Source organism: Paraburkholderia sp. J67, from assembly GCF_905220265.1.
Lineage (GTDB): Bacteria > Pseudomonadota > Gammaproteobacteria > Burkholderiales > Burkholderiaceae > Paraburkholderia.
The window spans coordinates 1-113,339 of the sequence record NZ_CAJMZK010000012.1 but is presented as its reverse complement, the minus strand read 5'-3'; the positions used below and the strand labels follow the sequence as shown (position 1 = coordinate 113,339).

Below are 113,339 nucleotides of genomic sequence, written 5' to 3'. Positions count from 1 at the left end.
GCGCTATTGACCTTTCAATCTGACCGACGCTACGATCGCTGACATGCCTGCTCATCTCCAACTTCCCTCCTCGCTGCTTCGCGCATGTTGTCAAAACATGCCGGGGGGAAGTCGCGTCTAGCGATCAAGCTACACGTCGAATCAATTGCCTTCTGGCCGCCCGTTGCAAAACCGGCGGCCTTTTTGTTTTCGTCCAACGCTTTTGTGATGGAAAAATCAATGCCACTTGCGCTATACGACACCTGGTCACGCACCGTGCGTCCATTTACGCCAATCCATGCCAATCGGGTCGGCATGTATTGCTGCGGCCCCACCGTGTACGACCATGCGCATATCGGCAATCTGAGGACCTACGTCTTCGAGGACATCCTGCGCCGCGTGTTGATGCACAACGGATATGAAGTGCGGCACGTCGTCAATATCACCGACGTCGGACATCTCACCTCGGATGCAGATGAAGGCGAGGACAAGATGGAAAAAGGCAGCCGACGCACTGGCGAATCAGCCTGGTCCATAGCCCGGCGCTATACCGAGGCATTCGTCGCGGACTGGCGTGCCCTTCACCTGCTCGAGCCAGCGTTATGGTGCCGTGCGACCGACCACCTCGCCGAACAGATCGCGTTCATCGGCGACCTGGAGCGCAACGGCTATGCTTATCGCACCTCTGATGGCCTCTATTTCGACACGAGCAAGCAGGACGACTACGGCTTCCTTGCGCGTCTCAATCGTGCCGGCCTCCAAGCGGGCAAGCGCGTCGCAGTGGGCGAGAAGAGAAGCAGCACGGATTTTGCGCTATGGAAATTCAGCCCGACTGACGTTGCGCGCCAGATGGAATGGGATAGCCCGTGGGGGCGTGGATTTCCGGGCTGGCATATCGAGTGCTCGGCCATGTCGGCCAAATACCTCGGCACCTGGTTCGACATCCACTGCGGCGGCGAAGACCATGTCGCGGTGCATCACAGCAACGAGATCGCACAAACCCAGGCGGCTCACGGCACCCGGCTTGCCAACTTCTGGATGCACGGGCACTTCCTGACGTTCGACGCCGACACGAAGATGTCCAAGTCGAGCGGCGACTTCATTCGTCTACAGACCTTGCAAAGCCGGAGCATCGATCCGGTCGCGTATCGTTATCTGTGCCTGACTGCTCACTACAGGAGCAAATTGCGCTTCAGCTGGACATCGCTCGAGGCAGCGCAGACGGCGTTGAACCGGCTTCGACATCTCTATGCTGGCTGGCCCGAAGGAGGACGAATCGATCATGCTTTCGCCGCGCGATTCGACGCCGAAGTCAACGACGACCTGAATCTGCCCCGAGCGCTCGCCGTACTTTGGGAACTCTCCCGGAGCGATCTATCGCCCGCAAACTTGAGGGCAACGGTGGACCGCTTTGACGACGTACTTGGTCTCAGGCTAAGCGAATGGAGGCCCGCTACGTCCAACATTCCGGAAAACATCCAGATCTTGCTCAGCGAGCGTGAGCAGGCCCGATCGGAAAAAAACTGGGCAATGGCCGATCACATCCGGGAAACTTTGAGCAAGTACGGCTGGAGAGTCGAGGACAACAAAGAAGGGCAACACTTGATCAAAGTCCATGAGCCTTCCGACGATTCAAGATAGCTGCGTAGAGTCGGTGGAATAAGATGTTGGCCTCATGCCGATACCATCAAGGAAGACTCATGGACACCGCGGAACTCATCGTCACCGACAAGGTTGACGAAACTATTGAGAAGATCATCGGCGGCGGTCTGAACCGATTCAACGACGATCACGTCGGATATGGCGACCGCCGACCTTTAGCGGTTCTGGTTCGCGATCCGGACACCGAAGAGATCGTCGGCGGCGCCAGTGGCAAAACATCGCTTGGCCTGCTCTTTCTTGACTTGTTTTTCCTTCCCCCGGCGTTGCGCGGACAGGGTATTGGCACCGAGGTATTAGGCAAATTCGAAGAGGAAGGACGCCGCCGCGGTTGCCAGTCCGCGGTGGTCTACACGATCAGCTTCCAGGCGCCAGACTTCTACGTTCGCCACGGCTGGACGATATTCGGGAAGATTCCGTGCGATCCGCCCGGGACACATCGGGTTTTTCTCAGCAAAGCGCTGTAAGGTGGTCGCTCAGACTTCCGAAGCGACTGCCTCGCACGCCGCAAATACCTCCCGCGCAGCAAACAACGCATTGAGCGCCGCCGGAAAGCCCGCATAAAGCGCCATCTGCATGAACACCTCGACGATCTCGTCGCGCGTGCAGCCCACGTTGAGCGCGGCCTCGATGTGAATCTTCAGTTGCGGCTGCGCATTGCCGAGCGCCGCCAACGCGGCGATCGTCGCGATTTCGCGGGCGCGCAGATCCAGTTGCGGGCGGCTATAGATGTCGCCGAAACCAAACTCGATCAGCAAGCGGCCAAAATCCGGCGCAATGGGCGCGAGCGCCGCCACGACTTTCTCGCCGGCCTCGCCGTCGATTTCCTTCAGCTTTTGCCAGCCCTGCGCGTAGCGGTCGTGTTGTTGCGCGCGCGCTTCGTTGTGTTCGATAGCCATGACGAGTCCTCTTCCTGTCGATGTGATTGGGTCGGTTCGTCATGTCGTGCAACTCCCTGCGCCGCCGTCTCGTACCAGGCGATCTTGTCCGTGATGGCGGCAAGATTGGCCTGCAACGCCTCGATGCGCGCCAGCACCTCGGCCCGATGGGCGGCCAGCATCTCGCGCCGGGCGTCATACGTCGCCTCGCCCTGCGCACGAAGCTCCGCAAACGCCTGAATGCCAGCGATCGGCATCCCGGTCGCCTTCAGGCGCATGACGAATTGCAGCCAGTCCAGATCGGCCGGCGAGTACAGCCGGTGTCCGGCTGGCGTACGCCCGATGGCACGCAGCAGGCCAGCCTGCTCGTAGTAACGTAGCGTGTGAGCGGTGACGCGGGTGGCCTTGGCCACCTGACCGATTGTCAGGGCTTTTGACATGACGGATCTCAGGTTAGGACTTCGAGTGCACTCTAAGTCAAGCGCCACGCTCCGTCAGCCCCTTTTGAACATGTCGGCCGCGCCGATCCAGGAACGCATGCCAGCTCCCACCGACCAGAAGCCCCGACGGCCTGCTCCGTCCCGCGCGCCGGAGCAAGCCAGCGCGCCACAGGACCCCGCCCTCCTGCGTCGCCTGCTGCGCGCGCGGGACCGCATGGACGCCGCCTCGCACGAGGCCTGGCCCGTCAGCCGTCTGGCCGCGGTCAGTGGCGTCTCCGAAGCCCACTTCGCGCGCGCCTTCAAACGGGCCTTCGGCATCCCGCCGCATCGCTATCTGCTGACGCGTCGTATCGAGCAGGCCACGACCCTGCTGCGCGACACGTCATTGAGCATCACGGACATCGCCTTCGCAACGGGCTGGGAAAGCCTCGGCACCTTTGGACGCACCTTTCGCGACATCACCGGCTTGAGCCCCGGCGAAGCACGCCGCCAGGCCCAGACCGAAGCCGATACGACCCGCCTCGACCGCGTGCCCGCCTGTGTCCTCAAGGCCGCGCAACGCCCCGATCTCACGAGCGCAGTTTTGGAGAAGCGCCGCCGCGCGGCGGCCGCTACAGTCCAGCCATCGACCCGACCAACCAAGGAGGAAACATGAACGAAGGGATCAATGTCGCAGGCATCTACGTGGACGACCAGGACGAAGCGCTCGCGTTCTATGTGGACAAGCTGGGCTTTCGCGTCCATACCGATGTGCGCAATGGCACGTATCGCTGGCTGACGATCCAGCACCCGGATCAGCCGTCGTTCCAGCTTGGCCTGTTTACGCCGGGGCCGCCGGTCCATGACGAAGCCACCGCCCAGACCCTGCGTGCGATGGTCGCCAAAGGCGCGATGCCGCCGCTCGTCCTCACCGTAGCGGACTGCCGCGCGCGTTATGCCGAATGGAAAGCCAAAGGCGTCGAGTTCACTCAGGAGCCGGTGGAACGTTACGGCAGCGTCGATGCGGGGTTTCGCGATCCGGCCGGCAATGGCTGGAAGATGATCCAGGCGGCCAAAAACGCGTCCTGAACCAGCGAGATGGACGCGGACGGCCCGCTCAGCCGACGTCCGCGAACACCTGCGCGAGCCAGTCGGCGAACGCACGCACGCGCAGCGAAAGCTGGCGTGCCTGCGGAAACAGCACGGATACCGGCATAGGCGGCGGCGGCTGATCCGCCAGCACGACGCAAAGCTCGCCGTTCGCGAGTTGCTCGCGCACGCGGTAGCGCGGCACCTGTACGAGCCCGAGCCCGGCAATCGCACCCGCCGTGTACAACTCCGCACCGTTCACCGCCACCGGGCCCGGCAGAGTGACGTTGCGCACGCCGTCAGGCGTGCCGAATTCAAGCGGATGCGCGCGGCCCGAAGCCGGCGAAAGATAGTTGACCGCGCGATGCCCCTCCTCCAGCAGCGCCTCGATCGACCCAGGATCGCCGTACGTTTCGAGGTAGGCCGGGCTCGCCACGGTGACCTGTTCGAGCAGCGCGACGCGCCGCGCGATCATCGACGAATCGGACAGCTCGCCCGCGCGCAGCACGCAGTCGATGCCCTCGCGCACGAGGTCGACGAAATGGTCGCCTGAACCGATGAACAGTTCGATACGCGGATAGCGCGCCAGAAACTGCGGCAGGCGCGGCATCACGAAGTACTGCGCTAGCGTGCCCTGCATGTTCACGCGCAGGCGGCCTTGCGGGTCGGTGTCGCGAAAGGCTTCCTCGGTTTCTTCGAGATCGGCGAGCAGGCGCGTGCAGCGCTGGTAATAGGCGTCGCCGTCGGGGGTGGGCTTCACCTGGCGCGTGGTGCGCTCAAGCAGCCGCACGCCCAGACGCGTCTCCAGCCGTTTGATCGAATTCGTGACAGTGGCGCGCGGCAGGTTCAGGTCTTCGGCCGCCTGCGTGAAGCTGCGGCGATCGACGATGCGCGTGAAAATCTGCATCTCCTGGAAACGGTCCAATGGCGGTCTCGTAGAGGTCTTGTGCGGGTTCGCGGGTCGCTGTCATCTTCTCATGACCGCATGGCCCGACCAAAAATACCCGCGCCGCCTTTCACCCCTTCAGCGCCACCCGCTGCACCGCCGCCACGAAGGCCGCGCCCGCGTCCTCGATGCGACCGGAGTTGTCGATCTGCACGAACGACGCGCCCTCGGGCACCTCGAACGGCGCGCGCCGCGCGAGCCGCGCCGCGACCTGCTCCGGCGTCTCGCGTGCACGCGAGGCAAGCCGCGCGGCCAGCACGTGCTGCGCGGCGTTCACGTGCACCAGCGTCATCTGCGGATAGCGCGCCAGCGCTTCGCTCACGTAGGCGCGCGAGCCGTTCACCACGACGGTGCAGCCCAGCTTGAGCCACTGGTCGATCTCCACGCCGATGCCATAGCGCAGCGCGTGGCTGCGCCATTGCAGCGCAAAGAGGCCAAGGCGCGCGCGCGCCTCGAATTCGGTGTCGGTCAGCGCGATATGGTTTTCGCCGCCACCGTCCTCGCGCGTGATGTAGCGATGCGCGAACACCACGCCCTCGGCCGCCAGACGCTTGCGCGCGTAGCCGAGCAGCGTGTCTTTGCCCGCGCCCGAAGGCCCCATCACGTAGATCAACCGGGCAGTCATGCCGGCACCTGCTCGGCGAACGCCACCCGCTGCCACAGCACGAAGGGCGCGCCCGGCTGCGGTTCGACGTAGATCGCCGCGCCGTTCACCGGCAGCGGTCCCGCGTCGCGCATCTGCGTGTTCCAGGCGTGCGTGAGGGCGGCGCGCGTCGGCGCGTCGTCGAGCGAATCGGAGAGCGTCATGTGGAAGCGGAATTCATCGAACACGTACGGATAGCCCCAGGTCTCGACGTAGTCGCGCTGGCGCGGCGTGAGCGGCGCGTCCAGACGCTTCGCCAGTTCGGCGCGCGTCTGGGCGGCGCGCAGCGATCCCAGCGTGCGCAAGGCGTCGGCGGCGAGATCCTGGATCGACTGCGCGCCCGACTCTGTAGCGGCGCGTACCGCGACGAAGCGGCCCAGCGTCGCCGCTTCCGCGGCGATTTCGAAGCGCGAGCGGCGCGCGGCCCAAGCCTGCGTGGCCGCGACGAACGCCTGCGGCGTCACGCCATCGGCAAGCCGGAACGGCGGCACCAGCGTGCCGTGCCAGCCATAGCGCGAAGGCGCGACGGTCAGCGACGCAAGCGGCCGCGCGAGTTCGGCGGGCTGCGGCGGCGCGAGCGTTTCGCCGCTCTCCGGATCGCGGCCAAGCCAGGCACAGCCCGCACGCCACCACACGGAGTCGCGCGGCGGCGCGTAATAGAGCGCGAAGCGCGTCGTCGCGCTCCAATCTGCGTGCGGCGGCATCATAGGTCGTGCTCCACCATCAACTGCACGCGATCGGCCGCGAAATGCGTCACGCCGTACTTGATCGGCACGCCGTCCAGATCGACGTCGACGTTCTCGACCCACAGCACCGGCTGCTGCCGGTTGATGTTCAGCCGCCGCGCCACTTCGGGTTCGGGCAGCACGCTGCCGATACGGCTCCATTTACGCAGATAGTCGTTCACGCCGAATTCGGCGAGCGCCTTCGAGGTGCTGTCCACGCGCTCCATGACGGCGGGCAGATCGGCAAAGCGCGCGGCCGGATACCAGCTGCGCGCGTAGGTGAGCGGCACGCCGTCCGATTCGTGCAGCGTCTCCAGCCGATAGACCAGTGCGCCCGCGCGCAAGCCCAGCGCCTTGGCGACCGTAGGGTCCGCTTTCACGCGCGACGACGCCAGCAACATCCCCACCGCCGAATGCTGATGGCGTTGCAGGTTCTCCGTGAAACGCGTGCGCTTGCCGATGCTGTAGTCGATCGCGCCGGGCTGCACGAAGGTGCCGCGCCCCTGCTCCACGCTCACGAGGCCCTGCGCCGCGAGGCCCAGCATCGCGCGCCGCACGGTATGGCGGTTCACGTCGAAGCGCCTGGCCAGTTCGCCTTCGCTCGGCAGGCGGCCGTCGTCGCCAAAGCCCTTTGCGGCGATCTCTGCCGCAAGGATTTGTTCGATTTGCCGCCACACCGCCAGCCCGGCGCCGCGTTCGAGCGTGCTGTGCTGCGCGTCGTCGTTCGATGTCATGGTGCTGTCATTCCCCTCGGTTTCAATAGCGTTTTGCGCATTGTAGTGGGCAAGGCGTGATGGAAATATGAAAACGTCAGCCCGCGCCACCAAGGTTTCATTGTATCCGCAAACGTCTAGACGTTTAGATGAATAGATGCTTCAATGACGACTCGTGGCGGCACCCCGCGACGTGCGCAACCCGGCCGCGGCGTGCTTGCTTCAAGCAGCGCCTGCCGGTGCCAGAACCCGTTTTCCCGCAGTTCAATCCGTTCACGACACAGGAACTCCGATGAACGCATCCTCCGCCCCGTCCACCGCCGCTGCGTCCGACGCACGCCGCGCCTGGATGGCGGTTCTCGCGCGCACGCCGCGCGCCGAGCTCGAAGCGGCCTTCGCCGCGGCGCTCGGCGGCGAGCCGGCGCCTTCCTTCGACTGGCTGCGCGCCCCGCAGACTGGCCTCGCGATGGTGCGCGGGCGTGTCGGCGGCACCGGCAATGCCTTCAACCTCGGCGAAGCCACCGTCACGCGCGCCACGCTGCGACTGCGTGCGCAAGACGGCGCTGCGGCACATCATCCGACATCCACCGTCGGCGTCGCCTGCCATCTGGGCCGCGACAAGCGCCGCGCCGAACTGGCCGCACTCGCCGACGCGCTCCTGCAACAGCCCGAGCGCCACGCCCATCTGCACGCACAACTGATCGAGCCGCTGGCAGCGCGCCTCGCGGCGCAACGCGCGGCCCGCAGCCACGACACTGCCAGCACCAAGGTCGAGTTCTTCACGATGGTTCGAGGTGACGCATGAACGAACACGCCATGACTGCCGATATCGCCAGGGCGCCCTGCGAGCAAACGCCGATGCATCTGACGCTCGACGCGCTCGCGCCCGGTTTCGCCGATCCGGTGCATGACACGCAAGCCGTGTTCCGCATCCTGCTGAACGCGCTCTCGCGCCCCGGCACGATCGACACCATCGAGACCCCGCTGCCCGCCGCCGAAGTTGCCACCCGACCCGCTACCGACGGCACGCCGCGCGCCGGTCTGGCGGCCTTCGCCGCGCTGCTCGCGCTGGCCGACTACGCCACGCCCATCTGGCTCGCGCAGCCCGACGCCGCGCTGGCCGCCGCGCTGCGCTTTCACGCCGATGCGCCGCTCGCCGCCGCCCCGCGCGACGCCGCCTTCGCCTACGTGCACGCTACCGCCACGCTGCCGCCGCTCGACGCCTTCGCCAACGGCTCGGCCGAATCGCCGGAGCAGTCGGCCACGGTGTTCGTGCGCGTCGACTCGCTCACCGACGGCGCGCCGCTCACGTTGAGCGGCCCCGGCATCGAGACGACACAAACCTTCGCGCCCACCGGCCTGCCCGCGCGTTTCTGGCAGGAACGCGCAGCGCTCGCGCCGCTCTTTCCGTGCGGCATCGACTTCTATTTCGTGTGTGGCGCCCAGATCGTGGGCCTGCCGCGCACGACTCGCGTGGAGATGAACTGATGTACGTCGCCGTCAAAGGAGGAGAGCGCGCGATCGAAGCGTCGTGGCGTCTGCTCGACAAGGCCCGCCGTGGCGACACGAGCGTGCCCGAGCTGTCCGTCGCGCAGATCCGCGAACAGATGCGCCTCGCCGTGGCGCGCGTGATGGCCGAAGGCTCGGTCTACGACGAAGAACTCGCCGCGCTCGCCATCAAGCAGGCCGCCGGCGATCTCGTCGAAGCGATCTTTCTGCTGCGCGCCTATCGCACCACGCTGCCGCGTTTCGGTTACACGGTGCCGGTGGAAACCGAGCACATGCACGTCGAACGCCGCATTTCCGCGACCTTCAAGGACGTGCCCGGTGGCCAGGTGCTGGGCGCGACTTACGATTACACGCAGCGCCTGCTGGATTTCGCCTTGCTAGCCGAAGGCGACGATGCAACGGACACCGAAGCAATTGCGCAACACCCCGCATCGCACGAAGTCGAGCCGATGCCGCGCGTCGTCACGCTGCTGAACCAGGAAGGCCTGATCGAACAGGAAACGGCTTCGGGTGAAGGCGCGGAACCCGGCGACCTCTCGCGCGAACCGCTGTCGTTCCCCGCCGATCGCAGCGTGCGTCTGCAAAATCTCGCGCGCGGCGACGAAGGTTTCCTGCTGGCGATGGGCTACGCCACGCAGCGCGGCTACGCGCACTCGCATCCGTTCGCGGGTGAGATCCGCTTCGGCACGGTCGCCGTGGAAATGGTGCTGGACGAACTCGGCGAGGCCGTCGAGATCGGCGAGATCGACCTGACCGAATGCCAGATGATCAACCAGTTCGCGGGCAGCAAGGACATGCCGCCCGCCTTCACGCAGGGCTACGGCCTCGCCTTCGGCCACGCCGAGCGCAAAGCGATGGCGATGGCGCTGGTCGATCGCGCACTGCGCGCCGAGGAACTGGGCGAGCCGCTCGCCTCGCCTACTCAGGACATCGAATTCATGCTTTCGCATAGCGACAACGTGGAAGCGTCGGGCTTCGTGCAGCATCTGAAACTGCCGCATTACGTCGATTTCCAGGCCGAACTCGAACTCGTGCGCCGCCTGCGCGCGCAGCACGACGCGCCTGCCAGCGACGCATTGCAAACCGGAGAGGCCGCATGAACGCGCCCGATACTTTCGACACGTCGCTCGCCTCGCACGAAACGCAGGCCGCCGACGGCTACAACTTCGCCTATCTCGACGAGCAGACCAAGCGCATGATCCGCCGCGCGCTGCTCAAGGCGGTGGCGGTGCCCGGCTACCAGGTGCCGTTCGCCTCGCGCGAAATGCCGCTGCCGTATGGCTGGGGCACGGGCGGCATTCAGGTGACGGCGGCCATCATCGGCGCGCAGGACACGCTCAAGGTGATCGACCAGGGTTCGGACGACACGACCAATGCCGTCAATATCCGCCGCTTCTTCGCGCGTACGACCGGCGTGGCCACCACGCGCCGCACGAGCGAAGCGACCATCGTGCAGACGCGTCACCGTATTCCGGAAACGCCGCTCACGGACAAACAGATCCTCGTCTATCAGGTGCCGATGCCCGAGCCGCTGTACCGGCTGGAGCCGCGCGTGACCGAATGCAAGAAGCTGCATGCGCTTGCCGACTACGGCCTCATCAGCGTGAAGCTCTATGAGGACATCGTGCAGCACGGCAGCATCGCCACGACCTATGACTATCCGGTGACGGTGAACGGGCGCTATCTCACCTCGCCCTCGCCCATTCCCAAATTCGACAATCCGAAGCTGCACATGAACGCCGCGCTGCAACTGTTCGGCGCGGGCCGCGAGCGTCGCATCTACGCGATTCCGCCCTATACGCCAGTGAAATCGCTCGATTTCGACGATCACCCGTTCGAAGTCCAGCGCTGGGAACACGCGTGCGCGCTGTGCGGTTCGCGCGAAAGTTTCCTCGACGAAATGATCGTCGACGATGCGGGCAAGCGCATGTTCGTCTGCTCGGATAGCGATTATTGCCACGAACGGCGTATCGATCAGGATAGCGAAGCAACAGGAGTCGAAGCATGAATTCAGGCATTCAGCCGCTCTTGAGCGCACGCGGGCTCGCGAAGCAATACGGCGGGCGCAACGGCTGCCACGGCGTGAGCTTCGACCTGTATCCGGGCGAGGTGCTGTGCATCGTCGGCGAATCGGGCTCGGGCAAGAGCACGCTGCTCAACACGCTCGCGCTGCGCACCGAGGCCGATGCCGGCACGCTCGCCTACACCGGCGCGAACGGCGAAGCGCTCGATCTGCGTACGCTGTCCGAGCCGCGCCGCCGTCTGCTCGCCCGCACCGAATGGGGCTTCGTGCAGCAGAATCCGCGCGACGGGCTGCGCATGGGCGTCTCCGCGGGCGCCAATATCGGCGAGCCGCTGATGGCCGTGGGTGCGCGCCATTACGGGCGCATTCGCGAGAACGCACAACAGTGGATGCGCCGCGTGGAACTGGACGACGCGCGCATCGACGAGCTGCCTTCGGCGTTTTCGGGCGGCATGCAGCAACGCTTGCAGATCGCGCGCAATCTCGTCACGGGTCCGCGCCTCGTTTTTATGGACGAACCCACGGCAGGGCTCGACGTGTCCGTGCAGGCGCGCCTGCTCGACCTGTTGCGCACGCTCACGACCACGCTGCATCTTTCGGTGCTGATCGTCACGCACGACATCGGCGTCGCACGCCTGCTCGCGCACCGGCTGATGGTGATGCAAGGCGGCACGGTGGTCGAATCGGGCCTGACCGACCAGGTGTTAGACGATCCTCAACACCCCTACACGCAGACGCTGGTGGCCTCCGTGCTGCCGGTCTAGGATGAACGCCATGACTCTGAATCCCCTGGTTTCCGTGGTTTCCCCAGCCGCGCGCGCGTTCGCCGAGCGCCCCGCGCTCATGCTGCGCGCCGAAGACGTGCGCAAGACCTTCACGCTGCATGGTCAGGGCGGCATCGGCATCGAGGCACTTGCGGGCGTCTCGCTCGACGTGGCGCGCGGCGAGTGTGTCGTGCTGGTCGGTCCCTCGGGCGCGGGCAAGAGCACGTTTTTGCGCTGTCTCTACGGCAACTATCTGGCGAGCGGCGGCTCGATCGCCATTCGCGACGATGCAGCGCCCGAACAGCACCTCGAAATCACCGGCGCCGAGCCGCACGACGTGCTGCGCCTGCGCCGCAACGTTGTGGGCTATGTGAGCCAGTTCCTGCGCGTAATTCCGCGTGTATCGGCGCTCGATATCGTGGCCGCGCCGCTAGTGTCGCGCGGCGTGGAGGAAGACGAAGCGCGCCAGCGCGCGGCCGCCTTGCTCGAACGCCTGAACGTGCCGCGGCGTCTGTGGCCGCTCGCGCCCGCCACGTTTTCTGGCGGCGAGCAGCAGCGCGTGAACATCGCGCGCGGCCTGATCGCGCAGCATCGCGTGCTGTTGCTCGACGAACCCACGGCCTCGCTCGATGCGGAAAACCGCGAAGTGGTCGCGGGGCTGATCGTCGAAGCGCGCGAGCGCGGCGCGGCGATCGTCGGCGTGTTCCATGACGAGGACACGCGCGAGCGCGTCGCCACCCGCGTGCTGGCGCTACGCGCGCCCGTTGCCGCGCCGGAGCACGCAAGCGCCGCCGAAGCCGCCTGAACGTTTGACATACGCTTCACGTACCCTTTACAGCCTGACTCAAGACCTGATTTCTGGAGCCTGACGATGTTGATCAAAAACGCTCGCATCGTGACGCGAGACGACGTTTTCACCGGCACGCTGCATGTCGAAGGCGAGACGATCCGCGACATTTCGCGCGGCTCGACCGCTGCGCCCGAGGCCGAGGACTGGGAAGGCGACTTCCTGTTGCCGGGCCTCGTCGAGCTGCACACCGACAACCTGGAAAAACACCTCGCGCCACGCCCAGGCGTGCACTGGAACACGGACGCCGCCTTCGTGATCCACGACGCGCAGATCGCCGCCGCCGGCATCACCACGGTATTCGACGCGCTCGCCATCGGCACGCGTCTGGCCGTGGGCGTGCGCGGCCGCGACGTGCAGCTCGCGAGCGCCGCCGCGCTCTCGCGCTTCTCCGAGCGCAAGCTGCTGCGCGCCGACCACTTCCTGCACCTGCGCTGCGAGATCGCCACCCAGGACGTGATCGAACTGTTCGATACGTTGAGCACGCATCCGCTGCTGCGCCTCGCCTCGGTGATGGACCACACGCCGGGCCAGCGCCAGTGGCACGATCGCGCGCAGTGGCGCCGCTATCAGGAGCGCCACGGCAAGTGGACCGACGAGCACGCCGAAAACCTGCTCACCGAGATGGAAACCGAGCAGGAGCGCTTTGCTGACGCACACCGCCGCCAGATCGTCGAGCGTTGCCACACGCGCAATATCCCGCTCGCGAGCCACGACGACACGCTCGTCGAACACGTCGAGCAAGCTGCCGACGAAGGCATCGTGCTCGCGGAATTCCCGACCACGCGCGCCGCCGCCGAAGCAGCCAGACAGCGCGGCATCGCCACGATCATGGGCGCGCCCAACGTCGTGCGCGGCGGCTCGCACTCGGGCAATGTGTCGGCGCTCGAACTGGCGCAGGCGGACCTGCTCGACATCCTCTCGTCCGACTACGTGCCGTCGAGCCTGCTGACCGCGGCGTTCGATCTCGTGACCAAAGCCGACTGGACGTTGCCGCGTGCGCTCGCCACGGTGTCGTGGGAACCGGCGCACAAGGCCGGTCTCACGGATCGCGGCGCAATCGAGCCGGGCCTGCGCGCGGACTTCGTGCGCGTGACCATGCTCGACACGCTGCCGGTGCCGCGCGCGACGTATCGTGCGGGGCAACGCGTGGTCTGACACGCGCTGATCGCAGCGCTTGCTTGACTGCTGCATTGCGTCAAAGGCGTGCCGTAGCCAACAGCGAAACCAACGGCACGCCATCGTTTCGATTTCAACTTCCCTTCATGCGCTGCGTGCGGTCCTACGACCGCGTCGGCGCATGCCTTCAACTGTTGCGGCAGAGCATCGCAATCCCATTTCCGCGGCTTCCTCCGCGCCCCTTTTGGCCACCCCGAAAGCCTTGCTGAACAAGGCTTTGCGCCCTGCGCCCCAAAGGCGCGAACGTTCGTTAGAGCGCTTCTTCACTCGCCATCCGGTATTACACTAGCGACGCAGCATTTTTGACCGGGTAAGCTTTGCGCCGCCGCTCGCAGCAACGCTTGCGAGGTCATCCGAATCTCCGGCGCGAGCCGCGTCGGAACAATGCGCCGTGGCGGCACGACCGCACATGGCGCGCCATGAACCATAAGAGGAGTACAAAGAGTGAAGAAACTGCTTGCCACCCTGTCGGTTGCCCTGCTGGCCGTTTCGGCTAGTGCCGCTTACGCAAAGGATTGGTCCACGGTGCGCTTTGGCGTCGACGCGAGCTACGCTCCGTTCGAATCGAAAGCTCCCGATGGCAAGCTGGTCGGCTTCGACATCGACCTCGGCAACGAGATCTGCAAGCGCATGAACGCAAAGTGCGTGTGGGTCGAGCAGGACTTCGACGGCATGATCCCGGGCCTGAAGGCGAAGAAGTTCGACGGCGTGCTCTCCTCGATGACCATCACCCCGCAGCGCGAAGAGCAGATCGCGTTCTCGGCCAAGCTGTTCAACACGCCGACGCGTCTGGTCGCCAAGAAGGGCACCAGCTTCCAGCCGACGGCTGACTCGCTCAAGGGCAAGTCGGTGGGCGTCGAGCAAGGCACGATCCAGGAAACCTACGCGAAGGACAACTGGGCGCCCAAGGGTGTCAACGTCGTTCCTTACCAGAACCAGGACCAGGTCTATGCCGACCTGATCTCGGGCCGTCTGGACGCAGCGCTGCAAGACGAAGTGCAAGCCGACCTCGGCTTCCTGAAGACCCCGCGCGGCGCAGGCTTCCAGTTCGCCGGCAAGGAAATCCCGACGGGTGCAGCCGCTATCGGCCTGCGCAAGGACGACGCCGACCTGAAGACCAAGATCGACAAGGCTATCGCCGACATGATCAAGGACGGCACGTACAAGAAGATCGAAGCCAAGTACTTCGACTTCGACGTGTACGGCGGCTAAGCCTCCAGGCGCTGTCGCGCCGCGGCCGCGTTTCACACGCGGCCTGCTGCGCCAGGCCGAAAGCCCGGACCCTCGTGGTCCGGGCTTTTTCGTTTTGGGCGAGCCGAACGCCGTTCCTTCCGACCGGCGCGATTCTGTCCGCTGCGCGGATCGGCTAAGATCATGGACACCGGCCCGCCAGCGGGCCATTCCTCCGGCCACGCCCGAACAACGCACCTCGCACACCCTGCGCCACAAGCGCAGTGCGCGCATCCATCATGCAAACCCACCACCATCCGTTGATTGCGCCCGCTCTGGGCACCGCGCGAGAGATCACGAGTTTCCACTACGGCAAGCCCGGCGGCCAGAAGGTCTACGTGCAGTCGTCGCTGCACGCGGACGAATTGCCCGGCATGCTCGTTTCCTGGGCGCTGCGCCGCAAGCTCGCCGCCATCGAGGCCGAAGGACGCATGCGCGGCGAAGTCGTGGTCGTGCCGGTGGCGAACCCCATCGGCCTCAACCAGCAATTTCTCGGCCATCTCGTGGGCCGCTTCGAGTCGAACACCGCGCAGAACTTCAACCGCAACTTCTACGAACTGACGGCGCTCGTGCCGCAGCAGATCGAAGCGCGCCTGGGCGCCGACGCCAACGCGAACCTGAAAACGATCCGCGCCGCGCTGGGCGAAGCGCTCGCCGCCCAGCAACCGAAGACGGAAATCGACTCGCAGCGCCTTGCGCTACAGCGCCTGTCCTACGACGCCGATATCGTGCTGGATCTGCATTGCGACTGGGAAGCCGCCATGCATATCTACACGAATCCCGAACTCTGGCCCGAAGTCGAACCGCTCGCGCGTTATCTGGACGCCAAGGCTTCGCTGCTCGCGCTCAATTCGATCGGCAACCCGTTCGACGAGATTCATAGCTTCTGCTGGTCGGATTTGCGCGAGCGCTTTGGCGATCGCTTCCCGATTCCGCACGGCTCGATTTCGGTGACGGTCGAATTGCGCAGCCAGCGCGACGTCTCGCATGAGTTCGCCGAGCACGACGCGCAGGCTATCGTCGACTATCTGATCGGACGCGGCGTGATCGACGGCGCGGCCGCCCCGCTGCCGCCACTCGCGCATCCGGCCACGCCGCTCGCGGGCACGGAGCCGATCGTCGCGCCAGCGAGCGGCGTGATCGTGTTCCGCGCCGACTGCGGCTCATGGATCGACGCGGGCACGCCCGTAGCCGACATCGTCAACCCGCTCACCGACGAAGTGACCACCCTGAGCGCGAGCGTGAGCGGCGTGATGTACGCGCGCCATAGCGCGCGCTTCGCGACCGCCGGGATGGAGATCGCACGCATTGCCGGCGCGACGCCGATCCGCTCGGGATCGCTGCTCTCCCTTTAACGCCTCGCTTGCCCCCTTGCACGCCCCGGCTCATTCGTGAGCCGGGGCGTCGTCCATTCTGGCCGCCCGGCCACACGGTTGCGCCCTGCGACTATTGCAAAAAACGTCGCAATCAGCACGATTCGGGGCGATATCGCCCCGTTTATTGACGGTCTCGAAGTATCAGAAAAATAACAGACTGTTCATGCAAATCGCGTAGCCGAGCTTACAAAGCAGAAAATCTTATAAAGGTTATTTGACAGGCTGCCGGCGCCTCGCAAACCCTCAAAATTCCCAGCAAATCCAATCCCAACAAGGCTTTCGGCCGATCGACCCGGCTCGCAAGCCCCCTGTCGCATCCACGCCACATAACCGCGACATTTCAGCGACATATCCTTACTGTCACATTTCTTTCGCTAGCGACCCTTAAATTGCAGCGCGACACACGAACTGGCCCACACGAGGCCGGAGACATACTTTCTTTCATCCGGAGAAACAGTTGAAAAAGAAGATTCTGACCACCGCTATCCTCGGCCTGATCGCCGGCTCCGCTCACGCACAAAGCAGCGTCACGCTGTACGGCCTGATCGACGCTGGTGTGAGCTACATCAACCACGTCCAGAACGCCACGAAGGGCAGCTCGAAGGCATTCCAGTACGGTGACGGCGTTGCACAAGGCAGCCGTTGGGGCCTGCGCGGCACGGAAGACCTGGGCGGCGGCCTCAAGGCGATCTTCGTCCTTGAAAACGGCTTCAACAGCGGCACGGGCGCTGCTGGTCAAGGCAGCTCGATGTTCGGCCGTCAAGCCTTCGTCGGCCTGTCGCAAAGCAACATCGGTTCGCTGACGTTCGGCCGTCAATACTCGTTCAGCACCGACATCCTGGGCGGTTCGTACTCGACCGGCGGCAACACGGTTTCGGGCAACTGGGCCTACCACGTCAACGACGTCGACCAGCTCACGTCGAGCCGTATCAACAACGCCGTCAAGTTCCAGAGCGTGAACTTCTCGGGCTTCACGTTCGGCGGCCTGTATGGCTTCTCGAACACGACGTCGTTCGCTGGCGCACCGTCGACGAGCGCAACGGCTTCGTCGCGCGCATTCAGCTTCGGCGCGAACTACGCGTACGGCCCGCTGAGCATCGGCGGCGCATACACGGACATCACGTACCCGGCTTCGGCTTCGACGACGACCTTCTCGACGTCGCTCGCCAACGTCAACACGGCTGGCTCGAGCGTGATCCGCGACCTGCGCTCGTTCGGCTTCGGCGGCCGCTACGTCTACGGCCCGGCTACGGCATGGCTGCTGTGGACGAACACGCGCTTCGAACCGATCACGGGTTCGTCGACGCTGTACAACGCGTACGAAGCAGGCGTCAAGTACGCCTTCACGCCGGCTCTGACGACGGCTGTTGGCTACACGTACTCGCGCGCTTCGGGTCTGTTCACGGCGCACTGGAACGACGTCAACGGTTCGGTCGACTACGCTCTGAGCAAGCGCACGGACGTCTACGGCCTCGTCGCCTGGGAAGAAGCGTCGGGCTCGTACAAGGGCACGCCGGTTCAAGCGCAGATCGGCGATTCGTCGTCGAGCATCTTCGCACCGTCGGGTTCGGGTTCGCAGGAACAAGTCGCGGTTCGCGTCGGTATCCGCCACAAGTTCTAAGCATGACGAACGCAGCGCCTGCCTTGCGGGCGCTGTGGGCTATGCGCAAAGGGCATCCTTCGGGATGCCCTTTTTAACTGGTACATCAAGCTTTCTGTCTCGCGCGTGCGCCCCTGCGGCGTCGTGCAACCTGCCGCCTCGCGCGCGCTTCTGGTACGCTGCGCCCTTTCCCCTCGCAGCATTCGACCCGATGGAAATCCCTTTCAACGAAGCCGGCGTTTCGGTCACGCGCACCGCACTCTCCGCCGCGGGACAAATCTTCGCCCTGCGCGACATCGACGATCTACGCGTCGTGACGATCCACCGCAACCGTGTGGTGCCCATCGTCCTTTCGCTGATCGGCGTGGCGCTCGCAGCCTTTGGCGGAGCCTACGGCTCGGGCGCCGGGCTCGGCTGCGGCGTGATGATGGTGGTGGTGGGCTGGCTCGCGTGGATCTGGCAGGAGGTCACACACCGCCTGCTGGTGGTGACGAAGGGCGAAACCCGCGAGGCGGTATCGAGCAGCGACCGCACCTTCGTCGAGCGTGTCGAGCAAGCCGTGCGCGCCGCGAAGGCCGCCAGCGCCGATAACCCGGCGCCGCGCCCCGCCGCGCAGTAGCAACTCCCGCAGCACCGGCTGCCGCAGCACCGGCAGCCGCAGTAAGGCCTGCTACAGGACCGCCGCCCGCGCGCGGCGCGTCACCCTTCCAGGGCGATCGGCTTCGTGTGCCAGATGTCGCGCGCGTACTCGGCAATCGCGCGATCCGACGAGAACGTGCCCATTCCCGCCACATTCAGGATCGCGCTCGCGGTCCACTTCGGCGTATCGACGAAGCGCTCGTCCGCGGCTTCCTGCGCCTCGATGAACGCCGCGTAGTCGGCCAGCACCAGGTAGTGATCGCCCCAGTCCACCAGCGTGTGGAAGATGTCCGAATAGCGCGCCGGGTCGCCGGGCGAGAAGAAGCCCGTGCGGATCTGGTCGAGCACGGTGCGCAACTCGGCATTCTGTTCGTACACCTGACGCGGCCGGTAACCGGCGCAACGCAGCGCATCGACCTGATCGGACGTGTGCCCGAAGATGAAGATGTGCTCGTTGCCCACCGCATCGCAGATCTCGATGTTCGCGCCGTCTAGCGTGCCCATCGTCAGCGCGCCGTTGAGCGCGAGCTTCATGTTGCCGGTGCCCGACGCCTCCGTACCCGCCGTCGAAATCTGCTCGGACAGATCGGCGGCCGGAATCACCACCTCGGCCACGCTCACGCCGTAGTTCGGCACAAACACCACCTTCAGGCGGTCGCCCACCACGGGATCGTGATTGATCTTTTCGGCCACGTCGTTGATGAGGCGGATGATGGTCTTCGCCATGCGATACGCCGACGCCGCCTTGCCCGCGAACAGCACCACGCGCGGCACCCAGTCCCGTTCGGGCTCCTGCACGATACGGTTATAGCGCGTGATGACGTGCAGCACATTGAGCAGTTGCCGCTTGTATTCGTGGATGCGCTTGACCTGCATATCGAACAGCGCATCGGGATTGAAGGTGAGGCCCGTGCGCGCGGTGAGACGGCGAATCAGCCGGATCTTGTTCTCGCGCTTGGCCTCGCGAAAAGCCGCGGCAAAGGCGGCGTCGCCGCTGAATTTGCGCAAGCCGTCCAGTTGAAACAGATCGGTGCGCCAGTGCGTGCCGATGGTGTCGTCGACGAGACGCGAAAGCGACGGACTCGCCTGGCCCAGCCAGCGGCGCGGCGTGATGCCGTTGGTGACATTGGTGAAGCGCTCGGGAAAGAGCCGGGCGAAATCGGCGAAGATGTCGCGCGTCATCAACTGCGAATGGAGTTTGGAGACGCCGTTGACCTTGTGGCTCGCAACGATCGCCAGATAGGCCATGCGCACGCGCCGCTGCCCGTATTCATCGACGAGCGAAATACGGCGAATAAAGTCGAGATCGTGCGCGCCCTTGTCGCTCGCCTCGCGCAGGAAGGCCGCGTTGATGTCGAAGATGATTTCGAGGTGGCGCGGCAGCAGGCGCGCCAATAGTTCGACGTCCCAGGTTTCGAGCGCTTCGGGCATCAGCGTGTGGTTCGTGTACGAGAACACGCGCTTGATATGGCCCATCGCCTCGTCCCACGGCATATGGTGGACATCGACGAGCAGGCGAATCAACTCGGGAATCGCCAGCACCGGATGGGTGTCGTTCAGATGCACGGCGACCTTGTCGGAGAAACGCCCGAAGGTGCTGTGCGTGCGCAGATAGCGGCGGATCAGATCCTGCATCGTCGCCGAAACGAAGAAGTATTCCTGGCGCAAGCGCAGCTCGCGCCCCGCCATCGTCGAATCGTCGGGATAGAGCAGGCGCGATACGTTCTCCGAAATATTTCTCGCTTCCACGGCGCGCTGATAATCGCCCTGGTTGAACGCGGAGAGGTCGAGTTCCTCGTCGGCGCGCGCGGACCACAGGCGCAGCGTGTTGGTCGCGCTGGTGTCGTAGCCGGGAATCACGGTGTCGTAGGCCATCGCGTTGACGTGGGTGGTCTCGATCCACTCCACCTGGCCGTCGCGCTGCACCGTGCGCCCGCCGAAGTGCACCGGATACTGCACCTCGGGCCGCGGGAACTCCCACGGATTGCCCGAGCGCAGCCAGTAGTCGGGCGCCTCGACCTGCTCGCCATTGATGATCTGCTGGCGAAACATGCCGTAGTCGTAGCGGATGCCGTAGCCGAAACCCGGAATACCGAGCGTCGCCATCGAATCGAGAAAACAGGCCGCCAGCCGCCCAAGGCCGCCGTTGCCGAGCGCGGCATCGGGCTCGAGATCGATCAGCGATTCCATATCGACGCCCACGCCCGCCAGCGCTTCCTTCATCGGTTCGTAGATGCCGAGCGCCAGCAGCGCATTCGAGAAAGTACGGCCGATGAGGAATTCCATCGACAGGTAATAGACGCGTTTGACGTCCTGGTCGTACTGGCGGCGCGTGGTGGTCATCCAGCGCTCCACCAGCCGATCGCGCACGGCCAGCGCGGCCGCGTGCAACCAGTCCTGCGGGCGCGCGGTCACAGCGTCCTTGCCGACGCCGTACATCAAGCGGTTGGAGATGGAACGGCGCAGCGCATCGGCGCTGCTTTTCAACTGATCGAATTCAAGACCGACGGCTGTCATCGAATGCCTCCCGAAAAAAGCAGCGCGCTGCGGGATGCCAGGATGGCGGACGCGGCGCGCGGGCGTTCGGAGCTGCGCTTGCACGTCGCGTGCCGCGAGGCGGGACACTCACGCGCGGCGACGCGCGGGCACCGTCGCGGTGCATTCTCCTCGGCAGAAATCGCGTGCCAGCAGGCGCAGATCAGTTTGCAGAGTAGGACATTTTCAAGACGTGCGGCGGCGCGGCATCCGTGCGATCCGCTGCGGCGGTATTGGCCTGATGGATGACGCGATACGCGCCGCGTGGCACGGGCCTTAGCGTTCGCGGATGGGGTGCGGGTTGGCTGTTAGTTGCGATATGGACGATGAGCGCGCGACCATTTCCGCTTCGCCTTACAGCCAGCCCACGCTCTGAAGCACGCGCTGCATAATCGCGCCACCTCTGTAACAATCGCTGGATCGTTCGCGCGAAGCCCACGCTGTTCGCCTGGCGCCCTCGCCGAACCCGCCCCGACCACGCCCGAGATCAACCTTGTCCGAAACCGTATCCGCGCCCAAAGACACCGGGCGCGCCGACGCCCCCATGACGGCGAAAAACCGCCGCGCGATGGCCGCCGTGATGCTTGCCGTCGCGCTGGCGACGCTCGACACCGCCATCGCCAACACGGCCCTGCCCGCCATCGCCGCCGACCTGCACGCCGCGCCCGCCGCCTCGGTGTGGATCATCAACGCCTATCAGCTTGCGATGGTCGCCACGCTGCTGCCGCTCGCCGCGCTCGGCGACATCCTCGGCCATCGGCGCATCTATATCAGCGGGCTCGCCATCTTCACCGTGGCGTCGCTCGCTTGCGCGCTCGCGCCCACGCTCACGGCGCTGGCTGGCGCCCGCGTGCTACAGGGCCTCGGCGCGAGCGCGATCATGAGTGTGAACACGGCGCTGATCCGCTTCCTGTACCCGCCGCACCGGCTCGGACGCGGCCTCGGCATGAATGCGCTGGTCGTGGGCGTGTCGTTCGCCGTGGGCCCGACTATCGCGTCGCTGATTCTCTCGGCGGGCACCTGGCCGTGGCTCTTTGCGATCAACGTGCCGCTCGGCGTGATCGCGCTCGTGTTCGCCATGCCCGCGCTGCCGCAAACGGCGCGCGGCAAGCATTCGTTCGACCCGCTCGCGGCGCTGCTCAATCTCGTGACCTTCGCTGCGCTGATCTTCGCGCTCGGCGAGGCGGCGCAGCGCGCGCCGCTCAAGGAAGTCGCGACGGCGGCCGCCATTGCGCTCGTGTTCGGCGCGCTGCTGATCCGCCGCGAGATCGGGCATCCCGCGCCGATGCTGCCACTCGATCTGTTCAAGCGCCCCGTGTTCGCGCTGTCGTCGCTCACGGCAGTCTGCTCGTTCGCGGCGCAGGGTCTCGCGTTCGTATCGCTGCCGTTCTATTTCGAAACCGTGCTGCTGCGCAGCCAGGTGGAGACCGGCTTCCTGATGACGCCCTGGCCCGTGGTCGTGGCCGCCGCCGCGCCCATCGCGGGGCGGCTCTCGGACCGCTATCCGCCCGGCCTGCTCGGCGCGATCGGCCTCGCGATTCTTGCGGTGGGGATGGCGTCGCTCGCGATGCTGCCGGTCCACCCGAGCGTGATCGACATCGTGATCCGCATGGCGATTTGCGGCGCGGGCTTCGGCTTTTTCCAGTCGCCCAACCTGCGCGCGATCATGGCGGCCGCGCCGCCCGAACGCAGCGGGGGCGCAAGCGGCACCATCGCCGTCTCGCGGCTGCTCGGGCAGACCACGGGCGCGGCGCTGGTGGCATTGTGTTTTGGCATCGTGGGCAAACATGGCCCGACGCTGGCGCTCGGCCTGGGTGCGGCGTTTTCAGCCGTGGCGAGCGTGGCGAGCGGCTTGCGGTTGTTCGCGCCGTCGCACCGGAAGGTGAATCATTGAAACGCGGCGGCGCGTTACGCGTTGAACGCGCCGCCTCTTTGCATCAGCGCTTGAAGTAGGCCTTCACGGCTGCGACGAAGGTGTCGATATCGGCGGCGCTCACGTCGAGATGGGTCACGAAGCGCGACGCGTAGAGCATCTGCGTGAGAATCCCGCGCTCCTTGAGCCACGCCTCCAGCGCCGCGCAGTCGGTCTGCGGGAACTGCGCGAACACCATATTGGTGGCGTGCGACATCAGCTTGACCTCGTCGATCTGCGCGAGCCCGGCGGCGAGGCGCGCGGCGTTCGCGTGATCGTCGGCGAGACGCGCGACGTTGTGATCGAGCGCGTAGAGACAGGCCGCCGCCAGCACGCCCGACTGGCGCATGCCGCCGCCGAGCACCTTGCGCCAGCGGTGCGCCACGTCGATCAGCGCGCGGCTGCCCACCAGCACCGAGCCGACCGGCGCGCCCAGCCCCTTCGAAAAGCAGATCGACATCGAATCGAAACCCTCGGCCATCGCCTTAAGCGACTGATTCGAGGCCACGGCCGCATTGAACACGCGCGCGCCGTCGAGGTGCGTCGCGAGCCCACGGCCATGCGCGAACTGCGTGGCCTCGGCGACGTAGGCCGCCGGCAGCACCTTGCCGCCGATGGTGTTCTCGAGCGCGAACAGGCGCGTGCGCGCGAAGTGATCGTCGATGGGTTTGATCGCGGCGGCGACGCGTTCGAGCGGGATCGAGCCGTCCTCCGCGTTCTCGAGCGGCTGCGGCTGGATGCTGCCGAGCACCGCCGCGCCGCCGCCTTCGTACTTATAAGTGTGCGCGGCCTGGCCGACGATGTATTCGTCGCCGCGCCCGCAATGCGCCATCAGCGCGGCGAGGTTGCTCTGCGTGCCGCTCGGGAAGAACAGCCCGGCTTCCTTGCCGGCCTCTTCGGCTACGCGTGCCTGGAGGCGCAGCACGGTGGGGTCGTCGCCCCAGACGTCGTCGCCGGTTTCGGCGCGGGTCATGGCGGCGAGCATGGCTTGGCTCGGGCGGGTAACGGTGTCGCTGCGCAGGTCGATCATGCGATGGAGTCCTAGAGTGAGCCGCACGCGGCCCAACTGGCAAGGCGCGCACGACGCTTGAGCGCCGCGCATCGAAGCCATGCGCGGCGTGGAAACCATCGAGTGTATTTTCAAACCGCGCACCGTGGCAAATCGCTGAAAAAGCAGCGACCGCCTCGATGCGCCAGGTGCGCGTGGATCAGCGCGAGGGATTAACGCGAAAGCAGCGGCAGCGGATCGACGGGCTTGCCGTCGCTGCGCACTTCGAACTGCACGCCCGCGACGCCGTTGTTGTCGACGCCCATTTCGGCGATCGGCTGGCCTTGCGAGACGGCGTCGTCTTCCTTGACGAGCAGGCGGCCGTTATGGCCGTAGGCCGTCACGGTCTGGTCGTTGTGCTTGATGATGACGAGCGGGCCATAGGCTTCGATGCCCGCGCCCGCGTAGACCACGCGGCCGGCCGCGGCAGCCTTGACCGGCTCGCCCGGCGCGCCGCCGATCACGATGCCGGTCGACTTGCCCGGCACGAAACGCTGAAGGATGGGTCCGCGCGCCGGCCACGCGAGCGCGACGCTCGCCGCGACCGGGGCGGGCACGGCGACGCCGTTGGCGGCGGGCGCAGTGCTCGTGAAGGCAGGCGGCTGCGGCGCGGCGCTGGCGCTGTAGCCGGGCGGGGGCGCGACGCGCAGCACCTGACCTGGCAGCACCTGCGCGTTAGGCGGCAACTGGTTCCAGCTCGCGAGATCCTGGGCGCGCTGGCCGTAGGCCGACGCGATACGCGAGAGCGTGTCACCCGGATTGACGCGGTAATAGCCGGCGGGCACGCCGTTGGACGTCGGGGCGGGCGCAGACGGGCTGCCCTCCCACGGCGTGAAGGTACAGGCGCTGCAGGCAAGCGTGAGTGCAGCCAGTGCCGCGTACGCGCCCGGATTTCGCCATTGTTGATTCATGTTGCAGTTCCTCGCTGGTTCCTCGCTACGTACGACGGGGATACGTATTTGGATGCGCGTAGGGCCGCCGGCGTTCGCCCGCGAAACCCTCTCCGTTTCAAGCCGGAATTGGCGAACGGCCCCCATTATATCGTTCTGGCCGCAGCGGCTTTTTTAACGCGCACGTCGGCCTGCTGGGCATTCGATCCGGGGCGGCAGCATTCTCCTTGAGCGCGCATACAAACTCGCTAGCCCTGATCGCGCCCTCGCCTATACTGGGTCTAACCGATTCCCATAATCAGACAAAAAGAAAAGCTGACGACCCGCCTCTCGCTGTGGTGCAACGTCCCCGAGGGATCCCAGGATGAACAAAGCCACTTTCGTTTCCGTGCAGATCAACATCGAAGACGTCGCGGCATCGCCGGGCCTTGTCGAATTGTTGAACAACCATCTCGTCTTCGCCGCCGATGTTGCCGAAGCCGCTGACGAACTCGTCCAGCACGCCAGCGTTGCGCGCCTCTCCGGCGGCGTGCAGGCGACGGTCGAGATCCCCGCTGTCGTTATCGAACGTCTGCGCGACGCCCTCGACACCTTGAGCGGCTACGACGAAACGTGGCTGTTCGCGCTCGAACCCGGGCGTGCGCTTTTCGACGATATCGCACGCCGCCCGCGCCTGCTGCACTGAGCACAGGCTCATTACTGGCCACGCCGGGTCGGGTTGCGCGAGTACCCGTCCCGCCTGACCGCCAGCCGAACGCAGCAGCCCGCCACCCCGTTCAACGCACGGGGTCGCTCGTCCGGCCGGATATTTCAGGGGAAACGCCGTGAAGTCTTTCCTGCATCGCCGTAACGCCGTGCTGTCGGGCGGCGCATCTCACCTCGTCGCCGTGGGCGCCGAGTCCGCCGCTGACAACGCCAGCGCCCAGGACGTCGAAGTTCTGCGCGACGCACCATCGGGAGCAAATCTTGAGCCTGACACAGCTAGCGCGGAAGCGCAGGCTTCGGCCGAACTCGATACCAGCTCAGCGGCAGTACCCGATCCCAACCTGACGCCGCGACCCGTCTCCACGCTGCATGCGGTCCCGGCCGTGCCCGCGCACCTTGCCAATCGTCCGGTGCAACTCGCGGACGGCGCGTCGTTCGCGGCGCTGGCCGCTGCTGAAGAGTTGAGCACCTTCCGCGTGTTCCGCAGTTTCGATTATTCGGTGACGCTGCTGTTTCATCCGAACACGCTCTCGTACTTCGTGGCCATGCACCAGGACAACACGCTCTGGCATGCCTTCCGGGCCGCCGATCTCGATTCCGCGGGCGCCGTATTTCATCACCTCGAGGAGCAGGCGACGCGCCTCGCCGATGGCGAAACGCGCCTCGCGCAACTGGCCGCGCAGAACGCAATGCTCACGAAGCAGATCGAGGAATCAGAGGCGCATGCGGAGCGGCTGCGCGTCGATCTGCAACGGCACGCAGAACAGGACCATCGGGTGAGCGCTCGCCAGCATCAGGCGCGCAAGGACGTGGCGCAGCTGGAGGCACAGCGCATTGCGGCCCAGGCGCAGTTGAACAAGGCGCACCGGACGATCCATCAATTGAGCGTGACGAGCAACGAAGGCGTGCCGCATTTGCCGGGGCGCTGAGGGTGCCCGGGTGTCGCGCTGGGCGGCACCACACAAAACCGCCGCCCCAAAAGGAAAAGCGCGGGCCGGTAAGGACCGGGCCGCGCTGGACTGCATGCTGCTACTGCGTACTGCACTTGCTACTTCTACTGCCTCATACACCTGCGAGTACTGCCTACTGCAACAACTAATGCAACCTCTTTGCGTACTGCCACATCTACTTCGCACTACCAACTTCTACTGCTTTCTCTCACGCAACAACAACTGCAACATCTACTGCCAACTACACCTCTTTGCTTACTGCGACCTGCTACTACGTACTGCAACTGCCAACTGCACAAGCAACAACAGAACAACAACTGCGCACTGCGTACTGCGTACTGCCACTCTCTACTACACCTCTGTGCTGCTTCGACCTTCTACTGCTTACTGCAACGGCTAACTACTCAAGCAACAACAACTACGCGCTACGTACTGCCACTCTCTACTACACCTCTGTGCTGCTTCAACCTTCTACTGCTTACTGCAACCGCTAACTACTCAAGCAACAACATCTACTGCTCACTGCCACTACAAACTACACCTCTGTGCTTGCAACGACCTGCGACTGCTTACTGCCACATCAACGACTCTCACTACTTTCCAACCGCCTTCTTCGCGAAGCCGTACATCGCAGCTTCGCTTTCAACTCAAGACCACAACTGGCTTAGTGGCCGAAATACACAGCTTGCGACGGTACGACGTGTTCCGGCTGCACGGCCGGACCGCCCGCTTGCGACGTGCCAACAGCCGGCGCGCCGTAACCGCTCGTATCACCGCGAGCCAGCTTTTCCTGGGTCACGCGTGCCTGGGCGGCCTGCAGATTTTCGGGGTAATTCACACGATCAGCGCCCGGGTTGTAGCCAGCCTGTTCGAGCTCGACGAGCTCGGCGCGCACCTGGGCGCGGGTCAGACCTTGCTGGTTCGACTGGGCAAACGAAAGCGCCGGAACGACAAGAGCGGCGGCCACGACAACTGCGGGGATAAGCTTCTTCATGATTCGACCTCCATCTGTTTTATGTTCGCTTTCGGCTTTGGTGTCCGTCTGCGATTGACTGAAGTCTAGGCTTTTATCCGCTCTAGGGAAAACCCTAATTCCTAAATACACTGTTGCGAAATCAGTAACAAAAAAGGGGAACCCGGTGGGGTTCCCCTTTTCATTCGACAAATACCCGCAAGGACAATGCGGGTAATCGACGCAGTGAGCGCTAACTTAGCCGCTCAAAGCGCGAGTCACGACCAGTCGGCGTGGAAGCTGCCCGGCTTGTCCGTGCGCTCGAACGTGTGCGCGCCGAAGAAGTCGCGCTGCGCCTGCACGAGGTTCGCGGGCACGCGTTCCGAGCGATAGGCGTCGAAGTACGCAACCGCCGATGAGAACGCCGGCACCGGCACGCCGGCCTTCACGGCCTCGATCACCACGTCGCGCAGCGCTGCCTGATAGTTCGCGGCGATGTCGCGGAAATAGGGATCGAGCAGCAGGTTGGCGAGTTGCGGGTCCTTCGCGTAGGCGTCGGTGATCTTCTGCAGGAAACGCGCGCGGATGATGCAGCCCGCGCGGAAGATCTTGGCGATGGTGCCGTACTGCAGGTCCCACTTGTACTCGTCCGAGGCGGCGCGCAGTTGCGCGAAGCCCTGTGCGTACGAGATCACCTTCGAGAAGTAGAGCGCGCGGCGCACTGCCTCGATGAAGGCCGCGCGGTCGCCCGCGAACGGCTTCGTGTCCGGGCCGCTCAGCACCTTGCTCGCGGCCACGCGCTGCGTCTTGAGCGACGAGAGCACGCGCGCGAACACGGCTTCGGTGATGAGCGGCAGCGGCGCGCCCAGATCCAGCGCGTTCTGGCTCGTCCACTTGCCGGTGCCCTTCTGCGCCGCACGGTCGAGAATCACGTCAACGAGGTATTGGCCCGTCTCGTCGTCCTTCTTGTCGAAGATCTTCGAGGTGATTTCGATCAGGTAGCTGTCGAGCTCGCCCTGGTTCCACTCGGTGTAGACCTTGCCCAGTTCCTCGTTCGAGAGGCCGACCACCTGCTTGAGCACCGCGTAGCTTTCGGCGATCAGTTGCATGTCGCCGTACTCGATGCCGTTGTGCACCATCTTCACGTAGTGGCCAGCACCGTCCGGGCCCATGTAGGCCACGCACGGCTCGCCGTCCGCCGGCGCCTTGGCGGCGATTTCGGTGAGGATCGGTGCAACCAGATCGTAAGCATCGCGCTGACCGCCCGGCATGATCGACGGGCCCTTGAGCGCGCCTTCTTCGCCGCCCGACACGCCCGTGCCGATGAAATGCAGGCCCGCCTTCGCGAGTTCCGTGTTACGGCGGATCGTGTCGGTGAAGTGCGTGTTGCCGCCGTCGATCAGGATGTCGCCCTTGTCCAGCAGCGGCTTGAGCGCCTCGATGGTGGCGTCGGTGGGCTCGCCCGCCTTGACCATCAGCAGAATGCGGCGCGGCTTCTCGAGCGATTCCACGAACTCTTCGAGCGTGTACGTCGGCACCAGCTTGCGCTCGGGGAACTCAGCGATCAGCTCATCGGTTTTCTCGCGGCTGCGGTTGAACACCGACACCGCATGGCCGCGGCTCTCGATGTTGAGCGCAAGATTGCGCCCCATCACGGCCAGACCCACCACGCCGATTGCCTGTTTGCTCATGTTGACTCTCCACTTCAATCGATTGGGGTGACGCCCGCGCAGGTCTTGCGAGAGACGTCGATCGTGCAAGGATAAGGGAAACGCACCAACGATGCGCAATCGCGCGCACCGGCGGCCCGGTCATATCAGACCGCGGCGCGGCCCGTGTGTTCGCCCGCCTTCGCGGGCTGTCATGCGTTCGTTGCTGCGTTCCGGCGCGCGCTTCGTGAGCGCGCACGGCTTATCGAGGGCCGCGATTATCGCGCACTTATTGCTCACCCGGCACTCGCCGCCGACGCCTTGCGGAAAACGACGGTGAAATTGTTCGCCGGCATCGGCACGACGGCCTCGCAGACGAAGCCCTCGGCGCGCGCGAGCGCTTCGACGGCTTCGAGGTCCCGCACGCCCCATGCCGGGTCGCGCGCGCGCAGATCGGCATCGAACGCTTCGTTGGACGGCGCGGTGTGCGCGCCGTCACGCCGATACGGCCCGTACAGCACCAGCGCGCCGCCAGGCGCCACGCGCGCGCCCGCGCCTTTCATCAGCGCAATCGAGGCTTCCCACGGCGAGATATGGATCATGTTGATGCAGACGATGGCATCGACAGCGTCGAGCGGCCAAGGCTCACGGCGCACGTCCAGATCGAGCGGCTCGCGCAGATTGGCGAGGCCCGCGTGTTCGCGCCACGCAGCGATGGATGCGCGGGCGCGCGGGTCGGCATCGCTCGGCTGCCAGTCGAGGCCGGGCAGCGCCGCCGCGAAATGCACGGCATGCTGGCCCGTGCCGCTCGCGATTTCCAGCACCGTGCCGCGCGCGGGCAGCGCCGTGCGCAGGACGTCGAGAATCGGCGCGGCGTTGCGCGCGGCGGCGGGCGCGTTGAGGCGCAGGCTGTCTTGAGGGTCGTTCATCGTGCTCGGGTTGGATTCAGATCGGATTCAGTACAGGCTCTTTTTCATGCGTTCGGCGAGATCGGCTTCATAGCGTTCGACGTCGAAGCCCTCGCCGTACTGCTCGTCGCTCACGCGGCGCAGCATTTCGCCCGCGCTCGGCAGTTGCGCGCGCTCGACGTGGTGCGCCGGGTCCCAGAGGTTCGAGCGCGCGATCGCCTTGGCGCAGTGGAAGTACACGCTTTCCACCTCGATCAGCAGCACCGAGCGCGGCGGCTTGCCGTCCACGGCGAAGCTCGCGAGCAACGCGGCATCGAGGCTCACGCGCGCGCGGCCGTTCACGCGCAGCGTCTCGCCGACGCCCGGCACCATGAACAGCAGGCCGACCTGCGGCGCAGCCACCACGTTGCGCAGACTGTCCACGCGATTGTTGCCGGGCCGGTCGGGTAGCGCGAGCGTGCGCGAATCGAGGATGCGCACGAAGCCCGGCGCGTCGCCGCGTGGCGAACAGTCGAGGCCGTCAGGGCCGCCCGAGGCCAGCACCACGAAGGGCGAAAGCTCGATGAAGCGGCGGTAATCGGCATTGATGAAGTCGATTTCCTTGCGCAGCGAGCGTTCGTTCGGCGCGCCGTAGTGCGCTTCGAGTTCGGCGATGGTATTCAGCATGGGGCGCTTCCTCGTCGATGGGCGGGTGAAGAGCGATACGTTAACGCGCGAACCCGTGAAGAAAAATGTCAGGCCGCGAGGCGCGCGACCAGCGCTTCGAGCGTGGCCGCGCAGGGCGCCGCCACCTTGAGCGCCAGCAACGGATCGGCGCGCGTCTTGCCGAGGTTGATGGCCGCGACAGGCTTGCCGCGCTGCTGCGCCCACGCGCAGAAGCGATAGCCCGAATACACCATCAGCGACGAACCCACCACCAGCACCGCATCAGCCTCGTCGAGCGCAGCCGAGGCCGCGGCCACGCGCTCGCGCGGCACGTTCTCGCCGAAGAACACCACCGACGGCTTGAGCATGCCGCCACAGGCTGCGCAGGCCGGAATGTCGAAGGCATTGGCGCCGTCGAAGTCCAGATGGGCGTCGCCATCGGCGGCCGGTTCGGCGAACGCATCCGCCAGCGCAGGATTGCGCGCGACGAGCTGCGGTTGGATCGAGGCGCGCGAATACTGCGCGCCGCAGTCGAGGCAATGCACGTGGCCGATGCTGCCGTGCAACTCGATAACATCGTGGCTGCCCGCTCGCTGATGCAGGCCATCGACGTTCTGCGTGACGAGCGCGCCCACGCGCCGCGTGGCTTCGAGTTGCGCGAGCGCGCGATGCGCGCCGTTGGGCTGCGCGAGACCGACGGTCGGCCAGCCGATCATGCTGCGCGCCCAATAGCGACGCCGCCAGCTCTCCGAGCCGAGAAATTCCTGCAACGTGATGGGCGCCGAACGCTTCCAGGCGCCGTTGTCGTCGCGATAACCCGGGATGCCGGAATCGGTGCTGATGCCCGCGCCGGTCAGCACGAACAGGCGCGGATGACGCTCGACGAAGGCGTGCAGCGCGTCGAGCGCGGCCGGATCGGGCGGCGTAGCAGGACTGGCGGCGATGGGCGGGGCGATATCGGACATGGGATCGGCTCGGCGGATAGTGAGGGCGATGCAACCGTTCGGATCGAGGCCGGACTAGCTGCCCGATTTCGCGGTGGGCAACGCCGCCAGCCTCGCGGCCTCACGCACCTCCCAGGCCGCGAGCGCCGCGCGCCACTTCTGCAGTTCGTCGTTGTAGAAGTCGAAAATGCAGGGATCGCAGCCACTCTGGCAGCAGGCGTCGTCATCGGGCCGCTCGGGCGGCAGCGGGCGCGGATCGTCCTCGGAAAGCGGGGGCAAAGACATGGAGACAGGCGTTAGAAAGCTAAACGCCTTCCAGTATACGGGAGCGTGCGAACACGCGCCCGGCCCCCAACGCCCCGATCGCGCCCCTAGCCGCGCCCGACGAACGGCATCTTCGTCGCCATGATCGTCATGAACTGCACGTTGGCCGCGAGCGGCAGTTGCGCCATATGCAGCACCGCATCGGCGACCAGTTCCACGTCCATCAGCGGTTCGACCGCGATCTCGCCATTGGCCTGCGGCACGCCGCGCGCCATGCGCTCGGCCATCTCGGTCGCCGCATTGCCGATGTCGATCTGGCCGCAGGCGATGTCGTAGCGCCGCCCATCGAGCGAGACCGACTTCGTGAGGCCGGTGATGGCGTGCTTGGTCGCCGTGTAGGCAATGCTGAACGGCCGCGGCGCGTGCGCCGAAATCGAACCGTTATTGATGATGCGCCCGCCCATCGGGCTCTGGCGCTTCATGAGCCCGAACGCTGCGCGCGTGCAGAGGAACACGCCGGTCAGGTTGGTATCGACCACGGCGCGCCAGTCCTCGACTGAAAGCTCGTCGATATCGACGGCCTTGGCATTGCGTCCCGCGTTGTTGAAGAGCAGATCGAGGCGTCCGTAGCGCGCTCGCACGGTGTCGAACAGCGCGTCGATGGCGGCCGCATCCGTCACGTCACACGGTGCGGCCAGCGCCTCCTGGCCCGCCGCGCGGGCCTCGTCAGCGAGCGCTTCGAGCGGTTCCGCGCGCCGTCCCACCAGCACGACGGCATAGCCGTTCGCCAGCAGCTTGCGCGCGCACGCGCGCCCGATGCCGCTGCCCGCGCCGGTGACGAGCGCGACCTTGCGCGCGGGGGCTGCGGGTGTTGTGTTGCGATCCACTTCAGTCATCGTTCCTGCCTCCTTGCCTTCACAAAACATCACGATCCATCGCTATCCCGCGAGCCGCGCGCGCAGCACCTCCACGAACGCCCTGCCCGCCTGGGAATCCATGCCGCCATCGCGCCAGACCGCGAACACGCCCACGGTCAACTCCGGCTCGACACGGCGGATCGCCACCGGCTCGCCCGCGCTCCGCGCCGTGATCTCGTCCAGCAGCACACGGCCGATGCCGCGCGCGGCCAGCGAGCGCGCCACGTACCAGGTCTGCGCCTCGACGGCGGCGAGTTGTCCGTCCACGCCCTGTGTCTCCAGCAAATGCCCGATCGTCTCGCCAAGCGGATCGACATTGCCGATGCTGATCCACTCGCCCTCGACGCAATCCTGCAACGCGAGCGGCGCATCGGCGGGCGAGGGATCGTCGGGCGGCGCCACGCACACGATAGCGGTGCGCCCGAGTTCGAATGCCTCGATGCCGGGCCGCGTGGGCGGATTGAGCGCGACGCCCACGTCCAGCTCGCGCGTGAGCAAGGCGTTGAGCAATTCGGTCGTGTGACGCGTCTGGATCTTGAGCGAGACGTCGGGATAGCTCGCGCGAAACGCTTCGACGGCTTGCGGTATCAGGCTCATGCCAAGACTCGGCAGGCAGCCGATCCGCAATAGCCCTTGCGGGCGCAACGCGAGATTGCGCGCGAGATCGCGGATGCTATCGAGACTCGATTGCAGCTTCTGCGTTTCGGCGAACAGCAGTTCGGCTTCGCGCGTGGGCTGCAAGCGGCCGTGAGTGCGCGCGAACAGCTTGAGGCCCGCGCTGCGTTCGGCATGCGCGAGCACCTTGCTCACGGCGGGCTGCGAGACGCACAGCAACTCGGCGGCTTTCGAGAGCGAGCCCGTGCGCATGATCGCGTGGAAGACTTCGATGTGACGTAGACGCATGAGGCGCGGGCCGCATGCGCCCACGAAGACGCGGTGCACAGGCGGCGAAACAAAAGCGCAAGGATAGCGCGTTCGTGCGCGCCACTCATGCGTGCGTCGATCGACGCCCCTGTCTACACGCGGAAATCGGCGGCCATGTCCTCGTCCGAGCGCGCCAGGATTTCGCCGCTGCGCGCCGCCTTGACGAACACTTCGTAGTCGCGCTCGACTTGATCCGCATAAGAAGCCGCGTAGCCCGCGAGCGCTTCGGCGAACTGGTCGCTGCGGCCGATGTAGGCAGCGATCTCGATGGCCGCATTGCTCGACTTCGCATGGGCGCGCGCCATCGCCCAGCCGCACAGACGCGCATAGCCCGCGAGCAGCGTGCTGTCGAGCAGATCGAGTTCGATCGAGAGCTTCATGTCGCGCAACTGGCGGAAGTAGAAGTGCCGCCCCGATGGCCCCGTGGACCAGCCGAGAAACAGATCGCTCGCGGCCTGCAACAGGCGCTGCCCCTGCACGACGCGCGCGCCCTCGTGCTTGAATGAAGGCGACTTGAAATACTGCGCAATCACCGACTGGCGCGCTTCTTTCAATTGCAGGAAGAGCGGCTTGTCGTGATGATCGACGAGCAGCATCACGAGGCAGCGCGTCCCCACGCTGCCCACGCCCACCACCTTGAACACCATGTCCTGAATCTCGAAGTGCTCCAGCAGTTCGCGGCGGTCATGCGCGAGCGTCTTCCGATAGGCGTCGTAAGTGGGCGTGATGAGCGAGCGCCAATCGCTGAACGTGAGCCAGTTGTCCTCGGACTCGTAGAGCGAATTCGGGCCGTGCACATGAAACAGCGCGGGCGGCGCGTCGCGGATGGTCCAATGCGCGCCGTCGCGCACGGCGAGCTTTTCCAGCATGCTTTCGTGCGTGCGGCCCGCAGCCTTCTCCATGCCGCGGCGGATCATGCGACGCCCCTCGGGCGTGAGCGCGGTCTCCACCATGCGGTCGAAGGTGATCTTGTCGTACCAGAGTTCGAGCGCGCCGTAGTCCGCGTATTGACGCATGCGGTCGCGATAGGTGTTCACGACCGTCATCACCAGATCTTCGGCCACACCGCGCGAGTAGCGCATGTTGCGCGCGGCCACCACGAAGCTGGCCACGAGCCGCTTGAGATCCCATTCCCAGGGGCCGGGCGCCACCTCGTCGAAATCGTTGAGATCGAATACGAGCTGGCGCTCGGGCGTGGCGAAGCCGCCGAAGTTCAGCAGGTGACCGTCGCCGCAGATCGTCATCGCCATGCCGGTGTTCGGCACCTGCGCCAGGTCGTGCGCTTGCAGGATGGCGCTACCGCGAAAGAACGTGAACGGCGAGACGATCATGCGCCCGTAGCGCAGCGGCACGAGGTTGGGCACGCGGCCCTCGCTGTTGGCCTTGAGCAGTGCGAGCGGGTCGCGGCTGAGTTCGCCCACCTGGCGGTGGCTCGATCGCTTCGCCTTTTCGCGCGCGGCGCGTCCGGCCGCTTCGCGTTCCGCAACGGTCCTTCCATTCATGAACTGCTCCCGTTCTTGAGGGTGTTCGTGGATGCCGTGATTCGTCCCGCATCGGCGCGTGCCTCATTCTGTCAGACGAGCGCGCCAGCCGTATTTAAGCCTGTGGCCCTCTTTTGTGCAAGCGCGCACACCGGCGGCGCAGCGCGCGCGACGCTCGTGTATTTTGCGCAGTGGACGCCGCGCGCGGGGATGGCTGCGGGGATGGCCGCAGGGATGACATTAACCGGTGCAGTCCCGGGCGCGGCCCGGGCTCGACCTTCGCCGCTTCGCGAGGCCTCAATGAATATCGATGTCTACGGAACGCTGGTCGCCGCATCGCTCGTCCTGCTGCTCGGCAACCGGCTCGTCGCCATGACGCCGTTGCTGCGCAAATGGACGATCCCCGAGCCGGTCGCGGGCGGCCTGGTCGTCGCGCTCGCGCTGTTCGGCCTGCATTCGTTCGCTCACATCGACGTGAAATTCGACGCCTCGCTGCAGACGCCGCTCATGCTCGCGTTCTTCGCGACCATCGGCCTCAATGCGAATCTCGCGAGTCTCAAGGCCGGCGGCTCCATGCTCGTGCGGTTTCTGAGCGTGGTGATCGGCTTGCTGGTGTTGCAGAACGTGGTGGGTATCGGCCTTGCGATGGCGCTGGGCGTCGATCCGCTCTTCGGGTTGCTGGGCGGCTCGGTCTCGCTCGCGGGCGGCCACGGCACCGGCGCGGCGTGGGGCAAGGTCTTCACCGAACATCACGGCTTGCAGTCGGCGACCGAGGCCGCCATTGCGTGCGCGACGTTCGGTCTCGTGATGGGCGGCATACTCGGCGGCCCGGTTGCACAACATCTGATGAAGCGGATCGGGCGCGGCGAAGGCTCACAGGCTGAAGCGCCGCGCGGTGCCCATACCCAGGCCTTCGAAGAGCCCAAGGCCGAGCAACCCACCACGGCCGCCGCCTTCATCGAAACGCTCACGCTGATCGCCATCAGCCTCGCGGCGGGCAATGTCATCGCCGGATGGCTCGCGTCCACGCCCGCGGAACTGCCCGCCTTCGTGTGCGTGTTGTTCGTCGCGGTGCTGCTCGCCAATGGCCTCGCGCTCGTGGGAAAGCCCGTGACCGAGCATGCCGTGGCGCTGATCGGCAACGTGAGCCTCGCGCTCTTTCTGGCGATGGCGCTCATGACCCTGCGCCTCTGGGATCTCGCCGCGCTCGCGCTGCCGGTGTTCTCGATCCTCGCCGCGCAGACCGTGCTGATGGTGGTCTACGCGATGTTCGTCACGTTCCGCGTGATGGGTTCGAACTACGACGCCGTGGTGCTCTCGGCTGGCCATTGCGGATTTGGCCTGGGCGCAACGCCCACCGCCATCGCCAACATGCAGGCCGTGACCGCGCGTTTCGGCCATTCGCACCTCGCGTTTCTGGTCGTGCCAATGGTGGCGGCGTTCTTTATCGACATCGTCAACGCCATCGTCATCAAGCTGTTTCTCGCGCTGCCGATCTTCCAGTGAGTGGTCGCCGATCCATTAGTGATTCTTGATGATTTTTCGGAGAAACTTTAACTGTCGTTAATCGACGACGGCCCCTATGCTCGAACCATCGTCCGTCTGCGCAGCACGTTTTCACTGTGCTATTTAATGCCTGCGCCATTGCACGGACACGCGGTTTTCAACGTCATTGGGGAATCACATGAAGATCTGCATCTTCGGAGCGGGGGCGATTGGCGGGATGATGGGCGTGCAACTCGCCCGCGCAGGCGCCGACGTGAGCTTCGTCGCGCGCGGCCCGCATCTGGCCGCCATGCGCGAGCACGGCGCGCGCCTCTTGATGGACGGCGAGGAATATGTCGCAAAGGTCCGGTGTACGAACGATCCGCGCGAGCTGGGCGTGCAGGATATCGTGATCGTCACGCTCAAGGCGCATTCGGTGGCGGGTGTGATCGACACGATGCAGCCACTGATCGGCAACCATACGGCTATCGTCACGGGCACCAACGGCATACCGTACTGGTACTTCCACCGTCACGGCGGCAAGTTCGAGGGCACGCGACTGGAAAGCATCGACCCCGACGGCTCGCAGTGGACGCGTCTGGGCCCCGAGCGCGCGATCGGCTGCGTGCTCTATCCCGCTGCCGAGATCGACGCGCCGGGCGTGATCCGTCACGTGTACGGCAAGAAGTTTCCCATCGGCGAGCCGTCGGGCGAACGCACCTCGCGCATTGTGCAGTTGCACGAAGCGATGACGGCGGCTGGCTTCGACGCGCCGATCCGCGACAATATCCGCGATGAAATCTGGCTGAAGCTGTGGGGCAATCTCTGCTTCAACCCGATCAGCGCGCTCACGCACGCGACGCTCGACGTCATCACGCAGGACCCCGCCACGCGCGCCGTGGCGCGCACGATGATGCTGGAAGCGCAGCGCATTGCCGAGCGCTTTGGCGTGCATTTCCGCGTGGATGTCGAACGGCGCATCGACGGCGCGGGCGCGGTGGGCGCACACAAGACCTCGATGCTGGTCGATCTGGAACAGCGCAGGCCGATGGAGATCGATCCACTGCTGACCGTCGTGCAGGAGATGGGCATGCTGGTGGGCGAGGCCACGCCTGCTATCGACACCGTGCTCGCACTCGTGAAGCAGCGCGAACAGATGGCGAAGCTCGCGGCTTGAAAACGGTCTATTTTTAAGGGATGAAATCAGAGGGCCGCGCGAATGCGCGGCCTTTTTTATTGCGCGACTGTGTCGACGGGATGACGTTCGCGCGTCTCTGCCTTGCCGTCGCGCGGATCGACGCGCCCCGTCGCGACGAATTGCGACCACGCGGCCTGCGCACACGGTCGCAGCGAGCGATGGCGTCGGCGCACGAGCATCGTGCTCACCATCATGACCGGATGCAGCACGCGCGCGACCAGCGCCCCGAGCGGCACGGGCCAATGGCAGGTGTCGTTATCGGCAGAGTCCGTGCGATCGGTGCATACCGGCAGAATGCCGATGCCCATGCCGAGCTGCGCCATGCGCGCCACGCCGCTCACCTGGGCAAGTTCCTGGATGGCATGGTCCGGCGCACGAATGCCTTCCAGCGCGCGCATCACGGCGCTACGGCAGCCCGAATCCCGATTGAGCGTGATGAGCGTTTCGCGCGCGAGGGCATCCCAGCTCAGCGGGCCGTTCAATGCGAGTGGATGCTGCGCGGGCAGCAGTGCGCGCAAGGGCGTAGCCGCCAGCGGCTGCACATCGAAATTGCCGCTCGCGAGGCGCACCGCAGGCACGGCCTCGGCGATCACGCCGAAGTCCGCCTCGCCCTGCTCGACCGCCTGCAAGACGGCCTCTTGCGGCAGATCCTGCAATTGCAGCGTGACGGCAGGCAAGGCCGCAGCACAACGCGCCATCGCGCCGGGCACCCAGCCCGACGCCAGCGCCGGATTGCTCGCCACCGTCACGACGCCGCGATGCGCCTGATGCGCGTCGCGGCCTTCGCTCAAGGCCATGTCGATTTCGTCGAGCAGGCGCGCGATGCGCCGCTCGAAACCGCTGCCTGCGAGCGTGAGTTCGACCTGGCGTGTGGTGCGGTCGAAGAGTTTCAGATCGACGGCTTCTTCGAGCTCGCGCACGCAGCGACTCACCGCCGACTGCGTGAGACCGAACTCGCGCGCCGCGCGCGTGAAGCTGCGCGAACGCGCGACTGCGACAAACACCTTGAGTTGCTGGAGCGAAACGTTCATCGACGTTGGCCGTTCAGCGTCGCTCAGCATCATTCGCCGGGCTGATTGGGCCAATGCTGAAGCGTACCGGTATGCGTGGCAAGCGTGGCCGATGGTTCGCCATCCTGCTCGATCAAACGCTGGCGCATCGGCGCGAGGATGAATTTCGCGCTCACGCCAGCCGCGATCGTAATGACCGCCGCCACGATGAACACGGCGCTCCAGCCACCCGTGGCCGACAGGACGGAAGCCACCGGCACCAGCAGCGCGGCCGTGCCCTTCGCCGTATAGAGCGTCCCCGCGTTGGCGGCGGCGTACTTGCTGCCGAAGGTGTCGGCGCAGATGGCCGGGAAGATCGAGAAGATTTCACCCCAGAACAGGAAGATCAGCGCAGCGAAGGTCATGAAGGCATAAGGGTTCGTGCCGTATTGCATCATGCCGAGCAGCGCGAGGCCTTCGCCCACGAAGATGATGAACATGGTGTTCTCGCGGCCGATCTTGTCGGAGATGAAGCCGCACAGCGGGCGCGTGAAGCCGTTGCAGATGTTGTCGATCGACAGCGTGAGCGTGAGCAGCGGCAACGTCGCGCCGAACACGGTCATCGGAATGCGGGCGAGGCCCCAGTCTTTGGCGATCGGGCCGATCTGCGCGGTCGCCATCAGACCGCCCGCCGCCACCGCCACGAACGACACATAGATGATCCAGAACACCGGCTGACGCACCATCTGCCCGGGCGTGTAATCGACCCGCGAGACGAGGCGCCGTGCCGCGCCCGCTGCGCGCGGCACGGGCTTCACGAGCAGGAAGGCCAGCACGAGGATCGCCGCGCCTTGCAGAATGCCGAAGAAGAGGAAGGTGTGCTCATAGCCCGAGCGCGTGATCATGTTGGCGATCGGAATCACCGTGACGGCCGCGCCCGCGCCGAAGCCCGCCGCCGTGAGGCCCGCTGCGAGCCCCCGCCGGTCTGGAAACAGCTTGAGCGCGTTGCCCACGCAAGTGCCGTACACGCCGCCCGCGCCAATGCCCGCGATCACCGATGAGGCGTAGAGCATCGGCAGCGTGGTCGCATAGGAATTGAGCACCCACGCGAGACCCGCACAGAGTGCGCCGACCGCCACGACGGGACGCGGGCCGAACTTGTCGACGAGCCAGCCTTCGACCGGCACGAGCCAGGTTTCGGTCAGGATGAAGATCGAGAACGCCAGTTGAATCGACGCTTCGCCCCAGTGATGACGCGCATTCATCGGCGCGACGAATAGTGTCCACGCGTACTGCAGATTGGCAACGAGCGCCATGCATAACATGCCGACCACCAGTTGACACCAGCGGTTCGTCCAGAACGGACCGCCTTCGCTCCTCTGACCGATTGCATTCATCTCGCTTGTCTCCGCTATCCATTCATGGGGGCCAGTGCTTTTGCCGGCCTGCATAGTCATCAACTTATGGTTCTGAATTCCCTGTTTCTTTTCATTCCATCCGTCACACAAAAATTCGAATGAAAATTCGTGAGGCGGTTTTGATTCACGTATTCGATTTCGGGTAAAAAAACCTTTTTTGCTGGCTTTTTTATTCGGGTTTTCCCGCCTTAAACAGGGCTTTTTAGACTTTTTAGGCGTTAACCCGCACGCAATAGCCAATGCATTCGGACTCCTTTCAACTCATGCTAGGGTGATTGCTCAATTACTCACAATTAAAGTTTGTTATTATGTGGATTCACCATCCTTTATGGATCGGCCATGACCATGCGGAACGCCACGCTGCGCCAGTTGAAGGTCTTCGAGACCGTGGCGCGCCACCTCAGTTTTTCGCGTGCCGCGGAAGAGCTGCATCTCACACAACCCGCCGTTTCCACCCAGGTCAAGCAACTTGAAGAGCACGCCGGGCTGCCGCTTTTCGAGCAACTGGGCAAGAAGATCTATCTCACGCCGGCCGGCACGGAAATGCTCCATTACAGCCGCGCGATCATGCAGCAGTTCCATGAAGTCGACGAAGCCATGAGCCAGCTGAAGGGCGTCTCCGGCGGCAGGCTCAACGTGGCCGTGATCAGTGCGGGGGACTACTTCTTTCCACGCCTGCTCGCCGAATTCACCCGGCGCTACAAGGGCGTCGAGCTCAATCTCTCGGTCCACAATCGCGAGCAATTGCTGCAACAGCTCTCGTCGAACCAGACCGATCTCGCGATCATGGTGCGGCCGCCACACGCCACGGACGCCATCAACGAGCCCTTCGCGCCGCACCCGTATGTGATCGTGGCCGCGCCTACGCACCCGCTCGCGCACAAGCGCGGCATCAAGCTCAGCACGCTGGCCAACGAAGCGTTCATCGTGCGCGAACGCGGCTCGGACACCTGGAATTCGATGGAAGAAGGCTTCGCGGGCAAGCTCACGAACCTGAAGATCGCGATGGAGATCCACAGCACGGAAACGATCAAGCAGGCCGTGATCGCGGGCATGGGGATCGCGTTTCTATCGGCGCATACGATCAGCCTCGAACTTCAGGTCGGGCACCTCGCCGTGCTCGACGTCGAGGGCTTTCCCGTCATGCTCAACTGGTACGTCGTGCACCGCAAAAACAAGCGCCTGCCGCCCGTCGCGCTCGCGTTCAAGCGCTTCCTCATGGAGGAAGGCGCGCAGTTGATCGAAAACATTACACGAGTCTCACAGGCCTCACTTCATAAGTAAGGCACTATGGTTACGGGCGTAACGTTTAGGGTTGGTTAATCGTCGTCGAAGGTCGTCGCGATCGCGCCGCCTGACGGTTGCGGCTGCGCCTTCGGCGGGGAGCGTCGCGCGAATCGTGGTGGGACAGGCGCGCTGTTTCTGCAGGCGGCTCGTACACGGAAAGCCAGGTATCGAAGGCCGCTGGCTCGAAAGCGGCGTTGCCGCATGCGGTGACGAGCCAGGCGTCGGGCACCACAACAAAGCCCGCGGGCGCGGGTCGTTTCGATACATCGTGTGGTGCGCGCATGATGCGAGCCTTGGGATGGCGGCGCGCACCGCCCATCAGACGCACACCTAACGCAATAGCCAGCACGCAGGCAGCGCCAAGCGTGGAAAGCTCGAACTCCATCGCTGATCGCGCGTTCCCCATGCGCACACTCGCCAACGCGCCGCCAAGCGCAACGATCAACACGAACGCCATGAAGTGAAGCGCACGCTCTCCGTGACTCAACGGTGTGCGCTTGCGCGCGATCGCCCGGGTGTCGCGCGAAAAGACCTGTGCCGTCGCGGCCGCGCCCAAGGCCAGCGCGCCCAGTATCGCCGTCGCGTAGAGCGCGATGCGCGTGCCAAAGCTGGGAGGCGGCATCAGCAGCATCCAGGCGATGCTCGCGCTCGTGGCCACCATCGCCAGTCCACATCCCACGGCGGCAATCACGCGCGCAAAACGGGTAAGGTCGCTGCGCGCGCCCATCCAGAGACCGGCGAGCGCGCCCAACTCCGCCGTCGCCACGGCAATGGCGTCATGCATCAAAAGTAACGCCAGAATGGCGGGTGTCACCGTCAACAGCAGGGCGAATGAAATGGCAAACAGAACGTGACGCGGCGGCTCGGTGTCGCGCGCGCGCGCGCAGCGCGCTTTCGCGCGAGCCGGCTCGCGTCGGGCCCATCCTGGAGCCAGCGCCGCGAGCTGTGCAAATGCACACGTAAACCAGGCAAACAGCAGTCCACCGCACAGGCATAGCGCATCGCCAGCCAGTTGCTCCGGCATCACTCACTCCTCGCGTATTGGGTACAACACAGTGCCCTCAGACCACGGGCGCGTCTTCTGCTTGCGATTCCAGCGCGGCAACGGGCGAGCGCAGCGTATTCGCCAGCGTCCCGATGCCGTCGATCCTCACCTCGACCGTCGCCCCTTCGCCGATCGAACCCACGCCGAGCGACGTCCCGCAGGCAATCACGTCGCCCGGCTCCAGCGTGAGATCCTGCGAGATCAGGCTGACCTGCTGCGCGGGCGTGAACACCATGTCGTCGAGCGGATAGTTCTGCCGCTCGACGCCGTCCAGCAAGGTCACGACACGCGCGGCGCGCCAGTCGAAGCCCGACACGATGGCCGGCCCCAGACAGCAGAACGTATCGAATCCCTTCGCGCGACACCATTGCGGGAAGTGCGGATTCTCGGCGAGCAGGCCCGCTGCGGTCACGTCGTTGACGATGGTGTAGCCGAAGATCGCAGCTTCGGCTTCTTCAAGGCTCGCATCGCGGCAGCGCTTGCCGATCACGATGCCCAGTTCGCCTTCGAAGACGATTTTTCCCGCATAGTGGGCCGGCCGCCGGATCGTCTCGTGCGCACCGATCACCGATCCCGCCGGCTTGATGAGAAAGAGCGGATGCTCAGGCACGGGCTTCTCGAGTTTGCGCGCAAGCGCGTGGAAGTTGTTCCAGAGCGCCACGACCTTGCCGGGCGCGCATGGCGCGAGCGGCGTGAGAGTGCGCAGCGAGAGCACAGCGCCCGTTGGCACCGGCTGGTCGATCCCTTCGTATTCGTGCAGATAGCCGTTTTCGGCGCGACCGAACACGATACTGCCGTCGTTCGCCATCAAGCGCATCCATGTGTCCATGCTTCGCTCCGTCGTTTCGTCTATTCGTTGTGCGCGCATCCACTGCGAGTGCGGATGCGCGCGATGACGCGACTCAGATTGCACCCGAGGCCCGCAGGGAGCGGATGTCCGTTTCGCTATAGCCGAACTCCGCGAGCACTTCGTCGGTATGCTCGCCCAGCAGCGGCGAGCGCGTGACTTCGGTGGGACTATCCGAAAGCTTGATCGGGTTGCCGACCGTGAGGTACTTGCCGCGCACCGGATGCTCGACTTCGACGATCGTGCCGCTCGCGCGCAACGACTCGTCGTTCGCAATCTCCTTCATCGACAGGATCGGACCGCAAGGAATGTCGTGGCGGTTGAGCACGGCCATCGCCTCGAACTTGGTGCGATGCATGGTCCAGTGCTCGATTTCGGCGAAGATCTCTTTCAGATGCGGCAGACGCTTGCCGGGCGTGGCATAGCGCGGGTCGTCGATCCATTCCTCGCGGCCGATCAGCTTGCAGATGCGATCCCACACGGGCGCCTGGGCGATGAAATAGATGTAGGCGTTCGGGTCGGTCTCCCAGCCCTTGCACTTGAGGATCCAGCCTGGCTGCCCGCCGCCCGACGCATTCCCTGCGCGCGGTACCGCATCGCCGAACGCTGCGTTCGGAAATTGTGGGTACTCCTTCATGACGCCCGTACGCTCCAGCCGCTGCTGGTCGCGCAGTTTCACGCGGCACAGATTGAGCACGCCGTCCTGCATGGCGGCCAGCACTTTCTGGCCGCGTCCCGTGTGGGTGCGCTGATAAAGCGCCGTGACGATGCCGAGCGCCAGGTGCAGACCCGTGCCGCTATCGCCAATCTGCGCGCCGGACACGACGGGCGGGCCATCGTCGAAACCGGTCGTGGAAGCCGCGCCGCCCACGCATTGCGCGACGTTCTCGTAGACCTTGCAGTCCTCGTAGGGCCCCGGGCCGAAACCCTTCACCGAGGCCACGATCATGCGCGGGTTGAGCGTCTGGATATGCTCCCAGCTGAAACCCATGCGCTCGAGTGCGCCAGGCGCGAAGTTTTCGACGAGCACGTCGCAGTCGCGAATCAGCCGTTCGAGTACGCGCTTGCCTTGCTCGTTCTTCGTGTCGAGCGTGAGCGAGCGCTTGTTGCCGTTGAGCATCGTGAAGTAAAGGCTGTCCGCGTCGGGGAGATCGCGCAACTGCTCGCGGGTAATGTCGCCCGCCCCCGCGCGTTCTACCTTGATGACGTCGGCGCCGAACCATGCAAGCAGTTGCGTGCAGGTCGGGCCCGACTGCACATGCGTGAAGTCGAGAATGCGCACACCATCCAGTGCCTTGCCCATGTCATGTCTCCTTGATTAGTCGTGGCCGGGCGAGTGATCGAAATCTGTGATTCGTTTTGCGTGGCTGCCGCCGTCATTGCGTCCTTGATCAATACAGTATGTGATATATCACAACGAAGCAAGAGCGGGTTTATCCGCTGGAACGGCGTATCGATCGGCCTGTGTGGCTTATTGGGTAAGGGTTTGTGAAGGAGGATAAAAATTTGCTGCGCCGCATGAACGGGAAAACCCCGACACGATTTGCCGCAGATATTTCAGATGTAGTGCGCGGGATGCCCGGATCGTGATAGCCGAGCCTTGATGCGCATAAAGTTCAGACAGTTTCTCGGGGCGCCGCAGCGCCCAAATGAAAACGGGAGACCCGCAGGTCTCCCGTTTGCCTCAACCTGGCCAGCGTGGCCAGCCTGACGTCACGCCCGAATCGCGCTCAATCGAGAAAGTCGCAATGCTTCTCGACGAAGACTGCGAGATCGAGTGAATGCTGACGCACGAGCCGCTCGGCGAGCTCGGTATCGCGCTTTTCCAGCGCCTCGATGATGCGCAGGTGATCGACGATCGAGCGCGACGCGCGATCGCTTTGCGAGATCGTCATGCGCCGGATCGCGCGCACGTGCACGAAGATGTTCTTGATCGTGTCGAGGATGATCTGCGACTTCGATAGCTCGACGATCGCCTGATGGAAGGCGATGTTGGCGTCCGAGTACTCGGCGATATGCTCGGCCGGCGTGCTGTCGCGGAAGGCGTCGAACATGTGGCGCAGGCGGGCGATCTCCTCGTCCGACGCGTGCAGCGTCGCGAGGCGTGCGGCCATGCTTTCGAGCGCCGCCCACATCTGGATCATCTCGACAATTTCACGCTTGTTCTTGCGCACGATATAGATGCCGCGGCGCGGCACCATGCGCAGGAAACCCTCCTGCTCCAGCAGCGTCATGGCTTCACGCACGGGCGTGCGGCTCACGCCGAGCGTCTCGCTCAGCACGCGCTCGTCCAGGCGAATTTCTTCGCGCGACTGATAAATGTCGGCATCGGCGATGGCCTGGCGCAACATCGCGTAAGCCTGATCGCGCAGGCTCAGCGTCGCGTTGATGGGCTGCAGCGCCAGCTTGAGCGGCGCGGCGTCCCGGGTGGCAACTGCTTCAGTGTGTTCTGACGACATTCAATGCCCTTTAACCACTTTTAACCGACCTGCGGCCCCACCTTCGGACCAACGTGCGAACGGACCTGCTGACGAACCGGTTGCGCGCGCGGTGCTTCGCCCAGTCCGGCGAAACGGCCATGCTGACCAGCCTGTTCGATAGCCGACTGCGGCAACCATCTGGCGATCATAACCGTTGCAGCCGCGCCCAAGCCCACCACTGCCACGCCGAAGAGTGCGAGAGAGACGAAATCCATTTGAAGCTCCGCATGATTGAGTCATCGAATGACTGAATCATATGCTGCGTCGCGACAAAAGGCAATATTCTGTATGTGATATATCACGAAGATATTTTCAGACTGTTGTCTCTTCGATACACCCGGGGCTAGCAGGCAAACCCATGCTGAACGAAACGCGAGAACGCGACAAGAGGGTCGATATCGGTCCTCCACACGCCGTCACTTCGCTCACGCCCTGTCAACAGTCATACGAATTCTGTTGACAGCGCATGCGACATCCCAGCACACTCGATCCATGCACACCTTCGCCACCCTCCCCCACACGACAGCGATTAATCGCACGTGGCATATGCCAAAACATGGCATGGCACGGGGGAATGTGTGCGTATTCGCGAACTAGCAAGTCTGTCGTTACGCAAACCACAAGCCCCGCCGAATCGACGGGGCTTTTTGTTTTGTGGGTGGCAGAAGTAACGCTCCGTCCGTCGGCTCTAGAAATGGAGATTGCGATGGATCAAGCTTCACAGCAGGACGCCGCCGGCGCCTGTCCCGCCTTCAGTTTCGAACGCCTCGTGCAAGACGAATCGCTGCCTGCCCAATCGATTCATTTCGCCGTGCCTGCGGGCGCGACGCTCACCTGGCGCGTCGTCGCCGACAGCACCGTGCGCGCCCACGGCGCACGCGTCTGGCTGACGCGCGCACGCTCCCCTTACGACCATTGGCTGAACCCCGGCGACACGCTGCGCGTCCTGCGCGGCGAGCGGATCTGGATGAGCAGCGACGCCTCGCCCGAGTTCGTATCGAACCTCGCGCGCGTCACGATCACGAGCGCCTGGCGCCCGCCGTTCGCGAGTGCACGACACATCGCACAGCGCTGTGCCGACTGGTTCTTGCTGCTGACGCCGCGCCGGGCGCGTTAGCCCGTGAACCGGCTGGGTGATTGAGCAAGCGGGGCAAAAAAACGGGCGCGCCGTTGCCAGGCGCGCCCGGTTTCACCACGGCAGGCATCGTCGTCAGAACTTGTGCCGCAGGCCCAGATTGAACATCGTCTGCGACGAGGTGCCGTTGTAGCCATACGAGCCGATCGACGCTTCGGCCGGCATCGAGCCGCCGGAGCCGTCGCCCTGCTCGCCGCTCGCGTGCTGCCATGCCGCCGTCATATAGAGGTCGGTACGCTTGGAGAGGCTGTAGTCCGCGCCGATCGACACCTGATGGTAATTCGCGCTGGTGTCGCCATTGGCGTGCGTGTAGCTGTAGCCGAGACCCAGCAGCAGCGCCGGGCTGAGCTGGTAGTTCATGAAGCCCTGGCCGGTGTTGTATTTCTCGGTATCGCGGAACACCGAACTCGCGTCAGGCGCGTACTGCGAGTTGCTGTAACCCAGCCCGAAGGTGAACTGCCCGAGCGAGTACTGCGCCGCCGCGCGCGCGATCGACAGCGAGTGAGCGCTCGCATAGCCGCTATTGATTGCCCCGTCGAAGGTGCCGTCCGACGTGCTGGTCCAGCCCTCGGTGCGCACGCCCAGGCCCGCCTGACTGTTGGCCGCGTAGAAGTAGCCGCCCGCCACCGCGATCGGCCCATTGTTATAGGCGACGGCCGCCGAGTACGACTGCTCGGAGCCCGTCGTGCCCGCGATGCCGCCGAACGAGTACATCGCGGCGGCCTGCAAGCCGTTCCACACCGGCGTGGTGTACTTGACCGCGTTGTTCACGCGGAAGCTGTTGTCGTAGTTGTCGACGTCGCCGGCCGTTGCGAACGCGGAGCCGAAATAGTTGTCCTCGGTGATGCCCTGCACGAGGTCGATCAGTGGATCATATTGACGGCCCAAGGTGATCGAGCCGTATTGCTCGGCGGTCAATCCGACGTAAGCCTGGCGGCCAAACAGCCGCCCGCCCTGGGCCGACGAACCGTTAGAGGGATTGAAGCCGCTCTCCAACTGGAAAATTGCCTTGAGGCCGCCGCCCAGGTCTTCGGCGCCCTTCATACCCCAGCGCGAGCCCGACAGATTGCCGTAACTACTGTTGCCGAGCGTCCAGAGGTTCTTGCTGCCGTCGGCGTGATTGACGTAGGTGATCGAAGTGTCGATGGTGCCGTAAAGCGTGACACTGGTCTGAGCTTGCGCCGCGCCGGCGGCGCCGAGCACGGCGAGCGAAAGCGAAGTCAACGCGAGTCTTTTCACGTCATTCTCCTTGTCGATCGGAGTCAGTGCTCCGATGCCACGCAAGACCACATGCAGGAATCAATCTAACTCCACCGCGAGGCGAAGTAAAAGAATTAAATAGTGTGTCTCGATTTGGTAACAGCGGATACAGAAAGGGTAGGCGGCTGCCGTAAACAATGGGGTTGCACAGTGAAAGGATGCCAAAGGCCAAGGGCGAATTAGCCCGACGCAGCGGGCCTTGCGACTGTTCGAAGCGCCTCGTTAATTGGGACTCGCATAGCCTTGCGTGCGAGTCCACCTGAATGCCGGATCACGCGCGAGCATCGCCGCGAATATCCGTCGCGTTTGCAAACATGAACATGCGGATAAGGTGCGCACATTTCGACGATTGAATGGGCCGCCATGCGTAAAATGGCGGTCCTTCACACTGATGCTGAAAAATTTCGATCCGAACCCGTTTGATGTTTCTTTAGGTACTTAGTCAACCACCCAGACGCCCCGCGCGTTTGCTGCTTTACCAGTCATTTACCAAACGTTTACGTTTTCGCTCGCTGCGGCGCTACGCCAGCCTGACCAGCAGCCGCCTGGAACGTGACGTCCAACATGCGATGCCGCCCCCGGGGACGCCAGCACGGCGCCAAGACGGCATCCGGGAATCCGCCGGACCGACCCATGTTTCAAACGCCTCCTTCGCGCCTCGCGCGCGCCGCCTTCGTGGCGCTGCGCCGCCGCGCCCGCGTCCTGCGCCTGCAGCGCTTCGCGGCGCCGGCGCTGGCGCTCGGCATCTGCGCGCTGCTGCTGATCGTGTTCCAGCACCTCTCGCAGGCGGTGAACTACCGCTCGGTGATCCGCCAGCTCTGGCATCTGACCCCAGCGCAATGGACCGGCGCGCTCGGCGCCACGGCGCTTAGCTTCATCGCCCTCGTCGGGCGCGACGCCGTCGGCCTGCGCTACCCCGGCATGCCCGTATCGCGCGGCGCACTCTGGGTCGGGGCCATCGCCGGCTCAGCGCTGGGCAACGTGACCGGCTTCGGCGCGCTCACGGGCGGTGCGGTACGCTGCCGCGTCTACGGCCCGGACGGCGTCACCGCCGCCCAGATCGGCCGCATGACGGTGTTCACGAGCGTGACGCTCGCGATCGCCCTCGCGCTGATGGCGGCACTCGGCATGGTCGCCTCCGCCGACACGCTCGCGGGCCTGCTGCACCTCACGCCGGACGCCCTGCGCTGGATCGGCGGCAGCGTGCTCGTGCTGGGCGCCGTGATGATCGCCGCCTGCCCGGCCCGCGCGCGCGAGATCGCGCCCTTCAAGCGCGCGTGGCTGCGCTTCGCCGTGCCCGCACGCCGCGACCTCGTCGCGCAACTCCTGCTCGCCGCGCTCGACGTCGTGGGCGCGGGGCTCGCGCTCTGGTCGGTCATGCCGCACGCGAACCTCGGTTTCGCCGATTTCCTGACCGTCTATACCGCAGCCATGCTGCTCGGCCTGATTGGCCATACGCCCGGCGGTATCGGCGTATTCGAGGCGGCGATGGTGTTCGCGCTCGGCGCGAGCGTGCCCGGCCCGGAAGTCTTCGCCGCGCTGCTTGCGTACCGCGCGATCTACTTCGGCGCGCCGCTCGCGCTCTCGGCAGGACTGCTCGCCGTGTTCGAAGGCCGCGCGCTCAAGAACCCACTCAGCACGACGTTCGCAAAAGGCGCCGACGGCGTCTCGCAACTCGCACCCCTTTTCCTCGCCATCGTTACCTTCGTGACGGGCAGCATGCTGGTGATCTCGGGCGCGACGCCTGCGTTCGCCAAGCGCATCGCGCTCTTGCAGACCTTCCTGCCGCTCTGGGTGCTCGAAAGCTCGCAACTGCTCGGCAGCCTGTTCGGCGTGCTGCTGCTGTTCGTCGCGCGCGGCCTGCTGCGCCGCCTCGACGCCGCCTGGTGGGTCGCACTCATGCTCGCCGTGGCCAACCTCGCGCTTTCGCTCACCAAGGGCCTCGCCTTTGTCGAAGCGGGCGTGCTGTGCGTGCTGATCGCGCTGCTCATCGCCACGCGTGGCCGCTTCAACCGTCATTCGTCGCTGTTCAAGGAAACCTTCACGCCCGCGTGGCTCGCCTCGGTCGGCTGCGTGATCGCGCTCGCCGTGTGGGTGCTGCTGTTCGCGTTCCGCGACGTTCAATACTCACAGCATCTGTGGTGGCAATTCGCCTTCGACGAACGCGCTCCGCGCGCGCTGCGCGCCACGCTTGGCGCGGGCGTGTTCGCCGCGGCGCTGGCCTCGTGGCAGTTGCTGCGTCCGGCGGCAGGCCGCTTCGTGATGCCCGCCAGCGAAGATCTCGCCGAAGCCGCGCGTATCGTGCGCGCGCAGGAACGCAGCGACGCAGGCCTAGCGCTGATGGGCGACAAAAGCTTCCTGTTCTCGCAGTCGCGCAACGCCTTCCTGATGTACGCCAAGCGCGGCCGCACGTGGGCGGCGCTGCACGACCCGGTGGGTCCGCGCGAGGAATGGCCCGCGCTGATCCGCGAATTCGTCTCGCTCGCGCACACGCATGGCGGGCGCGCCGCCTTCTACCAGGTGCGCGCCGACGCGCTGCCGCTGTATCTGGACGCCGGCCTCACGCTGATGAAGCTCGGCGAGGAAGCGCGCGTGATGTTGCAGGAATTCGATCTCAAGGGCCCGCAGCGCGCGCATCTGCGCTACGCGCTCAAGCGCGGCGAGCGCGACGGCTTCTCGTTCGAGCATATCGAGCCGCCCCAGATGACCGACAGCCTGCCGGTGCTGCGCACCATCTCGGACGCCTGGCTCGAAGACCGCGAAGTGCGCGAAAAGAGCTTCTCCGTGGCCGCTTTCGAGGACGAATACCTCGCCGCGCAGAACGTGCTGCTGGTGCGCCAGAACGGCGCGCCGATCGCCTTCGTCACCTTCATGACGACCGACCTGAACACCGACGCGACAGTCGGCGTCATGCGCCATCTGCCGGGCGCTTCGTCCTACGCGATGGAATATCTGTTCACGCAGCTCGCACTGCATCTCAAAGCCGCCGGGTACCAGTCGCTCTCGCTCGGCATGGCGCCGCTTTCCGGCATGGGCCCGACGCCGCTCGCGTCGTCGTGGCACCGTCTGGCCGGACTGATCTGGCGTTTCGGCGGCAAGTTCTACAACTTCCGGGGGCTGCGCGGCTTCAAGAACAAGTTCGCGCCGCGCTGGGAACCGCGTTATCTGGCCGCCTCCGGCTCGATCAGTGTGTTCATTACCCTCGCCGATCTTTCGTTGCTGGCAGGAGGCTGGCGTTCATGATTCATCGTATTTCCTCGCTGCCGCGCCTCGCAGGCGCAGCGGCGGGCGCAGCTTTGCTCGCGCTCGGCGCCATTCAGGCTCACGCCACCGAAGCCCCGGCGCATAGCGCCGTCACGCACGTCTCGGGCGGACGTTACGGCGATGTCGCCGTGACGCGCCCCATCGGCGCGATGCGCGGCTTCACCGTGCTGTTCTCCGCCGGCCAGCACTGGAACGCCGACGACCAGACCCGCGCCGACGCCCTCGCGCATCACGGCGCGCTGGTTGTGGGCGTGGACAAGGAACGCTACGCCACGAACCTCGCGGCCATCAAGACCGAGACCTGCCACAAGCTCTATAGCGATGCCGAAGCGCTCAGCCATCAGCTCGAGCGCCAGGAAGCGTCGAGCCAGTACTTCGCCCCGATCGCCATCGGCAGCGGCGAAGGCGCGCTGATCGCGCAACGCATGCTCTCGCAGGCGCCAGCGAACACGATGGCGGGCGCGGTGTCGCTCGACCCTGCCGCGACGAAGCTCGACGCGCGCTTCGCGCCCTGCCCGGCCGACCCCACGCTTTCGCGCGGCAAAGGTCTGCCCGGTTTCTTCGAGCAAGGCGTGACAGCGGTTGCGGGCGCAACCAAAGTGTCGGCAACGGCCGGCGCAACGCCTCACACGTTTGCAGCGAACCTCAGCGATGCGGACAAGCTCGTCGTACTGACGGCACCGCATCTGCATGTGGCCTCGGAAAACGAAGAAGACGTCTCGGACCTGCCGCTCGTCGAATTGCCCGCCGCTCATCCGACCGACATGCTCGCGGTCGTGATCTCCGGCGACGGCGGCTGGCGCGACCTCGACAAGACCATCGCCGAAGCGCTGCAAAAGCAGGGTATTTCGGTGATCGGCTGGGATGCGCTGCGCTACTTCTGGAGCGAAAAGACGCCCGCGCAGACGAGCCACGATCTCGCGCGCGTGCTCAACACCTACGCGTCGCGCTGGCACGCGAAGCACATCGCACTGGTGGGCTACTCGTTCGGCGCCGACGTGATGCCGTTCGCCTATAACCGCCTGCCCGATGCGCTGCGCGAGAAGGTGTCGTATATGTCGCTGCTCGGCTTCGCGCCAGATGCGGACTTCCAGATCCGCGTGACGGGCTGGCTCGGCATGCCGGCGAGCGACAAGGCGCTCAAGGTGCAGCCGGAACTGGCGAAGGTGCCGCCTGCGATCGTGCAATGCGTCTATGGCGCGGACGAGAAGGACACGATCTGCCCGGCGCTGGCGAACACCGGCATCGAGCTTGTGAAGACGAACGGCAGCCACCACTTCGACGGCGACTACAACGAGCTGGCCACGAAGATTATCGAAGGGTGGAAGAAGGAGATTGCGGCGCGGGGGTGATAGCTGATTTCTGGGCGTCGCTTGACTCAGGGCAGACTCACCTCGATTGAAAACGCCACGCATCCGACGATGCGTGGCGTGATGTCGGAGTCTCCAACTGGGATCAAAGACCGCCCATGAAAAAACTCGCGAACGTCCACCCCGGCGTCATCCTCCAGGACGAATTCCTCACACCGATGGACATGAGCCAGAATGCGCTGGCTCGCGCCATGAACGTGCCGCCACGCCGCATCAATGAAATCGTGCACGGCGAGCGCAGCGTCACCGCGGACACCGCATTGCGCCTGGCATTCGTCTTCGGCACGACACCGCAGTTCTGGATGACGCTACAGGTCGATTACGATCTGGAAGAGGCAGCGCGGTACGTGAAGCTTGCGGATCTGCGCCGCCTCGCGGCCTGACCTCACCCCTTGCGCCCTGCCAGATACTGCACGCCCTGCGGCCCGTAGCGCTCGACGTGCAGCACCCCGGCGGGCAGGTGGAACACATCGCCCACCCGATAAACCCGCTCCTCGCCGCCCACAGCGATCGCTATCTCACCAGCGACGATCAGCGCCTTCGCCTCGAACGGATGCGAGTGCTCGTCCAGATGACCCGGCTCGCGCGTGACGAGCACGGGCTCCGGAAAGCCCTCGGCCGCCAGCGTGCGGATAAACGTTTCGCGATCCACGGCAGTCTCCTCTTTCGTCGGCTACGCGCCGCAACATCAAGTGTGACACTGCCCACGGCCCAGGCGAAAAAAAACGCCGGCCACTCGGCCGGCGTCCGCTTGGGCATCCCGCGGTAAAACCTTATGCGACGGCAGTAGCCGCCTTGGCATCCTCTTCCTGCTCCACCGACGAGCGGATCAGGTAATCGAACGCGCCCAGCGAAGCCTTCGCGCCTTCACCGACCGCAATCACAATCTGCTTGAACGGCACGGTCGTCACGTCACCCGCGGCGAACACGCCCGGCACCGACGTCTGACCCTTCGCGTCCACTTCGATCTCGCCGTGCTTCGAGAGCGCCACCGTGCCCTTGAGGAACTCGGTGTTCGGCACGAGGCCGATCTGCACGAACACGCCTTCGAGCTCGACATGACGCTTCTCGCCCGAGGTGCGTTCGAGGAACGCCAGACCCGTGACCTTCTGACCATCACCAGAAATTTCCGTGGTCTGTGCATTCACGTGCACCGTGACGTTCGGCAGGCTGCGCAGCTTGCGTTGCAGCACTTCGTCCGCACGCAGTTGCGCGCCGAATTCGAGCAACGTCACATGGCTCACGATGCCGGCGAGGTCGATCGCCGCTTCCACGCCCGAGTTGCCGCCACCGATCACGGCGACGCGCTTGCCCTTGAACAGCGGGCCGTCGCAGTGCGGGCAGTACGCCACGCCCTTGTTCTTGTATTCCTGCTCGCCCGGCACATCGACATTGCGCCAGCGAGCGCCCGTCGCCAGCACCACGCTCTTCGCGCGCAGCGTCGCACCGCTTGCAGTACGCACTTCGAAGCCCTTGCCGGTCGGCACCACGGCGTCGGCGCGTTGCAGATTCATGATGTCGACGTCATAGGCGCGCACGTGCTGCTCGAGCGCCATCGCGAACTTCGGCCCTTCGGTTTCCGTCACCGAGACGAAGTTTTCGATCGCCATCGTATCCAGCACCTGACCGCCGAAACGCTCGGCCAGCACGCCCGTCTTGATGCCCTTGCGCGCCGCGTAGATCGCAGCCGCTGCGCCTGCGGGGCCGCCGCCGACGATCAGCATGTCGAAAATGTCCTTCTGGTTCAGCTTCTCGGCAGCACGCGCCGAAGCGCCCGTGTCGAGCTTGGCGAGGATTTCTTCCACGCCCATGCGGCCCTGGCCGAACACTTCGCCGTTCAGGTAGATGGTCGGCACGGCCATGATCTTGCGCTTCTCGACTTCATCCTGGAACAGCGCGCCGTCGATGGTGACGATCTGCACGTTCGGGTTGAGCGCCGCCATCGCGTTGATCGACTGCACGACTTCCGGGCAGTTCTGGCACGTGAGCGACATATAAACTTCGAACGAGAACACGCCGTCGAGCGACTTCACCTGTTCGACCACATCGTTCTCGAGCTTGACCGGGTGGCCGCCCACCTGGAGCAGCGCCAGCACGAGGGACGTGAATTCATGGCCCATCGGAATGCCCGCGAACGTGACCTTCACGTCCGAATTCGCACGCCGGATCTCGAACGACGGAGTACGCGAGTCGCCAGCAGCGGCGCCACGGCGTTCTTCGTAGCTGATGCGATCCGAAAGCGATGCGATGTCCTGCAGCAATTGCTGCAGCTCCTGCGACTTCTCGCCGTCGTTCAGGAACGCAGTGATCTCAATCGACTGCGTGACTTTTTCGAGGTAGCTTTTCAGTTGGGTCTTGAGATTTGCGTCGAGCATGGCGTTTTCCGGCTAGAAAAGAAGCGGGGGAATTCTAAGTATTGCCTGGCAATTTCGCCGTTCTGCTTATGGCTTTACGGGACAATCGAGGCTTCCGGGCCGCAGCCGCAAGGGCGCGGCCCGGAGGTACAGCTTGTGAGACTTCAGCGTCACGCGGTCATGACGACCGCGCTCATCAAACGACGCTTAGATCTTGCCGACGAGGTCGAGCGACGGCTTGAGCGTTTCTGCGCCCGGCGTCCACTTGGCGGGGCAAACTTCACCCGGGTGAGCAGCAACGTACTGCGCTGCCTGAACCTTGCGCAGCAGTTCCTTTGCGTCACGGCCGATGCCGTTGTCGTGGATTTCGCACAGCTTGATCTCGCCTTCCGGGTTGATCACGAACGTGCCGCGCAGTGCCAGACCTTCTTCTTCGATCATGACGTCGAAGTTACGCGTGATTGCGCCCGTCGGGTCGCCAACCAGCGGGTACTGGATCTTGGCGATCGTGTCCGACGTGTCGTGCCATGCCTTGTGCGTGAAGTGCGTGTCGGTCGACACACCGTAGACTTCAACGCCCAGCTTCTGGAATTCAGCGTACTGGTCAGCCAGGTCGCCGAGTTCGGTCGGGCACACGAACGTGAAGTCAGCCGGGTAGAACACGACGACCGACCACTTGCCCTTCAGGTTTTCTTCAGAGACCGGAACGAACTTACCGTTGTGGTATGCGGTTGCCTTGAACGGCTTGACTTGCGTGTTGATGAGAGACATGCGTTGTTTCCTCGCTCTGGGTTGAAAAGGTATGGACGAAGGTTACGGGAACTCCGCCCATTTGAAAAATTGGTTGCTTTGATCGCAGGAATAAACCGTGCCTATCGGGCCTGATGGAAAGCCCTAATCGGCCTGTCAGCCCCGCCAGCACGGGGTTCCGCGCCCGCTGCCGCCCGCATCGAGCGGCCCGAGCAACCCTCGGGGCGGTGAGCATACCGCGAAAATGCGACATTGCGCCTCACGTACCCACCACTCATCGGCTCTTTCGTGCGCCATCCGGGTGCATGGGCGCGGCCGGGCCGGCCCCTGCAACGGCTGTGATCGTCTTGGCCGCCGTGGGTTCCACTGACCTGACGCCACATACCGCATCGCGTCAAACTCCTCCCAGATGCGGGCGCAACCACCATTCCTCAATGGCGCGCGGGCAAACTGCGTCAAAGCGCCCCACCGCGCGCCGTTGCCGCGCGCGCGGCCAGACGCTCGCGCAGGAATTGCGTAAAAGCGCGGATCGTCACCGATGCTTCACGATGCTGCGGGTAGAGCGCATGAAGCGCATTCGATGGCGGCATGTAGTCCTCCAGCACCTCGACCAGCAGCCCCGCATCGACCGATCCCGCCACGATGAAGTCCGGCAGATAGCAGATGCCCAGGCCCGCGATAGCCGAGTCGCGGATCACCTCGCCGTTGTTGGCGCGCAGCGGCCCGTGCACCTCGAACGGCGTGCGCACGCCGTCAATCATGAATTCCCACGGCGCGCGGCCCTGTTGCCCGTAGGGCAGACAGGCATGCTGCGCGAGATCGGCGGGCGTCTCGGGCGCGCGCCGCCGACGCCGGTAGCCGGGACTACAGCAGGCGATCATGCGCACGTCGATCAGCTTCTGCGCGACCAGCGAGGAATCCGCCAGCCGCCCGATGCGCAAGGCCATATCGAAACCCTCGCCAATCACATCGACATTGCGGTCGCTCAGATCCATGTCGAAGCGCACATCCGGATGTTCGCGCAGAAATTCGGCGACGAGCGGCGAGAGATGCGCCATGCCGAACGACATCGGCGCACTCACCTTCAGCAGGCCGTGCGGCTCGCTGCGGCGGTCGGACATGGCCCGCTCGGCCTCGCCGACGTCCGCGAGGATGCGCTTCGCGCGCTCATAGAAGTCCTGGCCGAGATCCGTCACGGCCAGCTTGCGCGTGTTGCGCACCAGCAGGCGCGCGCCCAGATCGCCTTCGAGCGCCGCCACGCGGCGGCTCACGAACTGCTTCGAGAGCCGTAGCCGGTGCGCGGCCGCCGTGAAATTGCCGGCATCCACGGTGTTCACAAAGATCCGCATGTCGTCGAGTTGCATTCCGATCGTCCACTTATACGTGACAGTGAGTCGTATTTTACGGTCATCCACGTCACTCTGGTTGACCTAATATTCACTCCATCGCAACACACACTGAATCAACCGGAGAGACAAAATGATCGAACTTCGCAAGGCAGACCAACGCGGCCGCGGTGAACATGGCTGGCTCAGCTCGCGTCACACGTTCTCGTTCGCGAACTACTACGACCCGAAGCAGACTGGCTTCTCGGACCTGCTCGTCATCAACGACGACCGTGTGGCCCCGGCGCGCGGCTTCGGCAAGCACCCGCACCGCGACATGGAAATCTTCTCGTACGTGCTCGAAGGCGCGCTCGAACACAAGGATTCGATGGGCACGGGTTCGGTGATCGTCCCGGGCGATGTGCAACTGATGAGCGCCGGCACGGGTGTCGCGCACAGCGAGTTCAACCACTCGGCCGATAACCCGGTGCACTTCCTGCAAATCTGGATTGCACCGAACGTGAAGGGCGCGCAACCGCGCTATCAGCAGAAGAACATTGCCGATGCCGAAAAGCGCGGCAAGCTGCGCCTGATCCTCTCACCGGACGGCGCGGAAGATTCGCTGCTGCTGCGTCAGGACGCACGGGTTTATGCAGGCCGCTTCGACGGAGCGGAAAGCGCGAAGGTCGAGATTGGCGCGGAGCGCTTCGCCTATGTGCACGTGGCGCGCGGCAGCGTGAAGTTGAATGGGGTGGAGATGGGCGAAGGCGACGGCGCACGCATCCGCTCGGAACGCGAACTGAGCTTCACGGACGGACACGATGCCGAGGTACTGGTGTTCGATCTGCGTAATATCGAAGTGTCGGAGCTCTGGTCGTAAAACCGTCTTGCCGGGCGCCCGCCGCCCGGCAAGCGGGTCATCCTCACTGCTGCAAACGCCGCAAACGCCTCAAACGCTTCAATCGCTGAACACTGAACCGGCAACCTGTTTGCCCATACAAATTCGGAGAAACACCATGCGCTACAACCTCTTTGGCCAGAACAACGATGCCGTTCTGCTGGTCTCCCGCGTCCTGCTGGCCGCCCTGTTCGTGCTGTTCGGCTGGTCCAAGATCACCGGCTTTTCGGGCACCGTCGATTACATGGCGCACGTGGGCGCGCCCGCGCCGATGATCTCGGCGGTCATCGCCGTCGTCATGGAGTTCGTGGTCGGCATTCTGATCGTGGTGGGCTTTTATACGCGTCCGCTCGCTGTGCTGCTGGCGCTTTACACCATCGCTACCGCGATCATCGGCCATCACTTCTGGAACATGACCGGCGCAGAGCAGTACATGAACATGATCAACTTCTACAAGAACGTCAGCATCGCGGGTGGTCTGCTTGCGCTCGCCGTGACGGGTCCGGGTAAGTTTTCGATGGACCGGAAGTAAGCTCGAGCGCCCCGTGAGGGCGCGACGCAAGAGTGATAACGCAAGGCGCGATGACCGTGAAGGCATCGCGCCTTGCGCGTTTGTGGCACGTGTCGAACGGCCTATGCTATTTGCCCGAATTTACTCCGCAACCCGCGCCATGCGACGATCTGGACGACTCCGCACAACAAGGAACCGTCCATGCAAGACCGTCAAGGCGTGAACCCGGAACGCGCACAAGGCATCCTCGCACGCGAGCGCGCCGCCTTCGTCGCCGCCCGCCCGAAGTCGCAGGCGCTCTCGACCCAGGCCGCGCAGCATCTGCTGTTCGGCGTGCCGCTGCACTGGATGAACGACTGGTCCACGCCGTTCTCGCTCTATGTCGACAGCGCGCGCGGCGCGGCCTTCAGCGACGTGGACGGCCATCGCTACATCGACTTCTGTCTGGGCGACACGGGCGCGATGTTCGGCCATGCGCCGCAAGCTGTCGCGCAGGCGCTCGCGCGCCAGGCGCAGCGCGGCTTCACCACCATGCTGCCGGGCGAAGACGCCGTGGCAGTCGGCGCGGCGCTCGCGGAACGCTTCGGCCTGCCCTACTGGCAATTCGCCATGACCGCGAGCGACGCCAACCGCTTCGCGCTGCGCTGGGCGCGCGCGGCCACGGGGCGCCAGAAGATCGTCGTATTCAACGGCTGCTATCACGGCACGGTGGACGACGTATTCGTCGATCTCGTCGACGGCGTTCCCACGCAGCGCGCGAGCCTGCTCGGCCAGGTGCACGACCTGCTGCCGCATACGCGCGTGGTGGAATTCAACGACCTCGAAGCGCTGGAACACGCGCTCGCCGATGGCGAAGTCGCCTGCGTGCTGGCAGAGCCAGCCATGACCAACGTCGGCATGGTGCTGCCCGAGTCGGGCTTCTGGCGCGACGCCCAGGCAATCATCAAACGCCACGGCACGCTGCTGCTGATCGACGAAACGCACACCATCAGCAGCGGCCCGCACGGCTATGCGCGTGCGCATGGCATCGACCCCGACCTCTTCGTGCTCGGCAAGCCGGTGGGTGGCGGCGTGCCCTGCGCCGTTTATGGTTTTTCGGCGGACCTCGCCGCCCGCGCACAGAAGGCGAAGCTCGATGCGCCGCCGGGGCATTCGGGCATCGGCACGACGCTCACGGCGAACGCGCTGTCCATGAGCGCAATGCGCGCGACGCTCGACGAAGTCATGAGCGAAGCCGCTTACACGCATATGTTCGCGCTCGCCGAACGCCTCGCGAATGGCCTCACGGCCACGATCGCGCGCCACGCCTTGCCGTGGTGCGTGACGCGCGTGGGCGCGCGCAGCGAGTTCCAGTTCTGCGCCACGCCGCCGCGCAACGGCAGCGAGGCACGCGCCGCGATGAACGACGAACTCGAACACATCATCCATTTGTATCTGCTCAATCGCGGCGTGCTCATCACGCCTTTCCACAACATGATGCTGGTGTGCCCCGAGACGACCGAAGCCGATGTCGATCGCCTGCTGGGCGCGTTCGACGACTGTCTCGGGGAGTTGTGCGGCTAGCGCGCGAGCTTGCGCGTCGCTGCGTGCGGACTTGCTATCCTTGGCGCCCCCGCTTTCAAGCTGATCAACGATGCACGACCCGCAAGACAATCTTTTCGCTTACCTTAGTTCGCTCCAGCAATCGGCGCTCAGCGCGCTCAAGCGCCTGCCGCTCAAGAGCCGCGCCGTTCAAGGCGTCTTGATGGCGCTGCGCGCCGTATGCGGCGCGGGCCTCGCCTACAGCATCGGCCGAGCGCTGCACACCGAGCAGGCATTCTGGGCCGCCATCACGGCCATCGCCGTCACGCAGCACGATTACGCCGATACGCTTTCGCAGTCGCGCGACCAGTTCATCGGCGCGATCGCGGGCGGTGTAGTCGGCTTCGCGGCGGCCACGCTCGGCGCGGAGAATATCCCCGCGTATCTCGTGGCGGTAGCCGTGGTGATCGTCGCGTGCTGGTGCCTGAGTGTGAGCACCGCCGCGCGCCTGGGCGCCATCACCACGACCATCGTGCTGCTCGTGCCCACGCATGGGCCGGTGTGGGACGTCGCCCTGTTTCGTGTTGCGGAGGTGGCGATCGGCATGGCCTGCGCGCTGCCGGTGTGCTGGGTGTTTTCGCTTGTGGAGCGGCGGTGGTTGCAGGGGTAGGAGCCAGGAAACGTGCCCTGATTCCCCGCTCTCAACCCTCACGAAATAATCCATCTCCCGACGCTGCGCAATGATCTGCGCAATAGCGGCGATAATGTTTTCCGCCATCTGACAGGGCCCGATCAGGCCCCGTGCAGAGGCTTCGCCGGGTGCGGCCGGTGCGCGCGGGCGGCGTCCAAACGCCCCCGCCCGTGCGAAAAACGTGCGACACTCCTCGGCCGCGCCAATCCCGGCGCCCGAGATCCAACGACACGCTTTTCGCGACGCCGCACGCCATGAATACGACCCCTCAATCCGTCCCCGCCGCCTCGAACGCCGCGCCGCGCAAGACCATTTCGCTGCTGCAAATGCTTGCGCTGATCGCCTTCGGCGGCATCGCGGCCTCGCTCGCGCTCCGACTCTTCGTCTGAGCGTCACGCCGCAGGGGACGCCTGCACACCTGTTTTTTCGCTTATGTACAAGAAAGGCGTCGCCCTCGAAATCCAGTTCTCCCCCGAGCGTCTGAACGACGGCGCAGGCGATCCCTACTGGATCGACCTCACCGCCGAAGAAGCCGCCGCGCTGCTCGACACGCTGCAAACGAAGCTTGCCGCGCGTGAAAGCACGTCCGCGCCGCTCGTCGTCGCGCTCGACACGCCGCGCGAGACGCCGGTAGCGGAATCCTCCGCCACGCCCGCAGCAAGCGAAACGCAAGCCGCCGATGAGGGCCTGAAGCAGTGGGTCTGCGTGATTTGCGGCTGGGTCTACGACGAGGCCGCCGGTGCGCCCGACGATGGCCTCGCGCCCGGCACGCGCTGGGCCGACGTGCCCGAAGACTGGCGCTGCCCGCTGTGCGACGTGGGCAAGGAAGATTTCGCGCTGGTCGAGTTCTAATTACGCAAGCAACGAGGTGCGCGAGTGCTCACCCGCTCTCGCGTCCCGGCGATTCGTAGAACAGCGCGAACAGTTCCGACTGCGAACTCACCCCGAGCTTCGCGTAGATATGCTTCTTGTGCGCCCGCACGGTCTCGAACGAGATTTCGAGCCGTTCGGCGATCGCGCGCGTCGAAAAGCCCGAAAGGCTCTGGCGCACCACTTCGATTTCGCGCGCCGTGAGCGCCGTGCGCCCGCCCTGCTGCGTGACGGCCTCGAAGCGGCTCGCCGTATCGGCCTCGCGCAGCAATGCCGACGTGCTCGGCTCCGCCGTTTCCGATTGCGGCACGACATCCACCGCGGCCTCACTCGCAATCAGCGGCTCATAAGCCAGTCGCTGGCGCATCAACGCGATCACCCAGGGCGCGAACAGCGCGAACTGCGCAATATCCCGTTCCGTGTAATGGTGCTTTGCACCCAGCGAGAAAATCAGCGTGCGCCGTGCGTCCAGCGGCACGTTGAACTGCACTTCGTCGCCGATGATGTTGCTCTTGAAATAGCGCTGATAGTAGTCCGTCATGCGGAAGTTATCGGGCGCGACTTCGGCAAGCGTGACGAGCCCCGCGCGCGGCTTTTCGCACGCGTTGATATAGAACGGATCGAGCTGATACATCCCCTCCAGATACGCCTGGAACAAGAGATCCACGGTGCCGTCGGGCATCGGCGACTCGGCGCAGACGAGGGGTGCGCGCCCATGTATGAAGACGAGCGCAACCCAGTTGTCGAAGGCGGCGAAACGCTCGATCACGCGCGTCGTGCGGGTCCAGAAATCCGGGCCGTCGAGGGCGTCGATCAGCGTTGCAATGTGATGGTGGAACGCGCGGTCCTGCCAGTCTGGCTCCATGGTTCCTCCGATCAGGGTACCCCTGCTGGGTAATTCCTGGACAAAAATAACGTGGTGATAATAGCTGCTCCTGACGCTCTCGCGGCCAACTAAAAGCAACACCAAGGCAGCACCGCCGCAGAGCCTGAAAGATTGAGACGCTTCTGGAGACAAGCATGCAACTCGAACTCGCGCAAATGCCCATCGTGGACGGCGCCGTTGCCCCGAACCTGGCGCGCACGCTCGACGCCATCGGCAAGCGCCGCGCGGGCACCGACCTGATGGTCTTCCCCGAAGCCACGCTCACCGGTTTCCCCACGCGCGACAACGTGCGCGACATCGCCGAGACGCTGTCCGGCCCGTCGCTGAGCGCCGTGCGCGACGCCGCCCGCGCCGCCAATGTGGCCGTCGCCGTAGGCCTGTCCGAGCGCGATGGCGAGCACTTCTATAACACGACGGTCCTGATCGACGAAAAAGGCGAGATCGCGCTGCGCTACCGCAAGACGCATCTGTGGGCCAGCGACGTCGGCGTTTTCACGCCCGGCGACCGTTACGAAGTGTGCGAATTCAAGGGCATGACCGTCGGCCTGCTGATCTGCTACGACATCGAGTTTCCCGAGACCGCACGTGCGGTCGGCTCGCTCGGCGCCGAAATGCTGATCGTCACCAACGGCAACATGGACCCGTTCGGCCCGGTGCACCGCCGCGCGATCGTCGCGCGCGCCCAGGAGAACCAGATGTTCGCGGCGCTCGTGAACCGTATCGGCGATGGCGACGACAACCTCACATTCCCCGGCGAATCGGCGCTCGTGAGCCCGTTCGGCGATGTGCTGGCCGAGCTCAAGGACGAAGACGCCGTGCTGCCCGTGACCGTGGATCGCGCGCTGCTCGCGCAAAGCCGCGAGCACTACAGCTATCTGCACGACGCGCGCATCGCGCTGAATCTCGCGGATGAAAACGACGCGCAAGGTCGCCGCTCGCTCAATATCCGCCCGCGCACGCGCTAACACGCTCTACCCAGGATCGGTGGCGCAACCCAGCGCCTGCCGATCCCGTTCCCCGCAGTATTGATCTGCTGATTGTCTGCCCGACCCGTTGCGTCGAAACATCGACGCAACAGGATCAGACAAGCAGCATCCAGTGATTCGGACCCCGAAACGAATCGCGAAGTCGAAGTGAAATATCGGGCGCGCGACGCAGGGAGAAACGCGCGCCACATGCTCGCGCACGGATTAGCGAACGTCATGCTCCCAAGGGCAGGCCACGCAAGCCCGCGCAACCCACACCCGCAGCACTTTGGAGACACCTGCATCATGAAGCCATCCTCACCGCCCGCCGCCAGCGGCGCACGAGAGTCGCACCTCAAGCGCACCCTCGGCCTGCCGTCCGTGCTGCTGTTCGGCCTCGCCTACATGGCGCCGCTGATCGTCTACGGCACCTACGGCGTGCTCGCCGGCGCGAGCCAGGACACGGCCGCGCTCGCCTACCTCATCGCGCTCGTCGCGATCGTGTTCACGGCACTGAGCTACGGCAAGCTCGCGCGCCTCTTCCCGGTGGCCGGCTCCGCCTACACCTACACGCGCAAGAGCTTCAACGCGCACCTGGGCTTCATGATCGGTTGGGCCACGCTGCTCGACTATTTCTTCCTGCCGATGGTGATCTGGCTGATCGGCGCGGCCTATCTGGGCGCTGCGTTCCCGAGCGTGCCGGCGTGGATCTGGATCGTCGCGTTCATTGTGCTTACCAGCGGCCTGAACGTGCTCGGCATCCAGTTGGCCGCGCGCTTCAACATCGTGCTGATGGTCGTGCAACTGGCGATCGTCGCGATGTTCGTCGTGCTGTGCTGCCACTATGTGTCGGCGGCGAATGCGGGCAACCTGCTGACCGTGCAGCCGTTCTTCCAGGCACATGTGCCGCTCTCGGCCACGATGGCGGGCGCTGCGATTGCTGCGTATTCGTACCTCGGCTTCGACGCGGTGTCGACGCTGACCGAAGAAACCATCGAGCCTGAAAAGACCATCCCGCGCGCCATCGTGCTGATCGCGCTCGTGGGCGGCGCAATCTTCGTGATCGCCGCGTACACGCTGCAACTCGCCCACCCGGGCGCCGTGTTCAAGGACCCGGACTCGGCCGCGTTCGAAATCGCCCGCAAGGTCGGCGGCGATATCTTCGTGACGATCTTCCTGGCAGGCCTGATCCTCGCGCAGTTCGCTTCGGGCATCTCGGCACAGGCTAGCGTTGGCCGTCTGCTCTACGCGATGGGCCGCGACGAAGTGCTGCCGAAGTCGATCTTCGGCTACATTCACCCGCGTTTCCAGACGCCCGCCATCAACATCGTGATCGCCGGTATCGTCGGCCTGATCGCGCTGAAGCTCGACGTCGCCACGTCCACCTCGTTCATCAACTTCGGCGCGTTCCTCGCGTTCACGTCGGTGAATCTGTGCGTGATCCGTCAGTACTTCAGCGGCGCGGCCGGTTCGCGCGGCTTCGGCTTCGTGGGCGGCGTGGTGTTCCCGCTGATCGGCGCCGTCACCGACCTCTGGCTGCTGTGCAGCCTCGAAAAGACCGCGATCGTGCTCGGCATCATCTGGTTCGTGCTCGGTCTCGCCTACCTCGGCTGGATCACGCGCTGCTTCCGTCGCGCTCCGCCGGAAATGGCTGTGTAAGTTCAGGCCTCACGTCGCGCTCATCGAGCGCGGCGTAAAAAAACGGCGAGCGTCCCGCAAGGGGCGCTCGCCGTTTTTCGTTGTGCATGCCGTTGTGAACGCAACCGATCGACCTTGCGGTCTACGCGTTCAGTCCTTCAGCCCCGCGAGCCGCGCGGCGGCCATCACTTCGCGTTTCGTATCGAGAATATGCCGCTCGATCAGCGCCACCACATCATCCACCGCGCGCCGCTTGCAGGCATCGACGATCTCATAGTGATCGCGCTGCACGTCGCCCTTTTCCGTGTCGAGCGACATGCGCAGATGCGGATAGCGGTTCGTCGTGGACAGGCAGTACTCCTCGATCATCTTGCGCAGCCGCTCATTATTCGCGGGCGCGCACAGCGCGAGATGGAACTGGCGGTTGTACTCGGCCCAGTCGGCGGGCGAGGTCGCCGTGTCGTAAGCCGCGAGGATGCGCTTCATCAAGTCGATATCGGCGGCCACCATGTTCGGCACCGCCAGCTTCGCGGCGTACGTCTCCAGCGCCGCGCGAATGTCCAGCAGCTCGCAGATCTCGCGCGTGGACATGGCCATCACCACTGCGCCGCGATTGAGCTGGTAACTCACGAGCCCTTCGGCTTCCAGCTGGCGCAGCGCCTCACGCACGGGAATGCGGCTCGCGCCGAAGCGCTCTGCGAGGCCCTCCTGGCGCAGCTGCGCGCCCGGCGGCAGCACGCCGCGCAGGATCTCTTCGCGCAGTTGATCGCGGATGGTTTGAGGCAGCGATCGTTGGTCTTCCTTGCCCTGCACTGTCGTCATGTGTTCGTGAGCGTTTTGGCCGGCCAAGCGGGGGCCGACGAAAAAAAGTTGTCGTCGTTTTTTTTGCCTGCCAGAATTGGATACAATCCACTCAGTTATGGATATTCATCTTGACCGGTTGTATCCGTCAATCTGTCCGTTCACTGTTGCCGCATCCTTGTCTGGAGACCCTATGGGATGTTGTAAGCGTCTGAAAAACAAACAAGTTTAGCGTATCCGCCCGGGCCGCCCGAGGCCGTTGCGTGCGCAACGGCTTTGGCTGACAGCGGCCGGGCTCCAGTCGATTCACCCCTGCGCATCAGGCACGCCGCGCGTTTTGCACGCGGTGCGGGCCCGCTTGCGCCCATGAAAAACGTAGAACGCTGAGGAGAGAACCAAGATGGCACGCAACACCCTGGGCACCACCCGCAATCTGCGCCTGCGCGCACCCGTCCTGCTCGCCGCGCTGGCCGGCCTCTGGAGCGCCGCCGCGCTCGCCGACACCACCGACGTGAAAATCGGCTTCGCCGCTCCGCTCACCGGCGGTCAGGCCCACTACGGCGCCGATTTCCGCAGCGGCGTGGAAATGGCGATCGAGGACGAGAACGCCACCAACCCGACCATCGGCGGCAAGCCTGTCCACTTCGTGCTGGACGCCTACGACGACCAGGCCGACCCGCGCACCGGCACGACCGTCGCGCAAAAGCTCGTGGACGACAACGTCGCCGCCGTGATCGGCCACTTCAACTCGGGCACCAGCATTCCGGCCGCGCCGATCTACGCCAAGGCCGGCATCCCCGAAATCGCCACGGCCACGGCGCCCGCCTACACGCGCCAGGGCCTGCCGACCACCTTCCGCCTCGTGACCTCGGATGCGCAGCAAGGCAGCGTGCTGGGCGACTACGTGGTGAAGGATCTCAAGTTCAAGCGCTTCGCCGTAATCGACGACCGCACGGCCTACGGCCAGGGCGTGGCGGAAGAATTCGCCAAGGCCGTGAAGGCCGCGGGCGGCACGGTGGTCGCGCAGGAATTCACCAACGACAAGGCCGTCGATTTCCGCTCGATCCTCACGCACATCAAGTCGGCGGACGTCGATGCGGTGTTCTACGGCGGCGCCGACACCCAGGCCGCGCCGATGCTCAAACAAATGAAATCGCTCGCCATCAAGGCGACGCTGATCGGCCCCGACATGGTCCACTCCGCCGAGCTGATCAAGATCGCCGGGCCGGCCGCCGATGGCGCGCTGGCGTCGTCGGGCGGCAGCCCGCTCGAGCAGATGCCGGGCGGCAAGAGCTACGTCGAGCGCTATTCGAAGCGCTACAACAAGCCGGTCGAGCTGTACTCGCCGTACGCGTACGACGGCACGCGCGCGGTGTTCGCGGCCATGAAGAAGGCCAATTCGACCGATCCGCATGTCTATCTCGCGTCGCTCAAGAGCACGGCGATGAAGGGCGTAACCACCAACGAGCTGGCCTACGACCAGTACGGCGACCTCAAGTACGGCGGCGTCACCGTCTACAAGGTCGTCAACGGCCAGTGGCAGCCGCTCACGACGGTCGGCACGAAGTAAGCACACGCTCGCGCCGCGCCCCTTGCTGGCAGCGCGGCGCACACAGGACAGCCGGCGGTACCCGGCTGCGGCGCGCGAGACGGCGGGTAACACTTCTCCGCTCGCCCGATGGCGCGCCGGGTTCAACGGGCTTTCGCACGACGCGGGAGCCCGTTTTTTTTGACCTGAAATTTTTTTTCGGCGCGGCCAGCCTTGGCCGGTCGATGTGTCGCAGTCTCCGCAACTCCCGTGGCACGGGGCTTCCGGCCCTTTTGGGGTCGGTGCAAAATGAGCGTTCGGTCGCGCCAGGCCGAACCGCACTACAATGCATGCCGTCCACTGGTTTGCCGGTCGTTCGTTATATTGATTTACCGTACCGAACGCCGCCCCGCTTGCACCGAACATGCCCCGTTTTCCCAGAATTGCCCCGTTTTTGCTCGTTCCGCTGGTTGCCATGCTCGGCGCCTGCTCGTCCACCAGCAAGCCCAAGTTTCAGGACGACCAGTTGCTGAGCAGCGCGCCGAGCCCGTTCTCGCGCAGCTTCAGCTACGCCAGCGCCGATGCCTGCGAGGCCTCGCGCCGCGCGCTGCTGAGCCAGGGCTACATGACGACGATGACGCACAACGACACCGTCGACGCCACCAAGAACTTCCAGCCGACGAGCGACCAGCACATCGTCGTGGAAGTGCACGTGGTCTGCACCGTCGCGGACGCGTCCAATACCAGCATGGTCTACGTGAACGCGGTGCAGAACGGCTACGCGCTCAAGAAGAGCGATACGTCGGCAAGCGTCGGGTTGTCGATTCTGGGGTCGGTGTCGCTGCCGATCCGCTCGAATAGCGACGAGATGGTGAAGGTGTCGAGCGAGACGATCCAGTCCGGGCCGTTCTACACGCGCTTCTTCGATCTGGTGAGCCGTTATCTGAATACGGTCGCGAAGAGCGAGCCGGTGCCGGGCAGCGGAGCCATCAAGATCACGCCGCTGCCGCCGAGCCTGGAACCCGAAACGGCACTCGCCAATGCCGGTGCGCCGGGTGTGGCGACGCCGGGCATGTCGGCCGCGCCTGCGGCAGCAGTGGCTGCGGCGGCGACGGGCGCGGCAGCGCTCCATACGGACGCTCTGCCTGCCACGCCCATCATTGGCGCGATGCAGCCGATTCAACCGGTGACGTCGACGGCCAGCGTGCATGCGGTCATGCCGGTCGCGCCCGCCGCGACGGCGACGCTGCTCACGCCGGTGGTGCCCGCAGCGGTCGCGGCAGCGGCGAGTGCCGCCAGCGCGGCAAGCGCGCCGGTTGCGGCGGCACCGGCTTCGGGCGCTTCGGCGGCGAAGGCGGTCGCAACAACTACGGCGGCTGCGGCGGCAACGCCTGCCAGCGCAGCACAAACCCTCGCAGCGGCGTCCACGCCCGTCACGGCCAGCGCCGCCAACGCCGCGCCTTCGAGCGCGACGCCCGCCGCCACGACGGCCCCCTGACGCCACACTCGCGGGAATCGCGGGGAATGGCGCCTAGCGCAGCCCCGCCATCATCGCCCCCATCCCCACCAGCAGGCTGCCCATCAGGCGATTGACCGCGCGCAGCCGGCGCGGCCGTTGCAGCACATGGCGCAGCCGGTGCGAAAACAGCGCCATCGACGCCACGCCGCCCGCGAACAGCACCGCAAAGGTCGCCGCCAGCACCAGGTACTGGCGATTCGCGCTCCACGCCGCATCGGCGCTCATGAATTGCGGGAAAAACGACGGAAAGAACAGCAGCGTCTTCGGATTGAGACCGGAGGTCGCAAAGCCGCGCCAGAACAGATCGCGATGCGAAGTGAGTGCGGGCTCAGCGCTGTCGCTTTCCGGCGCGCCGCCGAGCGTACGACTGCGCCATTGCTTGCAGCCGAGCCAGACCAGATAGGCCGCGCCCACCCAGCGCAACACGGTGAGCGAGTGCTCACTGATGAGCAGCAGCGAATTCAGGCAGAGCGCCGTCAGCACGAGCTGAAGCAGCACGGCGAGCGTGCCGCCCCAGACGCAGGGCAGCGCGCGGCGCCAGCCGGCGTGCAGTGCCTGGCTCATGGTGAGCACGTTGACGGGGCCGGGGGTGTAGACGAGGACCAGCGCGGCGGCGAGAAACGACAAATACAGCTGGAGCGACATTTCCGGAAATTCTGGCGAAGGGGTTGGGCGTCGTGGCGAAACGCGGCGACCCGGCAAAACGGGGCCGCAGCAACAGGAAATCGGCAACAAAAAACCGCGCACATGCGCGGTTTTCAAATGCCATCCGTCCGATCGGACGCCGCAGGCCGCGTGATAAACGCGTGCCGCGCCCGATAGCCGCCGCAGGGTGCAGCGAAGGATCGGCTCAGACGGTCCACCGCGGCTTGTGGCTGCGGCGGCTCGCCCCAACGCGGGGAGGTGGCCGCGTGGGTCGTGCCGGACGAGAAGGCATGTGAAAATAATACGGGGATTGAGGCTGGATAGGCTTCCTGTTTTCCGGTTCAAAGGGGGTTAAACCGGAAGCTTGTTCCGCTAGAATGACGATTTCCTGTACAAGATTCTTTTCAGTCATGAGCGCCCGCGAACGCCCGCCGAAAACCCTCGACAATCACGACCGCAAGATCCTGCGCGCGCTACAGCAGAACGCGCGGCTATCCAACGCAGAACTCGCCGAGCAGGTCGGCATGTCCACCACGGCCTGCTGGAACCGCACGCGCCAGCTCGAGGCGGACGGCTATATCGACGGCTATGTCGCGCTGGTCAACCAGCGCAAGCTGGGTTTCGCCGATATCGTGATTCTGGAAGTCACGCTGGATAGACACGAAGACGACGCGCTCGCCCGCTTCGGCTCCGAACTGGCGGCGCTGCCCGAAGTGCTGGAGGCCTATCTGGTGTCGGGGGAATACGACTACTGGATCAAGGTGGCCGTGGATGGCACGGCCGGTTACGAGCGCTTCCTGCGCGAGAAGCTCTATCGCATCTCCAGCATTCGCCACAGCCGCTCGATGTTCGCGCTGCGCTGTATGAAAGACGTGGCGTCGATGCAGGTGTGAAACAGACGCTCGGCACGCAAGCCGATTGATTCGGCATCCGAATCAAATCGCGTCGATCACGCCGAAGGCGAGCGCGCTCCGCTCGCCCGCAAAATCATCTTGACGACCTCTTCGGTCGTCGTCTCGAAGTTCGCCGCCGAAAGCGCGCGCTTGCCCGCGAGCGCACGAATCTGCGCCTCGAAATCCGCGTAGTGCTGCGTGGTCGCCCAGATCATGAAGAGCAGCGTCTTTGGCTCCACCGGCGCGAGCAAGCCCTCCTCGATCCAGCGCTCGATCAGCGTCACGCGCGACTCCATCCACGGCTTCACGCGTTTGAGCAGGATGTCCTGCATGTGCGTCGCGCCGCTGATGATCTCGTTGGCCCACACCTTCGATCCTAGCGGCCTGCGTCGCGAGAGTTCCATCTTCGCGCGCACATAGCCGCCAATCGCTTCGACCGGATCGTCGCTCGCGTCGAAGGTATCGGCGGCGGCGTTCCATTCCTCGAACAGATCGTCGAGCACGCGCCAGTAGAGCGAAAGCTTCGTCGGGAAGTAGTAATGCAGATTCGCTTTGGGTAGTCCCGCGCGCTCGGCGATCAAGGCGGTGCTCGCGCCTTCGAAGCCGCGCTCGGCGAACACGGCTTCCGCGCAGGCGAGCAGATGCGTTTCGTTCGACGCACGAATCGAAGCCTTGCGGCGCGGCTTGCGGGTGGCGTCCTGGTCCTCGCGTGCGCTCGGGCTCGGGCGCAGGGCAAGGTTCGCGGCTGGCGTGTTGGTGTCGTCGTCGCGCATGGCATCGGTCCGTTCGGAACGTTCGAAAGAGAAGGCGTCGCAGCGACGCCGGCTTCATTGTAGACACGCGACACGCTCAACGTGATCACGCGCGTGACGAATCCACGGGTAAACCTGCGTGCCGCGCGGCGTTTATCACGCACTGCAACATCGATGGCACGCTTTTCGCTCGTAATACCGCATTGAATTCCCAAAGTTTATGGCCTACAACCTGTCCAATCGGACAGGATTCGGAGAGCGAGAAATCGTGGCCCCGAATGAGCGTCGAGCGCATGCACCTTGATCGCGCAAGACGCCCCAGACGATGGCACCGATGCACGCTTCATGAACACAAGCGCAGTCGCGATCCCCACAACGGCTCTCACGAAGAAGCCCCATCGCGACGCACCGCCCAGTCGAACATTGACAGGAGAGCACGCATGAACGTAGTAAGCGAAGCCGCGCTGACCACCGCGATTCACGTGAATGGTCAGCGTCTCTGGGACAGCCTGATGGAAATGGCGAAGATCGGCGCGACGCCCAAGGGCGGCGTGTGCCGCCTCGCGCTCACGGACCTCGACAAGCAGGGCCGCGACCTGATCGTGAAGTGGGCGACGGAAGCAGGCTGTACGATCAGTGTCGATCAGATGGGCAATGTGTTCATGCGCCGCGCGGGCCGCAACAACGACCTGCCGCCCGTGATGACCGGCTCGCATGCGGACTCACAGCCTACGGGCGGTCGCTTCGACGGCATCTATGGCGTGCTGGGCGGCCTCGAAGTGATCCGCGCGCTCAACGACCACGGCATCGAAACCGAACACCCCATCGAAACGGTGATCTGGACCAACGAGGAAGGCTCGCGCTTCGCGCCCGCGATGGTGGCCTCCGGTGTGTTCGCGGGCGTGTTCACGCTCGACTACGGTCTGTCGCGCAAGGATGTGGACGGCAAAACCATCGGCGAAGAACTCAAGCGTATTGGCTACGCGGGCGATCTGCCCTGCGGCGGCCGCAAGATTCACGCGGCGTTCGAACTGCATATCGAACAAGGTCCGATTCTCGAAGCCGAGAAGAAAACCATCGGCGTGGTCACGGACGCGCAAGGTCAGCGCTGGTATGAAGTTGTCCTGACGGGTCAGGAAGCACATGCCGGCCCCACGCCGATGCCGCGCCGCCGCGACGCGTTGCTGGGCGCCTCGCGCGTCGTGCAGCTCGTCAACGAAATCGGCCTGCGCCACGCGCCGCTCGCCTGCGCGACAGTCGGCATGATGCAGGTGCACCCGAACTCGCGCAACGTGATCCCGGGCCGCGTGTTCTTCACCATCGACTTCCGTCATCCGGAAGATAGCGTGCTCGCGCAGATGGATGCGGAGTTGCGCGAAGGCGTCGCGAAGATCGCGGAGCAAGGCAAGCTCGAAACCGAACTCGAACAGATTTTCTATTACGCCCCGGTGCCGTTCGATGCGGCCTGCGTGAAGTCGGTGCGCGCTGCCGCCGAGCGTTTTGGCTACTCGAACCGCGACATCGTTTCGGGCGCGGGCCACGACGCCTGCTATCTGGCGACGGTCGCGCCGACTTCGATGGTGTTCGTGCCGTGCATCGACGGCATCAGCCACAACGAGATCGAGGACGCCACCCAGGAATGGATTGAAGCGGGCGCGAACGTGCTGTTGCACGCCATGCTCGAACGCGCGAGCGAACCGGGTTGATCGACCGGACTCGCCGCGCAAAGCCATAAAAAAGTCGTTCCCCACGTACCGGCTGCCGCGCATCGCGCGCGGCCGGTGGACCCGTGTTTTGCCTCGCAAGGAGCATCCGGATGTCCCACTCCGCCCGTTCCCATTCGCGTGCCACTCAGGGCATCGCCGCAGGACGCCTTAGCGCCGAAGAACTCGGCTGCCAGTTCGCCGATGTCGCCCCGCCGCTTTCTCCCAACGCGGCCGTGATCGCATCCGATCGCTGCCATTACTGCTACGACGCGCCTTGCGTCGCGGCCTGCCCCACCGGCATCGATATTCCCAGCTTCATCCGCAAGATCGGCAACGGCAATCTCAAGGGCGCCGCACGCGACATCCTGAGCGCCAATCCGCTCGGCGGCATGTGTTCGCGTGTGTGCCCGACCGAGATTCTCTGCGAAGGTGCCTGCGTGAGAAATCATCAGGATGGCGAACCGGTTCAGATCGGTGCGCTGCAACGTCACGCCACCGACTTTCAAATGGCGCGCGAAGCCGAAGGCGCCGCGCCGCTGTTCCGCCGCACGAGCGAGACAGGCCGCTCGGTGGCCGTGATCGGCGCGGGCCCGGCGGGCCTCGCGTGCGCGCATACGCTCGCGCTCGCGGGTCATCGCGTGACGGTGTTCGATGCGCGCGAGAAACCCGGTGGCCTCAACGAGTACGGCATCGCCGCCTATAAGACCGTGGACGACTTCGCCCAGCGCGAAGTCGACTGGCTGCTCTCCGTGGGCGGCATCGAGTTGAAGCAGGGCCAGCAACTGGGCCGCGACATTACGCTAGACACGCTGCGCGAAACGTTCGACGCCGTCTTTGTTGGCGTCGGGTTGGGCGGCACCCATGCGCTGAAGATCGACGGCGAAACGCTCGACGGTGTGCGCGACGCCGTGGACTTCATCGCGCAACTGCGCGAAGCCGACGATCTCGGCACGTTGCCCGTGGGCCGCCGCGTGGTGGTGATCGGCGGCGGCAATACCGCCATCGACGCCGCCGTGCAAAGCCGCAAGCTGGGCGCGGAGCACGTCACGCTCGCGTATCGGCGCGGCACCGCGCAGATGAGCGCAACGTGGGCCGAGCAGGAATTCGCACGCCAGCAGGGCGTGACGATCGTGGAGTGGATGAAGCCTGTACGCATCGTCGGCAACGGCGCGGCGCAGGCCGTGGAGTTCGAGCGCGCGGCGCTCGACGTCAACGGCGTGTTGCAGGGAACCGGCGAGATCGAGCGCATCGAAGCCGACATGGTGCTCAAGGCAATCGGCCAAAAGCTCTTGCCCGCCGGGCTGGAAGCGCTGCAATTGAGCGAAGGCGGCGCGCGCATCGCCGTGGATGCCGATGGCGCGACCTCGCTGGCAGGCGTCTGGGCCGGCGGCGATTGCGCGGGACACGACGCCACCGACCTCACCGTGCAGGCGGTGCAGGACGGCAAGCTCGCGGCGCGCGCGATCGACCGTTATCTCGCCGCGCAAACCGGCAAGGCCGCGTGATCGGCAAGCACAAGACGACGCAAAACGACGCCCCCACATCGATAAAACAAGGAGTTGCATCATGGCCGATCTGCGCTGCTCGATTGCCGGCATTCAATCGCCCAACCCGTTCTGGCTCGCCTCCGCGCCGCCCACCGACAAGGCCTACAACGTCAACCGCGCCTTCGAGGCGGGCTGGGGCGGCGTGGTCTGGAAGACCCTCGGCCTCGACCCGCACGTGGTCAATGTGAGTTCGCGCTACGGCGCGACCACCTGGCGCGGCCAGCGCATCGCGGGCCTCAACAATATCGAGCTGATCACCGACCGACCGCTCGACGTTAACCTCAAGGAAATCGCCCAGGTGAAGCGCGACTGGCCCGACCGCGCGCTGATCGTCTCGCTGATGGTGCCGTGCACCGAAGCGGACTGGAAATGGATCCTGCCGCTGGTGGAAGACACCGGCGCGGATGCGGTCGAGCTGAATTTCGGCTGCCCGCACGGCATGAGCGAGCGCGGCATGGGCGCGGCCGTGGGCCAGGTGCCCGAGTACATCGAAATGGTCACGCGCTGGGTCAAGGAAGGCACGCGCCTGCCCTGCCTCGTCAAGCTCACGCCCAACGTCACCGATATCCGCCAGGGCGCGCGCGCGGCGCACAAGGGCGGCGCGGACGGCGTCTCGCTCATCAACACCATCAACTCGATCGTGGGCGTCGATCTCGACGTCATGGCGCCGCTGCCGACCGTCGATGGCAAGGGCACGCACGGCGGCTATTGCGGCCCTGCCGCCAAGCCGATCGCGCTGCACATGGTGGCCGAAATCGCGCGCGACCCGCAAACCCAGGGCCTGCCGATCTCGGGTATCGGCGGCATTTCCGACTGGCGCGACGCCGCCGAATTCATGGTGCTGGGCGCGGGCAGCGTGCAGGTCTGCACCGCGGCGATGCACTACGGCTTCCGCATCGTCGACGACATGATCGACGGCCTCTCGAACTGGATGGACGACAAGGGCTACGCCAACCTCGACGCCATTCGCGGGCGCGCGGTGCAGAACGTCACCGACTGGCAGTACCTGAATCTGGAGTACGACATCAAGGCGCGCATCGATCAGGACCGCTGCATCCAGTGTGGCCTGTGCCATATCGCCTGCGAAGACACCTCGCACCAGGCCATCACGGCAACGAAGGACGGGCAGCGCCACTTCGAGGTGGTCGATGCGAATTGCGTCGGGTGCAATTTATGCATGCATGTCTGCCCGGTCGATCAGTGCATCACGATGGAGCGCGTCGACTCGGGCCGTTACTCGAACTGGACGACGCATCCCAACAATCCGGCCCGCGTGGCCGATCCGAAGGCGGCTTGATCCTTCGTCGGCATTCAAACGAAACCAAACGACAAGACACGGAGAGTGAGCATCATGAGCCAGCCAGCAGCAAGCGGTGGGGTAGGCGGCGACGCAGGGGCGCGCCGCAGCGCAAGCGAGCTATACAACGACGACCTTGCGCCCACGGGCGTCGCGCAGCGCACGTGGCGCTGGTATCACTTCGCCGCGCTGTGGGTGGGGATGGTGATGAACATCGCCTCCTATATGCTCGCGGCGGGGCTCACCGAACAGGGCATGTCGCCATGGCAGGCCGTCATCACGGTGCTGCTCGGCAATGTGATCGTGCTCGTGCCAATGCTGCTGATCGGCCATGCGGGCACGAAATACGGCATCCCCTATGCCGTGCTGGTGCGTTCGTCGTTCGGCACCCAGGGCGCGAAGCTGCCCGCCATGCTGCGCGCCATCGTGGCGTGCGGCTGGTACGGCATTCAATCGTGGCTAGGCGGCAGCGCGATCTATACGCTCGCCAACATCCTGTTCCATAACGCGCTGGTGGGCGACGCACTGCCCTTCCTCGGCATCTCGATCGGCCAGGGCGCGTGCTTCCTGCTGTTCTGGGTGCTCCAGCTCTACTTCATCCTGCACGGCACGGATTCGATCCGCTGGCTCGAAAGCTGGTCCGCGCCCATCAAGGTCGTGATGTGCGTGGCGCTGGTCTGGTGGGCCTGCTCGAAGGCGGGTGGCGTGGGCAGCATGCTCTCGCAGCCTTCGCAGTTCGCGGCGGGCGGCAAGAAGGCGGGCCTCTTTTGGGTCACGTTCTGGCCGAGCCTCACGGCGATGGTGGGCTTCTGGGCCACGCTCGCGCTCAACATTCCCGACTTCACGCGCTTCGCAAAAACGCAGAAGGATCAGTTCGTCGGCCAGGCGATCGGCCTGCCGATTCCGATGGCGCTGCTCTCCGTGGTCTCGGTGGTGGTGACGTCGGCCACGGTGGTGATCTACGGCAAGGCGATCTGGGACCCCATCGACCTCACGAGCCGCATGGAAGGCGTGGGCGTGGGCATCGCGCTGGTGATCCTGACGCTCGATACGATGTGCTGCAACCTGGCCGCGAACCTGGTCGGCCCGGCCTATGATTTTTCGAGCCTCTGGCCCAAGGGCATCTCGTACAAGGCAGGCGGTCTCATCACGGCGGGCCTCGCCATCGTCATGATGCCGTGGAAAATTCTGGCTACCACGCAGGGCTATATCTTCACCTGGCTCGTGGGCTATTCGGCGCTGCTCGGTCCGGTCGCAGGCATTCTGATGGTCGATTACTTCCTGATTCGCGGCACGCGCCTGAACACCGAACAACTCTTCGAGGAAAACGGCGAGTACGCCTATTCGAACGGCTGGAACCCCGCCGCCGTGATCGCGCTGCTTGCGGGCGTGCTACCGAATCTGCCGGGCTTTCTCGCCGTCGCGTTCCCGAACGCCTTCCCTTCCGTGCCCGATGCGTTCAAGGGCATCTATACCTACGCGTGGTTCGTCGGCCTCGCTATCGCGGCCGTGGTCTACGGCGTGCTGATGAAACTCGGCAAGAGCCGCAGGCCGAGCATCGCGAACGCGTAAATACACTGACATTCAAGACTCAACCGAAGGAGACATAGCATCATGGCGATCCTGATTCGAGGCGGCACCGTGGTGGACGCGGACAAGACGTATCGCGCAGACGTGCTCTGCGATAACGGCACGATCACCGCGATCGGCGAGAACCTCGACGCGCCCGCCGGGGCCACCATCGTCGATGCGGGCGGTCAGTACGTGATGCCGGGCGGCATCGACCCGCACACGCATATGGAATTGCCCTTCATGGGCACGAAGGCGCACGACGACTTTTACACCGGCACGGCGGCGGGCCTCGCGGGCGGCACCACGTCGATCATCGACTTCGTGATTCCCAACCCTAAACAACCGCTCATGGAAGCCTTCCGCGAGTGGCGCGGTTGGGCCGAAAAGGCCGCCGCCGACTATGGCTTTCACGTAGCGGTGACGTGGTGGGACGAAAGCGTGCATCGCGACATGGGGCTGCTCGTGAACGATCACGGCGTCTCCAGCTTCAAGCACTTCATGGCGTACAAGAACGCCATCATGGCCGACGACGAAATCCTCGTGAACAGCTTCGCGCGCGCGCTCGAACTGGGCGCGCTGCCCACCGTCCACGCGGAAAACGGCGAGCTTGTATTCCAGCTGCAACGGCAATTGCTCGCGCGCGGCTTCACGGGACCGGAAGCGCACCCGCTTTCACGTCCGCCCGAAGTCGAAGGCGAAGCCGCGAACCGCGCGATCCGCATCGCCCAGGTGCTGGGCGTGCCGGTCTATATCGTGCACGTCTCCGCGAAGGAAGCGCTCGAAGCCATCACGCGTGCGCGCGCCGAAGGCCAGCGCGTGTTCGGCGAAGTGCTTGCGGGACATCTGGTGATCGACGAAGCCGTCTATCGCGATCCCGACTGGACGCGCGCGGCCGCGCACGTCATGAGCCCACCGTTCCGCACCAAGGAGCATCGCGATGCGCTCTGGCGCGGCTTGCAAGGCGGCCTGCTGCACACCACGGCCACGGACCACTGCGTGTTCTGCGCTTCGCAAAAGGCAATGGGGCGCGACGATTTCACACGGATTCCTAACGGATGTGGCGGCGTGGAAGACCGCATGGCGATACTCTGGGATCAAGGCGTGAACACGGGACGCCTCACGCCGAACGAGTTCGTGCGCGTAACGTCCACGAACGCGGCGCAGATCTTCAACCTCTATCCGCGCAAGGGCGCAGTAGCCATAGGCGCGGATGCCGATCTCGTGGTCTGGGACCCCGAGGCCACGCGCACGATCTCCGTAAAGACCCATCACCAGAACGTCGACTTCAACGTATTCGAAGGCATGACGGTGCGCGGCGTGCCCACGCATACGGTCTCGCAAGGCGAACTGGTGTGGGCCGACGGCGATCTGCGCGCCCGGCGCGGCGCGGGGCGCTATCTCAAGCGGCCCGCGAATCCCGGCTATCTGCAGGCCTCGCGCCTCGCGAAGCAGTTGAAGGAAACCGAGCCGGTGCATCGCGAAGGCGACAAGGTCGCCTGAGCACTAACGCTCCCGCACTCAATACTGCACGACGATGGTCACGCGGCGATTGAGCGCGCGGCTCGCGGGGTCGGCGCCGGCAACGAGCGGGAAGTTGTCGGCCCGGCCGATCGCCGCGAGGCGATGCGGCTCGACCCCGCGCTCGACCAGATAGCGCACCACGGCGCCCGCGCGCGCCGACGACAGCTCCCAGTTCGACGCGTAACGCGCGTTGGCGATGGGCGTGCTGTCCGTATGCCCCTCCACGAGGATATTGCCGTTGGGCACCTGCGCCAGTACGCCCGCGATGCGGCTCAGCACGCCAAAGGAATCGGGCAGCAAGGCAGCATCGCCCGCGTTGAAGAGAATCTTCGCGTTGATGCCGATCTCCATGCCATGCGCGACCGGCGCGATGGTGATCTCGCCGCGCGCGCGTAGCGGATCGAGCGAGGCCAGCAACGTACGCTCTGTACCCGGCGCTTGCGTAGTGCTTGCTGGCGCAGCCTGCGACTGATTGCGCAGCTCCTGTTCATGACTCTTCGCCAGTTGCATGGCGTAGAGCGCGAGGAACAGCACCATCATCGTCGTGACGAGGTCGGCGTAGGAGAGCAGCCAGCGGCCGGACTGCTCGCCGCCTTCGTCCTCATCATGGTCGAGGACGCTTTCGAGGACATTACGCGGCGCATCATGCGCCGCGTGTTTGCCGAGTGACGTTTGCATGCTGGGGATTCCGCTCGCGCTCAATTGACGGGTGCGCTTTCGGCAACGCCCATCTGCACGCCCTGACGTGCCCACGCGTTAGCCTCGCCGCGTGCGCCCACTTCGCCCGCCAGACGCGTCGCGATCATATGCGGCGTTTCCTTGCGCGAGATCGCGAGCAGGCCGTCGAGATAGAGCTTGCGCAGCCGCAACTCGCTTTCGATATGCGCGCGCATCTTGCCGTAGAGCGGCAGGAATACGAGGTTGGCGAGCGCGAGACCATACAGTGTCGCAACGAAAGCCACCGCAATGCCCGAGCCGAGTTGCGACGGCTCGACCAGATGCGCGGTCACCTGGATCAAACCCAGCACCGAACCCAGAATGCCAAAGGTAGGCGCATAACCGCCCGCCTGCTGCCAGACGCGCGCGGCCGCCATATGCGTGCGGCCATAGGCTTCGAGTTCGCGATTGAGCGCGTCTTCGAGCACGGCGGTCGACACGCCGCCCGCGAGCAGTTCGAGCCCGCGTCGCGCGAACGGATGAATGCCCTGCCAGTCCATCGACTCGAACGCGAGCAGGCCATTGAGCTTGGCCTGATCGCCCCATTCGAGCACGGCCGCAAGGCTCGCTTCATCGACTTGCTGCGCGCGCACAAACACCGTGCGCAGGCGGCGGATCGCATCGAAGAAACGTGCCCAGGTGTTCTGGATCATCACCGCGCCGAGCGTGCCGCCCAGCACGACCACGAGCGCTTCGGGCTGAAGCAGCGAGCCGAAGTGACCGCCTTCGAGCATGAAGCCCACCACGACGGCCGCGCCGCCCAGCAGGACTCCGAACAAAGTCAACAGATCCATGTGTGTTTCCGGTGTGAGGCATGTAGAAACCAGGCGCAGGCAGACCCGGCGCGCCCGAACGATACGGGCGCGCTAACGGTCCACCTTGCCTGCGAGTCGCGGGATTACGCGGCGTGCGCCCTGAGTTCGCGCACGGCGCCAATCAGACGTTGCTCGATCCCCTCCAGTTCGATCGGATCGGACTTGATCTCGCGGCGCATGAGCCAGGAAATCTCGTTCTTGCGCGCTTCGGACAGCACCGATTGCAGTCGCTCGGACACGGCCGGATCTTCGAGCGAGGCCAGCAGCTTCGCGAGATCGTAGGTATCGAGCGCGTTGACCGCGTCGAACAACGTACGCTGATCGACGAAGAGCAGATCGTCGAGCGACTGCACGTCGCCCGAACCGCGGCTCGCGCGCTTCGTGAAGTACGAGACGCCCTTCTGTTCGACGAAGTTCAGCACCTTCGACTTTCTGAATGCGAAAAGCTCGTCGGCGATCTCGCCGTGCGAGAGCTTGTTGAGCAGCAGCTTGCGCTCCACGCCGATCAGCGCTTCGAGATCGCTCAACTCGATCAGTTCGAGTTCGCTGTTGATCGACACATCGAGATCGCGATCGGCCACTTGCGTGGCGCGGTCGATGATCCGCACGGGGTCGAACGTGACGACCTGTCGGCCGAGCGCGCCATCGGAATGATCGGCCCCGCCCAGATGCGACGCCGTCTGGCTCGACTCCATCGCGATGAGGTTGAGCTTTTCCATGCGGCGCAGCATCGCCATCACGTGCGGGCGCGAATGACCCGCCACGGCGCGGCACTTGTGCACCACGTCCGCGAGCGCGACGCTCACTTCGCCCGCACCCGGGCCTGCGCCTTGACGCGGCCAGCCGCCCTTCGGCTCGGCGCGCTCGGCGCCCGCGAGCAGCGAAAGCACGTGTGCGTATGAGAGCACGCCGGGCATGAAGTCGGCATGCGTGTAGGTGGCGAGTTGATCGTCCTTCGCTTTCGCACGGCGGATCATGGTGCGCACGACGTGGCGCAGCAGCGGCGACACGCGTTCGAGTTCGTCGTCGATGATATTCGACGGCACGACGGTCAACTGGCAGAACGTCAGCGCCTTGGCGGTGCTCGGACGCGGCTCGGCGCCAAGCAGGGCGCTTTCGCCGAAGAACTCGCCGCGGCCCAGCGTCGCCGTCACGACGCGTTTTTCTTCACAACGGGTGGAGATTTCGACTTTGCCGTCGGCGATGACGAAGAGCAGGCGCTCGCCCGCGAAGCCTTCCGAATAGATGACTTCGCCGGGCGCGGCGGTGCGCGACCATGTTTGACTGCGATTCAAGGTAGTTCCCCGTATGCGTTTGTCTTGTCGATCGTCTCCGGCGTGCGGCTCCGGGACCACCGATCTGGTTCTCGTATGACTGCCGTTTACGGCTTTGCGCAGGGGGTTCTTGAATCAATTTGCATCGGGGTTGAGCGCGTGCGGACACGCCTCATTCGCGACCCTGAATGCGATGCAATCCATAGGCCGCTTTTAGCGTTTCAATCGGCGCAGATGGGGCGAAGGCAAACGATTGCGCTCGATGTTGATGCGAAGCCGGGATGCAGTGTCCCGGCTTTGCCTTTCAATCTTCAAGCCGCCAGCTTTCCCACCGAGCCATTCGCTGGCGGCACGACCACGCCCGCGCGGGCGAAGCGGATCGCTTCCATCAGCGCCTGATGTTCGCCAACATGATTGGCCAGCAGCAGGATCAATTGCGCGTTGACCGACTGGCTCTGTGCCTCGTCGAGGTCGCGATGCATGTCGATCAGCGCTTCGTAGAAGTCATCGGGGCGCGCGAGATTGGGTTGGGTGTTCAGCATCGTCGTCTCCTGTCCCATCTTCATTTCGTCATTCGTTTCGTAATGATCTGCACAATCGATTCGAAAGGCGGCCGCGTTTTGCTGTAGCGAACGCAGCCGCCCTTCGCATTCACGCTTTATGCCGTGCCTTCCACGCACAGCGCCCGCTTCAATGCACGTTCCACACGCGCCGCGCTGACGCGATGCCAACGCGCACTAACGTGTTGATCCGGGCGGATCAGATAGAACGCGCCGTCTTGCGCGCCGTAGCGCTGCGTGGCCAGCCCTTGTGCATCGCGCAGCACCTTCGCGCCTGCGGGCAGACCTTCGGGCGCAACACCTTCGCCTTCGATCACTGCCACGACATCGAGCGGCACCGCGCCGTTGGCAAGCGCATCGAGCGCCGCGCGCGTTTCGCTGTCGAGCGTCGATCCCGCGCGGCAGAACAGCAGCCCCGCGAAGCGATCGCCAAGCTGTTTGAGCAGCCATTGCGCGTTGCCTTGCGCATCGGTCAGCGGTGCATCGGCGCACGATGCGCCCGGCACCATCTGGCCCGTGAAGGGGTCTTCGTCGGCGGTATTGAGCGTCGATTCATACAGCACCGCGGGCACCGAAAGCCGTCCGCTATTCACGAGTTGGCGCGCAAACGCATGCTCGCGCGCCAGCGTGAGCACGGCGTCGCGGAACACGCGGCTCACCGCGCTCTTGGGCGTGATGAAATCCGTCGAGCGCGTGGAGTTGCGGATGTTTTCATCGGCAGCGAATTCGCGCTCGCTGGCGTAGGTGTCGAGCAGCGCATCGGGCGCGCGCTGCTCCAGCACCATCGCCAGTTTCCACGCGAGGTTCTCGCTGTCCTGGAAGCCGCTATTCGCGCCGCGCGCGCCGAACGGCGAGACAAGGTGCGCCGAGTCGCCCGCGAACAGCACGTTGCCGTGACGGAAGCTGTCCATGCGCAAGCACGAGAACGTGTAGATGCTCACCCATTCCAGTTCGAACTTCACGTCGGGGCCGAGCAGTGCACGCACGCGCGGGATTACGCGTTCGGGCGTTTTTTCGAGCACCGGGTCGGCGTCCCAGCCAAGCTGGAAGTCGATGCGCCAGACGTTGTCGGGCTGACGATGCAGCAACACCGACTGGTTCGGGTGAAATGGCGGATCGAACCAGAACCAGCGTTCGGTCGGGAAATCCGCTTCCATCTTCACATCGGCGATCAGGAAGCGGTCCTTGAATGTGCGGCCGTGGCTGTCAAGGCCCATGAGCTTGCGCACCGGGCTGCGCGAGCCGTCCGACGCCACCACGTAGCGCGCAAGCAGTTCGTAGGGACCGTCGGGCGTGTCGATTTCGAGCGCGACGTGCGCGTCGTCCGAACCTGGCGTGCCGCGTTGCGCGACGCCCGCGACCTTGTTCTTCCAGCGGATTTCGAGGTTCGGCAGTTCCTGCGCGCGTTCGAGCAGGAAGCCTTCCACGTAGTACTGCTGAAGATTGACGAAAGCCGGACGATGATGGCCGCTTTCGGGCAGCAGGTTGAAGGTGTAAACCAGTTCGTCCTTGCGGAACACCTTGCCCACGTTCCAGCTCACACCTTTCTCGACCATGCGCTCGCCACAGCCGAGGCGGTCGAAGATGTCGAGCGAGCGCTTCGAAAAGCAGATCGCGCGCGAGCCCGTGGAAAGCGTGCAATCGTCGTCCACGAGCACGACGTTCACGCCTTGCTGCGCGAGGTCGATGGCGGTGGCGAGGCCCACCGGCCCCGCGCCCACTACAACAACGGGGCGCACGCGTTTTTCTGCGGCTTCGCCTTGTTCATGGCTGCGCGTGTAGTCGAAGGTCAGCGATTGATAGTCGATCATTCCTTATGTCTCCTGCCAGTCTCACACTCCTACGCTCAATCCTGCAACGCGTCCCACATATCCTTGTCGCGCTGCGCGGTCCAGATGCGCGGATGCGTGATGCCGCTCGCCTCGTCATAAGCGCGCGACACGTCGAACGGCAGGCAATGCTCGTAGATGAACACATGACCGAACTTCGGGTCCATCGCTTCGCGCGTGAGCGCCATCGACTGCTTCAGATCGAGCTTCTGTTCGACGGCCTTGCGCCCCTGCGCGAGCAGCGTCGAAACGAAGTCCTTCGTGTAGTCGAGACCCTTGTTCACTTCTTCGGGGTTGAGCAGCGCGGGACCACGTCCCGGCACCAGCTTTTCCGCGCCCAGCGAGCGCAGCGCTTCGAGCGTGGCGGGCCATTCGGCGAGTTGCGCGTCGCCGCAATAGCAGGCCGCGTCGTATTCCACGAGGTCGCCTGAGTAGAGCACCTTCTGCTGCGGCAGCCACACCACCGTGTCGCCCTTCGTGTGGCCCGAGCCCAGATGCGCGATCTTCACCTCGAGCTTGCCGAGGAACAGCGTGATTTCCTTCTCGAACACGAGCGTCGGCCACGTGAGGCCCGGCACTGTTTCGACGCCCGCGAACAGACGCGGGAAACGCTCGATTTCCGACTTCATGTCGGCTTCGCCGCGCTCGACGATCATTTCATAGGTGCCGCGGCTCGCGATGATCTGCTGCGCGCCTTCCTTGAAGTACGCCGATGCGCCCAGCACGCGCACCGCGTGATAGTGCGAGAGCACGACGTATTTGATGGGCTTGTCGGTGACGCTGCGGATCTTCGCGATGAGGTCCTGCGCCATGGCGGGCGTGGCCGTGGTATCGACGATCAGCACGCCGTCGTCGCCGATGATGACGCCCGAGTTGGGATCGCCTTCCGTCGTGTACGCGTAGGCGTTTTCCGAGAGCTGGGTGAACGTGACCTGCTTTTCTTCGAGGTCGGCCTGCGATGCGAACGCCTTTGCCATGTGAGTCTCCGTATCGGTGGGGAACCTGCAGGGAACGCATGACGCGGCGAGGCGGCGCGCACGCGCCATGAGGCGCATGCGGATGGACCGGCGCACATGCGCCAGCCGGTTTTGTCTCGCCCCGTCTGGTTCTGTCTGGTTCGGTTGAACCGCTGTTCTGCCGGGGTGAGGCCATGATCGCCCGCCCGGTTTTATTTGTCAATGACGAATTTACTCGTCATATGCAAATATTCGGATGCACAGGATTTGCCTGCCGTTCGGTTAACATGGACCCTTTTTCAGCCCGGGACAACGAGTGAAGACCCCTCGCAACGCGCCGCCCTCCGCAGTGGGAGCCGATGCCGATGGCACGGGTGCCGGACGCGCCCAGCGCGGCATCCAGAGCGTCGAAGTCGGCGCGCGCCTGTTGCGCGCGCTGGCCGACGCGCGCGTGCCGCTCACGCCCACCGACCTCGCGGCGGCGGGCGAGATCGCGTCGAGCCAGGCGCACGCCTATCTGGTGAGCCTCACGCGCCTTGGGCTCATCAAGCGCGACGCACTGTCCGGGCGCTACGAGGCGGGCCCGCTTGCGCTGCGCCTCGGCCTGCTGCATCTGGCGCAGCAACCGGCGCTGCGCGAAGCCGTGCCGCAGGCGGCGGCGCTCGCCCAGGCGCACAACTGCAGCGTTGCGCTGTGCATCGCCGGGCCGCAGGGTCCGACCATCGTGCGCTATGAGCACGCCAGCCTGCCGCTGCACGTGAACCTGCATGTTGGCACGGTGATGTCGCTGCCGGCCACGTCCACGGGCCGCGTGTTCTGCGCTTTCCTCGACGACGCCACGCTGCGCGCGATGTGGGCCAACCAGAGCGCGCAGCCGGTCTGGCGCGGCACCACGGCAGCCGACGACATCGCAGCACCCGACGCCGCCTTCGCGGCCACGCTCGACACGATCCGCGCGCGCGGCTTCGAAATCGGCATCGACGCGCCCAGCCCCGGCGTGAGCAGCGTCTGCCTGCCCGTGCTCGATCCGCACGGCGCGCTGCGCGTCACGCTTACGGCCATCGGCGCGAGCGGCGCGCTCGACGTGCGCGCTGAGGGCGCGCTGGTGCGCGCGCTGCGCGACGCCGCGCAACAGATCGCGCAAGCGGCTTTTTCATCGACCTGACCATGCCACGCACACCCGATCCAGCCGACGCCGCCAGCACCTTGGATAGCGCCGACAAACCCCAACGCGGCATCCAGGCGCTCGACGCCACAGGCGAACTGCTCGCCGCCCTCGTCGCGGCGGGCACGCCGCTGTCGCTGCGCGACCTCGCGGCGGCGGCCGGCATGCCCAGCGCCAAGGCCTTCCCGCATCTGGTCAGCCTGCTCAAGACCGGCCTGCTCGCGCGCGACGAGGCAGGCCGTTACGCAGCCGGCCCGCTGAGCCTCGAACTCGGCCTGCTCGGTCTTGCGCGCCTGTCGCCGGTGCGCGAAGCCGACGCCGAACTCGTCGATCTCGCCACCAGCACCGGCATGAGCGTCGCGCTCGCGGTCCCGGGGCCGCTTGGGCCCACGGTCGTGCGCCTCGAAGAATCGCCGCGGCCGTTGCACGTGAGCCTGCGGCCCGGCACGGTAATGTCGCTCGTGAACACCGCCATCGGCCGCGTGTTCGCCGCCTGGCTCGACGACGATGTGCGCGCGGCGCTGCTCGCGCAGGACGGTCTGCGCCTTGCGGGCGCAACCTCATGGCCCGCCGACGACAAGGCCTACGTCGAACGCCTCGCCGCGATCCGAGCCCAGGGCCTCGACACGGCGCTCGACAAGCCGATTCCCGGCATCAGCACCGTGGCCGCACCCGTGTTCGACCACACCGGCAGCGTATGCCTCGTGCTCGCGCTGATGGGGCCGTCGGGCAACCTCGACACCACGCGCGAAGGCACGAGCGCGGCATGCCTGATCGCCGCCGTCGAGCGCCTGTCGCGCCGCTTCGGCTACGTGGCGGGCGCCGCGCTACCGCCGCTATAATCGCCTTCCAGCGCGGCATCAATACGGCATCAACACACTCCAACCAGCGCCCAGGCGCGCCGCCGCGTCACCCTAAAAGGACCCGCCCATGAGCACGGCCTCCACCGGTTCCCGCGCGGCGCAGCGCCAGGTCGCGGATCTACCCTGTCCGCGCGGCCTGCCGCTCGTCGGCAATCTGCTCCAGCTTTCGCCCACGCGCCTGCATCAGATCCTCGAGAACTGGGCCGAAGAACTCGGCACGCCTTATCGTTTTCAGGTCGGCAGCATTCCCATCACGATCTGGACCGACACCGAACTGATCCAGCAGATCATGCGCGAGCGCCCGCACCGCTACCGCCGCTATCAGCCGATCGAAGCCGTGCTCGAAGAGATGGGCTGCAACGGTCTCTTCTCGGCCGAGGGCGCGGCCTGGGAGACGCATCGCCGCCTCGTCATGCAGGCGCTGTCGATTCCCAATATCAAGGCGTTCTACACCACACTCTCCGACATCACGCAGCGTCTGCGCACGCGCTGGCTGCGCGCGGCCGAGCGCGGCGAGACCGTGGAGATGACCGACGACCTCAAGCGCTACACGGTGGACGTGACGTGCGCGCTCGCGTTTGGCGAGGACCCGCGCACGCTGGAACGCGATCACGGCGTGATCCAGGAGCATCTGGAACGCATCCTGCCGAGCGTGATGGGTCGCATCAACGCGCTGTTTCCGTACTGGCGATACTTCAAGCTGCCGGCGGATCGCAAGCTCGATCAATCGCTTGAGGCCGTGCACCGCTACGTCGACGCGATGATGGCGCGCGCCCGCGAGCGCATGCGCGACGAACCGTCGGAGATGCCACGCAATCTGCTCGAAGCGATGCTCGTGCAGCAGCAACAGCAGGACGCGTCGCCGGAACATGGCGGCGCGCCCATCACCGACGCGCAGATTCGCGCCAACGTGCTGACGATCCTGCTCGCCGGCGAAGACACTACCGCCGACTCGATCGCCTGGACGCTGCCCTATCTGGCCGCCGATCCCGCGCTGCAAACGCATCTGGGCGAAGAGGCGCACCGCGTGCTGGGCGACGCGCCCGTCTGCCCCGACTACGCGACGCTCAAGGAACTCGATATCTTCGAGGCCATCTGCATCGAGGCGACGCGCCTGCGCCCGGTGGCGGCGGTGCATTCGTTCGAGCCGCTCGAAGACGTGGTGCTCGACGATGTGGCGCTGCCCAAGGGCACGCGCATGTTCTTCGTCGCGCGCCCCGCGATGATCGACGCGAAAAACTTCGTCGATCCGCAGCGCTACGATCCGTGGCGCTGGATGCGCAAGGGCGAGCACGACGCGCACGCGGGCGCGCATGACGTGCGCGCGTATCTGCAGTTTGGCGCGGGGCCGCGCGTGTGCCCCGGACGCCATCTGGCGACCGTGGAAATGCGTCTCGCGCTCTCCATGCTGATGAACGAGTTCTCGATCGAATTGGCTATCGACCCGGCAAAGATCAACGAGGTGTCCGCGTTCACGATGGTGCCGGACACCATGCCGGTGAAGTTGACGAAGCGGGTGCGCGGCGCGGCCTAATGCGCACCATCGCGGCGCGGTGCCTCGCACCACGCTTGCCACACGTGCCGAAACGCAGCTTCCATATGACGCGCGAAACGCGGGCCATCCATAAGCGGCGAGGCCTGCATGCGCGCGCGCAAACCCGCGCGCAGGGCAGCGAGGCGCGGCAGGTCGCGCGCAAGCGCTGTGACGATGGCAACGTAGCGGGCGTCGCTGTCCGCCGCCAGTTCCGGCAAGCCCAGATTGGCCAGCAGGCAAAGCCCGGCGCGGCTCACCGCCGAACGCCCGAAACGCGTGGGCACGGGCACGCCCATCCAGAACGCGTCGAGACTCGTGGTGTGGCCGTTGGCCGGAAAGGTATCGAGCGCAATGTCGAACGCCTGATATGTGCGCAAATACTGCACGCGCGGCTGCATGCCCATGAAACGCACGCGTGCCGGATCGATGCCATGGGCCTGCAAACGCGCCGCCAGCTGCTCGCGTGCGCTGCCCGCGGGCGCCATCAACATGAGACGCGCGTCGGGCAACGCGGCGAACACACCGGCCCAGAGCGTGAGCGTGGCGTCGGTTAGCTTGCACGGATTATTCAGGCATCCAAACGTTACATAACCGTTCGAGAGCGAGGGCAGCGCGTTGACCTCGACGCCTGGCGCCTGCGCGTCGTAGCACCAGAACGCATCGGGCAGGCGCAGCGAACGCTCGACGTACTGGTCATCGACATTCGGGACGCCCGGCGGATCGATGCAGGGATCGGTAAGCCGCCAGCCGATCGACGGACTACCCGTCGTGCCGGGATAAGCGAGCCACGCCACCTGCACCGGAGCGGGCCGCATGGCGAACAGCAGGCGTCGCGCGCCATCCATATGCATGGTCAGATCGACGAGGATATCGATGCCATCGTCGCGAATCTGCTGCGCGAGGCGCGCGTCGTCGAGTTCGGCCACGTCGCGCCACACGTCAGCGTGGCGCTTGAGGCGCTCCGTCATGTCGTCGCGCCGGTGGCCCAGCGCGTAGCAGACGATCTCGAACGCCGCGTGATCGTGATGGCGCAAGAGCGGCATCATGAAAAGCGACTGGCAGTGATGGCGGAAATCCGGCGAGACATAGCCGATGCGCAATCGGCGTGCGGGTTCCGGCGGGTTCGCGTAGTTCGTCTGCGCGCTCGCGGCAAGAAGCGCCGCCTCGTGCCGCGCGGCAAAGCGTTCTGCTTCCACGCGAACGGCATGACCATCGTCGATGGCGAACATCAGCGAGAACAGCAGGTTGCTGTGCGCGCCGATATGCGCGGGATCGCAGGTCAACGCACGGCGATAGCTCGCGATGGCTTCGTCGATGCTGCCCATCTTGCTGAACGTGTTGCCCAGGTTGAGATGCGCATCGGCAAAATCGGGCTTCAAGGCAATGGCGCGCGCGAACGCGGCGTGCGCGGCGTCCACGTCGCCCAGGTTCAGATGCAGATTGCCGAGGTTATTCCACGCGGAAACGCGGCCCGGCTCCAGCGTCAACGCGCGTTCCAGGGCAGCTTGAGCTTCGTCGGTGCGCCCCGCGCCCTGCAGGACCGTTCCGAGATTCGTCAGCACCTCGACGGCATCGGGCGCGAGCGTGCGGGCGTGCTCGAGAACCGCAAGCGCCTCGGTCTCGCGATGCATCTTCAGCAGCACCTGCCCCAGGTTGTTCCACGCATTCACATGCGCAGGCGCGATCTCCACCGTGCGCCTCAGCACGATAAGCGCGCGCGCCCACTCGCACGACTTCGAAAGCATGGTGCCGTAGTTGAAGTGGATGCCCGCGTGCATCGGCGCGAGCGCCAGCGCCCGATCGAAGCAGCGCGACGCCGCCACGGTGTCGCCCGCTTCGCCATACAGGTGTCCGAGGTTATTAAGCGCGATGGGGGAATCCGGTTGCATCTCGACGGCACGCTGCAGCGCGCGGATCGCCATGTCCCGTTGCGTAGCGTCGCAGGTCATCGCGAACGTCACGAGAAAATTCGGCGCCTCGCGCAACGCCAGCGCTCGCTCGATAAACGCACGCGCCACCAGCCGGTCGCGCCCCAGTTCGAGCACGGCGGCGAGGTTGAGCGCTTCGGCGTCGTGCGGATTCGCGACGATCAGCTGCTCGCACAGCGCAAGGGCGCTTGCGGTTTCGCCGCGCTGCCAGGCGGATTCGGCCGCGGCGAGCGTGACGGTTTCGGGTGATTGAGACGAGGACATGTTTGTGAACGATTTCAGCTGCTCGCGCGAGCCAACACGGCGCCGCGACAGGCAAGCGACAAACGTTCGAGTCTAGTTTCGTCTCAATATCGCCAGATGGATATCTGACGGATCGCCACGCAAGCGTGCGCGGCTCACTCTCTCACTTCACCGACACTATCCGAGCCGCTGCGCGCCTGCGCGTCGCGCATCTTTTCGAGCGTGCGCGGCGCGAGGCCCATCGCCACAGCGATCGCCAGCGCGTCGATCACCGCCAGATGCGCGATGCGCGCGACGCCCGGCGCGTGCGGCTCCTGTGCGGCGGGCACGCGCAACAGCAAGGGAATATCGACAACCCATGCGAGACGCGACCCCGCATTGGTGAGCGCGATGGTGGTCGCGCCACGCTCCTTGGCGATCTGGATGCTTTCGTTGACCTCGACGCTGCGGCCCGACTGCGAGATGGCAAAGGCCACATCGCCGGGTTCGAGCAGCCCCGCGTGCAGGCGTTGCAAATGGGCGTCCGTGAAGGCGCTCGCGGCGATATCGAGGCGCAGCAAACGCAACGCCGCATCCTGCGCGACAAGCCCCGACCCCGCACCAACGCCAAAGAAGTAGACCCGCCGCGCACTGCCCAGCGCCGTCGCGGCGGCCTCGAACACGGCCGGGTCGAGCGAGGCGCGCGCATGCTTCACGCCCTGCACCACCGCTTCCGCCACGTTGTCGAGCAGCGTGCCCACCTGGGTGGCGTCGCCGCTCGTCATCTCCTGTGCGGCCGCGAACGGCACACCGCCCGCCGCGCTCTGCGCGAGCCGCATCTTGAAGTCGCGCAGGCCGTGCGCGCCCACCGCGCGGCAAAAGCGCGTGACCGAAGGCTCGGACACATCGGCGCGCAGCGCGAGTTCGGTGATGCTCGCGCGCATCGCGAAGTCGATGTCGGCGAGCACCATCTCCGCGACCTTGCGTTCGGCGGGCCGCAGCGACTCCGCAACATTGCGGATGTGATGGATCAGGTTGGAGACCGGCAAGCTGTGTTCCGTGGAGTGAGCCGAGGAAGGTGCAAGCGCAGCGACGTGCCAGGCGCGGGCCCGACGTTCACCTCATCAATCGAGCCGCTTGCCGCTTTCGGTATCGAACAGATGCAGGTGCGCGAGCGGCAAACCCAGTGTCAGGCGCTGGCCTGGTTCGATGCCCGGCCGCGCGCGCGTCGTGACGCACCATGAATTGCCGCCTATTTTCCCGTACAAGTGGGTCTCGGCGCCAGTCGGCTCGACCACCTCGACGGCGAACGGCACGTCGGCCGTCTGACCGGCTCCCGTTTCGATATGTTCGGGACGAATGCCCAGCGTCACGCGCGCGCCCTGCTGCGCGAGCCCTTCGGGAATCGCAATGCGCACGCCATCGTCGAGCACCAGCGCCGTGCCGCGCGCATCGTTCATCACGCTACCCGCCGCGAAGTTCATCGACGGAGAACCCAGGAAGCTCGCCACGAACAGATTGCCCGGTTTGTCGTAGAGATCGAGCGGCCGGCCGATCTGCTCGATACGGCCCGCGTTCATCACGACGATGCGGTCGGCCATCGTCATCGCTTCGATCTGGTCGTGCGTGACGTACACCACCGTGTTGCGCAGGCGCTGATGAAGCGCCTTGATTTCCGTGCGCATCTGCACGCGCAGCTTGGCGTCGAGATTCGAGAGCGGTTCATCGAACAGGAACAGCGAGGGTTCGCGCACCACGGCGCGACCCATCGCGACGCGCTGGCGCTGCCCGCCCGAGAGCGCACGCGGCAGGCGGTCGAGATAGTTCGAGAGATTGAGCAACTTCGCGGCGGCCTCGATGCGTGGCTTGAAGCCGTCCTCGCGCTCCTTGCGAATTCGCGGCCCGAACGCGATGTTGTCGTACACCGAGAGATGCGGATAGAGCGCATAGCTCTGGAACACCATCGAGATATTGCGCTGCTGCGGCGGCAGGCCGTTCGCGCGTGTGCCGCCGATCGTGAGATCGCCGCCGCTGATGTCCTCCAGACCCGCGATCATGCGCATGAGCGTGGTCTTGCCGCAACCCGAAGGGCCGACCAGCACGACGAACTCGCCGTCCTCGATGTCGAGATCGACGCCATGCACGACCTGCGTTTCGCCGTAGCGCTTGTAGATGCCGTTCAGTTGTACCGCTGCCATGCTGTCCTCGTGGGCTGGTTGTCGCTTTCGTGGATGCGCCGCTTCAGATTTCGTCGAGCGTCAGTTCGTTCGCCATCAGACGGTTACCCGCCAGCAGCCCCGCATCCACCGGCAGCGCAACGCCCGTAATCACGCGCGCTTGCGGCGAGGCGAGAAACTGCACGGCGTCGGCGATGTCGTCGGGCGTGGCGACGTCGCCGAGCGGATACCACTTCTTTAGTTCTTCGAAGATTTTCGGATGCTGCGCCACGCGGTCATGCCACGCAGGCGTCTTGACGGTGCCGGGGCAAACAATGTTCGCGCGGATGCCGTGCGGCCCCAGTTCCATCGCGAGCGCTTTCGTGTAGCTCACTAGCCCCGCCTTCGCCGCGCTATAAGCGGGGTGGCCGAGCGCGCTCAAACCGTTCACCGAGCCGATCAGCACCAGCACGCCGCGCCGGCGCTCGATCATCGAGGCGCGTACCGCCTCCACGGTGTAGTAGGTGCCGTTGAGGTTCAGATCGACGTCGCGCCGCCAGCTGGCCGCGTCGGTATGCGCAAGCGTGGTGCCGAGCGCGCCGCCCGCGTTCGCCACGGCCACGTCCACCGGGCCGCGCGCGGCGACGGCGCGCGCCACCGCATCGGCGAGTGCGGGCTGGTCGCTCACGTCGGCGGCCAGCGCTTCGAGGCGCGCCGCGCCGAACTCATCGGCCAGTTGCTGCACCGCCGTGGCGTCACGGTCAAGCGCGAGCACGGTGTCGCCCGCCTCGACGAATCGTTTGCACAACGCCCGGCCAATCCCGCCGCACGCGCCCGTCACCAACACCACCCGGCTCATGTTCGACTCTCCGTGAAAGCTCGTTGCGGGCCCGGTTTCAAGCAGCAACCGGGCCTGTAAATTTCCAACAACATCAGGTTTTCAATCGTTGTGAAAGCCGTGATCCAAAGATTCAAATGCAGGCATCCCAAATATTGAGACACACGAATTTCCCATGTTTTACGGCATGTTATGCAAATTCAGGACCGGAAAACAATATCGAGATTCCCAGGTGACAACGCTTTTTTCATCCTGTAGGATTTTTTCAAACAACGCAAGGCCAGCCAGATAACCACGTTAGGAGAGAGAGAATGGCGTTTAAGGCACGTGCATCCACCACGCTCGGCAAGCTCGCCGTCGCTATGGCGTTCGCAGGCATCACCGTCGCGGCGCATGCCGATACCGTTCGCGTGACCGTCGCCCACTACAGCGACGCCACGGCCCCGTACTTCGAGAAAATGGCCAAGCAGTTCGAGGCCGCCAACCCCGGCACGACCATCAAGATCGAAGACGTGAACTGGGACTCGCTGCAACAGAAACTGCAGACGGACATCTCGGGCGGCGCCAACGCCGACCTCGCCATCATCGGCACGCGCTGGCTGCTGGACTTCGTGAAGGACGACATCGCCGAGCCGCTCGATCCCTATATGGACGCCAATTTCAAGGCGCGCTTCATCGGCCCGTTCCTGGCTCCTGGTGAAATCAACGGCAAGATCTACGGCCTGCCGATCGCGGCGTCGGCGCGTGGGCTCTACTACAACAAAGACATGCTCGCCTCGGTGGGCTATCCGGATGGCCCGAAGAGCTGGAACGACGTGATCGAGGCGTCGAAGAAGCTGAAGGCCAAGGGCATCGCCGGTTTCGGCCTGCAAGGCAAGGAAATCGAAACCGACGTGTACTTCTACTACGCGCTGTGGACCAACGGCGGCGACGTGGTGGGCAAGGACAACAAGGCCGCATTCAATTCGGCCGCCGGCGTGAAGGCCGCGACGCTCTACAAGACGATGATCGACGAGGGTCTCACGGAGCCGGGCGTGACGGGCTACAGCCGCGAAGACGTACAGAACCTCTTCAAGCAGGGGCGCGTAGCGATGATGATTTCCGCGCCGTTCCTCGCCAAGCAACTGAAGAAGGAAGCGCCGAACATCAAGTACGGCATCGATCCGATTCCGGTGGGCACCGCTCCCGCGACCTACGCGGTCACGGACTCGATCATGATGTTCAAGAACTCCAAGGTGAAGAAGAGCGCCTGGAAGTTCCTCGACTTCCTGTTCACGAAGCAGCCGCGCGTGGAATTCACCAGCACGGAAGGCTTCCTGCCGACCACCAAGGCTGAAGCCACCGACCCGGCGTTCCAGGACCCGGACACCAAGGCCTTCGTCGCGCTGCTGCCGCACGCGAAGTTCGCGCCGACCGTGACCGGCTGGGAAGACACCGCCAAGGCCGTGACCAACGCGATGCAGTCGATCTATCTCGGCAAGGCCAAGCCCGCCGACGCGCTGAACCAGGCCGCCACCGAAGCGAACAAGTCGCTCGGCAAGTAAGCAGGCATACCCTGCCGCCGCGCAGTATCGCGGCGCGAACCGGCGCGTGGCGTAGCATGCAGACATCGCTACGCCATGCGCCGGTTCTTCGACTGACTGCACGCAACACCGGACGCATTACGACATGACTACCGGTCCCCTGAAGCAGACGCCGCCCGCCAATCCGGCGCGAGGCGTCGCGACCGACCCCACACGCGCACGCCCAAGCATGAGCCGCTCCGACCGCGCCGTTGCTGTCCCCCGCGCCCCCTGGCTGCTGATCGTGCCGAGCCTGTTGCTCGCGCTCTTCATCATCAGCTATCCGATCTTCAACATCGTCTGGCAATCGCTGCACGATGTGTCGCGCTTTGGCCAGATCCGCGACTTCAGCGGCCTGCAGAACTTCTACAACGTCTTTGGCGACCCCGTATTTCTGAGCGCGCTGAAGAACACCCTCATCTGGACCTTCTGCGTAGTGGTAGGCACCGTGGGGATCTCCGTGCCGGTCTCGCTCGTGCTCAATCAGGACTTCTATGGACGAGGCGTCGCGCGCACCATCATCATGCTGCCGTGGTCGGTGTCGCTCACGATGACCGCCGTGGTCTGGCGCTGGGCCTTCAACGACGACTACGGCATGGTCAACGTCACGCTGCAAAAGCTCGGCCTGATCGCCGGGCCGATTCACTGGCTCGCCACGCCCGAATACGCGTTTCCGGTCGAGATCGCCGTGGGCATCCTCGTGTCGATTCCCTTTACCACGACGATCCTGCTGGGCGGGCTCTCATCCGTGCCGGGCGACATCTACGAAGCCGCGCGTATCGACGGTGCGAGCGCCTGGCAGCAGTTCCGCCAGCTCACGCTGCCGTTGCTCAAGCCCTTCATCAACATGACGATCCTGCTCAACGTGATCTACGTGTTCAACTCGTTTCCGATCATCTGGGTAATGACGCAGGGCGGCCCGGACGACAGCACGCACATCCTCGTCACCTATCTCTACGAACTGGGCTTCCGGCTGGGCCGGCCGGGCGAAGCGGCCGCCGTCTCGCTCATCATGCTCGTGATCCTGTTCGTGTTCTCGGTGGCCTATCTGCGTGTGCAGGCCAAACGTGGTGGCGCGGAAGGAGATCTCGCATGAACCGCAAGCTCAAACGCTCGCTCTGGTGCTGGCTCGCGCTCTCGCCGCTGGTGGTGGCCGTGTTGTTCCCGTTCGCGGTGATGTTCTTCACCTCGTTCAAACCGGCCAACGAAGTCTTCGTCTATCCGGCGCGCTGGCTGCCCGTGCATTGGCGCTGGGAAAACTATGTCGATATGTGGCAGGCCGCGAACTTCGGCGTGGCCTTGCGCAACAGCATCGTCATTTCGTTCCTGTCGACGGCGCTTGCCCTCGCCGTCAGTCTGCCCGCCGCCTATGCGCTCGCGCGCTTTCCGTTTCGCGGACGCGGCGTGTACCGGCAGTTCCTGCTCGTCACGCAGATGCTCTCGCCCATTCTGCTGGTGGTGGGCCTGTTCCGCCTCGCCGCGATGATCCCCTATGGCGACGGCAATCTGGTCGATTCGAAGATCGGCGTGATCGTCTCGTATGCGGCGTTCAATATCGCCTTCGCCGTGTGGATGCTGTCGTCGTATTTCCAGACCGTGCCGCGCGATCTGGAGGAGTCAGCATGGCTCGAAGGGTGCAGCCGCACGGGTGCGGTGTTCCGCGTGTTCCTGCCGCTTGCGATCCCAGCCGTGGTGGTGACGGCCATCTTCACCTTCATCAGCGCGTGGAACGAATTTGCGGTGGTTTATACGTTGATCCGCTCGCCCGAGAACAAGACGCTCACGGTGCAGGTCACCGATATGGTCGCCGGCAAGTACACCGTCGAATGGGAACTGGTGATGGCGGCCACACTCGCCGCGACGCTGCCGGTTTCGGTGGTGTTCGCGTGGTTACAGCGGTATATGGTGAAGGGGCTGGCGCTGGGGGCGGTGAAATAAATTGCGGGAGAGCCAACGGGTTACACGCCCGTTGGCTTGCCCGACTCATTCGCCGCGATGAATATCGTGCGTGACGAAACCCGTCTGATTGGTGGGCAGATCGAGCCACGTCTCGTTGCCCAGCGTGCGGCGGATATCGCTCAAACCCGCTTCCCAGCGACTCTGCATGGTGGTGCGGCCAAACTGATAGTCCTTGTCGCCCCGCTCGAACTTCTGCTGCTGATAGATCAGTTGCAGCACGTTGTAGCGCTTGCTGCACGACAGGTCTTCGGCCAGTTTGCAGAGCCGGTCGCTCTCACGCGTGCCTTGCGGCACACGCTCCAGCAACTCGCGCAGCACATGCCGGTAGCGTTGTTCGCGCTGCAGCATGTCGGTAACGAAACGCGTGCGGCTCGAATACTGAATGTCCTTCACGCGCGTACTCACGTTCTCCATCGTCGCCGGCACCGGACCACGTGCCGACCACAGATCCACCTGAAACACCAGCGTGTCCCTGCGCGGCGCCGCACTGAGCACCTCCTGCAACGGCGTATTCGACACCACGCCGCCGTCCCAGTAGAACTCCCCGTCGATTTCTATCGGCGCGAAACCCGGCGGCAGCGCACCCGAAGCGATGAAATGCTCCGGACGCAGCATCGTGCGCGTACTGTCGAAATAGGTGAAGTTGCCCGAGGCCACGTTCACCGCACCCACCGACACGCGCGTCTCCCCCGAGTTGATGCGGTCGAAATCGCAGAAGCGCTCTAACGTGGCCTTCAGCGGCGTGGTGTCGTACCAGCTGATCTGCCCCGGCGCCTGGCTCGCCCACGGCAGCGGTGCGGGCACGCGCGGCGCGAAGAAGCCATGCTGCCCCTGGGCGGCCGCGCTTGCAGCCTGGAACGCCGTCAGCATCGAGCGCGAGGCCTCCGACGCCGTGAACATCAGATGCTCAAGCGGCGCAGGCAACGCCGGCGTGAACGCGGGCTTGCAGATGGTCTCCCAGAACTCGCGCAACCGCGCCACCCGATGCTCCGGCGCATTGCCCGCGATCAGCGCCGTATTGAGCGCACCGATCGAAATGCCCGCCACCCAGTTCAAGACAATGCGCGCTTCCTGCAAGCCTTCGAGCACGCCCGCCTGATACGCGCCAAGCGCTCCGCCGCCCTGCAATACGAGCGCAACCGTCTCGTACTCCAGGCAGCGTGCGTGGTGGCGATTGCGCCCGGCGCCGTTGGCCCGGCTCATTGCATGAACCAGCCGTGACTCACCACGAACGATTGGCCCGTGAGCGCCGCGCTCGGGAAGGCCGAGAGGAACAGCACCGTTTGCGCCACGTCCTCGACGGTGGTGAACACGCCGTCCACCGTGCCGCCGAGCATCACCTTCTTGATGACTTCCTCTTCGGAAATGCCGAGTTCCTTCGCCTGCTCCGGAATCTGCTTGTCCACCAGCGGCGTACGCACGAAGCCCGGGCAGACCACGTGCGAGCGCACGTTATGCTTGCCGCCTTCCTTGGCTAGCACGCGCGCGAGGCCGAGCAGACCATGCTTGGCCGTCACATAGGCCGACTTCAGCGGCGAGGCCTCGTGCGAATGCACCGAGCCCATATAGATCACGACACCGCCGCGATCGTCCTTGTACATGTACTTGAGCGCGGCCTTGGTCGTGAGGAACGCGCCATCGACGTGAATCGCCTGCATTTTCTTCCAGTCGGCAAACGAATAGTTTTCGATTGGATTGACGATCTGGATGCCGGCGTTCGACACGAGAATGTCGATCGAGCCGAAGGTGGCCGCCACCTTGTCGATACCGTCGTTGACGGCCTCTTCGCTCGTCACGTCCATGGCGATGCCCATGGCCTTGCCGCCAGCCGCATTGATGGCGTTGGCCACACTCTGCGCACCGTCGAGGTTCAGGTCGGCGATACCGACCGCCGCGCCCTCTGCGGCCAGCGTCAATGCGATCTGCTTGCCGATGCCGCTAGCGGCGCCCGTGACCACTGCGGTCTTGCCTTCGAGTTTCTTCATGTTGGAACGATTCCGTGTTCGTTGAGAAAGATGCGCCGCTTATCGCGGCTTATTGCGGCTTATTGCGCGAGATAGTCGTGCACGACTTCGCCAAGGCCGAGCGTGAGGTCCGCAACCAGATGGCGCGCCTCGACAATCTCCAGCACCGGCAGATCGGCGACGGGGGCAAGCGCATGCGGCATCAGATGCAGCGCGGCCGGCCCAGTCCAGGCGCCCTTGAGTTGAATGTCCTTCAGGAAGTAGCGCACGAGTTCGCACACGCGCGGCGAGCCGTCCACGTGCGGCACGATCTTGAGCAGAAAGTTCGGGCCGGCAAGACGCTTCGCCTGCTCCGCGATATCGAGTTCGCGATGCTTGTAGCCCATCGTGCCCGTGGCCACGCGCACCGGGCCGTAATCGAGCGTGCCCACCAGCGTGTCCGAAAACGGGCCGAGCCTGGGCGTCGCCAGCTTCTTCGGAAAGCCCCAGAGTTCGCGACCGCCCGCGATAGGCGGATGGTCGTCGAGATACATCGCGTGCGTGTAGCTACCGGGCTTGCCCTCGTACCTCACCGGAATCACCTGGCCGCTTTCCGTGTAGTCGCCAAAGCCGGTCGAATCGGGCATGCGGATGAATTCGTAGCTCACGAGCGGATCGACGACTTCGAGCGGTGCAGGGACGATCTTGCGCAGCTTCTCGAGGTCGGTGCGATAGGTGATGATCAGGAATTCGCGATTCACGAACTTGTACGGTCCCGGCGGAAACGCGGGACTCGTCCACGGCATCGCGAACGCGTTGGAGCGGATCTCTTGCATGAGTAGCCTCGGCAGAATTGCAATACTTTTCTGACAATCGTTCGGATGACGAAATGTCAGTCACAAACGATCGACGGCGGAAACGGCGCGGGCCGCATGCTGTCACGGCCGCTTGCACGGCGACCAAAAAGTATAGGTTGCAGGTACTGAACTTCGCGCCGCTACTCAACCGATGTTTGAGTAGGGTTAAGAGATGGGGAAGAAACCGGCGGGTGCGCCGGCTTCTTCGGGTTTCTATTATTTGCTGAGTTCGTGGCCGATCACACCACCGGCCACCGCACCGCCCACGGTGCCGACCGCGCTGCCATCGGTCGCCTTGTTGCCGACGTAACCGCCTGCTGCCGCGCCGCCCAGGGTGCAGGCGCTCGCGCCCAGCGTCAGCGCGGTGATGAAGCCAATGAGAAGGGCGCGCGCGGCGCCGCCGCTTTTGAGCCAGTTCATCGTTCATTCTCCTGATCGATGCAATGGCTCCTATGCAGCAAGCGACGTGCCGCCTTCAACCGTGGTGCAGGTGCAGCAGGATCAGCGTAAGCGTAACCAGCGAGCCTAGCGTCGAATGCAGGATCGTGCGCCCCGTCACGTGTGCCTCGCGGCGGTAGTACTCCGCGAGCATGAACGGCCCGGTGCCCGTGGGCAGCGCAGCCAGCAGCACGGCCGTCTCGACGAGTTGCGGCGAGAGGCCGAACACGCGATCCGCGAGCCACCACGTCAGCGCGGGCTGCGCCACCAGCTTCGACAGCGTGATCCACCACGACGATTCGGGCGGCGCATCGCTCTTCGCGCGACGCTCGGCGAGAAAGAGACCGAGGCTCACGAGCGCACAAGGGCTTGCCGCGCCGCCCAGCAGCTTCAGGAAGGTCTCGGCGCTCGCGGGCAGCGTCACATGCGCCCCCGACGCGATCGCGCCCAGCGCGGGCGCCACCAGCAGCGGATTGCGCATGAGCGAGCGCAGCACCTTGATGAGCAGCCGGTGCGGACGGCGCTCGCTTTGCAACCCGGTTTCGATCAGCACGATGGCGATGGCGAACAGCACGCACACCACGAGGATCGTTGCGATGGTCGTCGGCGTAAGACTCGAGGGGCCGAACGCGATCATGCACAGCGGAAAGCCCACGTAGCCCGTGTTCGGATAGGCGGCGGCGAGACCGTCGATGCTCGCGTCGGCGAGCGGCCGGCGCAGGAACAGGCGCACAGCCACCACGGCCGCGAACACCACGAGACCCGCGATGCCGAACGCCGCCATGAAAGCGGGCTGATACAGCTCATGCCAGGTTGCGTGCGCAAGGATGTCGAACAGCAAGGCGGGCAGCGCGAGCCAGACGACGAAGCGGTTCAGCTCGGAGGCGGCCGCGGGGCCGAGCACGCCAAAACGGCGGCAGGCGAAACCGGCAAAGATCAGACCAAAGACAGGGAGCAGGATCGAGACAGCGGAGAGCATCGGGAGTAGCAGCGGAGGCGGTAAAAACAGCGCCGCGCGCGAGGCGCGCGCGGGCATCGGAAAGACAAGGAAAAGGCGGCGTATCAGTCCATCGCCGCATGACTCGTATCGACCGCCCCGCCGCCGCCCGAAGGCCGGATCAGCACCAGCAGCGGAATCACCAGCAGCGTGGCGACGAACATCATCTTGAAGTCGTTCAGGTACGCGATCATCTGCGCCTGCTGCGTGATCGACTGGTTGAGCACCGCGAGATCGTAGCGCGATCCTGCGGCCAGCATCGGCTGGATCGCCGGGTTGAACGGCGTGATCTGCGCAGCGAGGTCCGAATGCGCGACCTGGGTGCCGCGCGTGACGAAGGTCTGCACGATCGAAATGCCGATACTGCTGCCGATATTGCGCATCAGGCTGTAGGTGGCCGTGCCGTCCGCGCGCAGTTGCGGCGTGAGCGTTGAAAACGTCAGCGCCGAAAGCGGCACGAACACGAAACCCAGGCCAAAGCCCTGGATCACGCCGGGCCAGACGATATCCGAAGTCGACAGCACGAGCGTGTACTGCATCATCTGCCAGAGCGCGTAGGCCGAGACGACGAAGCCGAACAGCAGCATGCCGCGCGCGTCCACATGCTTGAGCATGCGCCCCGCGATCAGCATCGCGATCATGGTGCCCGCGCCCGATGGCGCCGTGACGAGGCCGGTGGTCGCGACCGGATACCCCATGAGGTTCTGCAGCATGGGCGGCAGCAACGCGCGCGTGGCGTAGAGCACCGCGCCGATCACGAAAATGAAGAACGTGCCCGTGGCGAAATTGCGGTCTTTCAGCAGTTGATAGCGGAAGAACGTCGCGGGCCCGGAACTGGCCGTATGGACCACGAAGAACGCGAAGGCCAGCACCGAGATGAGCGCCTCGATGCGGATTTCAAGCGAGCCGAACCAGTCGAGTTGTTCGCCACGGTCAAGCAGCGCCTGCAATGCGCCGATGGCCAGCGCCAGCGTCGCAAAACCGAACAGATCGAAGCGCGTGGGCTGGCCCCGCTCGCGCGCGGGCAGGAAGGTGGACACGCCGAAGAACGCGAACAGGCCGACCGGCACGTTGATGAAGAACACCCAGCGCCAGTTGTAGCTGTCCGTAAGCCAGCCGCCCAGCGTGGGACCCAGCACCGGTCCCACCATCACGCCCATGCCCCAGACCGCCATCGCCTGGCCCTGGCGCTCGCGCGGGTTGATGTCCAGCAGGATCGACTGCGAGAGCGGCACCAGCGAAGCGCCGAACACGCCCTGCAACAGGCGCGAAGCGACGATCTCGCCCAGCGTTTCCGACAACCCGCACAGCGCCGAGGCCACCGTGAAGCCCGCGATCGCCGCACCTAGCAGCGGCTTCACGCCGAAGCGGTCGGCGAGCCAACCCGTGAGCGGCGTGGCGATGGCCGCCGCGACGATATACGAGGTGAGCACCCACGTAATCTCGTCCTGCGATGCCGATAACGCGCCCTGCATATGCGGCAGGGCGACGTTGGCAATGGTGCTGTCGAGCGTCTGCATCAACGTGGCGAGCATGATCGACAGCGTGATCATGCCGCGATTCAGGGGCGCGGCCTCACGTTGCGCGGCCAGGCCATGCGGGACTGCGGTCATCGTAGGTCCGAACAGGGCGTCTCGAAATTAATAAGCCTGCTTATTATACGAATCGGCCCCGCTCGCGCAATCGGGAAGAATGGGGACGCCTTCGCACGACGAGCGTCCGTGGCAGGCGCCGGGCCGGCCCGCAAAGCCGCCGCTTATAATCGCGGCATGACTACCGACCTCGAAAAACGCTTCGGCTTCTTGATCGTCGACGTGGGCCGTCTGTACGGCAAACGTTACGACGAGCTTGCGAAGTCGTCGCTCGACCTCACGCGCGCGCAGTGCCGCATGATCGCCTACCTCGCGCACTACGGCCCCATGAACCAGGCGAGCCTCGCCGAGCGGCTCGAAGTCGCGCCGATTTCGGCCGGCAGGCTGCTGGAACGCATGGAAGAAAACGGCTGGGTCGTGCGCGAGGCGAACCCGGAGGATCGCCGCGAATTGCTCGCGAGCCTCACGCCCAAGGCGGCGAGCGTGCTCACGGACGCGCGCCATGTAGGCGACGAGGTGCAGGACGAAGCCCTCGCGGGCTTCACCGCGGAAGAAGCCGAACAGTTCGGCGAGATGCTTCAGCGCGTGCGCGCCAATCTCGGACTGCTGGTCGAGCGCTGAGCCGCCACGCGGGCGGCGGTGGGTTTCATAACCGCCGCTGGCGCGGCGGCGTGCTTCACTGACCGGCGAGCTTGCGCTGGCACCACAGACACAGCAGATCGCAGGCGAGATGCGCGGCGGCCAACGCCGTGATCTCGCTCTGATCGTAAGCGGGCGCCACTTCCACCACGTCCGCGCCCACCAGATTCAACGCCTCCAGCCCGCGCACGATCGCCAGTGCCTGCGCCGAAGACAGACCGCCCGCCACGGGCGTGCCCGTGCCCGGCGCGAAGGCCGGGTCCAGACAGTCGATATCGAAGGTCAGATACGCGGGCCGCTCGCCCACGATCTCCAGGATGCGATCGCGCGCCGCGCGCGGGCCGTTTTCGTGCACCCAGGCGGCATCGAGAATATTGATGCCGAGAAAGTCGTCGTTCCACGTGCGGATACCTACCTGCACCGAGGTCTTCGGATCGATCAGCCCTTCTTTCACGGCCCTGTAGAACATCGTGCCGTGGTTGAGGCTGTCCGGATGATCGTCGGGCCAGGTGTCGCAATGGGCGTCGAAGTGGATCAGCGAAAGCGGCTTGCCGTATTTCTCAGCGTGCGCGATCAGGAGCGGGTAGGTGATGAAGTGATCGCCGCCGAATGTGAGCATCTTCGCGTTCGAGCGCAGGATCGTGCGCGCGTGCTCGATGATCGCGGGCTTGATCGAGAGCGGGTTGTGCGCGTCGAACCAGCAGTCGCCGTAATCGGTCACGGCCAGCGTGTCGAACGGATTGAAGCCCCACGGGTAGGGATGCAGCTCCGCGAGTTGCACGCTGGCCGCACGCACGGCCGCAGGTCCGAGCCGCGCGCCCGAGCGGAACGTGGTGGCGAGATCGAGCGGCACGCCGGAAATCGCCACGTCCACGCCATTCAGGTCGCGGGTGTAATTGCGGCGCATGAACGACAGCACGCCCGCGTAGGTGTTCTCGATGGAAGAGCCGTACAGCGAGCCGCGACGGAATGCGCCGTCGCCCTGAAACGTGTCGTTCATGGGACGCCTGATTCGAAGGGGCGCGGCGCGTTCTGCGACTCGGCGCCCGAGTATTGAGGGGACGCGCAACGGCGCGCCGAAGCACGCCGTCGCGATGCTCGCCTTAACGCAACCGCACGAGCGTGGACTTCAGTTCGGTGTACTTCTCAAGCGCATGCAGCGACTTGTCACGGCCGTTGCCCGATTCCTTGAAACCGCCGAACGGGAAGTTCATGTCGCCGCCTTCGTCGTAGCAATTGACCCAAACGGTGCCCGCGCGCAGACGGCGCGAGATCTCATGCGCGTTCGTCAGGTTCGAGGTCCACACGGCGGCGGCAAGACCGTAGTCGCTATCGTTGGCGATGCGCACGGCTTCGTCGATGGTGCTGAACGTGATGACCGAGAGCACCGGCCCGAAGATTTCCTCGCGGGCCACGCGGTCGTCGTGATGCGTCTCGAACACGGTCGGCTCCACGTAGTAGCCACCGCTTGCTTCGTTCACGCGCTCGCCGCCCAGCAACAGCTTCGATTCCTTGCGACCGGCTTCGATGTAGCCCAGCACGCGCTCCATCTGGATCTTGTCGACGATCGCACCCATCGACACATTCGGATCGAGAGGATTGCCAGGCTTGTACGATTTCGCCGCTTCCACGAGCTTCGCGAGGAACACATCCTTGATGTCGCGATGCACGAGCAGGCGCGAACCCGCCGTGCACATTTCGCCCATGTTGTAGAAGATCGCACCGGCCGCCGCGTTGGCGGCGCGGTCCAGATCCGGGCAATCGGGCAGCACGATGTTCGGCGACTTGCCGCCCAGCTCGAGCCACACGCGCTTGAGGTTGGACTGGCCCGCGTACTGCATGATCTGCTTGCCGACGTTGGTCGAACCCGTGAAGGCGATGCAGTCCACGTCGCGATGCAGGCCGAGCAGCTTGCCCGGCTCGCCGCCACCGGGCAGGACGTTGAACACGCCTGCGGGAATGCCGGCTTCGTGCGCGAGTTGCGCGACACGAATGGCCGTGAGCGGCGACTTTTCGGAAGGCTTGAGCACGACGCTGTTGCCGGCCGCGAGCGCTGGGCCGAATTTCCACGATGCCATCAGGATCGGGAAATTCCACGGCACGACAGCCGCCACCACGCCGATCGCTTCGCGCGTAACGAGACCTACCAGATGGTGATCGGCGGGCGCCACTTCGCCACCCACCTTGTCGATCGCTTCCGCGAACCATTCGACACAATAGGCCGCGCCCGGCACGTCCACCGTGGTGGTGTCGCCGATCGGCTTGCCGGCGTCGAGCGTTTCGAGCAGGGCGAGTTCGTCGAGGTGCTCGCGCATCAGCGCGGCCCAGCGCAGCAGCACGGCTTTGCGTGCGCGCGGGTTGAGTCCGGCCCACACGCCTTCGTTGAACGAGCGGCGCGCCGCGGCCACGGCGGCGTCCACATCCGCCGCACCGCAGTCCGCCACGTTCGCCAGCACGCGGCCGTCGATCGGGCTCACGCAATCGAAGGTACGGCCCGAATAGGCGTCGCGGTAAGCGCCGTCGATGAATGCGCGGCCTTCGATCGAAAGCGTCGCGGCCTTGTCTTGCCAATAAGCGAGAGTTTTCTTGTCCATCAGGATGCCTCAATGATTGACGATTCGTCTTGCGTGTCGCGCACGTCGCGCGTGGCGCTGCAATTCAGCAACTGCAGAGCAATCACGGCGACAAGACGGCAACGCAAGAACGAACCGGATACACGCGTATCCGAAGGGTGTCAGAAGGTGGGCGGCGAATTCGCCGACACCACTTCGCAGACTTCGTTTGCGCTGGGATTGCGAAACCGGTGCGGGAAGCGGCTTTCAAAGTAGTAACTGTCGCCGGGGTCGAGCAGCCAGGTGGTGCCGTCCACGGTCAGTTCGATCTGGCCCGACACCACGACGCCGCCTTCGTGCCCCGCGTGCGAGAGCATTTCGGGGCCCGTGTCGGCGAGCGGCTGATACACCTCGCGCAGGATGCCCATATTGCGGTCCTTCACGTTCGCACCCGCGAGATAGAACTCGATGGAGGCGTTGCCGAGGTTAGGCATTTCGCCACGCCGCGACACGACACTCGCACCTTCATGGAGGTCGAATGTGAAGAATTCCGCGAGGCTCATCGGAATGCATTCGAGCAACTTCTTGAGCGAGCCCACTGAGGGACTGACGCGACTTTGCTCGATGAGCGAGATCGCGCCGTTCGTGACGCCCGCACGTTTGGCGAGCTCACGCTGAGACAACCCATAACGCTTGCGTACATAACGCAGACGAGTGGCAACTTCAGTGGAAACAGATACGGACTCGGACACGATCGAAGAACCGGTTGGGTCAGGAAACGCATGGAAACGCACGCATGAACAACGGCGCGGAATGACACTGTAGTGCGTTGGCGTGTTGAATATTCTAATCAGTTCTTTTTTTTTTGCGTCAGTACTAACCCCTGTAAGTAATTCGAAATATACGTACAGTGCGGCATATTTCGTACTGCGCGACGTTTTCGGTCATCTTGGGGAAAGTGCTGACATAAAAAACGTAAAAAAATAATTGACGGCCTTTTTGGCTCGTATATGCTGAAACACAGGTTGATCAGGCGATGAAAAACCGCATTACATTGCAACGCAACACGCAATCAATGCTCGATACATCGAATGACACCTATGTGTCGATGTGCAAAGCGCAGTTTTCATGCCGCGCAGTGTGAATCGACCAGTGACCAACAAACCCCAGTCGAGTGTAATTGTGAGAGTCCGTGGCCCTCTGGTGAGATGGGATCGAAGTCATGCGAGGTGTCTTCGCAGTGACTGCGCCGCCATCGCCGACGGCAGCAGCGGCTGGCTTGCCTCTCGCCTGCCTCTCTCCGTCTTCACAATCCTTTCCCGTCGGTCCGTCCGTCGCCATAACGCCGTCTCTGCACGCGCCTTTATCGCGGTGCATACCGACGAAGTCGCGTCGCTGCTGCCCTAGCGCCTCTCCTTCCTGCGCCGTTCGTTTTCGCCGTCGATTGCGTGCGAAGTGCCTGGTCACGCGCAAACGATGTGGATGTGCACGCCTGAGTACGGTTGCGCCCCACAACGGCCGGAAACGAACCGCCTACATGATCTCTACGCGAAGCGCGATGCGTTAGTGACGCTGCGCTCCGTTACCCAAGGTTTGCGGCCGTGTGAATTGCACGGTTGCAAGGTCATGTCACGCCTGTAGCTTCGCCGCCAATCCGATATCGAGGCGACGCGACAGGAAGAAGAAATAAGACGTTAGTCATGCGAACCAAACCATTGATTGGAGTTACCGCCGATCGCACCATGATGGGGCCGCACGCGTCGCACGTGGCGGGCGAGAAGTACATCGCCGCCGCTGTGGACGGGTCGGGTGGGCTCGCGTTCGTGCTGCCGGCTCTCGGCGAGCGGCAGGCCACGGCGGACATTCTGGACGCCGTGGACGGTCTGCTCTTCACGGGCAGCTACTCGAACGTCGAACCGCATCGTTATGGTGGCCCGGCTAGCGCCGCAGGCACGCTGCACGATCCGGCGCGCGACGCCACCACTCTTCCGCTGCTGCGCGCGGCCATCGACGCCGGTGTGCCGGTGCTCGCCATCTGCCGCGGCTTTCAGGAAATGAACGTGGTATTCGGCGGCACGCTGCATCAGGAAGTGCACGCGGTGGACGGCCTCGACGATCACCGTGAAAACAAGGCCGAAACGCTCGAAACGCAATATGGCCCGGCACATACCATCGCGCTAGCGGAAGGTGGTCTGCTGCACAAGCTTACGGGCGGCTCGCGTGAAGCACACGTGAATTCGCTGCACGGTCAGGGTATCGACACGCTCGGTCGCGGGCTCGTTGCGGATGCAACGGCTCCCGACGGTCTCGTCGAAGCCATTACCGTTGCCAACGCAACCAGCTTCGCGCTGGGCGTGCAATGGCATCCCGAGTGGCTACACGCGCAAAACGCCCTTTCCACCGCTATTTTCCGCGCCTTTGGCGACGCCTGCCGCGCCCGCATGCTGGCCCGAATACCGGGCGGGGCCGCAAGCCACCCCGCACGCGCGCACGCTGCGCAGGTCTGACGCCGGCCCATACAGAACAGAGAGAACGAACATGCACGACATCGACGAATTCCTGAAGAAGCACCACATCACCGAAATCGAAGCCATCATCCCCGACATGGCGGGCATTGCGCGCGGCAAGATCATTCCGCGCAGCAAGTTCGAATCGGGCGAATCCATGCGCCTGCCGCAAGCGGTGATGATCCAGACCGTGACGGGCGACTACCCGGAAGACGGTACCCTCACCGGCGTCACCGACCCGGACATGGTCTGCGTGCCGGACGCTTCGACGATCCGCATCATTCCGTGGGCGACCGACCCGACCGCCCAGGTCATTCACGATTGCGTGCACTTCGACGGCTCGCCCGTTGAAATCTCGCCGCGCCGCGTGCTGCGCCGCGTGCTCGAACTCTATGAAGCGAAGGGCTGGAAACCCATCATCGCGCCGGAACTGGAGTTCTATCTCGTCGACATGAACAAGGACCCGGATATTCCCCTCGCGCCGCCGATCGGCCGCACGGGCCGCCCGGAAACCGGCCGCCAGGCGTACTCGATCGAAGCGGTCAATGAATTCGACCCGCTGTTCGAGGACATCTACGAGTACTGCGATATTCAGGACCTCGAAGTCGATACGCTGATTCACGAAGTCGGCGCCGCGCAGATGGAGATCAACTTCATGCACGGCGAGCCGCTGGGTCTCGCCGACCGCGTGTTCCTGTTCAAGCGCACGGTGCGCGAAGCCGCGCTGCGTCACCATATGTACGCCACGTTCATGGCGAAGCCGATGGAGAACGAGCCGGGCTCGGCCATGCACATTCACCAGAGCCTGGTGTCGGCGGAAAGCGGCCAGAACCTGTTCACGGGCGCCGACGGCAAGCCTACCGACATGTTCCATGCGTACATCGCGGGCCTGCAGAAGTACACGCCGGCACTGATGCCGATCTTCGCGCCGTACATCAACTCGTATCGCCGCCTGTCGCGCTTCATGGCCGCGCCGATCAACGTGGCCTGGGGCTACGACAACCGTACCGTGGGCTTCCGCGTGCCGTATTCGTCGCCGGCCGCGCGTCGTGTGGAGAACCGCATTCCGGGCGTCGACACGAACCCGTACCTCGCAATTGCCGCCACGCTCGCCGCCGGTTATCTGGGCATGACGCAGCACCTCAAGCCCACCGACCCGCTCGTGAGCGACGGTTACGAGTTGCCGTACCAGCTGCCGCGCAACCTCGAAGAAGGTCTCTCGCTGATGGGCGCGTGCGAACCGCTCAACGACATCTTCGGCGAGAAGTTCGTGCGCGCTTACCTGGCGCTCAAGGAAACCGAATACGAAGCCTATTTCCGCGTGATCAGCTCGTGGGAACGCAAGCACCTGCTGCTGCACGTGTAACAGACAAGGAGACATCGAAAATGAACTATCGGATCGACGCCCCCGCAAGCGCCCTCCAGGACGTGCCGACGACGCTGCGTGCGCAAAACACGCAAGCTGCGCGCACCACGGCCGAATATCGCGCACTCGACGCCGCGCACCACATCCATCCGTTCTCGGACATGGGCTCGCTCAACAAGGCTGGCAGCCGCGTGATCGTGAAGGCCAAGGGCGTGTACCTGTGGGATTCGGAAGGCAACCAGATTATCGACGGCATGGCCGGTCTCTGGTGCGTGAACGTGGGCTATGGCCGCAAGGAACTGGCCGACGCCGCGTACGAGCAGATGCAGCAACTGCCGTTCTACAACACGTTCTTCAAGACCACGCACCCGCCGGTGATCGAGCTTTCCGCCTTGCTCGCGGAAGTCTCGCCGGAACCGTTCAACCACTTCTTCTATTGCAACAGCGGCTCGGAAGGCAATGACACGGTGCTGCGCATCGTCCATCAGTTCTGGCATACGCAAGGCAAGCCGTCGAAGAAGGTCGTCATCTCGCGCAAGAACGCGTACCACGGTTCGACCATTGCAGGCGGCACGCTCGGCGGCATGGGCTATATGCACGAGCAGATGCCCTCGAAGGTCGAGAACATCGTCCATATCGACCAGCCGTACTTCTACGGCGAAGCCGAAGGCAACATGACGCCGGAGGAATTCGGCCTCGCGCGCGCCCAGCAGCTCGAAGCGAAGATTCTCGAAGTGGGCGCGGAGAACGTAGCCGCCTTCATCGGCGAGCCGTTCCAGGGCGCGGGCGGCGTGATCTTCCCGCCGTCGACCTACTGGCCGGAAATCCAGCGCATCTGCCGCAAGTACGACATCCTGCTGTGCGCCGACGAAGTGATCGGCGGCTTCGGCCGCACGGGCGAATGGTTCGCGCATCAGCACTTCGGCTTCGAGCCGGACCTGATCACGATGGCCAAGGGCCTCACGAGCGGTTATGTGCCGATGGGCGCGGTGGGTCTGCATGACCGCGTGGCGAAGGCGCTGATCGAGAACGGCGACTTCAATCACGGTCTCACGTACTCGGGTCATCCGGTGGCGGCTGCTGTGGCGGTGGCCAACCTGAAGCTGCTGCGCGACGAGAAGATCATCGAGCGCGTGAAGACCGACACGGGTCCGTACTTCCAGCAACGTCTGCGCGAAACCTTCGCGAACCATCCGATCATCGGCGACATTTCGGGTGCGGGCCTCGTGGCCGGCCTGCAACTGGCCGAAGATCCGAAGGCACGCAAGCGCTTCGCGAACGGCGGCGACGTGGGCACGATCTGCCGCGACTTCTGTTTCAACGGCAACCTGATCATGCGCGCCACGGGCGACCGCATGCTGCTCTCGCCGCCGCTCGTCGTCACGCGTAGCGAGATCGATGAAATCGTGTCGAAGGCGAAAAAAGCCATCGACGCCACTGCGCAACAACTGGGCTTTTCGTAACGCTGTAACCGTCTGGGCCGGCGGCGCACAACGGGGTGCGGGCGCCGCCCGCCGACCTTCATCACCTGGGGAAATCAACATGAGTGTCAGACATCTTCGTCATGCCGTCGCACTGGCCGCGCTTACCGTTTGTGCGGGTCTCACGGCTACTTCGAGCCAGCCGGCTCGCGCCGCGGACGACTCACTGAACGTCTATAACTGGTCCGACTACATCGCGAAAGACACGATCCCGAACTTCGAAAAGCAGACGGGCGTTCACGTCAAGTACGACAACTACGACAGCGATGACACGCTGCAAGCCAAACTGCTCGCGGGCAGCTCGGGTTACGACATCGTGGTGCCGACTTCGAACTACATGGCCAAGCAGATCCAGGCCGGCGTGTACCAGAAGCTCGACAAGTCCAAGCTCCCCAATCTGTCGAACCTCGATCCGTTGCTCATGCACATGATCGCCGACGCGGATCCGGGCAATCAGTACGGCGTGCCCTGGGCCTACGGCACCGACGGTGTTGGCTACAACCAGGAGGCCGTGGAAAAGGCGCTGGGTGCGAGCGCGCCGGTGGATAGCTGGGCGCTGATCTTCGATCCGCAATATCTCTCGAAGCTCAAGGGTTGCGGCGTCTCGTTCCTGGACCAGGCCGTCGACGCATTCGCTGCCACGCTGCAATACATGGGCAAGAACCCCAACAGCACGAACCCTGCCGACTACCAGGCCGCATTCGAAGTGCTGAAGAAAGTCCGCCCGTACATCACGCAGTTCAACTCGTCGGGCTACATCAATGACCTCGTGAACAACGACATCTGCGTCGCGTTCGCCTGGTCCGGCGACGTAGGCATCGCTCACCGCCGCGCCGAGGAAGCCAAGCGCTCGTACCACCTCAAGTTCTCCAACCCGAAGGAAGGCGGCCTGCTGTGGTTCGACGTGATGGTTATTCCGAAGGATGCCCCGCACCCCGAAGCCGCACTGAAGTGGATCAACTACATCGAAGATCCGAAGGTCAACGCCGCGATCACCAACGAAGTGTTCTATCCGACCGCGAACAAGGCCGCGCGCCAGTTCGTGACGCCGGCGGTCGCACAGGACCCGACGGTCTATCCGGGCGACGACGTGCTTCGCAAGATGACGCTGATGAAGCCGATGCCGGCTGACATCCTGCGCCTCGAAAACCGTCTGTGGTCGCAGTTGAAAACGGGCCATTGAGCCTGCAACGCGTCGGGAAGCCGCCGGCGAGCGGCTAAATCCCGCAGGAGAAGGAAGGAGACAACAAACGGATGAGGGATCGCTCGACCCCTCTCCGCCAAGAAGTCCGCTGTTCGAAGTCCGGCTGAGCGCGCCGCCCCTATGAATGACGACGCGCCAGTCTCCAACGAGCTCCGTTCGCAGTACTGACGTACGCGAGTCGCTTTAGCGCCCCGTGCGGGACGGCTCATGCCTGCGTTTCGGCGCAGCACGCAAGAACGGGCAGTACCGCGATCAGAAAGGAACCAGTTACATCATGAATTCGACGTCCCAAGTCAACGCCTCCGAAGCCGCGCGCATCGACGCCACGGCCAGCTCCCGCGACGCTTTCGTACGCATCGAAAACGTCGTCAAGAAGTTCGGCGACAGCGTCGCCGTCAACAACGTGAGCCTGAACATCGCGAAGAACGAGCTCTTCGCCCTGCTCGGCAGCTCGGGCTGCGGCAAGTCCACGCTA

The 113,339-nt window shown here is 64.7% G+C and carries 107 protein-coding genes; 54 read left to right on the top strand and 53 right to left on the bottom strand.

Features of this window, described 5'->3' with window-relative positions; translation table 11 throughout:
- The first annotated feature begins 219 nt into the window (after positions 1 to 219).
- The gene (gene cysS, locus U5782_RS22030) at positions 220 to 1,620 is read left to right on the top strand and encodes a cysteine--tRNA ligase (protein ID WP_322046105.1); all 1,401 of its coding nucleotides are present in this window, start codon (positions 220 to 222) and stop codon (positions 1,618 to 1,620) included.
- Positions 1,621 to 1,679: 59 nt separating this feature from the next.
- Complete coding sequence (locus U5782_RS22025) at positions 1,680 to 2,105, top strand: GNAT family N-acetyltransferase (RefSeq protein WP_322046003.1); 426 nt, start codon at positions 1,680 to 1,682, stop codon at positions 2,103 to 2,105.
- Between the two features lie 9 nt (positions 2,106 to 2,114).
- Here the strand turns inward: U5782_RS22025 and U5782_RS22020 are convergent, their stop codons facing one another.
- Entirely contained in the window at positions 2,115 to 2,537 is a 423-nt protein-coding gene (locus U5782_RS22020) for a carboxymuconolactone decarboxylase family protein (protein WP_322046002.1), read from the bottom strand.
- Positions 2,468 to 2,956, bottom strand: a complete 489-nt coding sequence (locus U5782_RS22015; RefSeq protein ID WP_322046001.1) for a MerR family transcriptional regulator — start codon at positions 2,954 to 2,956, stop codon at positions 2,468 to 2,470. Before U5782_RS22015 ends, U5782_RS22020 begins: the two co-directional genes overlap by 70 nt.
- 97 nt (positions 2,957 to 3,053) lie before the next feature.
- Here U5782_RS22015 and U5782_RS22010 point away from each other — a divergent pair, with 97 nt between their 5' ends.
- On the top strand, positions 3,054 to 3,611 hold the full coding sequence (locus U5782_RS22010) for a helix-turn-helix transcriptional regulator (protein WP_322046000.1): 558 nt from the start codon (positions 3,054 to 3,056) through the stop codon (positions 3,609 to 3,611).
- On the top strand, positions 3,608 to 4,024 hold the full coding sequence (locus U5782_RS22005) for a VOC family protein (RefSeq protein ID WP_322045999.1): 417 nt from the start codon (positions 3,608 to 3,610) through the stop codon (positions 4,022 to 4,024). Before U5782_RS22010 ends, U5782_RS22005 begins: the two co-directional genes overlap by 4 nt.
- A gap of 28 nt (positions 4,025 to 4,052) precedes the next feature.
- Here the strand turns inward: U5782_RS22005 and U5782_RS22000 are convergent, their stop codons facing one another.
- The 4 genes from U5782_RS22000 to phnF form a co-directional block, all read right to left on the bottom strand.
- A complete protein-coding gene (locus tag U5782_RS22000) occupies positions 4,053 to 4,949 on the bottom strand; it encodes a LysR family transcriptional regulator (protein ID WP_322045998.1) in 897 nt (298 codons plus the stop codon).
- A 91-nt stretch (positions 4,950 to 5,040) separates the two neighbouring features.
- The gene (gene phnN / locus U5782_RS21995) at positions 5,041 to 5,595 is read right to left on the bottom strand and encodes a phosphonate metabolism protein/1,5-bisphosphokinase (PRPP-forming) PhnN (protein WP_322045997.1); all 555 of its coding nucleotides are present in this window, start codon (positions 5,593 to 5,595) and stop codon (positions 5,041 to 5,043) included.
- Positions 5,592 to 6,320 carry a DUF1045 domain-containing protein gene (locus U5782_RS21990; protein WP_322045996.1) on the bottom strand — a complete coding sequence of 243 codons (729 nt, stop codon included), beginning with the start codon at positions 6,318 to 6,320 and terminating at the stop codon, positions 5,592 to 5,594. The genes phnN and U5782_RS21990 overlap by 4 nt, the downstream gene beginning before the upstream one ends.
- Positions 6,317 to 7,072, bottom strand: a complete 756-nt coding sequence (phnF, locus tag U5782_RS21985; protein ID WP_322045995.1) for a phosphonate metabolism transcriptional regulator PhnF — start codon at positions 7,070 to 7,072, stop codon at positions 6,317 to 6,319. The genes U5782_RS21990 and phnF overlap by 4 nt, the downstream gene beginning before the upstream one ends.
- Before the next feature lie 271 nt (positions 7,073 to 7,343).
- On the opposite strand from phnF, the gene phnG reads away from it, so the two are divergent.
- The 11 genes from phnG (at position 7,344) to U5782_RS21930 (ending at position 18,198) form a co-directional block, all read left to right on the top strand.
- On the top strand, positions 7,344 to 7,856 hold the full coding sequence (gene phnG, locus U5782_RS21980; RefSeq protein WP_322045994.1) for a phosphonate C-P lyase system protein PhnG: 513 nt from the start codon (positions 7,344 to 7,346) through the stop codon (positions 7,854 to 7,856).
- A gap of 53 nt (positions 7,857 to 7,909) precedes the next feature.
- The gene (phnH, locus tag U5782_RS21975; protein WP_322046104.1) at positions 7,910 to 8,539 is read left to right on the top strand and encodes a phosphonate C-P lyase system protein PhnH; all 630 of its coding nucleotides are present in this window, start codon (positions 7,910 to 7,912) and stop codon (positions 8,537 to 8,539) included.
- Entirely contained in the window at positions 8,539 to 9,660 is a 1,122-nt protein-coding gene (locus U5782_RS21970) for a carbon-phosphorus lyase complex subunit PhnI (protein ID WP_322045993.1), read from the top strand. The genes phnH and U5782_RS21970 overlap by 1 nt, the downstream gene beginning before the upstream one ends.
- On the top strand, positions 9,657 to 10,568 hold the full coding sequence (locus U5782_RS21965; protein ID WP_322045992.1) for an alpha-D-ribose 1-methylphosphonate 5-phosphate C-P-lyase PhnJ: 912 nt from the start codon (positions 9,657 to 9,659) through the stop codon (positions 10,566 to 10,568). The genes U5782_RS21970 and U5782_RS21965 overlap by 4 nt, the downstream gene beginning before the upstream one ends.
- 8 nt (positions 10,569 to 10,576) lie before the next feature.
- A complete protein-coding gene (phnK, locus tag U5782_RS21960; RefSeq protein ID WP_322046103.1) occupies positions 10,577 to 11,347 on the top strand; it encodes a phosphonate C-P lyase system protein PhnK in 771 nt (256 codons plus the stop codon).
- Positions 11,348 to 11,357: 10 nt separating this feature from the next.
- Positions 11,358 to 12,152 carry a phosphonate C-P lyase system protein PhnL gene (gene phnL / locus U5782_RS21955; protein WP_322045991.1) on the top strand — a complete coding sequence of 265 codons (795 nt, stop codon included), beginning with the start codon at positions 11,358 to 11,360 and terminating at the stop codon, positions 12,150 to 12,152.
- A 66-nt stretch (positions 12,153 to 12,218) separates the two neighbouring features.
- Entirely contained in the window at positions 12,219 to 13,352 is a 1,134-nt protein-coding gene (locus U5782_RS21950; RefSeq protein WP_322045990.1) for an alpha-D-ribose 1-methylphosphonate 5-triphosphate diphosphatase, read from the top strand.
- A gap of 465 nt (positions 13,353 to 13,817) precedes the next feature.
- On the top strand, positions 13,818 to 14,585 hold the full coding sequence (locus U5782_RS21945; protein WP_322045989.1) for an ABC transporter substrate-binding protein: 768 nt from the start codon (positions 13,818 to 13,820) through the stop codon (positions 14,583 to 14,585).
- A gap of 257 nt (positions 14,586 to 14,842) precedes the next feature.
- A complete protein-coding gene (locus tag U5782_RS21940; protein ID WP_322045988.1) occupies positions 14,843 to 15,958 on the top strand; it encodes a succinylglutamate desuccinylase/aspartoacylase family protein in 1,116 nt (371 codons plus the stop codon).
- A 478-nt stretch (positions 15,959 to 16,436) separates the two neighbouring features.
- Complete coding sequence (locus U5782_RS21935) at positions 16,437 to 17,600, top strand: porin (RefSeq protein WP_322045987.1); 1,164 nt, start codon at positions 16,437 to 16,439, stop codon at positions 17,598 to 17,600.
- 190 nt (positions 17,601 to 17,790) lie between these two features.
- Positions 17,791 to 18,198: a DUF6232 family protein gene (locus U5782_RS21930; RefSeq protein ID WP_322045986.1), complete on the top strand. Its 408-nt coding sequence runs from the start codon at positions 17,791 to 17,793 to the stop codon at positions 18,196 to 18,198.
- An 80-nt stretch (positions 18,199 to 18,278) separates the two neighbouring features.
- Here the strand turns inward: U5782_RS21930 and U5782_RS21925 are convergent, their stop codons facing one another.
- Positions 18,279 to 20,735 carry a glycogen/starch/alpha-glucan phosphorylase gene (locus tag U5782_RS21925; protein WP_322045985.1) on the bottom strand — a complete coding sequence of 819 codons (2,457 nt, stop codon included), beginning with the start codon at positions 20,733 to 20,735 and terminating at the stop codon, positions 18,279 to 18,281.
- A gap of 562 nt (positions 20,736 to 21,297) precedes the next feature.
- Here U5782_RS21925 and U5782_RS21920 point away from each other — a divergent pair.
- On the top strand, positions 21,298 to 22,647 hold the full coding sequence (locus tag U5782_RS21920) for an MFS transporter (protein WP_415914378.1): 1,350 nt from the start codon (positions 21,298 to 21,300) through the stop codon (positions 22,645 to 22,647).
- A 43-nt stretch (positions 22,648 to 22,690) separates the two neighbouring features.
- Here U5782_RS21920 and ltaE read toward each other — a convergent pair whose 3' ends face one another.
- Together ltaE and U5782_RS21910 are read right to left on the bottom strand one after the other, a co-directional pair.
- Positions 22,691 to 23,695: a low-specificity L-threonine aldolase gene (gene ltaE / locus U5782_RS21915; protein WP_322045983.1), complete on the bottom strand. Its 1,005-nt coding sequence runs from the start codon at positions 23,693 to 23,695 to the stop codon at positions 22,691 to 22,693.
- 191 nt (positions 23,696 to 23,886) lie between these two features.
- Positions 23,887 to 24,624, bottom strand: a complete 738-nt coding sequence (locus tag U5782_RS21910; RefSeq protein WP_322045982.1) for a peptidoglycan DD-metalloendopeptidase family protein — start codon at positions 24,622 to 24,624, stop codon at positions 23,887 to 23,889.
- A 343-nt stretch (positions 24,625 to 24,967) separates the two neighbouring features.
- Here U5782_RS21910 and U5782_RS21905 point away from each other — a divergent pair, with 343 nt between their 5' ends.
- On the top strand, positions 24,968 to 25,288 hold the full coding sequence (locus U5782_RS21905) for a hypothetical protein (RefSeq protein ID WP_322045981.1): 321 nt from the start codon (positions 24,968 to 24,970) through the stop codon (positions 25,286 to 25,288).
- 139 nt (positions 25,289 to 25,427) lie between these two features.
- Positions 25,428 to 26,237, top strand: coding sequence for a DUF2968 domain-containing protein (locus tag U5782_RS21900; protein WP_322045980.1), 810 nt, complete (start codon positions 25,428 to 25,430; stop codon positions 26,235 to 26,237).
- Positions 26,238 to 26,922: 685 nt separating this feature from the next.
- Here the strand turns inward: U5782_RS21900 and U5782_RS21895 are convergent.
- The 9 genes from U5782_RS21895 to U5782_RS21855 form a co-directional block, all read right to left on the bottom strand.
- Complete coding sequence (locus tag U5782_RS21895; RefSeq protein ID WP_322045979.1) at positions 26,923 to 27,252, bottom strand: DUF4148 domain-containing protein; 330 nt, start codon at positions 27,250 to 27,252, stop codon at positions 26,923 to 26,925.
- A 236-nt stretch (positions 27,253 to 27,488) separates the two neighbouring features.
- Positions 27,489 to 28,901 carry an NADP-dependent phosphogluconate dehydrogenase gene (gene gndA / locus U5782_RS21890; RefSeq protein ID WP_322045978.1) on the bottom strand — a complete coding sequence of 471 codons (1,413 nt, stop codon included), beginning with the start codon at positions 28,899 to 28,901 and terminating at the stop codon, positions 27,489 to 27,491.
- A gap of 254 nt (positions 28,902 to 29,155) precedes the next feature.
- Positions 29,156 to 29,788 (bottom strand): DUF938 domain-containing protein, encoded by a 633-nt coding sequence (locus U5782_RS21885; RefSeq protein ID WP_322045977.1) that lies wholly within the window; start codon positions 29,786 to 29,788, stop codon positions 29,156 to 29,158.
- Positions 29,789 to 29,815: 27 nt separating this feature from the next.
- Positions 29,816 to 30,433, bottom strand: coding sequence for a pyridoxamine 5'-phosphate oxidase family protein (locus tag U5782_RS21880; RefSeq protein ID WP_322045976.1), 618 nt, complete (start codon positions 30,431 to 30,433; stop codon positions 29,816 to 29,818).
- Between the two features lie 68 nt (positions 30,434 to 30,501).
- Positions 30,502 to 31,377 carry an NAD-dependent protein deacetylase gene (locus U5782_RS21875; RefSeq protein WP_322045975.1) on the bottom strand — a complete coding sequence of 292 codons (876 nt, stop codon included), beginning with the start codon at positions 31,375 to 31,377 and terminating at the stop codon, positions 30,502 to 30,504.
- Between the two features lie 54 nt (positions 31,378 to 31,431).
- Complete coding sequence (locus U5782_RS21870) at positions 31,432 to 31,641, bottom strand: oxidoreductase-like domain-containing protein (RefSeq protein ID WP_322045974.1); 210 nt, start codon at positions 31,639 to 31,641, stop codon at positions 31,432 to 31,434.
- An 86-nt stretch (positions 31,642 to 31,727) separates the two neighbouring features.
- Positions 31,728 to 32,516: an SDR family oxidoreductase gene (locus tag U5782_RS21865; RefSeq protein ID WP_322045973.1), complete on the bottom strand. Its 789-nt coding sequence runs from the start codon at positions 32,514 to 32,516 to the stop codon at positions 31,728 to 31,730.
- Between the two features lie 42 nt (positions 32,517 to 32,558).
- Entirely contained in the window at positions 32,559 to 33,440 is an 882-nt protein-coding gene (locus U5782_RS21860; RefSeq protein ID WP_322045972.1) for a LysR family transcriptional regulator, read from the bottom strand.
- 113 nt (positions 33,441 to 33,553) lie between these two features.
- Positions 33,554 to 34,963: a DUF2252 domain-containing protein gene (locus tag U5782_RS21855; RefSeq protein ID WP_322045971.1), complete on the bottom strand. Its 1,410-nt coding sequence runs from the start codon at positions 34,961 to 34,963 to the stop codon at positions 33,554 to 33,556.
- A gap of 279 nt (positions 34,964 to 35,242) precedes the next feature.
- On the opposite strand from U5782_RS21855, the gene gltS reads away from it, so the two are divergent.
- Positions 35,243 to 36,448, top strand: coding sequence for a sodium/glutamate symporter (gene gltS / locus U5782_RS21850; protein WP_322045970.1), 1,206 nt, complete (start codon positions 35,243 to 35,245; stop codon positions 36,446 to 36,448).
- A gap of 178 nt (positions 36,449 to 36,626) precedes the next feature.
- Complete coding sequence (locus U5782_RS21845; RefSeq protein WP_322045969.1) at positions 36,627 to 37,604, top strand: 2-dehydropantoate 2-reductase; 978 nt, start codon at positions 36,627 to 36,629, stop codon at positions 37,602 to 37,604.
- 56 nt (positions 37,605 to 37,660) lie between these two features.
- On the opposite strand, the gene U5782_RS21840 is transcribed toward U5782_RS21845, so the two are convergent.
- Positions 37,661 to 38,656 carry a LysR family transcriptional regulator gene (locus tag U5782_RS21840; RefSeq protein ID WP_322045968.1) on the bottom strand — a complete coding sequence of 332 codons (996 nt, stop codon included), beginning with the start codon at positions 38,654 to 38,656 and terminating at the stop codon, positions 37,661 to 37,663.
- Positions 38,657 to 38,685: 29 nt separating this feature from the next.
- Entirely contained in the window at positions 38,686 to 40,011 is a 1,326-nt protein-coding gene (gene oxlT, locus U5782_RS21835) for an oxalate/formate MFS antiporter (RefSeq protein WP_322045967.1), read from the bottom strand.
- 360 nt (positions 40,012 to 40,371) lie between these two features.
- On the opposite strand from oxlT, the gene U5782_RS21830 reads away from it, so the two are divergent.
- The gene (locus U5782_RS21830; RefSeq protein ID WP_322045966.1) at positions 40,372 to 41,316 is read left to right on the top strand and encodes a LysR family transcriptional regulator; all 945 of its coding nucleotides are present in this window, start codon (positions 40,372 to 40,374) and stop codon (positions 41,314 to 41,316) included.
- 25 nt (positions 41,317 to 41,341) lie between these two features.
- Here the strand turns inward: U5782_RS21830 and U5782_RS21825 are convergent, their stop codons facing one another.
- From U5782_RS21825 to U5782_RS21805, 5 genes are all read right to left on the bottom strand, one after another.
- The gene (locus U5782_RS21825) at positions 41,342 to 42,343 is read right to left on the bottom strand and encodes a hypothetical protein (protein WP_322045965.1); all 1,002 of its coding nucleotides are present in this window, start codon (positions 42,341 to 42,343) and stop codon (positions 41,342 to 41,344) included.
- A 37-nt stretch (positions 42,344 to 42,380) separates the two neighbouring features.
- Positions 42,381 to 43,193 (bottom strand): fumarylacetoacetate hydrolase family protein, encoded by an 813-nt coding sequence (locus U5782_RS21820; RefSeq protein WP_322045964.1) that lies wholly within the window; start codon positions 43,191 to 43,193, stop codon positions 42,381 to 42,383.
- Between the two features lie 73 nt (positions 43,194 to 43,266).
- Positions 43,267 to 44,514 (bottom strand): formyl-CoA transferase, encoded by a 1,248-nt coding sequence (gene frc / locus U5782_RS21815; RefSeq protein ID WP_322045963.1) that lies wholly within the window; start codon positions 44,512 to 44,514, stop codon positions 43,267 to 43,269.
- Between the two features lie 427 nt (positions 44,515 to 44,941).
- A complete protein-coding gene (locus U5782_RS21810) occupies positions 44,942 to 45,670 on the bottom strand; it encodes a GntR family transcriptional regulator (protein WP_322045962.1) in 729 nt (242 codons plus the stop codon).
- 20 nt (positions 45,671 to 45,690) lie between these two features.
- On the bottom strand, positions 45,691 to 45,906 hold the full coding sequence (locus tag U5782_RS21805) for a hypothetical protein (protein WP_322045961.1): 216 nt from the start codon (positions 45,904 to 45,906) through the stop codon (positions 45,691 to 45,693).
- 491 nt (positions 45,907 to 46,397) lie between these two features.
- On the opposite strand from U5782_RS21805, the gene U5782_RS21800 reads away from it, so the two are divergent.
- The gene (locus U5782_RS21800) at positions 46,398 to 46,808 is read left to right on the top strand and encodes a DUF2917 domain-containing protein (protein WP_322045960.1); all 411 of its coding nucleotides are present in this window, start codon (positions 46,398 to 46,400) and stop codon (positions 46,806 to 46,808) included.
- A gap of 93 nt (positions 46,809 to 46,901) precedes the next feature.
- Here U5782_RS21800 and U5782_RS21795 read toward each other — a convergent pair whose 3' ends face one another.
- Positions 46,902 to 48,065, bottom strand: a complete 1,164-nt coding sequence (locus tag U5782_RS21795; protein WP_322045959.1) for a porin — start codon at positions 48,063 to 48,065, stop codon at positions 46,902 to 46,904.
- A gap of 654 nt (positions 48,066 to 48,719) precedes the next feature.
- On the opposite strand from U5782_RS21795, the gene mprF reads away from it, so the two are divergent.
- The 3 genes from mprF (at position 48,720) to U5782_RS21780 (ending at position 53,103) form a co-directional block, all read left to right on the top strand.
- Positions 48,720 to 51,329, top strand: coding sequence for a bifunctional lysylphosphatidylglycerol flippase/synthetase MprF (gene mprF / locus U5782_RS21790; protein WP_322045958.1), 2,610 nt, complete (start codon positions 48,720 to 48,722; stop codon positions 51,327 to 51,329).
- Positions 51,326 to 52,702 carry an AcvB/VirJ family lysyl-phosphatidylglycerol hydrolase gene (locus tag U5782_RS21785; RefSeq protein WP_322045957.1) on the top strand — a complete coding sequence of 459 codons (1,377 nt, stop codon included), beginning with the start codon at positions 51,326 to 51,328 and terminating at the stop codon, positions 52,700 to 52,702. Before mprF ends, U5782_RS21785 begins: the two co-directional genes overlap by 4 nt.
- Positions 52,703 to 52,818: 116 nt before the next feature.
- Complete coding sequence (locus tag U5782_RS21780; protein ID WP_322045956.1) at positions 52,819 to 53,103, top strand: HigA family addiction module antitoxin; 285 nt, start codon at positions 52,819 to 52,821, stop codon at positions 53,101 to 53,103.
- 2 nt (positions 53,104 to 53,105) lie between these two features.
- On the opposite strand, the gene U5782_RS21775 is transcribed toward U5782_RS21780, so the two are convergent.
- The 4 genes from U5782_RS21775 to U5782_RS21760 form a co-directional block, all read right to left on the bottom strand.
- Positions 53,106 to 53,372 carry a cupin domain-containing protein gene (locus U5782_RS21775; RefSeq protein WP_322045955.1) on the bottom strand — a complete coding sequence of 89 codons (267 nt, stop codon included), beginning with the start codon at positions 53,370 to 53,372 and terminating at the stop codon, positions 53,106 to 53,108.
- Positions 53,373 to 53,493: 121 nt separating this feature from the next.
- A complete protein-coding gene (gene ahpF / locus U5782_RS21770; RefSeq protein ID WP_322045954.1) occupies positions 53,494 to 55,095 on the bottom strand; it encodes an alkyl hydroperoxide reductase subunit F in 1,602 nt (533 codons plus the stop codon).
- Positions 55,096 to 55,281: 186 nt separating this feature from the next.
- On the bottom strand, positions 55,282 to 55,845 hold the full coding sequence (gene ahpC / locus U5782_RS21765; protein WP_069261621.1) for an alkyl hydroperoxide reductase subunit C: 564 nt from the start codon (positions 55,843 to 55,845) through the stop codon (positions 55,282 to 55,284).
- 434 nt (positions 55,846 to 56,279) lie between these two features.
- Entirely contained in the window at positions 56,280 to 57,188 is a 909-nt protein-coding gene (locus U5782_RS21760) for a LysR family transcriptional regulator (RefSeq protein WP_322045953.1), read from the bottom strand.
- A 115-nt stretch (positions 57,189 to 57,303) separates the two neighbouring features.
- On the opposite strand from U5782_RS21760, the gene U5782_RS21755 reads away from it, so the two are divergent.
- The 6 genes from U5782_RS21755 (at position 57,304) to U5782_RS21730 (ending at position 61,622) form a co-directional block, all read left to right on the top strand.
- Complete coding sequence (locus U5782_RS21755; RefSeq protein WP_322045952.1) at positions 57,304 to 58,029, top strand: pirin family protein; 726 nt, start codon at positions 57,304 to 57,306, stop codon at positions 58,027 to 58,029.
- A 136-nt stretch (positions 58,030 to 58,165) separates the two neighbouring features.
- On the top strand, positions 58,166 to 58,579 hold the full coding sequence (locus U5782_RS21750; protein WP_322045951.1) for a DoxX family protein: 414 nt from the start codon (positions 58,166 to 58,168) through the stop codon (positions 58,577 to 58,579).
- Positions 58,580 to 58,759: 180 nt separating this feature from the next.
- A complete protein-coding gene (locus U5782_RS21745; protein ID WP_322045950.1) occupies positions 58,760 to 60,121 on the top strand; it encodes an aspartate aminotransferase family protein in 1,362 nt (453 codons plus the stop codon).
- Positions 60,122 to 60,191: 70 nt separating this feature from the next.
- Entirely contained in the window at positions 60,192 to 60,749 is a 558-nt protein-coding gene (locus U5782_RS21740) for an FUSC family protein (protein WP_322045949.1), read from the top strand.
- Between the two features lie 275 nt (positions 60,750 to 61,024).
- Positions 61,025 to 61,159, top strand: coding sequence for a hypothetical protein (locus U5782_RS21735; protein ID WP_322045948.1), 135 nt, complete (start codon positions 61,025 to 61,027; stop codon positions 61,157 to 61,159).
- Positions 61,160 to 61,202: 43 nt separating this feature from the next.
- On the top strand, positions 61,203 to 61,622 hold the full coding sequence (locus U5782_RS21730; RefSeq protein WP_322045947.1) for a rubredoxin: 420 nt from the start codon (positions 61,203 to 61,205) through the stop codon (positions 61,620 to 61,622).
- A 28-nt stretch (positions 61,623 to 61,650) separates the two neighbouring features.
- On the opposite strand, the gene U5782_RS21725 is transcribed toward U5782_RS21730, so the two are convergent.
- Positions 61,651 to 62,505, bottom strand: coding sequence for a helix-turn-helix transcriptional regulator (locus tag U5782_RS21725; RefSeq protein ID WP_322045946.1), 855 nt, complete (start codon positions 62,503 to 62,505; stop codon positions 61,651 to 61,653).
- Between the two features lie 155 nt (positions 62,506 to 62,660).
- Between U5782_RS21725 and U5782_RS21720 the strand changes: the two genes are divergently transcribed.
- Together U5782_RS21720 and U5782_RS21715 are read left to right on the top strand one after the other, a co-directional pair.
- On the top strand, positions 62,661 to 63,491 hold the full coding sequence (locus U5782_RS21720; RefSeq protein WP_322045945.1) for a carbon-nitrogen hydrolase family protein: 831 nt from the start codon (positions 62,661 to 62,663) through the stop codon (positions 63,489 to 63,491).
- A 306-nt stretch (positions 63,492 to 63,797) separates the two neighbouring features.
- Positions 63,798 to 65,150 carry an APC family permease gene (locus U5782_RS21715; protein ID WP_322045944.1) on the top strand — a complete coding sequence of 451 codons (1,353 nt, stop codon included), beginning with the start codon at positions 63,798 to 63,800 and terminating at the stop codon, positions 65,148 to 65,150.
- A gap of 129 nt (positions 65,151 to 65,279) precedes the next feature.
- On the opposite strand, the gene U5782_RS21710 is transcribed toward U5782_RS21715, so the two are convergent.
- A complete protein-coding gene (locus U5782_RS21710) occupies positions 65,280 to 65,951 on the bottom strand; it encodes a GntR family transcriptional regulator (RefSeq protein WP_322045943.1) in 672 nt (223 codons plus the stop codon).
- A 379-nt stretch (positions 65,952 to 66,330) separates the two neighbouring features.
- Here U5782_RS21710 and U5782_RS21705 point away from each other — a divergent pair, with 379 nt between their 5' ends.
- Entirely contained in the window at positions 66,331 to 67,500 is a 1,170-nt protein-coding gene (locus tag U5782_RS21705) for a branched-chain amino acid ABC transporter substrate-binding protein (protein ID WP_322045942.1), read from the top strand.
- 382 nt (positions 67,501 to 67,882) lie between these two features.
- Positions 67,883 to 68,956 carry a DUF2242 domain-containing protein gene (locus U5782_RS21700; RefSeq protein ID WP_322045941.1) on the top strand — a complete coding sequence of 358 codons (1,074 nt, stop codon included), beginning with the start codon at positions 67,883 to 67,885 and terminating at the stop codon, positions 68,954 to 68,956.
- Positions 68,957 to 68,989: 33 nt separating this feature from the next.
- Here U5782_RS21700 and U5782_RS21695 read toward each other — a convergent pair whose 3' ends face one another.
- The gene (locus U5782_RS21695; protein ID WP_322045940.1) at positions 68,990 to 69,622 is read right to left on the bottom strand and encodes a LysE family translocator; all 633 of its coding nucleotides are present in this window, start codon (positions 69,620 to 69,622) and stop codon (positions 68,990 to 68,992) included.
- A 410-nt stretch (positions 69,623 to 70,032) separates the two neighbouring features.
- Between U5782_RS21695 and U5782_RS21690 the strand changes: the two genes are divergently transcribed.
- Positions 70,033 to 70,515 carry an Lrp/AsnC family transcriptional regulator gene (locus U5782_RS21690; RefSeq protein ID WP_322045939.1) on the top strand — a complete coding sequence of 161 codons (483 nt, stop codon included), beginning with the start codon at positions 70,033 to 70,035 and terminating at the stop codon, positions 70,513 to 70,515.
- A gap of 56 nt (positions 70,516 to 70,571) precedes the next feature.
- Here U5782_RS21690 and U5782_RS21685 read toward each other — a convergent pair whose 3' ends face one another.
- The gene (locus U5782_RS21685) at positions 70,572 to 71,288 is read right to left on the bottom strand and encodes a TetR/AcrR family transcriptional regulator (protein WP_322045938.1); all 717 of its coding nucleotides are present in this window, start codon (positions 71,286 to 71,288) and stop codon (positions 70,572 to 70,574) included.
- Between the two features lie 419 nt (positions 71,289 to 71,707).
- Here U5782_RS21685 and U5782_RS21680 point away from each other — a divergent pair, with 419 nt between their 5' ends.
- The 5 genes from U5782_RS21680 to hydA all read left to right on the top strand — a co-directional run bounded on the left by U5782_RS21680 (position 71,708) and on the right by hydA (position 78,889).
- Complete coding sequence (locus U5782_RS21680) at positions 71,708 to 72,973, top strand: Zn-dependent hydrolase (RefSeq protein ID WP_322045937.1); 1,266 nt, start codon at positions 71,708 to 71,710, stop codon at positions 72,971 to 72,973.
- A 110-nt stretch (positions 72,974 to 73,083) separates the two neighbouring features.
- Positions 73,084 to 74,478 (top strand): NAD(P)-dependent oxidoreductase, encoded by a 1,395-nt coding sequence (locus U5782_RS21675; RefSeq protein ID WP_322045936.1) that lies wholly within the window; start codon positions 73,084 to 73,086, stop codon positions 74,476 to 74,478.
- Positions 74,479 to 74,539: 61 nt separating this feature from the next.
- Complete coding sequence (gene preA / locus U5782_RS21670) at positions 74,540 to 75,817, top strand: NAD-dependent dihydropyrimidine dehydrogenase subunit PreA (RefSeq protein ID WP_322045935.1); 1,278 nt, start codon at positions 74,540 to 74,542, stop codon at positions 75,815 to 75,817.
- 54 nt (positions 75,818 to 75,871) lie between these two features.
- A complete protein-coding gene (locus tag U5782_RS21665; protein ID WP_322045934.1) occupies positions 75,872 to 77,389 on the top strand; it encodes an NCS1 family nucleobase:cation symporter-1 in 1,518 nt (505 codons plus the stop codon).
- Positions 77,390 to 77,431: 42 nt separating this feature from the next.
- Positions 77,432 to 78,889: a dihydropyrimidinase gene (gene hydA, locus U5782_RS21660; protein WP_322045933.1), complete on the top strand. Its 1,458-nt coding sequence runs from the start codon at positions 77,432 to 77,434 to the stop codon at positions 78,887 to 78,889.
- Positions 78,890 to 78,907: 18 nt separating this feature from the next.
- Here the strand turns inward: hydA and U5782_RS21655 are convergent, their stop codons facing one another.
- The 6 genes from U5782_RS21655 to U5782_RS21630 all read right to left on the bottom strand — a co-directional run bounded on the left by U5782_RS21655 (position 78,908) and on the right by U5782_RS21630 (position 85,082).
- Positions 78,908 to 79,588 (bottom strand): flagellar motor protein MotB, encoded by a 681-nt coding sequence (locus U5782_RS21655; protein ID WP_322045932.1) that lies wholly within the window; start codon positions 79,586 to 79,588, stop codon positions 78,908 to 78,910.
- Positions 79,589 to 79,608: 20 nt separating this feature from the next.
- Entirely contained in the window at positions 79,609 to 80,421 is an 813-nt protein-coding gene (locus U5782_RS21650) for a flagellar motor protein (protein ID WP_322045931.1), read from the bottom strand.
- A gap of 104 nt (positions 80,422 to 80,525) precedes the next feature.
- Entirely contained in the window at positions 80,526 to 81,737 is a 1,212-nt protein-coding gene (locus tag U5782_RS21645; protein WP_322045930.1) for a Crp/Fnr family transcriptional regulator, read from the bottom strand.
- 290 nt (positions 81,738 to 82,027) lie between these two features.
- Positions 82,028 to 82,258: a DUF2783 domain-containing protein gene (locus U5782_RS21640; RefSeq protein WP_322045929.1), complete on the bottom strand. Its 231-nt coding sequence runs from the start codon at positions 82,256 to 82,258 to the stop codon at positions 82,028 to 82,030.
- A gap of 116 nt (positions 82,259 to 82,374) precedes the next feature.
- Complete coding sequence (locus U5782_RS21635; RefSeq protein WP_322045928.1) at positions 82,375 to 84,087, bottom strand: FAD-dependent oxidoreductase; 1,713 nt, start codon at positions 84,085 to 84,087, stop codon at positions 82,375 to 82,377.
- A 35-nt stretch (positions 84,088 to 84,122) separates the two neighbouring features.
- On the bottom strand, positions 84,123 to 85,082 hold the full coding sequence (locus U5782_RS21630) for an MBL fold metallo-hydrolase (protein ID WP_322045927.1): 960 nt from the start codon (positions 85,080 to 85,082) through the stop codon (positions 84,123 to 84,125).
- A 295-nt stretch (positions 85,083 to 85,377) separates the two neighbouring features.
- Between U5782_RS21630 and U5782_RS21625 the strand changes: the two genes are divergently transcribed.
- From U5782_RS21625 to U5782_RS21615, 3 genes are all read left to right on the top strand, one after another.
- On the top strand, positions 85,378 to 86,226 hold the full coding sequence (locus U5782_RS21625; RefSeq protein WP_415914377.1) for an IclR family transcriptional regulator: 849 nt from the start codon (positions 85,378 to 85,380) through the stop codon (positions 86,224 to 86,226).
- A gap of 2 nt (positions 86,227 to 86,228) precedes the next feature.
- A complete protein-coding gene (locus tag U5782_RS21620; protein WP_322045926.1) occupies positions 86,229 to 87,068 on the top strand; it encodes an IclR family transcriptional regulator in 840 nt (279 codons plus the stop codon).
- Positions 87,069 to 87,156: 88 nt separating this feature from the next.
- Complete coding sequence (locus U5782_RS21615; protein WP_322045925.1) at positions 87,157 to 88,623, top strand: cytochrome P450; 1,467 nt, start codon at positions 87,157 to 87,159, stop codon at positions 88,621 to 88,623.
- Here the strand turns inward: U5782_RS21615 and U5782_RS21610 are convergent.
- From U5782_RS21610 to U5782_RS21595, 4 genes are all read right to left on the bottom strand, one after another.
- Complete coding sequence (locus U5782_RS21610) at positions 88,620 to 90,815, bottom strand: tetratricopeptide repeat protein (protein WP_322045924.1); 2,196 nt, start codon at positions 90,813 to 90,815, stop codon at positions 88,620 to 88,622. The two genes, U5782_RS21615 and U5782_RS21610, sit on opposite strands and share 4 nt — an antisense overlap.
- A 134-nt stretch (positions 90,816 to 90,949) precedes the next feature.
- Positions 90,950 to 91,822: a MurR/RpiR family transcriptional regulator gene (locus tag U5782_RS21605; protein ID WP_322045923.1), complete on the bottom strand. Its 873-nt coding sequence runs from the start codon at positions 91,820 to 91,822 to the stop codon at positions 90,950 to 90,952.
- Between the two features lie 75 nt (positions 91,823 to 91,897).
- The gene (locus tag U5782_RS21600; RefSeq protein ID WP_322045922.1) at positions 91,898 to 92,971 is read right to left on the bottom strand and encodes a sn-glycerol-3-phosphate ABC transporter ATP-binding protein UgpC; all 1,074 of its coding nucleotides are present in this window, start codon (positions 92,969 to 92,971) and stop codon (positions 91,898 to 91,900) included.
- A 43-nt stretch (positions 92,972 to 93,014) separates the two neighbouring features.
- The gene (locus U5782_RS21595; RefSeq protein WP_322045921.1) at positions 93,015 to 93,788 is read right to left on the bottom strand and encodes an SDR family oxidoreductase; all 774 of its coding nucleotides are present in this window, start codon (positions 93,786 to 93,788) and stop codon (positions 93,015 to 93,017) included.
- 290 nt (positions 93,789 to 94,078) lie between these two features.
- On the opposite strand from U5782_RS21595, the gene U5782_RS21590 reads away from it, so the two are divergent.
- The 3 genes from U5782_RS21590 to U5782_RS21580 all read left to right on the top strand — a co-directional run bounded on the left by U5782_RS21590 (position 94,079) and on the right by U5782_RS21580 (position 97,267).
- Complete coding sequence (locus tag U5782_RS21590; protein ID WP_322045920.1) at positions 94,079 to 95,311, top strand: sugar ABC transporter substrate-binding protein; 1,233 nt, start codon at positions 94,079 to 94,081, stop codon at positions 95,309 to 95,311.
- Between the two features lie 208 nt (positions 95,312 to 95,519).
- A complete protein-coding gene (locus U5782_RS21585) occupies positions 95,520 to 96,425 on the top strand; it encodes a sugar ABC transporter permease (RefSeq protein ID WP_322046101.1) in 906 nt (301 codons plus the stop codon).
- Positions 96,422 to 97,267, top strand: a complete 846-nt coding sequence (locus tag U5782_RS21580) for a carbohydrate ABC transporter permease (protein ID WP_322045919.1) — start codon at positions 96,422 to 96,424, stop codon at positions 97,265 to 97,267. Before U5782_RS21585 ends, U5782_RS21580 begins: the two co-directional genes overlap by 4 nt.
- Positions 97,268 to 97,312: 45 nt before the next feature.
- On the opposite strand, the gene U5782_RS21575 is transcribed toward U5782_RS21580, so the two are convergent.
- The 6 genes from U5782_RS21575 to U5782_RS21550 form a co-directional block, all read right to left on the bottom strand.
- Complete coding sequence (locus U5782_RS21575) at positions 97,313 to 98,491, bottom strand: patatin-like phospholipase family protein (protein WP_322045918.1); 1,179 nt, start codon at positions 98,489 to 98,491, stop codon at positions 97,313 to 97,315.
- Positions 98,488 to 99,273 (bottom strand): 3-hydroxybutyrate dehydrogenase, encoded by a 786-nt coding sequence (locus U5782_RS21570; protein ID WP_322045917.1) that lies wholly within the window; start codon positions 99,271 to 99,273, stop codon positions 98,488 to 98,490. Before U5782_RS21570 ends, U5782_RS21575 begins: the two co-directional genes overlap by 4 nt.
- 59 nt (positions 99,274 to 99,332) lie before the next feature.
- Positions 99,333 to 100,067, bottom strand: a complete 735-nt coding sequence (locus tag U5782_RS21565) for an acetoacetate decarboxylase (protein ID WP_322045916.1) — start codon at positions 100,065 to 100,067, stop codon at positions 99,333 to 99,335.
- Between the two features lie 237 nt (positions 100,068 to 100,304).
- Positions 100,305 to 100,508, bottom strand: a complete 204-nt coding sequence (locus tag U5782_RS21560) for a glycine zipper 2TM domain-containing protein (RefSeq protein ID WP_322045915.1) — start codon at positions 100,506 to 100,508, stop codon at positions 100,305 to 100,307.
- 55 nt (positions 100,509 to 100,563) lie between these two features.
- Positions 100,564 to 101,505, bottom strand: coding sequence for an AEC family transporter (locus U5782_RS21555; protein ID WP_322045914.1), 942 nt, complete (start codon positions 101,503 to 101,505; stop codon positions 100,564 to 100,566).
- 83 nt (positions 101,506 to 101,588) lie between these two features.
- Entirely contained in the window at positions 101,589 to 103,136 is a 1,548-nt protein-coding gene (locus tag U5782_RS21550) for a DHA2 family efflux MFS transporter permease subunit (RefSeq protein WP_322045913.1), read from the bottom strand.
- Between the two features lie 156 nt (positions 103,137 to 103,292).
- On the opposite strand from U5782_RS21550, the gene U5782_RS21545 reads away from it, so the two are divergent.
- Complete coding sequence (locus U5782_RS21545) at positions 103,293 to 103,736, top strand: MarR family transcriptional regulator (RefSeq protein WP_322045912.1); 444 nt, start codon at positions 103,293 to 103,295, stop codon at positions 103,734 to 103,736.
- 55 nt (positions 103,737 to 103,791) lie between these two features.
- Here the strand turns inward: U5782_RS21545 and speB are convergent, their stop codons facing one another.
- From speB to U5782_RS21530, 3 genes are all read right to left on the bottom strand, one after another.
- A complete protein-coding gene (speB, locus tag U5782_RS21540; RefSeq protein WP_322045911.1) occupies positions 103,792 to 104,754 on the bottom strand; it encodes an agmatinase in 963 nt (320 codons plus the stop codon).
- 103 nt (positions 104,755 to 104,857) lie between these two features.
- Positions 104,858 to 106,348: an aldehyde dehydrogenase gene (locus tag U5782_RS21535; protein ID WP_322045910.1), complete on the bottom strand. Its 1,491-nt coding sequence runs from the start codon at positions 106,346 to 106,348 to the stop codon at positions 104,858 to 104,860.
- Positions 106,349 to 106,488: 140 nt separating this feature from the next.
- Positions 106,489 to 107,058, bottom strand: coding sequence for a cupin domain-containing protein (locus tag U5782_RS21530; protein WP_322045909.1), 570 nt, complete (start codon positions 107,056 to 107,058; stop codon positions 106,489 to 106,491).
- Positions 107,059 to 107,488: 430 nt separating this feature from the next.
- Between U5782_RS21530 and U5782_RS21525 the strand changes: the two genes are divergently transcribed.
- From U5782_RS21525 to U5782_RS21500, 6 genes are all read left to right on the top strand, one after another.
- Positions 107,489 to 107,713 (top strand): hypothetical protein, encoded by a 225-nt coding sequence (locus U5782_RS21525; protein WP_322046100.1) that lies wholly within the window; start codon positions 107,489 to 107,491, stop codon positions 107,711 to 107,713.
- Positions 107,714 to 108,006: 293 nt separating this feature from the next.
- Positions 108,007 to 108,813, top strand: coding sequence for a gamma-glutamyl-gamma-aminobutyrate hydrolase family protein (locus U5782_RS21520; RefSeq protein ID WP_322045908.1), 807 nt, complete (start codon positions 108,007 to 108,009; stop codon positions 108,811 to 108,813).
- 31 nt (positions 108,814 to 108,844) lie between these two features.
- Positions 108,845 to 110,179, top strand: coding sequence for a glutamine synthetase family protein (locus tag U5782_RS21515; RefSeq protein ID WP_322045907.1), 1,335 nt, complete (start codon positions 108,845 to 108,847; stop codon positions 110,177 to 110,179).
- A gap of 20 nt (positions 110,180 to 110,199) precedes the next feature.
- The gene (locus tag U5782_RS21510; protein ID WP_322045906.1) at positions 110,200 to 111,642 is read left to right on the top strand and encodes an aspartate aminotransferase family protein; all 1,443 of its coding nucleotides are present in this window, start codon (positions 110,200 to 110,202) and stop codon (positions 111,640 to 111,642) included.
- Positions 111,643 to 111,721: 79 nt separating this feature from the next.
- The gene (locus U5782_RS21505; RefSeq protein ID WP_322045905.1) at positions 111,722 to 112,843 is read left to right on the top strand and encodes a polyamine ABC transporter substrate-binding protein; all 1,122 of its coding nucleotides are present in this window, start codon (positions 111,722 to 111,724) and stop codon (positions 112,841 to 112,843) included.
- A 295-nt stretch (positions 112,844 to 113,138) separates the two neighbouring features.
- A partial coding sequence (locus U5782_RS21500) for an ATP-binding cassette domain-containing protein (protein ID WP_322045904.1) occupies positions 113,139 to 113,339 on the top strand: 201 nt, incomplete at its 3' end.

Bases quoted from the DNA above. Each gene is read 5' to 3' on its own strand.
- cysS (WP_322046105.1), top strand. From the start codon at position 220: ATGCCACTTGCGCTATACGACACCTGGTCACGCACCGTGCGTCCATTT.
- U5782_RS22025 (WP_322046003.1), top strand. From the start codon at position 1,680: ATGGACACCGCGGAACTCATCGTCACCGACAAGGTTGACGAAACTATT.
- U5782_RS22020 (WP_322046002.1), bottom strand. From the start codon at position 2,537: ATGGCTATCGAACACAACGAAGCGCGCGCGCAACAACACGACCGCTAC.
- U5782_RS22015 (WP_322046001.1), bottom strand. From the start codon at position 2,956: ATGTCAAAAGCCCTGACAATCGGTCAGGTGGCCAAGGCCACCCGCGTC.
- U5782_RS22010 (WP_322046000.1), top strand. From the start codon at position 3,054: ATGCCAGCTCCCACCGACCAGAAGCCCCGACGGCCTGCTCCGTCCCGC.
- U5782_RS22005 (WP_322045999.1), top strand. From the start codon at position 3,608: ATGAACGAAGGGATCAATGTCGCAGGCATCTACGTGGACGACCAGGAC.
- phnN (WP_322045997.1), bottom strand. From the start codon at position 5,595: ATGACTGCCCGGTTGATCTACGTGATGGGGCCTTCGGGCGCGGGCAAA.
- U5782_RS21990 (WP_322045996.1), bottom strand. From the start codon at position 6,320: ATGATGCCGCCGCACGCAGATTGGAGCGCGACGACGCGCTTCGCGCTC.
- phnF (WP_322045995.1), bottom strand. From the start codon at position 7,072: ATGACATCGAACGACGACGCGCAGCACAGCACGCTCGAACGCGGCGCC.
- phnG (WP_322045994.1), top strand. From the start codon at position 7,344: ATGAACGCATCCTCCGCCCCGTCCACCGCCGCTGCGTCCGACGCACGC.
- phnH (WP_322046104.1), top strand. From the start codon at position 7,910: ATGCATCTGACGCTCGACGCGCTCGCGCCCGGTTTCGCCGATCCGGTG.
- U5782_RS21970 (WP_322045993.1), top strand. From the start codon at position 8,539: ATGTACGTCGCCGTCAAAGGAGGAGAGCGCGCGATCGAAGCGTCGTGG.
- U5782_RS21965 (WP_322045992.1), top strand. From the start codon at position 9,657: ATGAACGCGCCCGATACTTTCGACACGTCGCTCGCCTCGCACGAAACG.
- phnL (WP_322045991.1), top strand. From the start codon at position 11,358: ATGACTCTGAATCCCCTGGTTTCCGTGGTTTCCCCAGCCGCGCGCGCG.
- U5782_RS21950 (WP_322045990.1), top strand. From the start codon at position 12,219: ATGTTGATCAAAAACGCTCGCATCGTGACGCGAGACGACGTTTTCACC.
- U5782_RS21940 (WP_322045988.1), top strand. From the start codon at position 14,843: ATGCAAACCCACCACCATCCGTTGATTGCGCCCGCTCTGGGCACCGCG.
- U5782_RS21930 (WP_322045986.1), top strand. From the start codon at position 17,791: ATGGAAATCCCTTTCAACGAAGCCGGCGTTTCGGTCACGCGCACCGCA.
- U5782_RS21925 (WP_322045985.1), bottom strand. From the start codon at position 20,735: ATGACAGCCGTCGGTCTTGAATTCGATCAGTTGAAAAGCAGCGCCGAT.
- U5782_RS21920 (WP_415914378.1), top strand. From the start codon at position 21,298: ATGACGGCGAAAAACCGCCGCGCGATGGCCGCCGTGATGCTTGCCGTC.
- ltaE (WP_322045983.1), bottom strand. From the start codon at position 23,695: ATGATCGACCTGCGCAGCGACACCGTTACCCGCCCGAGCCAAGCCATG.
- U5782_RS21910 (WP_322045982.1), bottom strand. From the start codon at position 24,624: ATGAATCAACAATGGCGAAATCCGGGCGCGTACGCGGCACTGGCTGCA.
- U5782_RS21905 (WP_322045981.1), top strand. From the start codon at position 24,968: ATGAACAAAGCCACTTTCGTTTCCGTGCAGATCAACATCGAAGACGTC.
- U5782_RS21895 (WP_322045979.1), bottom strand. From the start codon at position 27,252: ATGAAGAAGCTTATCCCCGCAGTTGTCGTGGCCGCCGCTCTTGTCGTT.
- gndA (WP_322045978.1), bottom strand. From the start codon at position 28,901: ATGAGCAAACAGGCAATCGGCGTGGTGGGTCTGGCCGTGATGGGGCGC.
- U5782_RS21885 (WP_322045977.1), bottom strand. From the start codon at position 29,788: ATGAACGACCCTCAAGACAGCCTGCGCCTCAACGCGCCCGCCGCCGCG.
- U5782_RS21880 (WP_322045976.1), bottom strand. From the start codon at position 30,433: ATGCTGAATACCATCGCCGAACTCGAAGCGCACTACGGCGCGCCGAAC.
- U5782_RS21875 (WP_322045975.1), bottom strand. From the start codon at position 31,377: ATGTCCGATATCGCCCCGCCCATCGCCGCCAGTCCTGCTACGCCGCCC.
- U5782_RS21870 (WP_322045974.1), bottom strand. From the start codon at position 31,641: ATGTCTTTGCCCCCGCTTTCCGAGGACGATCCGCGCCCGCTGCCGCCC.
- U5782_RS21865 (WP_322045973.1), bottom strand. From the start codon at position 32,516: ATGACTGAAGTGGATCGCAACACAACACCCGCAGCCCCCGCGCGCAAG.
- U5782_RS21860 (WP_322045972.1), bottom strand. From the start codon at position 33,440: ATGCGTCTACGTCACATCGAAGTCTTCCACGCGATCATGCGCACGGGC.
- U5782_RS21855 (WP_322045971.1), bottom strand. From the start codon at position 34,963: ATGAATGGAAGGACCGTTGCGGAACGCGAAGCGGCCGGACGCGCCGCG.
- gltS (WP_322045970.1), top strand. From the start codon at position 35,243: ATGAATATCGATGTCTACGGAACGCTGGTCGCCGCATCGCTCGTCCTG.
- U5782_RS21845 (WP_322045969.1), top strand. From the start codon at position 36,627: ATGAAGATCTGCATCTTCGGAGCGGGGGCGATTGGCGGGATGATGGGC.
- U5782_RS21840 (WP_322045968.1), bottom strand. From the start codon at position 38,656: ATGAACGTTTCGCTCCAGCAACTCAAGGTGTTTGTCGCAGTCGCGCGT.
- oxlT (WP_322045967.1), bottom strand. From the start codon at position 40,011: ATGAATGCAATCGGTCAGAGGAGCGAAGGCGGTCCGTTCTGGACGAAC.
- U5782_RS21830 (WP_322045966.1), top strand. From the start codon at position 40,372: ATGACCATGCGGAACGCCACGCTGCGCCAGTTGAAGGTCTTCGAGACC.
- U5782_RS21825 (WP_322045965.1), bottom strand. From the start codon at position 42,343: ATGCCGGAGCAACTGGCTGGCGATGCGCTATGCCTGTGCGGTGGACTG.
- U5782_RS21820 (WP_322045964.1), bottom strand. From the start codon at position 43,193: ATGGACACATGGATGCGCTTGATGGCGAACGACGGCAGTATCGTGTTC.
- frc (WP_322045963.1), bottom strand. From the start codon at position 44,514: ATGGGCAAGGCACTGGATGGTGTGCGCATTCTCGACTTCACGCATGTG.
- U5782_RS21810 (WP_322045962.1), bottom strand. From the start codon at position 45,670: ATGTCGTCAGAACACACTGAAGCAGTTGCCACCCGGGACGCCGCGCCG.
- U5782_RS21805 (WP_322045961.1), bottom strand. From the start codon at position 45,906: ATGGATTTCGTCTCTCTCGCACTCTTCGGCGTGGCAGTGGTGGGCTTG.
- U5782_RS21800 (WP_322045960.1), top strand. From the start codon at position 46,398: ATGGATCAAGCTTCACAGCAGGACGCCGCCGGCGCCTGTCCCGCCTTC.
- mprF (WP_322045958.1), top strand. From the start codon at position 48,720: ATGTTTCAAACGCCTCCTTCGCGCCTCGCGCGCGCCGCCTTCGTGGCG.
- U5782_RS21785 (WP_322045957.1), top strand. From the start codon at position 51,326: ATGATTCATCGTATTTCCTCGCTGCCGCGCCTCGCAGGCGCAGCGGCG.
- U5782_RS21780 (WP_322045956.1), top strand. From the start codon at position 52,819: ATGAAAAAACTCGCGAACGTCCACCCCGGCGTCATCCTCCAGGACGAA.
- ahpF (WP_322045954.1), bottom strand. From the start codon at position 55,095: ATGCTCGACGCAAATCTCAAGACCCAACTGAAAAGCTACCTCGAAAAA.
- ahpC (WP_069261621.1), bottom strand. From the start codon at position 55,845: ATGTCTCTCATCAACACGCAAGTCAAGCCGTTCAAGGCAACCGCATAC.
- U5782_RS21760 (WP_322045953.1), bottom strand. From the start codon at position 57,188: ATGCAACTCGACGACATGCGGATCTTTGTGAACACCGTGGATGCCGGC.
- U5782_RS21755 (WP_322045952.1), top strand. From the start codon at position 57,304: ATGATCGAACTTCGCAAGGCAGACCAACGCGGCCGCGGTGAACATGGC.
- U5782_RS21750 (WP_322045951.1), top strand. From the start codon at position 58,166: ATGCGCTACAACCTCTTTGGCCAGAACAACGATGCCGTTCTGCTGGTC.
- U5782_RS21745 (WP_322045950.1), top strand. From the start codon at position 58,760: ATGCAAGACCGTCAAGGCGTGAACCCGGAACGCGCACAAGGCATCCTC.
- U5782_RS21740 (WP_322045949.1), top strand. From the start codon at position 60,192: ATGCACGACCCGCAAGACAATCTTTTCGCTTACCTTAGTTCGCTCCAG.
- U5782_RS21735 (WP_322045948.1), top strand. From the start codon at position 61,025: ATGAATACGACCCCTCAATCCGTCCCCGCCGCCTCGAACGCCGCGCCG.
- U5782_RS21730 (WP_322045947.1), top strand. From the start codon at position 61,203: ATGTACAAGAAAGGCGTCGCCCTCGAAATCCAGTTCTCCCCCGAGCGT.
- U5782_RS21725 (WP_322045946.1), bottom strand. From the start codon at position 62,505: ATGGAGCCAGACTGGCAGGACCGCGCGTTCCACCATCACATTGCAACG.
- U5782_RS21720 (WP_322045945.1), top strand. From the start codon at position 62,661: ATGCAACTCGAACTCGCGCAAATGCCCATCGTGGACGGCGCCGTTGCC.
- U5782_RS21715 (WP_322045944.1), top strand. From the start codon at position 63,798: ATGAAGCCATCCTCACCGCCCGCCGCCAGCGGCGCACGAGAGTCGCAC.
- U5782_RS21710 (WP_322045943.1), bottom strand. From the start codon at position 65,951: ATGACGACAGTGCAGGGCAAGGAAGACCAACGATCGCTGCCTCAAACC.
- U5782_RS21705 (WP_322045942.1), top strand. From the start codon at position 66,331: ATGGCACGCAACACCCTGGGCACCACCCGCAATCTGCGCCTGCGCGCA.
- U5782_RS21700 (WP_322045941.1), top strand. From the start codon at position 67,883: ATGCCCCGTTTTCCCAGAATTGCCCCGTTTTTGCTCGTTCCGCTGGTT.
- U5782_RS21695 (WP_322045940.1), bottom strand. From the start codon at position 69,622: ATGTCGCTCCAGCTGTATTTGTCGTTTCTCGCCGCCGCGCTGGTCCTC.
- U5782_RS21690 (WP_322045939.1), top strand. From the start codon at position 70,033: ATGAGCGCCCGCGAACGCCCGCCGAAAACCCTCGACAATCACGACCGC.
- U5782_RS21685 (WP_322045938.1), bottom strand. From the start codon at position 71,288: ATGCGCGACGACGACACCAACACGCCAGCCGCGAACCTTGCCCTGCGC.
- U5782_RS21680 (WP_322045937.1), top strand. From the start codon at position 71,708: ATGAACGTAGTAAGCGAAGCCGCGCTGACCACCGCGATTCACGTGAAT.
- U5782_RS21675 (WP_322045936.1), top strand. From the start codon at position 73,084: ATGTCCCACTCCGCCCGTTCCCATTCGCGTGCCACTCAGGGCATCGCC.
- preA (WP_322045935.1), top strand. From the start codon at position 74,540: ATGGCCGATCTGCGCTGCTCGATTGCCGGCATTCAATCGCCCAACCCG.
- U5782_RS21665 (WP_322045934.1), top strand. From the start codon at position 75,872: ATGAGCCAGCCAGCAGCAAGCGGTGGGGTAGGCGGCGACGCAGGGGCG.
- hydA (WP_322045933.1), top strand. From the start codon at position 77,432: ATGGCGATCCTGATTCGAGGCGGCACCGTGGTGGACGCGGACAAGACG.
- U5782_RS21655 (WP_322045932.1), bottom strand. From the start codon at position 79,588: ATGCAAACGTCACTCGGCAAACACGCGGCGCATGATGCGCCGCGTAAT.
- U5782_RS21650 (WP_322045931.1), bottom strand. From the start codon at position 80,421: ATGGATCTGTTGACTTTGTTCGGAGTCCTGCTGGGCGGCGCGGCCGTC.
- U5782_RS21640 (WP_322045929.1), bottom strand. From the start codon at position 82,258: ATGCTGAACACCCAACCCAATCTCGCGCGCCCCGATGACTTCTACGAA.
- U5782_RS21635 (WP_322045928.1), bottom strand. From the start codon at position 84,087: ATGATCGACTATCAATCGCTGACCTTCGACTACACGCGCAGCCATGAA.
- U5782_RS21630 (WP_322045927.1), bottom strand. From the start codon at position 85,082: ATGGCAAAGGCGTTCGCATCGCAGGCCGACCTCGAAGAAAAGCAGGTC.
- U5782_RS21620 (WP_322045926.1), top strand. From the start codon at position 86,229: ATGCCACGCACACCCGATCCAGCCGACGCCGCCAGCACCTTGGATAGC.
- U5782_RS21615 (WP_322045925.1), top strand. From the start codon at position 87,157: ATGAGCACGGCCTCCACCGGTTCCCGCGCGGCGCAGCGCCAGGTCGCG.
- U5782_RS21610 (WP_322045924.1), bottom strand. From the start codon at position 90,815: ATGTCCTCGTCTCAATCACCCGAAACCGTCACGCTCGCCGCGGCCGAA.
- U5782_RS21600 (WP_322045922.1), bottom strand. From the start codon at position 92,971: ATGGCAGCGGTACAACTGAACGGCATCTACAAGCGCTACGGCGAAACG.
- U5782_RS21595 (WP_322045921.1), bottom strand. From the start codon at position 93,788: ATGAGCCGGGTGGTGTTGGTGACGGGCGCGTGCGGCGGGATTGGCCGG.
- U5782_RS21590 (WP_322045920.1), top strand. From the start codon at position 94,079: ATGGCGTTTAAGGCACGTGCATCCACCACGCTCGGCAAGCTCGCCGTC.
- U5782_RS21585 (WP_322046101.1), top strand. From the start codon at position 95,520: ATGAGCCGCTCCGACCGCGCCGTTGCTGTCCCCCGCGCCCCCTGGCTG.
- U5782_RS21580 (WP_322045919.1), top strand. From the start codon at position 96,422: ATGAACCGCAAGCTCAAACGCTCGCTCTGGTGCTGGCTCGCGCTCTCG.
- U5782_RS21575 (WP_322045918.1), bottom strand. From the start codon at position 98,491: ATGAGCCGGGCCAACGGCGCCGGGCGCAATCGCCACCACGCACGCTGC.
- U5782_RS21570 (WP_322045917.1), bottom strand. From the start codon at position 99,273: ATGAAGAAACTCGAAGGCAAGACCGCAGTGGTCACGGGCGCCGCTAGC.
- U5782_RS21565 (WP_322045916.1), bottom strand. From the start codon at position 100,067: ATGCAAGAGATCCGCTCCAACGCGTTCGCGATGCCGTGGACGAGTCCC.
- U5782_RS21560 (WP_322045915.1), bottom strand. From the start codon at position 100,508: ATGAACTGGCTCAAAAGCGGCGGCGCCGCGCGCGCCCTTCTCATTGGC.
- U5782_RS21555 (WP_322045914.1), bottom strand. From the start codon at position 101,505: ATGCTCTCCGCTGTCTCGATCCTGCTCCCTGTCTTTGGTCTGATCTTT.
- U5782_RS21550 (WP_322045913.1), bottom strand. From the start codon at position 103,136: ATGACCGCAGTCCCGCATGGCCTGGCCGCGCAACGTGAGGCCGCGCCC.
- U5782_RS21545 (WP_322045912.1), top strand. From the start codon at position 103,293: ATGACTACCGACCTCGAAAAACGCTTCGGCTTCTTGATCGTCGACGTG.
- speB (WP_322045911.1), bottom strand. From the start codon at position 104,754: ATGAACGACACGTTTCAGGGCGACGGCGCATTCCGTCGCGGCTCGCTG.
- U5782_RS21535 (WP_322045910.1), bottom strand. From the start codon at position 106,348: ATGGACAAGAAAACTCTCGCTTATTGGCAAGACAAGGCCGCGACGCTT.
- U5782_RS21520 (WP_322045908.1), top strand. From the start codon at position 108,007: ATGCGAACCAAACCATTGATTGGAGTTACCGCCGATCGCACCATGATG.
- U5782_RS21515 (WP_322045907.1), top strand. From the start codon at position 108,845: ATGCACGACATCGACGAATTCCTGAAGAAGCACCACATCACCGAAATC.
- U5782_RS21510 (WP_322045906.1), top strand. From the start codon at position 110,200: ATGAACTATCGGATCGACGCCCCCGCAAGCGCCCTCCAGGACGTGCCG.
- U5782_RS21505 (WP_322045905.1), top strand. From the start codon at position 111,722: ATGAGTGTCAGACATCTTCGTCATGCCGTCGCACTGGCCGCGCTTACC.